105 protein-coding genes, 2 tRNA genes and 1 riboswitch (2 of these 108 only partly in view) are annotated in these 111,962 nt (G+C 72.0%); of the genes, 63 read left to right on the forward strand and 44 right to left on the reverse strand.

Annotated features, from left to right (window positions below):
- Positions 1 to 58: the 5' portion of a hypothetical protein gene (locus ACIQAK_RS07260; protein ID WP_366387302.1), read on the reverse strand. It extends 860 nt beyond the left edge of the window; only the first 58 of its 918 coding nucleotides appear in the window; the start codon lies at positions 56 to 58; its stop codon lies beyond the left edge, outside the window.
- Positions 59 to 121: 63 nt separating this feature from the next.
- Here ACIQAK_RS07260 and dapE point away from each other — a divergent pair, with 63 nt between their 5' ends.
- Both dapE and ACIQAK_RS07270 read left to right on the forward strand, forming a co-directional pair.
- Complete coding sequence (dapE, locus tag ACIQAK_RS07265) at positions 122 to 1,201, forward strand: succinyl-diaminopimelate desuccinylase (RefSeq protein ID WP_366387303.1); 1,080 nt, start codon at positions 122 to 124, stop codon at positions 1,199 to 1,201.
- A 112-nt stretch (positions 1,202 to 1,313) separates the two neighbouring features.
- On the forward strand, positions 1,314 to 2,099 hold the full coding sequence (locus tag ACIQAK_RS07270) for a TIGR00730 family Rossman fold protein (protein WP_366387304.1): 786 nt from the start codon (positions 1,314 to 1,316) through the stop codon (positions 2,097 to 2,099).
- 228 nt (positions 2,100 to 2,327) lie between these two features.
- Here ACIQAK_RS07270 and folP read toward each other — a convergent pair whose 3' ends face one another.
- Positions 2,328 to 3,200 carry a dihydropteroate synthase gene (gene folP / locus ACIQAK_RS07275; RefSeq protein ID WP_366387305.1) on the reverse strand — a complete coding sequence of 291 codons (873 nt, stop codon included), beginning with the start codon at positions 3,198 to 3,200 and terminating at the stop codon, positions 2,328 to 2,330.
- Between the two features lie 117 nt (positions 3,201 to 3,317).
- Here folP and ACIQAK_RS07280 point away from each other — a divergent pair, with 117 nt between their 5' ends.
- On the forward strand, positions 3,318 to 3,749 hold the full coding sequence (locus ACIQAK_RS07280) for a cell division protein DivIVA (protein ID WP_366387808.1): 432 nt from the start codon (positions 3,318 to 3,320) through the stop codon (positions 3,747 to 3,749).
- Positions 3,746 to 4,339, forward strand: coding sequence for a DNA-3-methyladenine glycosylase I (locus ACIQAK_RS07285; protein ID WP_366387306.1), 594 nt, complete (start codon positions 3,746 to 3,748; stop codon positions 4,337 to 4,339). The genes ACIQAK_RS07280 and ACIQAK_RS07285 overlap by 4 nt, the downstream gene beginning before the upstream one ends.
- A 39-nt stretch (positions 4,340 to 4,378) precedes the next feature.
- On the opposite strand, the gene ACIQAK_RS07290 is transcribed toward ACIQAK_RS07285, so the two are convergent.
- Positions 4,379 to 5,191 carry an enoyl-CoA hydratase-related protein gene (locus ACIQAK_RS07290; RefSeq protein ID WP_366387809.1) on the reverse strand — a complete coding sequence of 271 codons (813 nt, stop codon included), beginning with the start codon at positions 5,189 to 5,191 and terminating at the stop codon, positions 4,379 to 4,381.
- 316 nt (positions 5,192 to 5,507) lie between these two features.
- Here ACIQAK_RS07290 and ACIQAK_RS07295 point away from each other — a divergent pair, with 316 nt between their 5' ends.
- Positions 5,508 to 5,675, forward strand: a complete 168-nt coding sequence (locus ACIQAK_RS07295) for a DUF3117 domain-containing protein (RefSeq protein ID WP_003966491.1) — start codon at positions 5,508 to 5,510, stop codon at positions 5,673 to 5,675.
- Between the two features lie 99 nt (positions 5,676 to 5,774).
- On the opposite strand, the gene ACIQAK_RS07300 is transcribed toward ACIQAK_RS07295, so the two are convergent.
- Positions 5,775 to 6,440 (reverse strand): O-methyltransferase, encoded by a 666-nt coding sequence (locus ACIQAK_RS07300; RefSeq protein WP_366387307.1) that lies wholly within the window; start codon positions 6,438 to 6,440, stop codon positions 5,775 to 5,777.
- A gap of 177 nt (positions 6,441 to 6,617) precedes the next feature.
- Between ACIQAK_RS07300 and sigE the strand changes: the two genes are divergently transcribed.
- The 5 genes from sigE (at position 6,618) to ACIQAK_RS07325 (ending at position 11,777) form a co-directional block, all read left to right on the forward strand.
- Positions 6,618 to 7,376: an RNA polymerase sigma factor SigE gene (gene sigE / locus ACIQAK_RS07305; RefSeq protein WP_366387308.1), complete on the forward strand. Its 759-nt coding sequence runs from the start codon at positions 6,618 to 6,620 to the stop codon at positions 7,374 to 7,376.
- Complete coding sequence (locus ACIQAK_RS07310; protein WP_366387309.1) at positions 7,373 to 8,446, forward strand: zf-HC2 domain-containing protein; 1,074 nt, start codon at positions 7,373 to 7,375, stop codon at positions 8,444 to 8,446. Before sigE ends, ACIQAK_RS07310 begins: the two co-directional genes overlap by 4 nt.
- 122 nt (positions 8,447 to 8,568) lie before the next feature.
- The gene (locus ACIQAK_RS07315; protein ID WP_366387310.1) at positions 8,569 to 10,362 is read left to right on the forward strand and encodes a trypsin-like peptidase domain-containing protein; all 1,794 of its coding nucleotides are present in this window, start codon (positions 8,569 to 8,571) and stop codon (positions 10,360 to 10,362) included.
- A 126-nt stretch (positions 10,363 to 10,488) separates the two neighbouring features.
- Positions 10,489 to 10,986: a sec-independent translocase gene (locus ACIQAK_RS07320; protein WP_366387311.1), complete on the forward strand. Its 498-nt coding sequence runs from the start codon at positions 10,489 to 10,491 to the stop codon at positions 10,984 to 10,986.
- Between the two features lie 125 nt (positions 10,987 to 11,111).
- Positions 11,112 to 11,777: a hypothetical protein gene (locus ACIQAK_RS07325; RefSeq protein ID WP_366387312.1), complete on the forward strand. Its 666-nt coding sequence runs from the start codon at positions 11,112 to 11,114 to the stop codon at positions 11,775 to 11,777.
- A gap of 91 nt (positions 11,778 to 11,868) precedes the next feature.
- On the opposite strand, the gene ACIQAK_RS07330 is transcribed toward ACIQAK_RS07325, so the two are convergent.
- The 3 genes from ACIQAK_RS07330 to ACIQAK_RS07340 are packed head-to-tail and all read right to left on the reverse strand — an operon-like array spanning position 11,869 to position 14,870.
- Positions 11,869 to 13,002, reverse strand: coding sequence for an Mrp/NBP35 family ATP-binding protein (locus ACIQAK_RS07330; protein WP_366387313.1), 1,134 nt, complete (start codon positions 13,000 to 13,002; stop codon positions 11,869 to 11,871).
- 43 nt (positions 13,003 to 13,045) lie between these two features.
- Positions 13,046 to 13,606: a DUF1003 domain-containing protein gene (locus ACIQAK_RS07335; protein ID WP_366387314.1), complete on the reverse strand. Its 561-nt coding sequence runs from the start codon at positions 13,604 to 13,606 to the stop codon at positions 13,046 to 13,048.
- Positions 13,596 to 14,870, reverse strand: a complete 1,275-nt coding sequence (locus tag ACIQAK_RS07340) for a magnesium transporter MgtE N-terminal domain-containing protein (protein ID WP_366387315.1) — start codon at positions 14,868 to 14,870, stop codon at positions 13,596 to 13,598. The genes ACIQAK_RS07335 and ACIQAK_RS07340 overlap by 11 nt, the downstream gene beginning before the upstream one ends.
- Before the next feature lie 221 nt (positions 14,871 to 15,091).
- On the opposite strand from ACIQAK_RS07340, the gene ACIQAK_RS07345 reads away from it, so the two are divergent.
- Complete coding sequence (locus ACIQAK_RS07345) at positions 15,092 to 15,853, forward strand: hypothetical protein (RefSeq protein ID WP_366387316.1); 762 nt, start codon at positions 15,092 to 15,094, stop codon at positions 15,851 to 15,853.
- 18 nt (positions 15,854 to 15,871) lie between these two features.
- On the opposite strand, the gene ACIQAK_RS07350 is transcribed toward ACIQAK_RS07345, so the two are convergent.
- Both ACIQAK_RS07350 and ACIQAK_RS07355 read right to left on the reverse strand, forming a co-directional pair.
- Positions 15,872 to 16,393 (reverse strand): hypothetical protein, encoded by a 522-nt coding sequence (locus ACIQAK_RS07350; RefSeq protein WP_366387317.1) that lies wholly within the window; start codon positions 16,391 to 16,393, stop codon positions 15,872 to 15,874.
- A gap of 36 nt (positions 16,394 to 16,429) precedes the next feature.
- Positions 16,430 to 17,557 carry a magnesium and cobalt transport protein CorA gene (locus ACIQAK_RS07355; protein WP_366387318.1) on the reverse strand — a complete coding sequence of 376 codons (1,128 nt, stop codon included), beginning with the start codon at positions 17,555 to 17,557 and terminating at the stop codon, positions 16,430 to 16,432.
- 439 nt (positions 17,558 to 17,996) lie between these two features.
- Here ACIQAK_RS07355 and ACIQAK_RS07360 point away from each other — a divergent pair, with 439 nt between their 5' ends.
- Complete coding sequence (locus ACIQAK_RS07360; protein ID WP_366387319.1) at positions 17,997 to 18,581, forward strand: suppressor of fused domain protein; 585 nt, start codon at positions 17,997 to 17,999, stop codon at positions 18,579 to 18,581.
- Positions 18,582 to 18,650: 69 nt separating this feature from the next.
- Here ACIQAK_RS07360 and ACIQAK_RS07365 read toward each other — a convergent pair whose 3' ends face one another.
- Positions 18,651 to 19,892, reverse strand: coding sequence for an MFS transporter (locus ACIQAK_RS07365; RefSeq protein WP_366387320.1), 1,242 nt, complete (start codon positions 19,890 to 19,892; stop codon positions 18,651 to 18,653).
- A 159-nt stretch (positions 19,893 to 20,051) separates the two neighbouring features.
- Here ACIQAK_RS07365 and ACIQAK_RS07370 point away from each other — a divergent pair, with 159 nt between their 5' ends.
- From ACIQAK_RS07370 to ACIQAK_RS07380, 3 genes are all read left to right on the forward strand, one after another.
- Entirely contained in the window at positions 20,052 to 20,729 is a 678-nt protein-coding gene (locus ACIQAK_RS07370; RefSeq protein ID WP_366387321.1) for a DUF6758 family protein, read from the forward strand.
- Positions 20,730 to 20,851: 122 nt separating this feature from the next.
- Complete coding sequence (locus ACIQAK_RS07375; RefSeq protein WP_366387322.1) at positions 20,852 to 21,718, forward strand: PHP domain-containing protein; 867 nt, start codon at positions 20,852 to 20,854, stop codon at positions 21,716 to 21,718.
- Positions 21,719 to 21,844: 126 nt separating this feature from the next.
- Positions 21,845 to 22,450, forward strand: a complete 606-nt coding sequence (locus ACIQAK_RS07380) for a MarC family protein (protein WP_366387323.1) — start codon at positions 21,845 to 21,847, stop codon at positions 22,448 to 22,450.
- Between the two features lie 114 nt (positions 22,451 to 22,564).
- On the opposite strand, the gene ACIQAK_RS07385 is transcribed toward ACIQAK_RS07380, so the two are convergent.
- Complete coding sequence (locus ACIQAK_RS07385; protein ID WP_198676864.1) at positions 22,565 to 22,717, reverse strand: hypothetical protein; 153 nt, start codon at positions 22,715 to 22,717, stop codon at positions 22,565 to 22,567.
- Positions 22,718 to 22,924: 207 nt separating this feature from the next.
- Here ACIQAK_RS07385 and ACIQAK_RS07390 point away from each other — a divergent pair, with 207 nt between their 5' ends.
- Positions 22,925 to 23,836, forward strand: a complete 912-nt coding sequence (locus tag ACIQAK_RS07390) for an NYN domain-containing protein (RefSeq protein ID WP_366387324.1) — start codon at positions 22,925 to 22,927, stop codon at positions 23,834 to 23,836.
- A gap of 55 nt (positions 23,837 to 23,891) precedes the next feature.
- Here ACIQAK_RS07390 and ACIQAK_RS07395 read toward each other — a convergent pair whose 3' ends face one another.
- Entirely contained in the window at positions 23,892 to 24,749 is an 858-nt protein-coding gene (locus ACIQAK_RS07395) for an alpha/beta hydrolase (RefSeq protein WP_366387325.1), read from the reverse strand.
- A 125-nt stretch (positions 24,750 to 24,874) separates the two neighbouring features.
- Entirely contained in the window at positions 24,875 to 27,100 is a 2,226-nt protein-coding gene (locus tag ACIQAK_RS07400; protein ID WP_366387326.1) for a DEAD/DEAH box helicase, read from the reverse strand.
- A gap of 450 nt (positions 27,101 to 27,550) precedes the next feature.
- Here ACIQAK_RS07400 and ACIQAK_RS07405 point away from each other — a divergent pair, with 450 nt between their 5' ends.
- A complete protein-coding gene (locus ACIQAK_RS07405; protein ID WP_366387327.1) occupies positions 27,551 to 28,297 on the forward strand; it encodes a ferritin-like fold-containing protein in 747 nt (248 codons plus the stop codon).
- A 17-nt stretch (positions 28,298 to 28,314) separates the two neighbouring features.
- Here ACIQAK_RS07405 and ACIQAK_RS07410 read toward each other — a convergent pair whose 3' ends face one another.
- From ACIQAK_RS07410 to ACIQAK_RS07425, 4 genes are all read right to left on the reverse strand, one after another.
- Entirely contained in the window at positions 28,315 to 28,587 is a 273-nt protein-coding gene (locus ACIQAK_RS07410) for a hypothetical protein (RefSeq protein ID WP_366387328.1), read from the reverse strand.
- A gap of 274 nt (positions 28,588 to 28,861) precedes the next feature.
- Positions 28,862 to 29,089: a DUF3107 domain-containing protein gene (locus ACIQAK_RS07415; protein WP_093693231.1), complete on the reverse strand. Its 228-nt coding sequence runs from the start codon at positions 29,087 to 29,089 to the stop codon at positions 28,862 to 28,864.
- Between the two features lie 140 nt (positions 29,090 to 29,229).
- A complete protein-coding gene (locus ACIQAK_RS07420) occupies positions 29,230 to 29,871 on the reverse strand; it encodes a TetR/AcrR family transcriptional regulator (protein WP_366387329.1) in 642 nt (213 codons plus the stop codon).
- A gap of 167 nt (positions 29,872 to 30,038) precedes the next feature.
- Positions 30,039 to 30,254, reverse strand: a complete 216-nt coding sequence (locus ACIQAK_RS07425; RefSeq protein WP_366387330.1) for a hypothetical protein — start codon at positions 30,252 to 30,254, stop codon at positions 30,039 to 30,041.
- Positions 30,255 to 30,431: 177 nt separating this feature from the next.
- Here ACIQAK_RS07425 and ACIQAK_RS07430 point away from each other — a divergent pair, with 177 nt between their 5' ends.
- From ACIQAK_RS07430 to moeZ, 12 genes are all read left to right on the forward strand, one after another.
- The gene (locus tag ACIQAK_RS07430; protein WP_366387331.1) at positions 30,432 to 31,397 is read left to right on the forward strand and encodes an alpha/beta hydrolase; all 966 of its coding nucleotides are present in this window, start codon (positions 30,432 to 30,434) and stop codon (positions 31,395 to 31,397) included.
- Positions 31,398 to 31,405: 8 nt separating this feature from the next.
- On the forward strand, positions 31,406 to 32,893 hold the full coding sequence (locus tag ACIQAK_RS07435) for a DUF3152 domain-containing protein (protein WP_366387332.1): 1,488 nt from the start codon (positions 31,406 to 31,408) through the stop codon (positions 32,891 to 32,893).
- 77 nt (positions 32,894 to 32,970) lie between these two features.
- Positions 32,971 to 33,066: an Ms4533A family Cys-rich leader peptide gene (locus ACIQAK_RS07440; RefSeq protein WP_309544399.1), complete on the forward strand. Its 96-nt coding sequence runs from the start codon at positions 32,971 to 32,973 to the stop codon at positions 33,064 to 33,066.
- 234 nt (positions 33,067 to 33,300) lie between these two features.
- A complete protein-coding gene (locus ACIQAK_RS07445) occupies positions 33,301 to 35,025 on the forward strand; it encodes an ABC transporter substrate-binding protein (RefSeq protein ID WP_366387333.1) in 1,725 nt (574 codons plus the stop codon).
- Positions 35,026 to 35,027: 2 nt separating this feature from the next.
- Positions 35,028 to 36,017, forward strand: coding sequence for an ABC transporter permease (locus ACIQAK_RS07450; protein WP_366387334.1), 990 nt, complete (start codon positions 35,028 to 35,030; stop codon positions 36,015 to 36,017).
- Positions 36,014 to 37,003, forward strand: a complete 990-nt coding sequence (locus ACIQAK_RS07455) for an ABC transporter permease (protein ID WP_366387335.1) — start codon at positions 36,014 to 36,016, stop codon at positions 37,001 to 37,003. The genes ACIQAK_RS07450 and ACIQAK_RS07455 overlap by 4 nt, the downstream gene beginning before the upstream one ends.
- Positions 37,000 to 38,652, forward strand: coding sequence for an ABC transporter ATP-binding protein (locus tag ACIQAK_RS07460; protein WP_366387336.1), 1,653 nt, complete (start codon positions 37,000 to 37,002; stop codon positions 38,650 to 38,652). The genes ACIQAK_RS07455 and ACIQAK_RS07460 overlap by 4 nt, the downstream gene beginning before the upstream one ends.
- A 190-nt stretch (positions 38,653 to 38,842) precedes the next feature.
- Positions 38,843 to 40,645 carry a DUF3492 domain-containing protein gene (locus tag ACIQAK_RS07465; RefSeq protein ID WP_366387337.1) on the forward strand — a complete coding sequence of 601 codons (1,803 nt, stop codon included), beginning with the start codon at positions 38,843 to 38,845 and terminating at the stop codon, positions 40,643 to 40,645.
- A gap of 37 nt (positions 40,646 to 40,682) precedes the next feature.
- Positions 40,683 to 41,837 carry a hypothetical protein gene (locus ACIQAK_RS07470; RefSeq protein WP_366387338.1) on the forward strand — a complete coding sequence of 385 codons (1,155 nt, stop codon included), beginning with the start codon at positions 40,683 to 40,685 and terminating at the stop codon, positions 41,835 to 41,837.
- A 330-nt stretch (positions 41,838 to 42,167) separates the two neighbouring features.
- The gene (locus tag ACIQAK_RS07475) at positions 42,168 to 43,133 is read left to right on the forward strand and encodes an NAD(P)-dependent oxidoreductase (RefSeq protein WP_031123076.1); all 966 of its coding nucleotides are present in this window, start codon (positions 42,168 to 42,170) and stop codon (positions 43,131 to 43,133) included.
- Positions 43,121 to 43,960: a spherulation-specific family 4 protein gene (locus ACIQAK_RS07480; protein ID WP_366387339.1), complete on the forward strand. Its 840-nt coding sequence runs from the start codon at positions 43,121 to 43,123 to the stop codon at positions 43,958 to 43,960. The genes ACIQAK_RS07475 and ACIQAK_RS07480 overlap by 13 nt, the downstream gene beginning before the upstream one ends.
- Positions 43,961 to 44,059: 99 nt before the next feature.
- The gene (gene moeZ, locus ACIQAK_RS07485; RefSeq protein WP_366387340.1) at positions 44,060 to 45,238 is read left to right on the forward strand and encodes an adenylyltransferase/sulfurtransferase MoeZ; all 1,179 of its coding nucleotides are present in this window, start codon (positions 44,060 to 44,062) and stop codon (positions 45,236 to 45,238) included.
- Positions 45,239 to 45,313: 75 nt separating this feature from the next.
- On the opposite strand, the gene ACIQAK_RS07490 is transcribed toward moeZ, so the two are convergent.
- On the reverse strand, positions 45,314 to 46,915 hold the full coding sequence (locus ACIQAK_RS07490; RefSeq protein ID WP_366387341.1) for an alpha/beta hydrolase: 1,602 nt from the start codon (positions 46,913 to 46,915) through the stop codon (positions 45,314 to 45,316).
- Positions 46,916 to 47,074: 159 nt separating this feature from the next.
- Positions 47,075 to 50,083, reverse strand: a complete 3,009-nt coding sequence (locus ACIQAK_RS07495; protein WP_401847784.1) for a lysylphosphatidylglycerol synthase domain-containing protein — start codon at positions 50,081 to 50,083, stop codon at positions 47,075 to 47,077.
- A gap of 221 nt (positions 50,084 to 50,304) precedes the next feature.
- Between ACIQAK_RS07495 and ACIQAK_RS07500 the strand changes: the two genes are divergently transcribed.
- The 5 genes from ACIQAK_RS07500 to nudC all read left to right on the forward strand — a co-directional run bounded on the left by ACIQAK_RS07500 (position 50,305) and on the right by nudC (position 60,369).
- Positions 50,305 to 50,796 carry an MGMT family protein gene (locus ACIQAK_RS07500; protein ID WP_366387343.1) on the forward strand — a complete coding sequence of 164 codons (492 nt, stop codon included), beginning with the start codon at positions 50,305 to 50,307 and terminating at the stop codon, positions 50,794 to 50,796.
- Positions 50,797 to 51,012: 216 nt separating this feature from the next.
- Positions 51,013 to 54,399: an ATP-dependent DNA helicase gene (locus ACIQAK_RS07505; RefSeq protein ID WP_366387344.1), complete on the forward strand. Its 3,387-nt coding sequence runs from the start codon at positions 51,013 to 51,015 to the stop codon at positions 54,397 to 54,399.
- A 54-nt stretch (positions 54,400 to 54,453) separates the two neighbouring features.
- A complete protein-coding gene (locus tag ACIQAK_RS07510; RefSeq protein WP_366387345.1) occupies positions 54,454 to 57,957 on the forward strand; it encodes a UvrD-helicase domain-containing protein in 3,504 nt (1,167 codons plus the stop codon).
- Positions 57,958 to 57,967: 10 nt separating this feature from the next.
- The gene (locus tag ACIQAK_RS07515; protein ID WP_366387346.1) at positions 57,968 to 59,365 is read left to right on the forward strand and encodes a dipeptidase; all 1,398 of its coding nucleotides are present in this window, start codon (positions 57,968 to 57,970) and stop codon (positions 59,363 to 59,365) included.
- Between the two features lie 50 nt (positions 59,366 to 59,415).
- Positions 59,416 to 60,369, forward strand: a complete 954-nt coding sequence (nudC, locus tag ACIQAK_RS07520; protein WP_366387347.1) for an NAD(+) diphosphatase — start codon at positions 59,416 to 59,418, stop codon at positions 60,367 to 60,369.
- Between the two features lie 94 nt (positions 60,370 to 60,463).
- Here nudC and ACIQAK_RS07525 read toward each other — a convergent pair whose 3' ends face one another.
- Entirely contained in the window at positions 60,464 to 60,718 is a 255-nt protein-coding gene (locus tag ACIQAK_RS07525) for a glutaredoxin domain-containing protein (protein WP_366387348.1), read from the reverse strand.
- 250 nt (positions 60,719 to 60,968) lie between these two features.
- Between ACIQAK_RS07525 and ACIQAK_RS07530 the strand changes: the two genes are divergently transcribed.
- From ACIQAK_RS07530 to ACIQAK_RS07550, 5 genes are all read left to right on the forward strand, one after another.
- Entirely contained in the window at positions 60,969 to 63,188 is a 2,220-nt protein-coding gene (locus tag ACIQAK_RS07530) for an ATP-dependent DNA helicase UvrD2 (RefSeq protein WP_366387349.1), read from the forward strand.
- A gap of 167 nt (positions 63,189 to 63,355) precedes the next feature.
- On the forward strand, positions 63,356 to 63,691 hold the full coding sequence (locus ACIQAK_RS07535; RefSeq protein ID WP_366387350.1) for a hypothetical protein: 336 nt from the start codon (positions 63,356 to 63,358) through the stop codon (positions 63,689 to 63,691).
- Between the two features lie 164 nt (positions 63,692 to 63,855).
- Positions 63,856 to 64,224: a WhiB family transcriptional regulator gene (locus tag ACIQAK_RS07540; RefSeq protein WP_366387351.1), complete on the forward strand. Its 369-nt coding sequence runs from the start codon at positions 63,856 to 63,858 to the stop codon at positions 64,222 to 64,224.
- Positions 64,221 to 64,580 carry a hypothetical protein gene (locus ACIQAK_RS07545; RefSeq protein WP_366387352.1) on the forward strand — a complete coding sequence of 120 codons (360 nt, stop codon included), beginning with the start codon at positions 64,221 to 64,223 and terminating at the stop codon, positions 64,578 to 64,580. The genes ACIQAK_RS07540 and ACIQAK_RS07545 overlap by 4 nt, the downstream gene beginning before the upstream one ends.
- 207 nt (positions 64,581 to 64,787) lie before the next feature.
- The gene (locus ACIQAK_RS07550; RefSeq protein WP_366387353.1) at positions 64,788 to 64,991 is read left to right on the forward strand and encodes a hypothetical protein; all 204 of its coding nucleotides are present in this window, start codon (positions 64,788 to 64,790) and stop codon (positions 64,989 to 64,991) included.
- Between the two features lie 5 nt (positions 64,992 to 64,996).
- Here the strand turns inward: ACIQAK_RS07550 and ACIQAK_RS07555 are convergent, their stop codons facing one another.
- Positions 64,997 to 66,538 carry an AarF/UbiB family protein gene (locus ACIQAK_RS07555; RefSeq protein ID WP_366387354.1) on the reverse strand — a complete coding sequence of 514 codons (1,542 nt, stop codon included), beginning with the start codon at positions 66,536 to 66,538 and terminating at the stop codon, positions 64,997 to 64,999.
- A gap of 64 nt (positions 66,539 to 66,602) precedes the next feature.
- Positions 66,603 to 67,748 carry a ThiF family adenylyltransferase gene (locus ACIQAK_RS07560; protein WP_366387810.1) on the reverse strand — a complete coding sequence of 382 codons (1,146 nt, stop codon included), beginning with the start codon at positions 67,746 to 67,748 and terminating at the stop codon, positions 66,603 to 66,605.
- Between the two features lie 268 nt (positions 67,749 to 68,016).
- On the opposite strand from ACIQAK_RS07560, the gene ACIQAK_RS07565 reads away from it, so the two are divergent.
- The 4 genes from ACIQAK_RS07565 to ACIQAK_RS07580 all read left to right on the forward strand — a co-directional run bounded on the left by ACIQAK_RS07565 (position 68,017) and on the right by ACIQAK_RS07580 (position 71,853).
- The gene (locus ACIQAK_RS07565; protein ID WP_366387355.1) at positions 68,017 to 68,658 is read left to right on the forward strand and encodes a M48 family metallopeptidase; all 642 of its coding nucleotides are present in this window, start codon (positions 68,017 to 68,019) and stop codon (positions 68,656 to 68,658) included.
- Between the two features lie 120 nt (positions 68,659 to 68,778).
- Entirely contained in the window at positions 68,779 to 70,389 is a 1,611-nt protein-coding gene (locus ACIQAK_RS07570; protein ID WP_366387356.1) for a TerD family protein, read from the forward strand.
- 11 nt (positions 70,390 to 70,400) lie between these two features.
- A complete protein-coding gene (locus ACIQAK_RS07575; protein WP_366387357.1) occupies positions 70,401 to 71,081 on the forward strand; it encodes an AIM24 family protein in 681 nt (226 codons plus the stop codon).
- A gap of 16 nt (positions 71,082 to 71,097) precedes the next feature.
- The gene (locus ACIQAK_RS07580) at positions 71,098 to 71,853 is read left to right on the forward strand and encodes an AIM24 family protein (protein ID WP_366387358.1); all 756 of its coding nucleotides are present in this window, start codon (positions 71,098 to 71,100) and stop codon (positions 71,851 to 71,853) included.
- A 118-nt stretch (positions 71,854 to 71,971) separates the two neighbouring features.
- Here the strand turns inward: ACIQAK_RS07580 and ACIQAK_RS07585 are convergent, their stop codons facing one another.
- Positions 71,972 to 72,511 carry an NUDIX hydrolase gene (locus tag ACIQAK_RS07585; RefSeq protein WP_366387359.1) on the reverse strand — a complete coding sequence of 180 codons (540 nt, stop codon included), beginning with the start codon at positions 72,509 to 72,511 and terminating at the stop codon, positions 71,972 to 71,974.
- The gene (locus ACIQAK_RS07590; protein ID WP_366387360.1) at positions 72,508 to 73,947 is read right to left on the reverse strand and encodes a zinc-dependent metalloprotease; all 1,440 of its coding nucleotides are present in this window, start codon (positions 73,945 to 73,947) and stop codon (positions 72,508 to 72,510) included. The genes ACIQAK_RS07585 and ACIQAK_RS07590 overlap by 4 nt, the downstream gene beginning before the upstream one ends.
- A gap of 190 nt (positions 73,948 to 74,137) precedes the next feature.
- Between ACIQAK_RS07590 and ACIQAK_RS07595 the strand changes: the two genes are divergently transcribed.
- From ACIQAK_RS07595 to ACIQAK_RS07610, 4 genes are all read left to right on the forward strand, one after another.
- Entirely contained in the window at positions 74,138 to 75,295 is a 1,158-nt protein-coding gene (locus ACIQAK_RS07595; RefSeq protein WP_366387361.1) for an SDR family oxidoreductase, read from the forward strand.
- A gap of 135 nt (positions 75,296 to 75,430) precedes the next feature.
- Complete coding sequence (locus ACIQAK_RS07600) at positions 75,431 to 75,892, forward strand: molybdenum cofactor biosynthesis protein MoaE (protein ID WP_366387362.1); 462 nt, start codon at positions 75,431 to 75,433, stop codon at positions 75,890 to 75,892.
- A gap of 126 nt (positions 75,893 to 76,018) precedes the next feature.
- Positions 76,019 to 76,189, forward strand: a complete 171-nt coding sequence (locus ACIQAK_RS07605) for a hypothetical protein (RefSeq protein ID WP_366387363.1) — start codon at positions 76,019 to 76,021, stop codon at positions 76,187 to 76,189.
- 104 nt (positions 76,190 to 76,293) lie between these two features.
- A complete protein-coding gene (locus ACIQAK_RS07610) occupies positions 76,294 to 77,397 on the forward strand; it encodes a PDZ domain-containing protein (protein ID WP_366387364.1) in 1,104 nt (367 codons plus the stop codon).
- A gap of 102 nt (positions 77,398 to 77,499) precedes the next feature.
- Here the strand turns inward: ACIQAK_RS07610 and ACIQAK_RS07615 are convergent, their stop codons facing one another.
- Entirely contained in the window at positions 77,500 to 78,060 is a 561-nt protein-coding gene (locus ACIQAK_RS07615; RefSeq protein WP_366387365.1) for a PPA1309 family protein, read from the reverse strand.
- Between the two features lie 136 nt (positions 78,061 to 78,196).
- Between ACIQAK_RS07615 and ACIQAK_RS07620 the strand changes: the two genes are divergently transcribed.
- From ACIQAK_RS07620 to ACIQAK_RS07635, 4 genes are all read left to right on the forward strand, one after another.
- Positions 78,197 to 81,169 carry a UPF0182 family protein gene (locus tag ACIQAK_RS07620; RefSeq protein ID WP_366387811.1) on the forward strand — a complete coding sequence of 991 codons (2,973 nt, stop codon included), beginning with the start codon at positions 78,197 to 78,199 and terminating at the stop codon, positions 81,167 to 81,169.
- Between the two features lie 42 nt (positions 81,170 to 81,211).
- A tRNA-Met gene (locus ACIQAK_RS07625) sits at positions 81,212 to 81,285 on the forward strand.
- Positions 81,286 to 81,495: 210 nt separating this feature from the next.
- Entirely contained in the window at positions 81,496 to 83,739 is a 2,244-nt protein-coding gene (locus ACIQAK_RS07630) for a tetratricopeptide repeat protein (protein ID WP_366387366.1), read from the forward strand.
- A 197-nt stretch (positions 83,740 to 83,936) separates the two neighbouring features.
- Positions 83,937 to 84,010: transfer RNA gene (locus ACIQAK_RS07635), tRNA-Met, on the forward strand.
- A 100-nt stretch (positions 84,011 to 84,110) separates the two neighbouring features.
- On the opposite strand, the gene ACIQAK_RS07640 is transcribed toward ACIQAK_RS07635, so the two are convergent.
- Positions 84,111 to 84,530 (reverse strand): Fur family transcriptional regulator, encoded by a 420-nt coding sequence (locus ACIQAK_RS07640; protein ID WP_366387367.1) that lies wholly within the window; start codon positions 84,528 to 84,530, stop codon positions 84,111 to 84,113.
- 165 nt (positions 84,531 to 84,695) lie between these two features.
- Between ACIQAK_RS07640 and ACIQAK_RS07645 the strand changes: the two genes are divergently transcribed.
- On the forward strand, positions 84,696 to 86,147 hold the full coding sequence (locus ACIQAK_RS07645) for a catalase (RefSeq protein WP_366387368.1): 1,452 nt from the start codon (positions 84,696 to 84,698) through the stop codon (positions 86,145 to 86,147).
- 63 nt (positions 86,148 to 86,210) lie between these two features.
- Here the strand turns inward: ACIQAK_RS07645 and ACIQAK_RS07650 are convergent, their stop codons facing one another.
- A complete protein-coding gene (locus ACIQAK_RS07650) occupies positions 86,211 to 86,618 on the reverse strand; it encodes a CBS domain-containing protein (RefSeq protein ID WP_366387369.1) in 408 nt (135 codons plus the stop codon).
- Positions 86,619 to 86,793: 175 nt separating this feature from the next.
- Positions 86,794 to 87,594 carry a histidinol-phosphatase gene (gene hisN, locus ACIQAK_RS07655; RefSeq protein ID WP_366387370.1) on the reverse strand — a complete coding sequence of 267 codons (801 nt, stop codon included), beginning with the start codon at positions 87,592 to 87,594 and terminating at the stop codon, positions 86,794 to 86,796.
- A 124-nt stretch (positions 87,595 to 87,718) separates the two neighbouring features.
- Between hisN and ACIQAK_RS07660 the strand changes: the two genes are divergently transcribed.
- Complete coding sequence (locus ACIQAK_RS07660; protein ID WP_366387371.1) at positions 87,719 to 88,330, forward strand: TetR/AcrR family transcriptional regulator; 612 nt, start codon at positions 87,719 to 87,721, stop codon at positions 88,328 to 88,330.
- Here the strand turns inward: ACIQAK_RS07660 and ACIQAK_RS07665 are convergent.
- The 4 genes from ACIQAK_RS07665 to ACIQAK_RS07680 form a co-directional block, all read right to left on the reverse strand.
- Entirely contained in the window at positions 88,222 to 88,545 is a 324-nt protein-coding gene (locus ACIQAK_RS07665; RefSeq protein WP_366387372.1) for a multidrug efflux SMR transporter, read from the reverse strand. The genes ACIQAK_RS07660 and ACIQAK_RS07665 overlap by 109 nt on opposite strands.
- Positions 88,546 to 88,711: 166 nt before the next feature.
- Positions 88,712 to 89,728, reverse strand: a complete 1,017-nt coding sequence (rsgA, locus tag ACIQAK_RS07670) for a ribosome small subunit-dependent GTPase A (protein ID WP_326703607.1) — start codon at positions 89,726 to 89,728, stop codon at positions 88,712 to 88,714.
- A 3-nt stretch (positions 89,729 to 89,731) separates the two neighbouring features.
- On the reverse strand, positions 89,732 to 91,084 hold the full coding sequence (aroA, locus tag ACIQAK_RS07675; protein WP_366387373.1) for a 3-phosphoshikimate 1-carboxyvinyltransferase: 1,353 nt from the start codon (positions 91,082 to 91,084) through the stop codon (positions 89,732 to 89,734).
- A gap of 165 nt (positions 91,085 to 91,249) precedes the next feature.
- The gene (locus tag ACIQAK_RS07680; RefSeq protein WP_366387374.1) at positions 91,250 to 91,963 is read right to left on the reverse strand and encodes a M50 family metallopeptidase; all 714 of its coding nucleotides are present in this window, start codon (positions 91,961 to 91,963) and stop codon (positions 91,250 to 91,252) included.
- Positions 91,964 to 92,016: 53 nt separating this feature from the next.
- Between ACIQAK_RS07680 and ACIQAK_RS07685 the strand changes: the two genes are divergently transcribed.
- The 8 genes from ACIQAK_RS07685 to def all read left to right on the forward strand — a co-directional run bounded on the left by ACIQAK_RS07685 (position 92,017) and on the right by def (position 99,520).
- Positions 92,017 to 92,832 carry an SOS response-associated peptidase gene (locus tag ACIQAK_RS07685; protein WP_366387375.1) on the forward strand — a complete coding sequence of 272 codons (816 nt, stop codon included), beginning with the start codon at positions 92,017 to 92,019 and terminating at the stop codon, positions 92,830 to 92,832.
- A gap of 25 nt (positions 92,833 to 92,857) precedes the next feature.
- A complete protein-coding gene (locus tag ACIQAK_RS07690; RefSeq protein WP_366387376.1) occupies positions 92,858 to 93,508 on the forward strand; it encodes an alpha/beta family hydrolase in 651 nt (216 codons plus the stop codon).
- Between the two features lie 297 nt (positions 93,509 to 93,805).
- On the forward strand, positions 93,806 to 94,462 hold the full coding sequence (locus tag ACIQAK_RS07695; RefSeq protein ID WP_366387812.1) for a sigma-70 family RNA polymerase sigma factor: 657 nt from the start codon (positions 93,806 to 93,808) through the stop codon (positions 94,460 to 94,462).
- Positions 94,459 to 94,821, forward strand: a complete 363-nt coding sequence (rsrA, locus tag ACIQAK_RS07700) for a mycothiol system anti-sigma-R factor (RefSeq protein WP_366387377.1) — start codon at positions 94,459 to 94,461, stop codon at positions 94,819 to 94,821. The genes ACIQAK_RS07695 and rsrA overlap by 4 nt, the downstream gene beginning before the upstream one ends.
- Before the next feature lie 96 nt (positions 94,822 to 94,917).
- Entirely contained in the window at positions 94,918 to 96,315 is a 1,398-nt protein-coding gene (locus tag ACIQAK_RS07705; RefSeq protein ID WP_366387378.1) for an HD-GYP domain-containing protein, read from the forward strand.
- A 119-nt stretch (positions 96,316 to 96,434) separates the two neighbouring features.
- Complete coding sequence (locus ACIQAK_RS07710) at positions 96,435 to 97,673, forward strand: metal-dependent phosphohydrolase (RefSeq protein WP_366387813.1); 1,239 nt, start codon at positions 96,435 to 96,437, stop codon at positions 97,671 to 97,673.
- A 92-nt stretch (positions 97,674 to 97,765) separates the two neighbouring features.
- Positions 97,766 to 98,761: a hypothetical protein gene (locus ACIQAK_RS07715; protein ID WP_030561019.1), complete on the forward strand. Its 996-nt coding sequence runs from the start codon at positions 97,766 to 97,768 to the stop codon at positions 98,759 to 98,761.
- Between the two features lie 120 nt (positions 98,762 to 98,881).
- Entirely contained in the window at positions 98,882 to 99,520 is a 639-nt protein-coding gene (gene def / locus ACIQAK_RS07720) for a peptide deformylase (RefSeq protein ID WP_366387379.1), read from the forward strand.
- 24 nt (positions 99,521 to 99,544) lie between these two features.
- Here def and ACIQAK_RS07725 read toward each other — a convergent pair whose 3' ends face one another.
- Entirely contained in the window at positions 99,545 to 100,522 is a 978-nt protein-coding gene (locus tag ACIQAK_RS07725) for a helix-turn-helix domain-containing protein (RefSeq protein WP_366387380.1), read from the reverse strand.
- Between the two features lie 92 nt (positions 100,523 to 100,614).
- Here ACIQAK_RS07725 and ACIQAK_RS07730 point away from each other — a divergent pair, with 92 nt between their 5' ends.
- The gene (locus ACIQAK_RS07730) at positions 100,615 to 100,824 is read left to right on the forward strand and encodes a hypothetical protein (RefSeq protein WP_366387381.1); all 210 of its coding nucleotides are present in this window, start codon (positions 100,615 to 100,617) and stop codon (positions 100,822 to 100,824) included.
- Between the two features lie 42 nt (positions 100,825 to 100,866).
- On the opposite strand, the gene ACIQAK_RS07735 is transcribed toward ACIQAK_RS07730, so the two are convergent.
- From ACIQAK_RS07735 to ACIQAK_RS07760, 6 genes are read right to left on the reverse strand one after another with little or no spacing between them, the layout of a single operon-like run.
- Positions 100,867 to 101,520 carry a hypothetical protein gene (locus tag ACIQAK_RS07735; RefSeq protein WP_366387382.1) on the reverse strand — a complete coding sequence of 218 codons (654 nt, stop codon included), beginning with the start codon at positions 101,518 to 101,520 and terminating at the stop codon, positions 100,867 to 100,869.
- 55 nt (positions 101,521 to 101,575) lie between these two features.
- Positions 101,576 to 101,971 (reverse strand): hypothetical protein, encoded by a 396-nt coding sequence (locus ACIQAK_RS07740; RefSeq protein ID WP_366387383.1) that lies wholly within the window; start codon positions 101,969 to 101,971, stop codon positions 101,576 to 101,578.
- Positions 101,968 to 102,384: a hypothetical protein gene (locus ACIQAK_RS07745; protein ID WP_366387384.1), complete on the reverse strand. Its 417-nt coding sequence runs from the start codon at positions 102,382 to 102,384 to the stop codon at positions 101,968 to 101,970. Before ACIQAK_RS07745 ends, ACIQAK_RS07740 begins: the two co-directional genes overlap by 4 nt.
- A gap of 41 nt (positions 102,385 to 102,425) precedes the next feature.
- The gene (locus ACIQAK_RS07750) at positions 102,426 to 102,788 is read right to left on the reverse strand and encodes a hypothetical protein (RefSeq protein ID WP_366387385.1); all 363 of its coding nucleotides are present in this window, start codon (positions 102,786 to 102,788) and stop codon (positions 102,426 to 102,428) included.
- Entirely contained in the window at positions 102,785 to 103,096 is a 312-nt protein-coding gene (locus ACIQAK_RS07755; RefSeq protein ID WP_366387386.1) for a hypothetical protein, read from the reverse strand. Before ACIQAK_RS07755 ends, ACIQAK_RS07750 begins: the two co-directional genes overlap by 4 nt.
- On the reverse strand, positions 103,093 to 103,353 hold the full coding sequence (locus tag ACIQAK_RS07760; protein ID WP_366387387.1) for a hypothetical protein: 261 nt from the start codon (positions 103,351 to 103,353) through the stop codon (positions 103,093 to 103,095). Before ACIQAK_RS07760 ends, ACIQAK_RS07755 begins: the two co-directional genes overlap by 4 nt.
- Positions 103,354 to 103,638: 285 nt before the next feature.
- On the opposite strand from ACIQAK_RS07760, the gene ACIQAK_RS07765 reads away from it, so the two are divergent.
- The gene (locus ACIQAK_RS07765) at positions 103,639 to 104,400 is read left to right on the forward strand and encodes a GntR family transcriptional regulator (RefSeq protein ID WP_366387388.1); all 762 of its coding nucleotides are present in this window, start codon (positions 103,639 to 103,641) and stop codon (positions 104,398 to 104,400) included.
- 578 nt (positions 104,401 to 104,978) lie between these two features.
- On the opposite strand, the gene ACIQAK_RS07770 is transcribed toward ACIQAK_RS07765, so the two are convergent.
- The 5 genes from ACIQAK_RS07770 to ACIQAK_RS07790 form a co-directional block, all read right to left on the reverse strand.
- On the reverse strand, positions 104,979 to 105,992 hold the full coding sequence (locus ACIQAK_RS07770; protein WP_366387389.1) for a ribonucleotide-diphosphate reductase subunit beta: 1,014 nt from the start codon (positions 105,990 to 105,992) through the stop codon (positions 104,979 to 104,981).
- Positions 105,992 to 108,406 (reverse strand): ribonucleoside-diphosphate reductase subunit alpha, encoded by a 2,415-nt coding sequence (locus ACIQAK_RS07775; RefSeq protein ID WP_366387390.1) that lies wholly within the window; start codon positions 108,404 to 108,406, stop codon positions 105,992 to 105,994. Before ACIQAK_RS07775 ends, ACIQAK_RS07770 begins: the two co-directional genes overlap by 1 nt.
- A gap of 134 nt (positions 108,407 to 108,540) precedes the next feature.
- Positions 108,541 to 108,676: riboswitch (cobalamin riboswitch) on the reverse strand.
- 178 nt (positions 108,677 to 108,854) lie between these two features.
- Positions 108,855 to 109,058 (reverse strand): YbdD/YjiX family protein, encoded by a 204-nt coding sequence (locus ACIQAK_RS07780; RefSeq protein WP_366387391.1) that lies wholly within the window; start codon positions 109,056 to 109,058, stop codon positions 108,855 to 108,857.
- Complete coding sequence (locus ACIQAK_RS07785) at positions 109,055 to 111,280, reverse strand: carbon starvation CstA family protein (RefSeq protein ID WP_366387392.1); 2,226 nt, start codon at positions 111,278 to 111,280, stop codon at positions 109,055 to 109,057. Before ACIQAK_RS07785 ends, ACIQAK_RS07780 begins: the two co-directional genes overlap by 4 nt.
- Before the next feature lie 247 nt (positions 111,281 to 111,527).
- Positions 111,528 to 111,962, reverse strand: partial view of a GntR family transcriptional regulator gene (locus ACIQAK_RS07790; RefSeq protein ID WP_093691401.1) — the 3' portion only. Its footprint extends 330 nt past the window's final position; the window shows 435 of its 765 coding nt (coding positions 331–765); its start codon lies off the right edge, out of view; it ends in the stop codon at positions 111,528 to 111,530.

Here is a 111,962-nt window from a genome sequence, read left to right on the forward strand (position 1 = left end):
CGGCGGCGTAGCGGAGGAGGCGGCTGCGGCGGCGGGCGGGGCTGGCTGTCCGGGGCACGGGCCCCACCGTACTGGAGGGTACGACCGAGGGCCGCTATCCCGGTCCCTTAGGGTCGAGGCCATGGCCGATAGCACGCTTGACCTGACCCTGGACGGCCCGGCGCTCACCGCCCGGCTCGTCGACCTCCCCTCGGTCAGCGGGGAGGAGAAGGCGCTCGCCGACGCGATCGAGACCGCGCTGCGCGGTCTGACCCATCTGACCGTCGACCGCCACGGCAACAACGTCGTCGCCCGCACGAACCTCGGCCGCGCCGAGCGTGTCGTCCTAGCCGGGCACATCGACACGGTGCCGATCGCCGACAACGTCCCCTCCCGTCTCGACGCGGACGGCATCCTCTGGGGCTGCGGGACCACCGACATGAAGGCCGGTGTCGCCGTCCAGCTCAGGATCGCCGCGACGGTCCCCGAGCCCAACCGCGACTTGACCTTCATCTTCTACGACAACGAAGAGGTCGCCGCCCACCTCAACGGGCTCGGCCACATCGCCGACGCCCACCCCGACTGGCTCGCCGGGGACTTCGCCGTCCTCCTGGAGCCCTCCGACGGCGAGGTCGAGGGCGGCTGCCAGGGCACGCTCCGGGTCCACCTGCGGACGGCGGGTGAGCGGGCGCACTCCGCGCGCAGCTGGATGGGGTCCAACGCCGTCCACGCCGCCGCCCCGATCCTGGCGAAGCTCGCCGCGTACGAGCCCCGCCGCCCGGTCATCGACGGCCTCGAGTACCACGAGGGGCTCAACGCGGTCGGCATCGAGGGCGGGGTCGCCACCAACGTCATCCCGGACGCCTGCACCGTCGTCGTCAACTACCGCTACGCCCCCGACCGCACCGAGGAGGAGGCCATCGCCCACGTCCGCGAGGTCTTCGCCGACTGCGGTGTGGCCGAGATCGTCATCGACGACCACTCCGGCGCCGCCATGCCCGGCCTCTCCCACCCCGCCGCCAAGGCCTTCATGGAGGCGGTCGGCGGCACCGCCCGGCCCAAGTTCGGCTGGACGGACGTCTCCCGCTTCGGCGGCCTCGGCGTCCCGGCGGTGAACTACGGCCCCGGCGACCCGATCTACGCCCACAAGCGCGACGAGCACGTGGTGGTCGAGAAGATCACCCACTGCGAGGACCGCCTCCGTTCCTGGCTGACCGGCTGACCGGCGGACGCACGGCATTCCCCCGTACGTAACCTCCGTCGATCTACGCTGGCCGGACGCAGCACGACACGGCCCGGCCCAGGACGACGGGGGCCGGTGGAGGGAGCGGAACATGGGCAACGCCGAGGACGCACGAATCCCCGAAGGCGCCGAGGTCCCCGAGGGCGCGGTGGCCCCCGAGGAACAGTGGCTGGGTCCGGTCGTGCGCCGCAGGGAGCAGGTCCAGTCCGGCACGACCGATCAGCGGCTGCTGGACTCCGAGGGCGACTCCGAGTGGGTGCACACCGACCCCTGGCGGGTGATGCGCATCCAGTCGGAGTTCGTCGAGGGCTTCGGCGCGCTCGCCGAACTGCCGAGCGCGATCAGCGTCTTCGGCTCGGCCCGCACCCCGGCCGGATCGGCGGAGTACGAGGCCGGGGTCCGGATCGGCGGGGCACTGGTCGACGCGGGCTTCGCGGTGATCACCGGCGGCGGTCCCGGCGCGATGGAGGCCGCCAACAAGGGCGCCCGGGAGGCGAAGGGCGTCTCGGTCGGCCTCGGCATCGAGCTGCCCTTCGAGTCCGGGCTGAACCCGCACGTCGACATCGGCGTCAACTTCCGCTACTTCTTCGTCCGCAAGACGATGTTCGTGAAGTACGCGCAGGGCTTCGTGGTCCTGCCCGGCGGCCTCGGCACCCTGGACGAACTCTTCGAGGCGCTCACCCTCGTCCAGACCGGCAAGGTCACCCGCTTCCCCATCGTCCTCTTCGGCACCGCCTACTGGGGCGGCCTGGTCGACTGGCTCCGCGAGACGGTGGTGGCCGGCGGCAAGGCCTCGGAGAAGGACCTGCTGCTGTTCCACGTGACGGACGACGTGGACGAAGCGGTGACACTGGTGACGAAGGAGGTCGGGCGGTGATTCCCGGCCCGTCCGGCGGTTGAGGACGTCACGTCGACCGGTCCGCCGAAACCGGTCCCGTCCGGCGGTCGAGGGCGTCCTTTCAGCCTCTCCGCCGCTTGAGGAGCGGGGTCCGGCGGCAACGCCCCGGACCCCGCCCCGCCGGGCAGGCGGCGCCCCTACGCCAGCCCCCGGCGCGCCGCCGCCGGCGCCCCTACGCCAACCCCCGCCGCGCCGCCGCCGGCGCCCCTACGCCAGCCCCCGGCGCGCCACCGCCGGAGGCCTGTGCCCGGCGATGGACGCCACCATGTCCAGGACCTGACGCGTCTCCGCCACCTCGTGCACCCGGTAGACCCGGGCCCCCAACCACGCCGAGACCGCCGTCGTGGCCAGCGTCCCGACCACCCGCTCCTTCACCGGTCGGTCCAGCGTCTCGCCCACGAAGTCCTTGTTGGAGAGGGACACCAGCACCGGCCACCCCGTCTCCGCCATCTCCTCCAGGCGACGCGTCGCCTCAAGGGAGTGCCGGGTGTTCTTACCGAAGTCGTGACCCGGGTCGATCATGATCCCGTCCGCCCGCACCCCGAGCCGGACCGCCCGCTCCGCCAGACCCACCGTCACCCGCAGGATGTCCGCCATGACGTCGTCGTACGCGATCCGGTGCGGCCGGGTCCGCGGCTCCGCGCCCCCCGCGTGCGTGCACACAAGCCCCGCCCCGTACCGCGCGGCGACCTCCGCCAGCTTCGGGTCGACCCCGCCCCACGCGTCGTTCAGCACGTCCGCCCCGGCCTCGCAGACCGCCTCGCCCACATCGTGCCGCCAGGTGTCCACGCTGATCACCACGTCCGGATGGCGACGGCGGACCTCGGCGACGAACCCCACCGTGCGGCGCGCCTCCTCCTCGGCGCTCACCTCCTCGCCGGGACCGGCCTTCACCCCGCCGATGTCGATGATCCCGGCGCCCTCGGCCACCGCCTGCTCGACCCGGGCGAGCGCCGGCTCGTCCCGGAAGGTGGCGCCCTGGTCGTAGAAGGAGTCCGGGGTCCGGTTCACGATCGCCATGATCACCGGCTCGTGCGGACCGAATCCCCGCCGCCCCAGCCTGAGTGCACCGCTTCGCATCCCCTGTTTCCTCCCTCAGTAGCTCGCCTGCGACCCTAAGGCCTTTCGTGGTCGGCCCCGACTTGTCAGTGCCGCATGGCACGATCGGAGCCGGACGAGGTTTCCGCCCCCGGGGAGATGCGCGTGTTCTGGTTCTTGCTGCTCACGATGGTCGTGGTCGTCACGGCGGTCACCCTCGCGGTGGTCGGCGGTGGCGGGAGCGCCGTGCTCCAGGACGTGGAGCCCGAGCGGTTCACCGACCCGCTGCCCGCGACCCGTCCGGTCGGCCGGGCGGACGTGGAGGCGCTGCGCCTGCCCATGGCCGCCCGGGGATACCGGATGGCCGACGTCGACGAGGCGCTGTCCCGGCTCGGCGCGGAGCTGGCCGAGCGGGACGCCCGGATCGCGGAGCTGGAGTCCGCCCTGGCCGGGGCGCAGGCGTCCGCGGTGAGCACGGGGACCGACCTGTTCGAGCACCCGGGGGACCGGCCCGCCGAGCCGGGCGACCGGCTCCCCGGCGACGCCCCGCGGACCGGCACCCCGGACCGCACCGAGGGGGAGCAGCGATGAGCGGCGGAGCCGTCGCCGCCCCCGACGGGGGGCTGCGCTGCCCCTGGGGCCTGTCCACCGAGGACTACCTCGCCTACCACGACACCGAGTGGGGCCGACCCGTCCGCGGGGACGACGCCCTGTTCGAGCGGCTCTGCCTGGAGGCGTTCCAGTCCGGTCTCTCCTGGCTGACGATCCTGCGCCGCCGCGAGACCTTCCGTACGGCGTTCGCCGGATTCCGGATCACCGAGGTCGCCGAGTTCACCGAGGCCGACCGGGAGCGGCTCCTCGCCGACCCGGGCATCATTCGCAACAAGGCCAAGGTCGACGCCACCCTCGCCAACGCGAAGGTGCTCGCCGACTGGCCGGCCGGGGAGCTGGACGAGCTGATCTGGTCGTACGCCCCCGACCCGGCCGGCCGGCCCGCCCCGCGCGGGCTGGGCGATGTCCCCGCCGTCACCCCGGAGTCCACCGCGCTCGCCGGAGAGCTGAAGAAGCGCTCGATCCGCTTCGTCGGCCCGACCACCGCCTACGCGCTGATGCAGGCGTGCGGCCTGGTCGACGACCACCTCGCGGACTGCGTGGCCCGGGGCGGCGCAGCGGTCCGCTGAGCGGCCCCGAGGCGGGGCGCACCGCACCCCGGCGATCGGCTACTTGCCGAGATAGACCGGCTTCTCCTTGGCCAGGAACGCCTCCACCGCGATGGTGTGGTCCTGCGACGCGCCCGCCCGGGTCTGGAGTTCGTCCTCCTTCTCCAGCGTCTCGGCGAGCGTGTGCCCGGCGCCGTACGCCATCGACTCCTTCAGCGCCGCGTACGCCACCGTCGGCCCGTCCGCCAGGGTCCGGGCCACCGCCGCCGCCTGCCCGGCCAGCTCGGCCGCCGGGACCACGCGGTTGACGAGGCCCAGCTCCAGGGCGTCCTGCGCGGAGATCGAGCGCGGGAAGAACAGCAGATCGGCGGCGCGGCTCGGGCCGATCAGCCGCGGCAGCGTCCAGGACACGCCCGAGTCGGCGGTCAGTGCGACGCCCGCGAACGAGGTGTTGAAGGAGGCCGTGTCGGCGACCACCCGGTAGTCGGCCGCCAGGGCGAAACCGAACCCGGCCCCGGCCGCGACGCCGTTCACCCCGGCGACGACCGGCTTGGCCATCTCGGTGATCGCCCGCACGATCGGGTTGTAGTGCTCCCGTACGGTGCTCAGCGCGTTGCCGCCACCCGCCTCGCGGGTCGTCGTGAGCGTGGCGACGTGTTCCCTGAGGTCCTGGCCGACGCAGAAGGCGCGCCCGGTGGCCGTGAGCAGAACCGCCCGTACGGCGGGGTCCGCGGCCGCCGCCCGCAGGGAGTCCCGGAGCGCGACCTTCGCCGCGGTGTTCATGGCGTTCATCGCGTCGGGTCGGTTGATCGTGATCGTCGCCAGACCCTCGCTCACGTCGTAGAGCACGGTGTTCGCCAGCTCGTCGGCCATTGCGGTCATCCCCTCACTGCTCGGGCATCGTTGCCCCTGGAGGCAAGCATGGCCGACGCGGAGCGGGGCGTGGATGTGACCTGCGTCTAACAATTGGCTCTCACCTGGGGGTCCAGGGCGGCGCAGTATCGCAGCCGGATCGCCGAATTGAGTGGTTTTGAGAGAGCGCGTTGCGCAAGCGATGCAGAGCGATGTTGGTCATCGGGGTCATTGATGCGGGATAATGGTGAAGAAGCAATGTGTTCGATGCCGGTGAGGCAGCGCCTGTCATGGGGCCGCCGGTTGCGATGAGCTGGTTTCAGGAAGGGGAACGAGCATGGCGGCCATGAAGCCGCGGACGGGCGACGGCCCGCTCGAGGTGACAAAGGAGGGGCGGGGCATCGTCATGCGCGTTCCGCTCGAAGGCGGCGGTCGGCTTGTTGTCGAGCTGACTCCGGACGAGGCCGATGCCCTCGGCGACGCGCTGAAGAAGGTCGTCGGCTGACGCGGAACGCCCATCACCTTCACCACTGCCCGGTACGGATCCCGTACCGGGCAGTGGTGCGTCCGCGGGCTTCTTCCCCGGCCTCTGCTCGTACGGGGCTCAGGCGCGCCGGACCGCGCAGAGCAGCCCGTCGCCGACCGGCAGCAGCGTCGGCATCAGCTCCTGGCTCTCGCGCACCGCGCGCAGCAGCTCCCGCAGCCGCAGCACCTCGGCCGGCTGGGCGGCGGAGTCGACCGTGCGGCCGTCCGCGAACACGCCCTCGAAGCAGACCAGCCCGCCGGGACGCAGCAGGCGCAACGATTCAGCGAGGCAGTCGAGGCTCTCCAGCCGGTCACCGTCGCAGAAGACGAGGTCGTAGCCGCCGTCCGCGAGCCGGGGCAGCACGTCCAGCGCGCGGCCGGGGATGAAGCGCGCCCGGTTGGAGGCGAAGCCCGCCTCACGGAACGCCTCCCGGGCGAACTGCTGGCGTTCGGGCTCCGGGTCCACCGTCGTCAGCACGCCGTCGGGCCGCATCCCGTGCAGCAGATAGATGCCGGACACGCCCGTGCCCGTGCCGATCTCCGCCACCGCCTTGGCGTCCGCGGCCCCGGCCAGCAGGCGCAGCGCGGCACCGGTGCCCGGTGACACCGAGCGGATTCCCAGCTCACGGGAGTGCTCCCTGGCCCGGTGCAGAGCCTCGTCCTCGGCGACAAAGGCGTCGGCGAGGCCCCAGCTCGTCTGCCGGTTGGCGGTAATGACCCTCTCCTGTCCCCGTAGTTGGCGCAACGGTGACTGTATCCGCTGGACCCGGGAACCCGCAGATGGGACCGGGCGTTGTGCAAGGAGTGGGGAAAGCGCAGCGCCCCGGCCCGCGGATCGGACCGGTGAGCTGCGAGGAAGTTCCGGGTGAGGCCCGGCCCCAGCAGGGAAAAGGCTTATCCGGAGCTAACGGGCGAGGTGGCTATGGTAGGGGCTCCACTGGACACCACCAGAGCCGATAGGGGAGGTGCGGCTGCGCCTGTGGATCGGGGAGGGGTGCTGCGGCGCCTTCTCAGGTCGGCCGGTGAGCCGAAATCCGTGACCGACATTGCTGACCGTTCTTCCGAAGCCTCCGCACCGACCGCGACCTTCGCCTCCGATGCGGACCAGGCGTGGACCCCACCCTCATGGGAAGAGATCGTCAGCACGCACAGCGGTCGCGTGTACCGCCTCGCCTACCGGCTGACGGGAAACCAGCACGACGCCGAGGACCTCACCCAGGAGGTCTTCGTGAGAGTGTTCCGCTCGCTGTCGACGTACACGCCCGGCACGTTCGAGGGCTGGCTGCACCGCATCACGACCAATCTCTTCCTGGACATGGTCCGCCGCAAGCAGCGGATCCGCTTCGACTCGCTCGGTGACGACGCGGCCGAGCGCCTCCCCAGCAGGGAGCCGTCCCCGCAGCAGGTCTTCAACGACACCCACTTCGACGCCGACGTGCAGCAGGCGCTGGACACCCTCGCGCCCGAGTTCCGCGCGGCAGTCGTCCTCTGCGACATCGAGGGGCTCAGCTACGAGGAGATCGCCGCGACCCTCGGCGTGAAGCTCGGCACCGTGCGCAGCCGCATCCACCGCGGCCGCTCCCACCTGCGCAAGGCGCTCAAGCACCGTTCCCCCGAAGCCCGCGCCGAGCAGCGCTCCCTGGCGGACGCGGTCCTGGCAGGGGAGGGCGGGACGGCGTGAACGGCACAGGTCCGACCGGTCCCACCCCCGCCGAAGCGCATCTGGGGGACCGGCTCGCCGCGCTGGTCGACGGCGAGCTCAACCACGATGCCCGCGAGCGGGTCCTCGCCCATCTGGCGACCTGCGCCCGGTGCAAGGTCGAGGCCGACGCCCAGCGCCGCCTCAAGAGCGCCTTCGCCATGTCCGCCGCACCCTCGCCCTCCGAGGGGTTCCTGGCCCGCCTTCAGGGCCTTCCCGGGGGACCTGGCGACGACGACACCGGTGCCGGACGGCCCTTCGGCTCCGGCGGGCCGTTCGCCGACGAGTTCTACCCACCGCTGCGATCGTCCGGCTCCACCCGCCGCGACTCCGCCGCGCCCCCCTCCCGGCTGGACGGCTTCGGCTATCTTCCCGCCGCCCACGGTTCCACCGCCGTCCTGTCCGGCGGCTCCGGTTCCGCCTTCCGCATCCACGAGGCGGCCCGGGACGCCGAGCGCTCGTCGTGGCGCGGCAGGCGCTTCGCCTTCGCCGCGGCCGGTGCGGTGTCCCTGGCGGCCATCGCCCTCGGCGGCACCCTGCCGCTGGACTCCGGCCCGGACCCGCTCCTGCGTGCCGAGGGCAGCGGGAACAGCGTCACCCCGCTCGCCGCGGAGACCCGCGCCGGGGGTTCCACCCAGGCGGCTCTCCGCCGTGGCGGCGCCCAGTCGGTGGGCGGTGAACGCCTGGCGGTCGACCGGTCGGCCGCCGGTGTGTCGTCGACCGGCTCGCACCGGCCGCCGCCCTCGCTCACCGCTCCGTCCGCACCCGTCGCTCCGGCGGTCCAGCCACCCCTGTCGCCGCGGGCGCAGACGACGGCCCCGCCGCTCCTCCCGGCCTCGGTGCTCGGCGGACACCCCTTCGCGTTTCCCGCGCTGAACGTGTCCGTGCCGCCGTTGATACGTCCGGCCGGTGGTCCCACCCCGCTCCTTGCGGCGGTGCTGGGCAGCGGCTCGACGGCGAAGACGAAGGCGCTCGCACCGCCGGTGCCCTCGGGCGCGGGACAGCCCGCGCCGACCAACGACCTGGCGAGCCCGCTCTCCCCCCGGCGCTGACCGGGGCCGGGCCGGGCGCCGGCGGAAGCCGGGCAGGACCCTGCGCGGGGATTCGCAAACCTGGTTGAATTCCGGGGAGGGACGCCGCTGTGGGGCGTGCAGAGGCCAGTTGCGGGGAGAGCATGGACGACGGGAAGCCCACCGGGCCGCAGGCGAAGTGGTGGAGCCGCCCCACGGCGGGGCGGCCCGGCCGCGCCGAGCCGGAGAACCAGGTCCCCGGCGAGGGTGCTGCCCCCACCGGCCCCACGCCCACCGACAGCACCGCCCCGGCCGGCCTCACGCCCACCGACAGCACCGCCCCGCCCGCTCCCACGCCCACCGACAGCGCTGCCCCGCCCGCCTCCTCCGACAGCGCTGCCCCGGCCGCTCCCACCAACGGCGAGGACGCGCGGCCGCCCCTTCCGTCCGGGCCGCCGCTGCACGAACCCGACGAGTACAGCACTCCGCCCTACGGCGGCCCCGGACCGTGGGCGCCCGCGCCGCCGGTCCAGCGGGCGACCCCGGCCCACGGCACCCCCGTACCGCCGCAGCCCGCACCCCTGCCGCCGCAGCCCTCCCCGGTGTCGCCGCAGGCCACCCCCGTACCGCCGCAGTCGTCCCCGGCGTCCCCGCGCTCCGCCCCCGTACCGCCGCAGCCCGCTCCGGAGCAGGCGCCGTACGTGGGGACGAACGGGGCCGGTGTCCCCCTGGCGGGGGCGGGGGAGCAGCAGCCCTCGCAGTGGCTCCAGTACGACCCATGGGGCGCGCCGGGGCAGCCGCTGACCCAGGCGGGGCCGCCGGCCGGGACCGAACCGGGCCGTCGGAAGAACCGCCGGAGTGGGGCCTTCGCCGGAGTGCTGCTGCTGACCCTGGTGGCCGGCGGTGTCGGCGGCGGAGTCGGCGCGTACATCGAGCGCAACGGCGGCCTGACCACCGTCGAGCTGCCGCAGGCGAGCCACGACAGCGCAGGACGAGTCCCCGAGAGCGTCGCGGGCATCGCCGCCAGTGCCCTGCCCAGCGTGGTCACCCTGCACGTCAGCGGCACCGCCGAGTCGGGCACCGGTACCGGCTTCGTCCTCGACGCCCGGGGCCACATCCTCACCAACAACCACGTCGTCGCCCCGGCCGGCTCCAGCGGGGACATCACCGTGACGTTCAGCAGCGGCGAGAGCGCCGCGGCCGAACTCATCGGCAAGGACAGCGGCTACGACCTCGCCGTCGTCAGGGTCAAAGGGGTCTCGGGCCTCAAACCGCTGCCGCTGGGCAACTCCGACAACGTCCAGGTGGGCGACCCGGTGGTGGCCATCGGCGCCCCCTTCGACCTGTCCAACACGGTGACCTCGGGCATCATCAGCGCCAAGCAGCGCCCGATCACCGCGGGCGGTGAGAAGGGCGACGGCAGCGACATCAGCTATGTCGACGCCCTCCAGACCGACGCCCCGATCAACCCCGGCAACTCCGGCGGCCCGCTCGTCGACATCCAGGCCCACGTCATCGGCATCAACAGCGCCATCCGCGCCGCCGACAGCGGCAAGGGGACCGAGCGCGGCGGCCAGTCCGGCTCCATCGGCCTCGGCTTCGCGATACCGATCAACCAGGGCAAGCGCGTCGCCGAGGAGCTGATCAACACCGGCCGGGCGACCCACCCGGTGATCGGCGTCACGCTGGACATGAAGTTCACCGGCGACGGCGCCAAGGTCGGTACGAAGGGCGCCGACGACGGACCCGCGGTCACCAGGGGCGGCCCGGCCGCCAAGGCGGGCATCCGGTCCGGCGACGTGATCACCGCGGTCCAGGGCCAACGGGTGCACAGCGGGGAGGAGCTGATCGTGAAGATCCGCGCCCACCGCCCCGGCGACCGGCTGGAGCTGCGGCTGACCCGGGGCGGCAAGGAGCTGTCCGTCACGTTGACGCTCGGTTCGGCGAGCGGCACGTGATCGACACGGCAAGGTACCGCCCGGACACGTCGGCCAGGTACCGTTGAACGGTCCGGGCACTCGTCCCACCTGGCCGGGACCAGACGGAGCAGTCGGGATCAGGCGGAGAACACGAGGAGCAGCTAGGTGTTCAATGACATAGGCGCACTGGAGCTGCTGACGCTCGGGGTGCTGGCCGTGCTGGTCTTCGGCCCGGACAAACTGCCCAAGCTCATCCAGGACGTCACGCGCACCATCCGCAAGATCCGTGAGTTCTCGGACAGTGCCAAGGACGACATCCGCTCCGAGCTGGGCCCGCAGTTCAAGGACTTCGAGTTCGAGGACCTCAACCCCAAGACGTTCGTCCGCAAGCAGCTGATGGACGGCAACGACGACCTGGGGCTGACGGAGATCCGCGAGAGCTTCGACCTGCGCAAGGAGATCGCCGACGTCACGGACGCGGTCAACGGCCGCGCACCGGCTCCGGACTCCGCCAACAGTGCGGCGAACGGCTCGGCGGGCGCGTCGGTCACCGGCACCTCGCCCAGCCTCACCAAGACCGACGACACCACCTCTGACCTGCTGAAGAAGGCCCCCCAGCAGGCCCAGCCCGAACGGCCCCCGTTCGACGCCGACGCCACCTGACCCCAGTCAATCCCGACTCGTCCGGGCGATATGGCTATTCTCCATCTGTCCGGTTGCGAGGACGCCCACGCCCGCGGGGGGCGGGCCGCTCCGGATCACAACTGATCGAGGAGGCGGCCGCTCAGATGGAGACGACGAGTCGGGTGGATACGGACGGTGCCCCTGGCACGGTCACGGCGGAGGAGGTGCCGGCGGCCCGGCGGCGTACCGTCGAGGGCTACCTGGAGGCCTCTTTCCCCTGGTACGGGCTGGACGAGGCCTTCACCGGGCCGCGCTGGCTGATGCAGGTCGGCACGGCGGCGGACGGCACGGTGCAGCACGGCTCCACCGGCCACGGCGACGAGCCGTCGGTGAAGACCGACGGGGCCGCCGCCGAGAAGGAACGGTTCGCGGTCGTCATCACCGTCGCCGCCAGCCCGGTCAGACGCAGCGGTGACGGTACGGGTGTCCTGGACGCCACCACGGTCTCCTCGGCGGCCTGGCTGGCCGGCTCGGGCCTGCTGGCGTACACCTGGCCGCCGCAGATGGACCACACCCTGCGCGACGACTGGCTGGACCAGCAGACCGAGACGGCGTTCACCCTAGCCGACGACCTCGGCTCCGCGCCCTGGTCCACGCTCTCCCTGCCGGTGGACGGCGTCCCGGTGGAGTTCCACTACCGGGAGTCCGAGTTCGGCTGGGTGCTGGCCGGGTCGGCGCACGAGGGCGTGCACATCGGGGCGTACGGGCGGGGGATGAGCGCGTACGGGCTGGGGTTCGCGGTGATCAAGGACATCGCGACGTACGAGTAGGCCGGAGGCGGCCGGTGGGCCGCCTTGTCCGCAAGCGCCGGACGGCTGAGTTCGCGTCCGGCGCTTGAGAACGAACTTGAGAACGAAGAGGTCAGAACTTGTTGCGCGGGGTGATCCCCAGCGACATGCCCGACAGACCCCGCTGACGGCCGCCCAGCTTCTGCGCGATCGACCGCAGCGCGCTGCCGGCCGGGGAGTCCGGGTCCGACAGGACCACCGGCTTGCCCTCGTCGCCGCCCTCGCGCAGCCGCACGTCGATCGGGATCGAGCCCAGCACCGGCACCTCGGCGCCGACCGTCCGGGTCAGGCCCTCCGCGACCCGGGCGCCGCCGCCCGAGCCGAACACGTCGACCATCTCGTCGCAGTGCGGGCACGGCATGCCCGACATGTTCTCGACGACGCCGACGATCTTCTGGTGGGTCTGTACGGCGATGGAACCGGCCCGCTCCGCCACCTCGGCCGCCGCCTGCTGCGGGGTCGTGACGACCAGGATCTCCGCGTTCGGCACGAGCTGCGCCACGGAGATGGCGATGTCACCGGTGCCCGGCGGCAGGTCAAGCAGCAGGACGTCCAGGTCGCCCCAGTACACATCGGCCAGGAACTGCTGGAGCGCCCGGTGCAGCATCGGACCGCGCCACACCACGGGCGCGTTGCCCGGGGTGAACATGCCGATGGAGATGACCTTCACGCCGTGTGCGGACGGCGGCATGATCATGTTCTCGACCTGGGTGGGCTTGCCGTCCGCGCCGAGCATCCGGGGCACGCTGTGCCCGTAGATGTCCGCGTCCACGACGCCGACCTTCAGCCCGTCGGCCGCCATCGCCGCCGCCAGGTTCACCGTCACCGAGGACTTGCCGACGCCACCCTTGCCGGAGGCGACCGCGTACACCCGGGTCAGCGAGCCGGGCTTGGCGAAGGGCACCTCGCGCTCGGCCGTACCGCCGCGCAGCGAGCTCGCCAGCTCCTTGCGCTGCTCGTCGCTCATGACGTCGAGGGTGACCTCCACCCGGGAGACGCCCTCGACGCGGGAGACCGCCTCCGTCACGTTCCTGGTGATCGTGTCGCGCATGGGGCAGCCGGAGACCGTGAGATACACCGTGACAGCGACTACACCGTCAGGATCGATCTCGACCGATTTCACCATGCCCAGCTCGGTGATCGGGCGGTGGATCTCCGGGTCGTTCACTGTCGCCAGTGCTTCACGCACCGCGTCTTCCGTAGCCATACCGACGATGTTACGGCGCCGGGCCCTACGGGCGGGTAGCCCCTCAGCGGTCGCCTTCGTCACTCTCGGACGTGAAGACGACTCTCCGGTCCTCCATGTCCTTCACCAGGTCCTGGAGTTCCGAGCGGATCCAGTCCCGGGTGGCGACCTCGCCGAGGCCCATCCGCAGCGCCGCGATCTCCCGGCTGAGGTATTCGGTGTCGGCGATGGAGCGCTCGTTCTGCTTGCGGTCCTGCTCGTGGGTGACCCGGTCCCGGTCGTCCTGCCTGTTCTGGGCCAGCAGGATCAGCGGGGCGGCGTAGGAGGCCTGGAGCGAGAGCATCAGGGTCAGGAAGATGAACGGGTACTCGTCCCAGCGCAGATCCTTGGGCGCGTAGATGTTCCAGAGCACCCAGACGATGATGATCAGCGTCATCCAGACGATGAACCGCCCGGTCCCCAGGAACCGCGCGATCCGCTCGGAGAACCGGCCGAACGCCTCCGGGTCGTACTCCGGCAGCAGCCTGCGCCGCGGCGACTTCGGCTGGTCGAGACGGGTGCGCGGCGGGCGCACCAGACCGGAGGCGCCCGAGGAGGAGGCCTTGGACCGTTCCTCACCGGCCATGGCGGATGCCCCCCTCGCCGTGGAAGTCGGTCTCGCGCCAGTCGTCCGGGAGCAGGTGGTCCAGGACGTCGTCCACGGTCACCGCTCCCAGCAGGGAGCCGCTCTCGTCCACGACGGGCGCCGAGACCAGGTTGTACGCGGCGAGGTAGCTGGTCACGGTCGGCAGCGGGGTGTCCGGGGACAGCGTCACCAGATCGCTGTCGACGATGGAGCTGACCAGGGTGAACGGCGGATCGCGCAGCAGCCGCTGGAAGTGCACGGTGCCCAGGTACTTGCCGGTCGGCGTCTCGTCGGGGGAGCGGCACACGTACACCTGTGCGGCGAGCGCGGGGGACAGGTCCGACTGACGGACCCGGGCGAGCGCGTCGGCCACCGTGGCGTCCGGGCGCAGCACGATCGGCTCGGTCGTCATCAGACCGCCCGCCGTCCGCTCCTCGTACGCCATCAGACGGCGCACATCGGCCGCGTCGTCCGGCCGCATCAGGGTCAGCAGCCGCTCCTTGTCCTCCTCGGGCAGCTCCGAGAGCAGGTCGGCGGCGTCGTCGGGGTCCATCGCCTCCAGCACGTCGGCGGCCCGCTCCTCCTTGAGCTTGCCGAGGATCTCCACCTGGTCGTCCTCCGGCAGCTCCTCCAGGACGTCGGCGAGCCGGTCGTCGTCGAGCGCGGCGGCCACCTCGACCCGGCGCTTGGGGGAGAGGTGGTGCAGGGCGTTGGCGACGTCGGCGGGGCGCAGCCGTTCGAAGGTGGCGACCAGGCTCTCGGCGCCCTGCCCGTGCTCCTCCAGCGAGAAGCCGCTGACCGCCGACCACTCCACCGTCAACGTCTCGCCCTTGCGGCGCAGCGCCCCGCCGCGCCCCTTGCGGACGAAGTACTTGTCGATCTCCCAGTCCCGGCGGGCGGGCAGCTGCTGGATCGCCACGTCCAGGACGGTGACCTCCGTGTCGCTCTCCACCAGCCGCACCCGCCGGTCGAGGAACTCGCCGAGGACGAGCCGTTCGGTGGGCCGCTGCTCGAAGCGCCGCATGTTGACCACGCCGGTGGTGATGACCTGGCCCGACTCGACGCCCGTCACCCGGGTCATCGGCAGGAAGATCCGCCGTCGGCTGACCACCTCGACGACCAGCCCCAGGATGCGCGGCGGCCGTCCGCCGACCCGCAACATCGCCACCAGGTCGCGGACCCGGCCGACCTGGTCCCCGTTCGGGTCGAACACCGGCACCCCGGAAAGGTGCGAGACGAAGACCCGGGGGGCTCCTGCCGCCATGCTCCGCCTCCTCGTCTCTCTCGTCCTGCGGGTCCGGCCGGCGCCTCGGTGCCGGCCGGCGCGTTTCGCCGTACGCGGACGGGCGTACGCCGTGATCAGGCTAGCCGCTGCCGTCGGGGAGCGCCCCGGCGGACCCGTCCGTACGGCTGGCTGCCGGACGGCGCCCGGAGCCCGGGTACGCTGCGCTCTGCCCCTGATCGCAGTCGAGAGGCAGTACACCCGTGACCTCTTTTGCCCCGGCCGTCCGGAATCATCGCCGGACCGCGCTCGCAGTCGTGCTCTGCGGGGGGCTCGTCGCGGCCCTCACCGCCTGCGCGGGCGAAGACCCGGACAAGGGGACCAACGGGGTCGGCAAACTCTCGGCGCAGCAGATCGACACGAAGGCCAGAGCGGCGGCCGACAGCGCGGACGGCGTACGGCTGGCGGGCACCCTGGTGAGCAAGGGCGGCACCTACATGCTGAACATGAAGCTCAGCGACCAGGGCGGCATGGGGTCGGTCTCCTCCAGGAAGCGGAGCTTCGTGCTGCTGCGGATCGAGGACGAGCTCTTCATCAAGGCCGACGCCGACTTCTGGATCCACGAGGAGGGCGGCGAGGCCGGCCCCTCCGACCAGGAGGCCGCCGAGAAGCTGGGCGGCAAGTACGTGAAGGTCCCCGAGGGCGACCCCAGCTACCGCCAGCTGCGCGGCTTCACCGACAAGAAGGTCCTGCTGGACGGCCTGCTGACGCTGCACGGCACACTCAACAAGGGCGCCCGGGACACCGTCACCGGGCATCGCACCATCCAGTTGCTGGGCGGCAAGGGTGAGGGCGGGGCGCTCGACGTCTCCCTGGAGGGCAAGCCGTACCCGGTACGGGTGGCGCGCGGCGGCGGCGGTGGCACCGTCACTCTGGCCGACTGGGGGCGCGCCGTCCCGCTGGAGGCCCCGAAGGGCGACGACACCGTCGACTACGGCGGCAACCTCCCCAAGTCCTCCGGCTGACCGCCCCCGGCCGGCGGATCAGCCCTTGCGGCGCCGCTTCAGCAGCAGCCGGGGCAGCGCGGCCGGTACGGGCTGCCGGGTGGTCGCCCCGGTCGGCAGCGGGACGGCGGCCAGCGAGGTGTCCGGCAGCTTTGTCCTGACCGCCTCGGGTGTCAGGCGCACCACCGCGCACTCCCGCGCCCAGCGCTCCGTCATCACCTCGGCGTCCGGCGCGTTCAGCCGCTTGCCCTTCAGCTCGGCCACGGCCGCCTCCCACTCCTCGGAGTGCGGCGCCAGGACCCGTACCCCCGCGGTCCAGGCGACGAGCCGGCCGCCCTTGTCCTTGCTGCGTACGGTCACCTCGGCGGGCCCACCGTCGGTGAGCCCGGCGGGCAGCGGCTGCTCGCCCGGGCCGTCCCCGACGAGGTGGGCCGCACCCTCGTGCCAGACGTGCCACACGGCACGGGCGGGTCCCCCGGCCCTGACCCAGATGAGGCCGGACTTCTTCGTGGCCTCCTCGACGAGGGCCATCTCCAGCAGCGCGTCGGCAGCGTCAGTCATGGGCGGGAGCTTACTCAGCGCCCGCCCCCGCACCGCTCACAGCCAGCCGTTGCGCTTCAGGATGCGGTGGATGGAGAAACAGACCGCCCCGATGAGGCCGAGCACCAGCGGATAGCCGTACTTCCACCCCAGCTCCGGCATGTAGTCGAAGTTCATGCCGTAGACCCCGCAGATCATCGTGGGTACGGCGATGATCGCCGCCCACGAGGTGATCTTGCGCATGTCCTCGTTCTGGGTGACGCTCGCCTGCGCCAGATTGGCCTGGAGGATCGAGTTGAGCAGCTCGTCGAAGCCGAGGACCTCCTCCTGGACCCGGGCGAGGTGGTCGGCGACGTCCCGGAAGTACTTCTGGATGTCGGGGTCGATCAGCCGCATCGGCCGCTCGCTCAGCAGCTGCATCGGGCGCAGCAGCGGCGAGACGGCCCGCTTGAACTCCAGTACCTCGCGCTTGAGCTGGTAGATCCGGCCCGCGTCCGAACCGCGCCGGCCGCCCTTCGCCGGGGTGGAGAAGACGTCGATCTCCACCTCGTCGATGTCGTCCTGCACCGCCTCCGCCACCGCGATGTACCCGTCGACGACATGGTCGGCGATGGCGTGCAGGACGGCGGACGGGCCCTTGGCGAGGAGTTCGGGATCGTCCTGGAGGCGGTGGCGCAGGGCGCGCAGGGAGCCCTGTCCGCCGTGCCGGACGGTGATGACGAAGTCCCGGCCGGTGAAGCACATCACCTCGCCGGTCTCCACGACCTCGCTGGTCGCGGTCAGCTCGGCGTGCTCGACGTAGTGGATCGTCTTGAAGACGGTGAACAGGGTGTCGTCGTACCGCTCCAGCTTGGGCCGCTGGTGGGCGTGGACGGCGTCCTCCACGGCGAGCGGGTGGAGCCCGAACTCCCGGGCGATGCCCGCGAACTCCTCCTCCGTCGGCTCGTGCAGGCCGATCCAGGCGAAGCCGCCCTGCTCGCGCACCTGAAGCATCGCCTCGTGCGGGGTCGGGGCAGTGGTCCCCTCGACGCGGCTTCCGTGCCGGTAGACCGCGCAGTCGACGACGGCGCTGGAGACGGACGGGTCGCGGGTGGTGTCGTACCCGCTGTGAGGGGCGCTGTTCTTACGGAGGGAGGGACGCAGGGACGGGCGCACGGCGGCGCGCAGGTCACGGATCATCGACATGGCTGGCTCCTTCACGGAGGGCCGTCGGCGAAGGCGTGGAACAGCCCGGAATGGGGACGTGTGCTCACGTCCGCAAAGCGGGCGGCACCGCGCGGGCGATGACGGCGTTCGCTACAGACAGGCAGGGAGGAAAGGCTTTTTCCGCAGACTCTTTCGGACTCTTCCGCGGTGCGAAGGACCGTCCACGGGCCATCAGCGATGGCCGACGAGGCGTCAGTTCAACGAGGGAGATACGCGGAAGGGTGATCGGTACTGCACGGTCGACTTGGATCCATGGCAGTCCCCACCTCCTCCGGCCGGTCCCCCGTGGGGGACGACGTGTCGTCGGGACGAAGAGAGCGACGCTTCCGCGCACTGTCCCGACCGGCGGCCAGGCTACCAGCCGCCCCTGACCGAATCCCCTACTTTGCCCACTCCATGCGCACTCTATGCTCGCCGGATGGCAGAAATTCTCGCTCTGGTCGAAGCCCGGCTCCGCTCGGCCCTCGGGGAACCGGACGCCCGCGCCGATGTGACGTTCCTCGGTACGGACCGTATCGAGGTGCTCCGCTTCCTCGACGGCGATGTGGTGCGCTACGCCACGCTCGGCATGTCGGGACAGCCGATGGCCGACCCCACCTCAACCCTCGCCGACCCGGTGAAGGGCCCGCGCGCCGAGCTGGTCCTGTCGGTACGGGTGGGGCTCGCCGACACCGACCAGGTGCTGCGCCCGCTCGCCGTGCTGGCCGCCTCCCCCCAGGTCGAGGGGCTCGTCGTGGCCCCGGGCGCGTCCCTGGACCTGGGGGAGCCGCTGTGGCCCGGCGCGCCGTTCACCTCGGTGCTGGTGGCGGAGTCCGGGGGGCTGGTGGAGGACCTGGAACTGGACGAGCCGATGGACCCCGTCCGCTTCCTGCCGCTGTTGCCGATGACCCACAACGAGGCCGCCTGGAAGCGGGTGCGCGGGGCCAAGGAGCTCCAGGAGCGGTGGCTCACACACGGTACGGACGTGCGCGACCCGCTGCGCACGTCCGTACCGCTGGACTGAGCCCGTTCGAGGGCCCCGTAGGGCGTTTCACCGGTCGGCGAAGACCGTCACGCTGTCCTCCAGGGCGTTTCACCGGTCGGCGAAGACCGTCACGCTGTCCTCCAGGGCGTGGACCGGCTCCAGCTCCTCGGCCTCGTGGTTCAGCGCCGTGCGCCGTACGCCCACGACGGCCGCTCCGACGAGGGCGGCGAGCGCGGCCACCACGAACGGGATGTGGATGTCGGTCCACTCCTCGATCTTCGGAGCGAGGAAGGGGGCGGCCGCCGCGGCGAACCAGCGGACGAAGTTGTACCCGGCGCTCGCCACCGGGCGCGGGGCGTCCGAGACGCCGAGGGCCAGCTCGGTGTAGACGGTGTTGTTCATGCCGATGAAGGCACCGGAGACGATCGTGGCGACGACGGCCGTGGTGTGGTTCCCGTAGCCGAGGACCAGCAGGTCGACGGCGAGCAGGACCAGCGAGGCCCCGAGCACCTTGAGCGAGCCGAAGCGGCGCTGGAGGCGCGGGGCGACCAGCACGGAGAAGACGGCGAGCAGCAGGCCCCAGGCGAAGAAGACCGCGCCGGACTTGTACGGGGTCATGTCCAGCACGAACGGCGTGAACGCCAGGATCGTGAAGAACGCGTAGTTGTAGAAGAACGCCGAGGCCGCCACCGAGGCCAGTCCGCCGTGGCCCAGCGCCTTCACCGGGTCGAGCAGTGAGGTCTTGCGGGCGGGCGTGGGCTGCTCCTTGAGGAACGCGGCGATGCAGAGGAAGCCGATCGCCATCAGCGCCGCCGTACCGAAGAACGGATAGCGCCAGCTGGCGTTCCCGAGCAGGGCGCCCACCAGCGGCCCGCACGCCATGCCGAGGCCGAGCGCCGACTCGTACAGCAGGATCGCCGCGGAGCTGCCGCCCGCCGCCGCCCCGACGATCACCGCGAGCGCGGTGGAGACGAAGAGGGCGTTGCCCAGGCCCCAGCCCGCCCGGAAGCCGACCAGTTCGGCGACGGAGGACGAGGTGCCGGAGAGCGCGGCGAAGACGATGACGAGCGCCAGGCCGGCGAGGAGGGTCTTACGGCCGCCGACGCGGCTGGAGACGAAGCCGGTGACGAGCATCGCCACGGCGGTGATCAGGAAGTACGAGGTGAACAGCAGCGACACCTGGCTGGGTGTGGCGTCGAGCCCCTGGGCGATGGACGGCAGGATCGGGTCCACCAGGCCGATCCCCATGAAGGCGACCACCGAGGCGCCCGCCGTGGCCCACACGGCCTTCGGCTGGCGCAGGATGCTGGTCGCCGTCGCCCCTTCCTCGAACGGGTCCTCTCCTTGCATGGACTGACTCCTTCTCTCCTCCAGGTCGATGCGTTATGCACATAATAAGTTAGACGATCTAATAAATGCAAGATACATCCATCCTTCGACGTGGTAGCCACGCTGCGGACGGGTGATCGTCCTTGACGCGACGACCGGCGGGGAGGACCGTTGGGCTCTATGAGGGGCGAACCCAGTTGCCCGAAATGCGGTGGCCGGGTCAGGGCGCCCGGCCTCTTCGCCGACGCCTGGCAGTGCTCCGCGCACGGCCAGGTGCACCCGATGCAGCCGGTCGTCCCGCCGAGCGTCGAGGCGCTCGGTGTCGTGGTGCACCGTTCGCGGGTGCCCGTATGGATGCCCTGGCCGCTCCCGGTGGGCTGGCTGTTCACCGGCGTGGCCGGCGCGGGTGACGACCGCAGCGGCGGACGCGCGACCGTCGTCGCCTGCTCGGGTCCCGGACCGCTGGGGGGCATGGGCGAGCTGCTGCTCGTCGCCGAGGAACTGGGCGTCGGGCTCGGCGCCCGGTACGCCGGCATCGACGGCCCCGACCCCGGTCACCACCTGAAGGTCGACACCGCCCCCGACGCCAAGGTCCACGCCGCCGGCCGCCCCACCCCGCTCTGGCACGTCAGGAACGCCCCGGAGGACCGGGCGGTCTTCGCGGGTGAGGCGCGCGGCCTGTGGCTGTGGGCGATCCTGTGGCCCGAGCAGTCGGGGCTGCTGCTGTACGACGAGCTGGTGCTGACGGATCTGCGCGACGCCGGGGGAGAGGTGGACCTCGTCCCGTGCGGGGCGCTGACCCCGCGCCTGCTCGCCGCCCCGGAGGCACCGCCGCGGCAGGGGACGGGCGGGCGGTAGCCCGCGTGGGGCCCGGGACGGTATGCGCACGCCGGCCCGGGACGATCACGGCCGGCGGCCTGGCGCGCGGCGGTTATCCTTGAGCGGTCCCCCGTCCGCCCGCGAGCCCTGGAGTCAGCGTCGTGCGTATCGACCTGCACACCCACTCCACCGCGTCGGACGGTACGGACACCCCCGCCGAGCTGGTCGCCAACGCCGCCGCCGCGGGCCTGGACGTCGTCGCGCTGACCGACCACGACACCGTCGGCGGCCACAAGCAGGCCATCGACGCGCTGCCCGCGGGGCTCACCCTCGTCACCGGCGCCGAGCTCTCCTGCCGCGTCGACGGCGTGAGCATGCACATGCTGGCGTACCTCTTCGACCCCGCCGAGCCCGAGCTGGACCGTGCGCGCGAGCTCGTCCGCGACGACCGGGTGCCGCGCGCCCAGGAGATGGTCCGCAAGCTCCGCGCCCTCGACGTCCCGATCACCTGGGAGCAGGTCGCCCGCATCGCCGGGGACGGCTCGGTCGGCCGCCCGCACGTCGCCGCCGCCCTCGTCGAACTGGGCGTGGTCCCCACCGTCTCCGACGCCTTCACGCCCGACTGGCTGGGCAACGGCGGCCGGGCGTACGCCGCGAAGCACGAGTTCGACCCCTTCGAGGCGGTCCGGCTCGTCAAGGCGGCGGGCGGCGTCACCGTCTTCGCCCACCCGGCCGCCTCGAAGCGCGGTGACGTGGTCCCCGAGACCACGATCGCCGCACTCGCCGCCGCCGGCCTGGACGGCATCGAGGTCGACCACATGGACCACGACGAGCCCACCCGGGCCCGGTTGCGCGGCCTCGCCCGGGAGCTGGGGCTCCTGCCCACCGGCTCCAGCGATTACCACGGCAGCCGGAAGACCGTCCGGCTCGGCGAGTACACCACCGACCCCGAGATCTACGGCGAGATCACCCGGCGCGCCACGGGAGCCTTCCCGGTGCCGGGCGCCGGCGGAGCCGGCCGGCCCTAGGCTCCACCCTCCCCACCGCACCGCGTCCCCCTCCTCGCGCGCCCTCTCCCCGCCGTCGTGTGCCGACAGCCCTCGGCCGGGCCCGCGCGCCCCCGTACCGCCCGTTCCTCTCTCGCAAGGCTCACTGTGTTCGACGTCGCTGTCTTCGGATCCCTTTTTCTCACCCTTTTTGTGATTATGGATCCGCCGGGGATCACCCCGATCTTCCTGGCCCTCACCGCCGGCCGCCCTGCCAAGGTGCAGCGCAGAATGGCGCTCCAGGCCGTCGCGGTCGCCTTCGGCGTGATCGCCGTCTTCGGTCTGCTCGGCCAGCAGATCCTCGACTACCTGCATGTCTCCGTGCCCGCCCTGATGATCGCGGGCGGGCTCCTGCTGCTGCTCATCGCCCTGGACCTGCTGACCGGCAAGACGGACGAGCCGACGCAGACCAAGGACGTCAACGTGGCGCTCGTACCGTTGGGCATGCCGCTGCTCGCCGGTCCCGGCGCGATCGTCTCGGTCATCCTGGCCGTGCAGCACGCCGACGGCTTCGGCGGCCAGCTCTCCGTCTGGTCCGCGATCGCCGCCATGCACGTGGTGCTCTGGCTGGCCATGCGCTACTCGCTGGTGATCATCCGGATCATCAGGGACGGCGGGGTCGTCCTGGTGACCCGGCTCGCCGGAATGATGCTCTCGGCCATCGCCGTACAGCAGATCATCAACGGCGTCACCCAGGTCATCCAGAACTCCTGAGGCCCCCGCGCGCCCGCGCCGGACACCACAGCGCCCCCGCACGGACCATCCGGGCGGGGGCGCTTCGTCTTTAGCGGCGCAATGCGTAATCAGGCGTCAGAAGCCCATGAAGCGTTACGAAGCCGAGCTTTCGGCCGGCCGGATGTAGATGCGCTGGCCTATGGCTGCGGCCTGCTGCACGATCCGGTTGACGGAGGCGGCGTCCACGACGGTGCTGTCCACGGCGGTACCGTCGACGTCGTCGAGTCGCATGATCTCGAAGCGCATAGGGCTTCCCTTCGTCTGATCCTCCTGCTGGAGAACTACTGGCACGGGCGATGTGACCTGCCCGCAAGGATAGGAACGCGAGGCTTCCCTCGCGTTCCACGTGTGTTACAACAGCCTGCCCGCCACAACCATTCCCTACGCTAAGGAAATTTTTTGGATGTCTAAGTACCCGCCCGTAGTCATGTGCGCACAGGCCTTGAGGTCCGCATGAGCGCGGCCGACCCGCAGCTTCCCGGCCGGGCCGATATCGCCGCGCGGCTGGACCGCACCAACGAGCTGCTCCAGCGCATGCTCGTCGAGGTGTCCAAGACCCCCTCGACGCACGCCATCTTCGTGGACGCGGGCTATGTGTACGCCGCGGCCGGGCTGCTCGTCACCGGTACCGAGGACCGGCGCTCCTTCGACCTCGACGCCGAGGGGCTGATCGAGGCCTTCATCGACAAGGCCCGCACGATCTTCGCGGACAGCCGGCTGCTGCGCGTGTACTGGTACGACGGGGCCAGGCGCCGCATCCACACCACCGAACAGCAGGCCATCGCCGAACTCCCGGACGTCAAGGTGCGGCTGGGCAACCTCAACGCCAACAACCAGCAGAAGGGCGTCGACTCCCTCATCCGCACCGACCTCGAATCGCTCGCCCGGCACCGCGCCATCAGCGACGCGGCCCTCATCGGCGGCGACGAGGACCTGGTCTCGGCGGTCGAGGCGGCCCAGGGCTACGGGGCGCGCGTCCACCTCTGGGGCATCGAGGCCGGCGAAGGGCGCAACCAGGCCGAACCGCTGCTCTGGGAGGTCGACAGCCAGCGCACCTTCGACCTCGACTTCTGCCGTCCCTACGTCACCCGGCGTCCGGTCACCACGTACGAGGACGACACCCCGGCGCCCTCACGGGAGGACGTCCGCTTCGTGGGCGCCCAGATCGCCGCCGCCTGGCTGGCCGCCCGTGGCCGCGAATCCCTCGCCGACCTGCTGCCCGGCCACCCCTACCTGCCGGGCTCCGTCGACCAGGACCTGCTGGTGGAGGCCGAACGCCTACTCCAGCACTCGCTGCGCGGCCACGCGCAGCTGCGCCGGGCGCTGCGCGACGGGTTCTGGCAGCACCTTCAGTCGCAGTACTGAGCCGCTGCCCGCTCCGTCGTACGAGGCGGGCTCGTCGTACGAGGCGGGCGGCGGCTCACACGTCCGGAACGCCGTCCCAGAACGCGGCGAGCGCCTGGGCGGTCTCGTGCGGCCGGGCGGTGTTGGGGGAGTGCTCGGCACCGGAGATCGTGGTGCGGCGGGCGCCCAGGCGCCGGGCCATCACGTCGAACCGCTCCACCGGCCATACGTCGTCGCGCTCGCCGGACAGGACGTGGACGGGCAGCCCGAGGGCGGCCAGCTCGTCCACCCGGTCCGGCTCGGCGCACAGCTGCGCGCCGGTGGCGATCAGCTGCGCCGGGTGGTGGCGCAGCCAGCGCCGGCGCATGTCCTCGCCGTCGCCGGTGTCCGCGTCCTGCGGCGGGTCCAGGGCCCGCATCGCCCCCCACACCTCGTCCATGGTCAGCACGGAGAGCGCGTCGCTCAGCATCTTCAGCTTGTCCCGCTGGGCGGCGACGACCTCGGCGGGGCCGGAGGACATCAGCGTCAGCGAGCGGAACGGGGTGGCGTCCAGCAGCACGGCGGCACGGGAGATCTGGCCGCCGAGCGAGTGCCCGAGCAGGTGCAGTGTCCCGCCGTCCTTGCCCAGCGCCGCCGCCTGGGCGAGCACATCCCGGGCCAACTCCCCCTGTGCGTAACCCTCCTGATGGTCCGTACCCTCGGACTCGTACTGTCCCCGGCCGTCCACGGCGATCACGCGGTACCCGGCCGCGCACAGCGGTTCGAGCAGCGCGATGAAGTCCTCCTTGCTGCCGGTGTACCCGGGCAGCAGCAGGGCGGTGGCGTGGGCGGGAGCGGTCGGTACGGCGTCCAGCACGGCGAAGTCCCCGCGCTCGGTACGCAGGACCCGAGCGGTGGCGCAGGGGGGCGGGGTGAAGGTGGGCGGGCGGCTCATGGGGCGAGGCTATCCCCGCCGCGGGGCCGGGGCACCACCGGGCGGGCCGGGGTATGACCGGCCGACGAGAAGGCCCCGGCCCCCGCGGACGCGGGGGCCGGGGCCTGATGGGTCTCGCGGGACCGTCAGCTCTCGGTCGTCGCCGTGGCCTTGCCCGCGGCGCGGGTGGCCCGGCGGCGGCGGGGCTTCGCCTCGGCGGCGGCCTCGCTCACCACGGCCTCGGCTTCGGAGACCACATCGGCCTCCTGGGACGCGGTCGAGGTGACGCTGCGGGTGGCGCGGCGGCGGCGCGGCTTGGCGTCGGCCTCGGCGGCCGGGGCCTCCGGCGCGACGGTCTCGGCGGGGGCCGGGGCCTCCGGCGCGACGGTTTCGGCGGGGGCCGGGGCCTTCGCCCTCGACGCCCTCTTCGGCTTCGGTTCGGTCTGAGGCGTCGGCTCCGCCTTCGTAACGGCCTCGGCCTTCGGCTTCGACTCCGTCTTCGGGCGGCTCGTGGCGCGGGCCGGGCGGCGGCGGGTCTTCGACTCGGGCTCCGGCTCGGAGGCCGGGGCGATCTGGAAGTCCACCTCGTCGGCCGGCTTCACGATCCGGGTGCGGCGGCGCGGCTTGGTCACGACGGGCTCGGCGACCGGCTCCGCGATGCCCGCGGCGACCGCCACGGTCTGGAACCCGGCCTCGACCGGGGCAGCGGCGGCGGGAACCCGCGCCTCGGCCTCGGCCACCGGCTTCGCGGCGGCACGGCTACGGCGGCGGCGCGGCTTGGCCTCCGCGCCGGTCTCGACGACCGGCGCGGCCGCCACGACGGCCTCGGCCACGACCGGGGCCACAATCTCGGCGGCGGGAGCCACCGGAGCCGGAGCCACCGGAGCCTCGGCGACCGCCACGGCGGCCTCGGTCACGGTGTCGGCAGCGCTGACCCGCGTACGGCGACGGCGGCGCGGTGTGCGGGGACCCTCGGGGGCCTCGTCACCGGCCGGGGTGACCGGCGTGGCCTCCTTGGCGGGTGCGGGCACCGTCGCGGCGACCTCCTCCGCGGCGGACCCGCCACGGGTGCGACGGCGCTGACGCGGCGTACGCGTACGGGGCTCGCGCTCCTCACGGGCCGGAGCGACGGCGGCGGACTTGCGGCCGCGGCCACCGGTCTCGCCGAGGTCCTCGACCTCCTCCGCGCGCAGACCGGCGCGGGTCCGCTCGCCCCGCGGCAGCACGCCCTTGGTGCCCGCCGGGATGCCGAGCTCCTCGAAGAGGTGCGGCGAGGTGGAGTACGTCTCCGGGGGGTCCGGGAACTTCAGGTCCAGCGCCTTGTTGATCAGCTGCCAGCGCGGGATGTCGTCCCAGTCGACCAGCGTGATGGCGATGCCCTTGGCGCCCGCGCGGCCGGTGCGGCCGATGCGGTGGAGGTAGGTCTTCTCGTCCTCCGGCGACTGGTAGTTGATGACGTGGGTCACCCCCTCGACGTCGATGCCGCGCGCGGCGACATCGGTGCAGACGAGGACGTCGACCTTGCCGTTGCGGAAGGCGCGCAGCGCCTGCTCACGGGCGCCCTGGCCGAGGTCGCCGTGGACCGCGCCGGAGGCGAAGCCGCGCTTCTCCAGCTGCTCGGCGATGTCGGCGGCCGTCCGCTTCGTCCGGCAGAAGATCATCGCCAGCCCGCGGCCCTCGGCCTGGAGGATGCGCGAGAGCATCTCCGGCTTGTCCATGTTGTGCGCGCGGTAGACGTGCTGGACCGTGTTTTTCACGGTCGTGCCCTCGTCGTCGGGCGAGGTGGCGTTGATGTGGGTCGGCTGCGACATGTAGCGGCGGGCGAGGCTGATGACGGCACCGGGCATGGTGGCCGAGAACAGCATCGTCTGGCGCTTGGGCGGCAGCATCGTGATGATGCGCTCGACGTCGGGCAGGAAGCCCAGGTCCAGCATCTCGTCGGCCTCGTCGAGGACGAGCCCGCGGATGTGGGAGAGGTCGAGCTTGCGCTGGCCCGCCAGGTCCAGCAGACGGCCCGGGGTGCCGACGATCACATCGACGCCCTTCTTGAGGGCCTCGACCTGGGGCTCGTAGGCCCGGCCACCGTAGATCGCCAGAACGCGGACGTTGCGGACCTTGCCGGCGGTCAGCAGGTCGTTGGTGACCTGCTGGCACAGCTCACGGGTGGGGACGACGACGAGCGCCTGCGGCGCGTCGGTCAGCTGCTCGGGCGTGGCGCGCCCCGCCTCGACGTCGGCGGGGACGGTCACGCGCTCCAGGAGGGGGAGTCCGAAGCCGAGCGTCTTTCCGGTGCCGGTCTTGGCCTGGCCGATGACGTCGGAGCCGGAGAGCGCTACGGGAAGCGTCAGCTCCTGGATGGGGAAGGGGGACATGATGCCGACTGCCTCAAGGGCTTCGGCCGTCTCGGGAAGAATGCCGAGGTCGCGGAACGTAGTCAGGGTGCTGCCTCTTCTGTGAGACGCGGTCCGAGGCGAACGCTGGGGGTCGTACCGTGCCGGGGTTGGTCATCCGGCCGTGGATGGGCCGGGTGGCGCGGGACCACTGCCGTCGCTCGAGCGCTCGTGCCGCTGAGGGGGCCCCTCATCTGCAGTCGTACGTGTCGTACGCACCGCGTGGAGGGCTGTCGGGTCGGAGCCGATCGGGCCACCGACCGGGCATCCTCATTCAAGGGACGCGCCCCTGGCACAGGAAATGCTCAGTAGGCGCAATACCACTGTACCCCGGATTCGCGCATGTGTGTTGGACGAATTCATCGGAACGGTGTGATGTCCGCTCCTCGCCGAGCCGTTCCACCCCTCGTCGAGCGGGCTATTGTGCGGTTCATGGAGACGCCTGACAACGCCACTGAACACCCCGAAGAAGTGCCCGGAGCGACCGGAATCGCCGCCCAGGACTGGGCCACCGCCGCCGCGGAGCCGCAGTACCGCGCCGCGGTCGTGGACCTGCTGGGCGCTCTCGCCTACGGCGAGCTGGCGGCCTTCGAGCGCCTCGCCGAGGACGCGAAACTCGCGCCGACACTCGGGGACAAGGCGGAGCTGGCGAAGATGGCCGCCGCCGAGTTCCACCACTTCGAGCAGCTGACCGACCGGCTCGCCGCCGTCGACGAGGACCCGACCGCCGCGATGGAGCCCTTCGCCAAGGCGCTCGACGACTTCCACCGCCAGACGGCTCCGTCCGACTGGCTGGAGGGCCTGGTCAAGGCGTACGTCGGTGACTCGATCGCCAGCGACTTCTACCGGGAGGTCGCGGCCCGGCTCGACACCGACACCCGCTCCCTGGTCCTCGCCGTGCTCGACGACACGGGCCACGGCAACTTCGCCGTGGAGAAGGTGCGCGCCGCCATCGAGGCCGACCCCCGGCTCGGCGGGCGGCTCGCGCTCTGGGCCCGCCGCCTCATGGGCGAGGCACTGTCGCAGGCCCAGCGGGTGGTCGCCGACCGCGACGCGCTCTCGACGATGCTGGTGGGCGGCGTCGCGGACGGCTTCGACCTGGCGGAGGTGGGCCGGATGTTCTCCCGGATCACCGAGGCCCACACCAAGCGCATGGCCGCGCTGGGGCTGGCCGCGTAGGACCGCGTGACACCGGGCTACTGGGCCGCCGCCGACCTCGTGAGGCGGCGGCCGTGCGGGCGGATCAGGAGCGACAGCGTCACCGCCCCGACGGAGACGGCGCCGATCAGCGTGGCGAGGAGATGGCCGGGGCCTAGTGCGGAATGCGCGAGGAACGCTCCGAACAGCGCCCCCAGTGCACCGGTGAGATAAACAGCACGGGCGGAGGGGAGCCGGTCGGCCAGTGAGCGGACAGCCGCCCAGGACAGGGCGAGCCCGAGTACGGCGGCGCCGAAGGATTCCCAGATCACTAAGGATCACCTCGCGGGGGTGTGCGGGGCGGGCAAATCGGTCGTAGGCGGTACTACCCCCGGCTCATGCCCCACAACCCTCCCCCGAGCTGGGGAAACCCGTACGAGTGCGGCTCGCGCGCCCACGGCGTACGGGATGGCCCCCGGGCCTCGGCTCCAGGGACCCACGGCCGCGCGGACCTTCCGGACAGACGCGCGGACCTACCGGACAGACGGGAGCGGCCCGGCGGGAAGATCCCGCCGGGCCGCTCCCGTGCTCACCGCGTCCCGAGGACTACAGCGCGCCGAACCCCACACGCCGGGCGGTCGGCTCGCCGATCTCCACGTACGCGATCCGGTCGGCCGGCACCAGGACCTTGCGGCCCTTGTCGTCCGTGAGGCTCAGCAGCTCCGCCTTGCCGCCCAGGGCAGCGGCGACCGCGCTCTCGACGTCCTCGGCGGAAAGCCCGCTCTCCAGAACGATCTCGCGGGGCGTGTGCTGCACCCCGATCTTGACCTCCACGGCTATGTCCCTCCGACGGTCAGTCCTTGCGCGGCGAACCGCGCCGTACGCAGCCACATTAGCCCGGTGGGAGCACGCCTCAGCGCCCGATCGGCAACGCCCGCAGCGAACACGGCGCGCAGCACGGCCCCGGCGGGGTGTCAGTGCTGCTCGACGCCGTGCAGCGGGAAGCCCGCGATGCCCCGCCAGGCCAGCGAGGTGAGCAACTGGACCGCGGTGTCGCGCGGGATGCTGGAGCCGCTGGAGAGCCAGTAGCGGGCCACCACCTGCGACACGCCGCCGAGGCCCACCGCGAGGAGCATGGACTCGTCCTTGGACAGCCCCGTGTCCCCGGCGATCACGTCGGAGATCGCCTCGGCGCACTGGAGGGAGACCCGGTCGACGCGCTCGCGTACGGCAGGCTCGTTGGTCAGGTCGGACTCGAAGACCAGCCGGAAGGCGCCGCCCTCGTCCTCCACGTACGCGAAGTAGGCGTCCATCGTCGCCTCGACGCGCAGCTTGTTGTCCGTCGTCGACGCCAGCGCCGTCACCACGGCCTGCAGCAGCGCCTCGCAGTGCTGGTCGAGCAGGGCCAGGTAGAGCTCCAGCTTCCCGGGGAAGTGCTGATAGAGCACCGGCTTGCTCACTCCGGCCCGCTCGGCGATGTCGTCCATCGCGGCGGAGTGGTAGCCCTGTGCGACAAAGACCTCCTGCGCGGCGCCCAGCAGCTGATTGCGTCGGGCGCGGCGGGGCAGGCGCGTGCCCCGCGGGCGCGCTGCCTCTGTCTGCTCGATGGCGCTCACGCCGCCTCCCAAATGTGTGTTCCAGCACAGCCGATCCGTACACGCTGCGCCGTACAGCCATCGTACTTTTGGGTAACCCCGGTGCGCGCGGCGCGGACGCAGAATTTCACGGACCGGACGACTGCGGAAGCCACAGTTCTCCGAGGTCGTGAGCAAAGCGGGGCGTATCAGCGGTAATCGTCCTCATCCAGCGGGATCACCCTGCGCTGTTCCGCCACATCGGCCTCGTTGGCGCCGGCCGGGTCGACGCTCTCCACCGGTTCGTCCTCCTCCGGCCGGATGTCCGTCCGCTGCTCGGCGGCATCCGCCTCCGGAGCCTCCGGGCCCGGGGTGTCGGGCTCGGCGTTCTCGAAGGTGTCCGGGTCGCGCGGGTCGACCGTCATGGTGACTCCCCTTTCTTCCTCTGAGGTCCCTCCTCTGAGGTCCTCCTTTGAGGTTCTTCCCCTGAGGCAGCTTCCAGCAGCTTCCTTCGAAGCGTAGGAGCAACACTCCTGCCCCGCGATGCGGCCTGTGACCGCGAACACATGAACTGGCGCGTGATCGTCTCGTAACATTGCCGCATGTCTTCGACCGAGCTGCCGGGTACCCAGGCCATCGCCGCCGCGATGGCTCCCACGGTCAGTGCCGTCCGGGTCGCCGAGGGCGAGCGGCTGCGCTCCGTGGCGCTCCCCGGGCTCACGCTGACCGTCCGTTCCCGGCCCGCCGAGCGGACGGGGCTGCCCCCGGCGCTCTTCGTGCACGGGCTCGGCGGGTCTTCGCAGAACTGGTCGGCGCTGATGCCGCTGCTGGCCGACGTGGTGGACGGCGACGCCGTCGACCTGCCCGGATTCGGTGACTCGCCGCCGCCGGACGACGGCAACTACTCGATCACCGGGCATGCCCGTGCGGTGATCCGGCTGCTGGACGCGGGGTCCCGTGGACCCGTGCACCTGTTCGGTAACTCGCTGGGTGGTGCGGTGGTCACCCGGGTCGCCGCCGTCCGCCCCGACCTCGTGCGCACCCTCACCCTGATCTCACCCGCGCTGCCCGAGTGGCGGGTGCAGCGGCCCGCCGTGCCGACCGGGCTGCTGGCGGTGCCGGGGGTCGCACCGCTGTTCTCCCGGCTCACGAAGGGCTGGACGGCGGAGCAGCGGACGCGCGGAGTCATGGCACTCTGTTATGGCGATCCGGCACAGGTCTCCGACGAAGCCTTCCGTCACGCGGTGGCCGAGATGGAGCGTCGGCTGGAGCTGCCGTACTTCTGGGACGCGATGACGCGTTCGGCCCGGGGCATCGTCGACGCGTACACCCTGGGCGGCCAGCACGGACTGTGGCGCCAGGCCGAGCGGGTGCTCGCACCGACCCAGCTGGTGTACGGCGGACGGGACCAGCTCGTCTCGTACCGGATGGCGCGCAGGGCGTCCGCGGCCTTCCGCGACGCCCGGCTGCTGACCCTGCCCGACGCGGGGCACGTGGCGATGATGGAGTACCCGGAGGCGGTCGCCCAGGCGTTCCGGGAACTGCTGGACGATTGCGGCGGGAGCTGATCCGGGGCGTGGGACGACACAGCCGAAAGGGCGCGGAGGCCATCCGCCCGGACGCCGCAGCGGCGGATCCGGGCGGACCGCGCGCCGTATCCCGGCCCGCTTCCGGCAGTGGCCGGCGCAGGCGCCAGGCGCCCGTGCCCCCTGCCGACGGGCACGCGCCGCACCGGGAGACCTCGTTCCTCGAGACCCCCTTTCCGGCCGCACCCTTCCAGGACGCCCCCCAGGTGCGCGGCGGCCACCCCGAGCAGCGCGAGCCGGGCGGCGGGTGGGGTTCTGGGCCGCACTCCCGCCCCGAGGCTCCGGGCGGGGGCGCCGGGCAGCCGCGTCACGGGTCCGGTCCCGGGCCCTCGCCCCACGCCGCCCCCGTCGGCCCGCCGTACGCGCAGCCGCACGGCGCACCGGGCCGCCGGGACCAGGACGCCGCCGCCCGCGAGCAGGCCGTGGCACGCCAGGTGTCCGCCCAGCGGACTGCGCAGCGCGCGGCCGACAGGCGGGCGGCGCGGCAGCCGGCCGTCGCTCCCGCCGGGATGCCGGGCCCGCGCCGGGAGTTCGTCGACGCCTTCGACGCCGACGCCGACCCGTCTGAGACCCCTTCGGGCGCCGGAGCCGCCGGTCCGCCGGCGGAGCCGGACGAGGCCGGGGACGGCCGGCTCGCCGACCGCCGCGAGGCCAAGGGCGGCAAGGGGCGCACCTGCACCGGGATCGCCGCGGCCGCGGTGACGACCGTGCTCGCGGTCGTGGTGGCCGGACAGGTCGCCGAGGACTCCGCCGCCCGGGGAGCCGCGGCGGCGCGGGCCGCGGGTGTGGAGCGGGACGGCAGCGGGGGCGCCTCGCGCTCGGACGCCCGCCCGACCCCCCAGCACCCCGCGACGAAGGCCCCCGAGGTCAAGCCCCTCTCGTACGCCCACCGGATGGCGCAGCCCTATCCGCTCGCCGCGGATCTGAAGGCGACCGGGAAGTTCGAGGCCGTTCCCGGACTGGCGAAGGCGCCCGGCAAGGGGCAGAAGTACCGCTACCGGATCGATGTCGAGAAGGGCCTCTCCCTCGACGCCGGCCTTTTCGCGGAAGCCGTCCAGAAGACGCTGAACGACGACCGGAGTTGGGCGCACAACGGCGCGATGGCCTTCGAGCGGATCTCCACCGGGAGCGCCGACTTCGTGATCACGCTCGCCAGCCCCGGGACGACCGGTGAATGGTGTGCGAAATCCGGTCTGGACACGACGATCGACAATGTCTCCTGCGATTCCGCGGCGACCGACCGCGTGATGATCAATGCTTATCGCTGGGCCCAGGGATCGGCCACCTTCGGTCCGGAGAAACTGCTGTCCTACCGTCAGATGCTCATCAATCATGAGGTCGGCCACCGGCTGGGACACAACCATGTGAGCTGCCGCACGCCCGGTGCCCTGGCCCCGGTGATGCAGCAGCAGACCAAATCCCTGGACATCGAAGGGATCAAGTGCAAACCCAACCCGTGGGTGCACCCCGGTAGTTGACGGCGCCTGTCCGCATGCCGAGACGACCGTCCTGGCCCGCTTTGACAGCGGTCAGGGCGGTCGTTCATATTTTCGGCATGTCACGCAGCCCCGCACCATCCGAGATCGCCGCCCTTGAGCTGGCGCTTCTCGGCGTGACCGGGCACTGCGTAGCCGACATTCTCTGTCGCTGACGCCTGTCCGAGCGCGCTGTCGGCCCGTTGCCCTTCCCTGAGCCCCTGACCGGTTCCGGTGGCCTGGTCACTGCCGCGCCTGGACGTATCTCCGTCCGCAGGCGCGGCATTTCCTTGTCCGGTCTTTCATCCGGCCCTATTCGAAGCCGGGGCCCTCTCCCGCTGCCGCCTGCGCGGATTTCCTTTCCCCTTTCCCGCGTCATGCGCCCCAGCATTCCGAGAGGTCATCTTCCGATGCGTCAACCGTCCGTCAGATCGCGCCGCGTGGCAGCGGCCACCGTCACCCTCGTCCTTGCCGCGGGTGCCGCGGCCTGCGGTCCCGAGGACAGCAAGGGCGGCGCCGGCGACTCCGGAGCCGAGGGCAGGCCGCAGAAGGGCGGCACCCTCACCGTCCTGAACCGCAACCCCCAGCAGGACTTCGACCCCGCCCGGCTCTACACCTCCGGCGGCGGCAACGTCCCCTCCCTCGTCTTCCGCACCCTGACCACCCGCAACCGTGAGGACGGCGCCGAGGGCGCGCAGGTCGTCCCCGACCTCGCCACCGACCTGGGCAAGCCCAACAAGGACGCCACGGTCTGGACGTACACCCTCAAGGAGGGCCTCAAGTACGAGGACGGCACCGCGATCACCTCGGCCGACATCAAGTACGGCATCGAGCGCTCCTTCGCCCCCGAACTCTCCGGCGGCGCCCCCTACCTGCGGGACTGGCTCATCGGCGGAGCCGACTACCAGGGCCCGTACAAGGACAAGAAGGGTCTCGACTCCATCGAGGTGCCCGACGACAGGACCATCGTCTTCCGGCTGAACAAGCCCGAGGGCGAGTTCCCCTATCTGGCGACGCAGACCCAGACCAGCCCGGTGCCCCAGGCCAAGGACACCGGCACCAAGTACGAGGAGCACCCGCTCTCCTCGGGCCCGTACAAGGTCGTCACCAACGAGAACGACGGCGAGCGCCTCGTCCTGGAGCGCAACCCGCACTGGTCGGCCACGACCGACGAGGAGCGCAAGGCCCACCCGGACCGGATCGACGTCCGCTCCGGCCTCGACGCAGCCGTCATCAACCAGCGGCTCTCCGCCTCACAGGGCGCCGACGCCGCCGCCGTCACCACCGACACCAACCTCGGCCCGGCCGAACTCGCCAAGGTCACCGGCGACAAGAAGCTCGCCGCCCGCGTCGGAACCGGCCACTTCGGCTACACCAACTACATCGCCTTCAACCCGAAGGTGAAGCCCTTCGACGACCCGAAGGTGCGCCAGGCGATCTCGTACGCCATCGACCGCTCCTCGATCGTCAACGCGGCGGGCGGCTCCTCGCTCGCCGAGCCCGCCACCACCTTCCTCCCCGAGCAGGACTCCTTCGGCCACACCGCCTACGACCACTTCCCGGCCGGGAAGACCGGTGACGCGGCGAAGGCGAAGGAGCTGCTGAAGGAGGCCGGGCACGCCAAGGGCCTGACCGTCACCCTCACCCACTCCAACGACAAGGACTTCGAGACCAGCCCGGAGATCGCCACCGCCATCCAGGCCGCGCTCAAGAAGGCCGGCATCACCGTCGAGCTCCAGGGCCTGGAGAGCAACGACTACTCCGACACCATCCACGACGCCAAGAAGGAGCCCGGCTTCTTCCTCGCCCACTGGGGTGCCGACTGGCCCTCCGGCGGTCCGTTCCTCGCCCCGATCTTCGACGGCCGGCAGATCGTCGAGAACGGTGCCAACTACAACACCAGCTTCCTGAACGACCCCGAGGTCAACAAGGAGATCGACGAGATCAACAAGCTGACCGACCTGAAGGCCGCCGCCACCCGCTGGGGCGCGCTCGACAGGAAGATCGGTGAGAAGGCGCTGACCGTGCCGCTGTTCCACCCCGTCTACAAGCGGCTGTACGGCCAGGACGTCAAGAACGTCGTCATCAGCGACTGGACCGGTGTCCTCGACGTCTCCCAGGCCGCGGTCAAGTAGCCATGTCGGAAGCCCTTCTGGTCCAGGAGGCGGGAGCGGTGCCGGCCGTCGCCCCCGCCTCCGGGGCCCGGCTGTTCTGGCGGAGGCTGCGCGCCCAGCGCGCGGCCTTTGCCGCGGCCCTCGTCGTCCTCCTGCTCGTCCTGGTCGCACTCGCCGCGCCGCTGCTCACCGCACTGGCGGGCCAGGACCCGAACACCTACCACCCCGACCTCGTCGACTCGGCGGCCGGCGGCGTCCCCATCGGCCCCTTCGGCGGCATCAGCGCCGACCACTGGCTCGGCGTCGAACCGCAGACCGGCCGCGACCTGTTCGCCCGGATCGTCCACGGCGCCCGGGTCTCCCTCGGCGTCGCCCTCTTCGCCACCGTCCTCCAGATCACCCTCGGCCTGGTCATCGGCCTCTCCGCCGCGCTCGGCAGCCGCTGGGTCGACCAGCTCCTCAGCCGGATCACCGACATCAACGTGGCCCTGCCGATCATGGTCATCGCCCTGGCGCTCCTGGCGATCGTCCCCGAGACCTTCCCCCGGCCCGTCCTGATCGCCCTGGTCATCGGGGGCATCAACTGGGCCGGTACGTCGAAGATCGTGCGGGCCCAGGCGCTCACCCTGAAGTCCCTCGACTTCGTCTCGGCGGCCCGGCTCAGCGGACGCGGAAAGTGGTCCATCGCCCGCCGCGAGCTGCTGCCCTCGCTCGCCGCCCCCGTGATCACGTACGCCGCCCTGTCCTTCCCCACCAACATCATCGTCGAGGCGGCCCTCTCCTTCCTCGGCGTCGGCATCAAACCGCCCACCCCGTCCTGGGGCCAGATGCTCACCGAGGCCGACACCTGGTACCAGGCGGCCCCCACGTATCTGCTGCTCCCCGCCGGGCTGCTGTTCGTCACCGTCCTCGCGCTCACCGTCCTCGGCGAGGGCGTCCGCACCGCACTCGACCCGCGCGCCGCCTCCCGGCTGCGGGTGGGCACCAAGAACAGCGACGGGAGCGCGGCATGACCGGGTTCCTGATCCGGCGGCTCGGCGGGGCGGCCCTCGTCCTGCTCGCCCTGACCGTCATCCTCTACGGGATCTTCTACGTGGCCCCGGGCGACGTCGCCCAGATCGCCTGCGGCCCGCGCTGCTCGCCCGCCCAGGTCGCCCAGGTCACCGAGCAACTGCGGCTGAACGATCCGCTGTACGTGCAGTACGGGCACTTCCTCCAGGGCATCGTCGCCGGGCGGGACTTCTCCACCGGCACCGGCACCGAACACTGCGCGATGCCCTGCCTCGGCGTCTCCTACCAGTCCGACCAGCAGGTCACCCAGCTCATCCTGGCCAAGCTGCCGGTCACCGGCTCGCTGGTCATCGGCGCCTTCGCGGGCTGGCTGCTGCTGGGCGTGGGCACCGGCGTGCTCTCCGCCTGGCGCCGCGGCCGGCTCACCGAACGCGTACTGACCTGGCTGACCCTCGCGGGCTCCGCGACCCCGGTCTTCGTCATCGGGCTGCTGCTCATCATCGTGTTCTGCTCCACCCTCCAGTGGCTCCCCGCCCCCGCCTACGTCCCCTTCGCCGAGGACCCCGAGCAGTGGGCCTGGGGGCTGCTGCTGCCCTGGGTGTCGCTGGCGCTCATCGAGTCCGCCAAGTACGCGCGGCTCACCCGCAGCGCCATGCTGGAGACGCTCGCCGAGGACCATGTGCGCACCTTCCGGGCGTACGGGGTCGGGGAGCGGGCCATCATCGGCCGGCACGCGCTCCGGGGCGCGGTGGCACCCGTCATCGCGCTCAGCGCCCTGGACTTCGGCTCGATGTTCGGCGGTGCGGTGCTCACCGAATCCCTCTTCGGCATCCCGGGCATCGGGCGCGAGCTGGTCCACGCGGTCAAGGTCGTCGACCTGCCCGTCGTGGTCGGCATGGTGCTGGTGACCGGGTTCTTCGTCGTCCTCGCCAATGCCGTCGCGGACCTGCTGTACGCGCTGGCCGACCGACGGGTGGTTCTTTCATGACGACGCGTGACCTATTGGTCGACGTTTGCGGCCTCACGGTCGACTTCGGTTCCGTCCGGGCCGTCGACGGGCTCTCCTTCACCCTGGAGGCGGGCGGCGCCCTCGGTGTGGTGGGGGAGTCCGGCTCCGGCAAGAGCGCCTCCGCCTACGCCCTGCTCGGCCTGCACCGGGGGACGGGTGCCCGGGTCGGCGGCACGGTGAAGGTCGCCGGTACGGACGTGAACGCGGCCGACGACGCCGGGCTGCGGGCGCTGCGGGGCGCGAAGGCCGCCATGGTCTTCCAGGACCCGCTCTCCTCGCTCGACCCGTACCACCCGGTGGGCGACCAGATCGCCGAGGTGTATCGGGTCCATCACCGCGCCTCCCGCAAGGCCGCCCGCGCGCGGGCCGTCCAGGTGCTGGACCGGGTGGGCATCCCGGACGCGGCCCGCCGCTCCCGGTTGCGACCGCACGAGTTCTCCGGCGGGATGCGGCAGCGGGCGCTCATCGCCATGGCCCTGGCCTGCGAACCGCAGCTGATCGTGGCGGACGAGCCGACGACCGCGCTCGACGTCACCGTGCAGGCCCAGATCCTGGACCTGCTGCACACCCTGCGCCAGGAGACGGGCATGGGACTGCTGCTGGTCACCCACGACGTGGGCGTGGCCGCCGAGAGCGTGGACGAGGTGCTCGTCATGCGGGGCGGCCGGGAGGTGGAGCGCGGGCCGGTGGCCCGGGTGCTCGGCTCACCGCGCGCGGCCTACACGAAGGAGCTGCTGGCGGCGGTGCCGAGGGTGGAGAGCCGGAGGGTGGTGCCGGTGCCCGTTCCCGGGCAGCGCGCCGCCGAGGTCTCCGTACCCCTGCTCGAAGCCGTCGGCCTGCGGCGTGAGTTCGGCCGGGGGAGCGGGAAGGTCACCGCTGTGGGCGGGGTCTCGCTCACCGTGCACGCGGGGCGGACGCTCGGCATCGTCGGCGAGAGCGGCAGCGGCAAGACCACGCTCGGGCGGATGCTGGTGCGCCTGCTGGACCCGACGGCAGGCCGCCTCCGCTACGAAGGTACGGAGATCGGCTCGCTGTCGGAGAAGGAGCTGCGGCCCTTCCGGCGCGAACTCCAGATGGTGTTCCAGGACCCCGTCGCCTCGCTCAACCCGCGCCGCTCGGTGGGGGAGTCCGTGGCCGACCCGCTGCGGGCCGCCGGGGAGCGCGACGAGGGGCGCGTACGGGACCGGGTGGGCGCACTCCTGGAGCGCGTCGGGCTCGACCCGGCGCACTTCGAGCGCTACCCGCACGAGTTCAGCGGCGGACAGCGCCAGCGCATCGGGATCGCCCGCGCCCTGGCCGCCGAGCCGAAGGTCATCGTCTGCGACGAACCGGTCTCCGCGCTCGACGTCACCACCCAGGCCCAGGTCGTCGCGCTGCTCGCCGAACTCCAGCGCGAGCTGGGTATCGGCCTGGTCTTCATCGCCCACGACCTCGCCGTGGTCCGGCAGGTCAGCGACCGGGTCGCGGTGATGCGCGGCGGCCTGATCGTCGAACAGGGCAGCGCCGACGAGGTGTACGGAGCCCCCCGCGACCCGTACACGAAGCAGCTGCTGGCGGCCGTTCCCGCGCTCGACCCCGGGCTCGCGGCGGCCCGCCGGGTGGCCCGCAAGGAGCTGGCCGCAGCCTGACCCTCCGTGACAACCGACCGTCCGGCCGCGACAGAACGCGACCAGGCCGGGAAAGTTACGACGGTTCACCCCTTTCGGTGGCGCGACGGACAACCGTCCATCGCGCCACCGGCGTATCCGCTTACGGTCGTCCCGCTGCGAGTCGCCGTTCCAACGGCGGCCGCCCACAAGGGAGATCGGGGGTGTACTCGTGCGGATCGGACTGCTCACCGACGGTGGTCATCCGTATGCGACCGGTGAGTCCAGGCTCTGGTGCGGCCGACTGGCGCGCGGCCTGCCGCAGCACGCGTTCGACCTCTTCGTGCTGAGCCGCTCCGCCCACCAGGAGGGCCGGGGCTGGGTCAGGCTGCCCGACCGCGTCGGCCGGGTGCGCACCGCGCCGCAGTGGACCCCCGAGGACGGCACCCCGCGCGGCAGCGGTGAACGCGGCCTGCCGGCCCGGCTGGTGACCGGCGGGGGCGTCTCCTACGGGCGCCGCGACCGCAAGCGCTTCGCCGCCCACCCCACCGCCCTCACCACCGCGCTCTGCGCGACCGAGGACGCCGGCCCGGACCCGGCCACCGACGGGGGGCTGTTCACCGAAGGCCGCTACGGTCTCGCCGAACTGGCCCGGGAGCGCGGCGGACCCCACCTCGCCCCGCGCTCCGAGACCACCGTACGGATCCTGGAGGCCGCCTGCCGGGCGCGGGGCACCGGCCGGACCGTGCGGAGCGCCCCCGTCGTGGACCACCTCGCCTTCGCCCCCGAGCTGGAGCGCGTCCTGCGGCCGCTCCCGCTCGGCTGGTACGACCCGGAGAGCCTCGGCGCGGTCGACCTCTGCCACGCCGCATCCGGCGGGGCGGTCGCACTCCCGGGGCTACTGGCCAAACGCTTCTTCGGGGTGCCGCTGCTGGTCACCGAGCACGGTGTGCAGCTGCGCACGCACTACCTCCGCGCGCCCGACGCGCCCTTCGGAGCTCCGGTGCGCGCCCTCCTCGGCGGCTTCCACGCCCACCGGGCCGCCGAGGTCCACCGGCAGGCCGCGATCGTCACCTCCGGCAACATCCACCTCCGCCGCCGGCAGCGGCGGTGCGGCGCCGACCCGGCCAAACAGCGCACGGCCTACCCGGGCATGGCCGCCGAGCGCTTCGCCCCGGTCGGCGAGCACGACGACGCGGGCGGCCCGGACACGCTGGTCCGGGTCGGCCGGATCGAGCCCGTCCAGGACCTGATCGGCCTGCTCCACTCCTCCGCCGAGGTCCGCCGCGTCGAACCGGACGCCCGGCTGCGGAACTTCGGCGCCCCGGCCGATGACGACGGTGCCACCCCGTACCTCGCGCACTGCCGCCGGGTCGAAGTCATCGGCGGCACCGGCTTGGTGGTGCCCCCGCGCAACCCCCGGGCGCTCGCGGACGCCCGCATCGCGCTGCTGCGCGACTCCGAGCGCCGGGCGCGCCTGGGAGTGGCGGTGCGGGCCCGTGCGCTCGAACTGTTCACCGTCGAACAGAACCTCGCGGCGTTTCACGGCATCTACCTGGAGCTGATCTCGCACGCCCCGATGCGGCGGGAGGCCGACGCGGTGGACGCCGACGGCGAGCCCCTGCTCTATGCCACCCCGGCTGAGGCCCGGCTGCTCGGCCACCGGACCCCGGCACAGGCGCCGCCGACCGGAGCGGAGGTGCCCAGCCGGAGCGCCGGGGCCGGGGCGGGGGAGCCCGGAGGTCCGGGGCCGGTGGCGGCCGGGCAGACCGGGCCGGTCCTGGGACCCGGGTCGGAGCGGTCCGGGGGGTCGGGGCAGGTGGCGGCCGGGCAGACCGGGCCGGTCCTGGGACCCGGGTCGGAGCGGTCCGGGGGGCCGGGGCAGGTGGCGGCCGGGCAGACCGGGCCGATCCTGGGATTCGGGCCGGAACGGTCCGGCGGGCCGGGGCAGGTGGCGGCCAGGCACTCGGGCCGGTCCCCGCAGCCCCTGTGCGGCTGCGCGGCCGCCCGCGGGGCGGGGGACGGCGATGCGTGACCACCCATTCCGTCCCGACCACGGAGAAGACCACCCGATGCCCCGTCCGGAAGACGCCGCCACCCCCGTACCGGACCGCCCCGCCGAGATCCCCTCGCGCGCCGCGCGGCGCGGGCCCGGCGCCTCCGCGCGCCGGGGACCGGCCGACCCCGTGACGTTCCTGATGCACCACCACCGCGACCTGCGCGAAAGGGCCGTGAGCCCGCTGGAGATCGCCGCGGGGTCGGCGGCCCACGGCCTGACCGACCGCACCGCCGCCCGCTACCGCCACCGGGACGTGTTCGCCCTCGCCGAGGAGCTGTACGCCCGTACCCCTCACCGGTCCACCGGGCCCGCCGTGACCACGCCCCCCGGGCCGGACACCGAGGCCCGCGCCGGGTGGGCGCTGTTCGCACTGCTCCCCGGCGCGGCCTGTCTGGCCACCGCCGGGCTGCTCCGGATCACCGAAGGGGTGCTCGGCGGGGGCGCGCGGGCCGCCGTGACCGTCACCGGCGCACTCCTGACGTGCCTGGCGCTCCGGCTCTGCCTCAGCCGCGGCCCCCTGCGCGCCCCGGAAGGGGCGGGCCGCGCCGGGATGTACGCCTGCTGGCTGCTGAGCTTCGCGGTGTACGGCGAGGAGTTGATCGCCCAGGTCGTCAGCGGCGGCCCCGACGGCCCGTGGCAGGCTGCCCCCGCCCCGCTGCTCGGGCTCGCCGCGGCACTCGCCCCGGCGGCCTGGTGCGCGCACCTCTTCACCGTCCGGGCCCACCGGAAACTCGCCGGAAGCCGCGCACTGGAGGAATTCGGCGCGGGAGTGTGCCCCCTGCTCCTGGCGGCCCTCGTTCTCTTTCTCTGTGCCCTGCTGCCCCTGCTGCTCCTGGCCGATCTAGGCCTCGGCTCCACCGGGACGCCGGTCGCGGCCACCGCCCTCGGGGTGCTGTTCTTCCTGGCCCGGCTGCTCGCCGCGCACGGACTGCCCGAGCCGGGCACCCTCGCGCTCGCCGCCGCCTGTGCCGTGGAGGCCGCCGCCCCGGCCCTCGTCCTGGCCGGACGGCTCCCCGGCCTCGAACCGCTGGCCCTGCCCGTGCACGCCCTCGTCGCGGCGGGCGGCCCCGGGGCCGTACCCGCCCTCGCCTGCGGTGCGGCGGCGCTCGGACTGCTCGTCCATTCCGCCGCCGCCCTCTCCCGGGCCTCCGCCCATACCAGGGCCTGACCGCCGCCGACGTACCAGCGCACGACCCCACGAACCGCGCCACCGCACCAGCGCACGCCCCCCCCGAACCGCACCACCCCCCACGAACCGCACCACCCCCCACGAACCGCACCACCACCCACGAACCGCCCCACCGCACCACCCCACGAACCCCCACTGCACCACCCCGCACCACCCCGCACCATCCCGCCCCACCGCACCACCCCGCGGAGCCGACGCCGCGGGTCCTGTCCGACACCGCACGAACCGAACCACCGATCAAGGAGTAACCGCCATGACCCCCCAGTCCCCCGCACCGGCAGCCCGCCGTCGGCACCGAGGCGGTGCGCGATGAGGGTGCTGCTGCTCGGAGCCAACGGATTCCTCGGCCGCTTCGTCGCCGACCGTCTGCTCGCCGACCCCGCTGTCCACCTCACGGCCCTCGGCCGCGGCGACGACGCCGACGTCCGGTTCGACCTCGCCGGCGGCAGCCCGGGAGCGCTCACCCGCTTCCTGGACGCCGTCCACCCCGGAGTCGTCGTCAACTGCGCGGGTGCCACCCGCGGTGGCGCCCGCGACCTCACCCGCCACAACACCGTCGCCGTCGCCACCGTCTGCGAGGCCCTGCGCCGCAGCGGCTGCGGGGCGCGGCTCGTCCAGGTCGGCTGCGCCTCCGAGTACGGACCCTCGCAGCCCGGCTCCTCCACCGCCGAGGACGCCATCCCGCGCCCCGGCGGCCCCTACGGCGTCAGCAAGCTCGCCGCCACCGAACTGGTCCTCGGCTCCGGACTCGACGCCGTCGTGCTCCGGGTCTTCTCGCCCGTCGGCCCCGGCACCCCCGCGGGCTCCCCGCTGGGCCGACTCGCCGAGGCGATGCGCCGGGCCATGCAGTCCGGGGACGGCGAGCTCAAGCTCAGCGGTCTCGGCGTGCAGCGGGACTTCGTCGACGTACGGGATGTGGCGCGGGCCGTCCACGCCGCCTCGCTCTCCGCCGCGCAGGGCGTCGTCAACATCGGCACCGGGCGCGCGGTCCGGCTCCGGGACGCGGCCGCCGTCCTCGCCAGGGTCGCCGGATACGCGGGCGCACTCCACGAGCTGGACACGCCCCCCGCGCGCCTGCCCATCGGGGCCCCGCGCACCTCCGCCGAGTCGGTGATGGAACACCTCTCGGCGACCCCGTCCCCGTATCCGGACGGCTGCGGGGCCTGGCAGCAGGCCGACGTCCGCACCGCCCGGGACCGGCTCGGCTGGCGCCCCCGGATCAACCTGGAGGAGTCCCTCGCGGACATCTGGATGGAGGCGGCATGCCGCATCTGAGCGCCCCCGCCGACGCCCGCAGGACCGCGGGCGGCGAACAGCTCGGCTTCGGCGTCCCCGGCTACGCCCACCCGCTGCTCGCCCCCGCCGAATGGGCCGAACTGGTCCGCCCGGGCACCCCCCTGCACTGGGCCGTCCTCAACATCGCGGACGGCCCCGGTACCCGGCCCGACCCGCACTGCCTGGAAGCCGCGGGGAGACTGCGCAACGCCCGGGAGCGCGCGCTGCACGGCGAGGCCCCGGACGACTCCGTACGCGCCTACGGCGGCCGGCTCCTCGGCCACCTCGATCTGGCCTACGGGGAGCGGCCGTTCGACGAGCTGATCGCGGATGCCCGCGCCTTCGTCGACTGGTACCGGGTCGGTGGCTTCTACCTGGCCCGCTGCCCCGCCGAGCAGGCCCAGCTGCCCGCCGTCCGCCGTCTCACCGGCACGCTGCACGCCCTGCTCGCGGAGAGCGACAGCGCGGACGACGGCGGCCGACTCGTCCTGGGCCACGGCGTCCACCCGTACCCCGGTTACGCGGAGGCGGCTGACCAACTGGTCACCTTCCAGGGCTCGTGGACCGACTACCGCTGGTCACAGGTGGCCGAGTGGACGGCGGACCACCCGCCGGAACGGTTCGCGCACTTCGTCCACGGGGTGCCGCGCACCCATCTCGACGAGGCGATGCGCATCGCCCGCTGGCAGGGCGCCGGGACGATCTTCTTCACGGACCGGGACGGGCGGAGTGGCGACGGACGGAGCGGACAAACCGATCCATTCGCGGCGCTGCCCAGGTACTGGGACGAAATCGTCTCGCGGATCGGACCCGGTATCTCGGAATGAGAGGGGGCGTGGCAGTGTTACCGGAAGAACAACCGTACGTAGTCGACGTACGCGCCGTCGATGTACGTAAATCCGACCACCTGCATTGTTGAGGTTCCTGTGTCGCTGCCACCCCTGGTCGAGCCGGCCGCCGAGCTCACCGTCGACGAGGTCCGCAGGTACTCCCGCCACCTGATCATCCCGGATGTCGGGATGGACGGACAGAAGCGTCTGAAGAACGCCAAGGTGCTCTGTGTGGGCGCCGGCGGTCTCGGCTCGCCGGCCCTGATGTATCTGGCCGCGGCCGGCGTCGGCACGCTGGGCATCGTGGAGTTCGACGAGGTCGACGAGTCGAACCTGCAGCGCCAGATCATCCACAGCCAGGCCGACATCGGCCGGTCCAAGGCGCAGTCCGCCAAGGACTCGGTGCTGGGCATCAACCCGTACGTGGACGTGGTCCTTCACGAGGAGCGGCTCGAAGCCGAGAACGTGAAGGAGATCTTCGCGCAGTACGACCTGATCGTGGACGGCACGGACAACTTCGCCACCCGCTATCTGGTCAACGACGCGGCGGTGCTGCTGAACAAGCCGTACGTGTGGGGCTCGATCTACCGCTTCGACGGCCAGGCCTCCGTTTTCTGGTCCGAGCACGGTCCCTGCTACCGCTGCCTCTACCCGGAGCCCCCGCCGCCGGGCATGGTCCCCTCGTGCGCCGAGGGCGGCGTGCTGGGTGTCCTGTGCGCGTCGGTCGGCTCGATCCAGGTGACCGAGGCGATCAAGCTGCTCGCCGGCATCGGTGACCCGCTGGTGGGCCGTCTGATGATCTACGACGCCCTGGAGATGCAGTACCGCCAGGTCAAGGTCCGCAAGGACCCCGACTGCGCGGTCTGCGGCGAGAACCCGACCGTCACCGAGCTCATCGACTACGAGGCCTTCTGCGGCGTCGTGTCCGAGGAGGCCCAGGAGGCGGCGGCCGGCTCCACGATCACTCCCAAGCAGCTCAAGGAGTGGATCGACGGGGACGAGAAGATCGAGATCATCGACGTCCGCGAGCCGAACGAGTACGAGATCGTCTCCATCCCCGGCGCGAAGCTGATCCCGAAGAACGAGTTCCTCATGGGCAACGCCCTCCAGGACCTCCCGCAGGACCGCCGTATCGTCCTGCACTGCAAGACCGGTGTCCGCAGCGCCGAGGTCCTCGCGGTCCTCAAGTCGGCGGGCTTCGCGGACTCGGTGCACGTCGGCGGCGGCGTGATCGGCTGGGTCAACCAGATCGAGCCCGAGAAGCCGGTCTACTAGAGCACCCGTGAGCGGCAAGGGCCGGTCCACCTGGTGTGGACCGGCTCTTGCGCGCGTCCACGGCCCTCCTGGGGGTCACGCACAGACCGTGCCCGACTTCGGCACCGTACCGTTCAGGAGGTATCCGTCGACGGCCTTCTGCACGCACGTGTTCTTGCTGTTGTACGCGCCGTGGCCCTCGCCCTTGTACGTCAGCTCGACGCCTACTCCCTTGCCGAGTTTCTCCACCATCGCCTTCGCACCCGCGTACGGGGTCGCCGGGTCGCCGGTGTTGCCGACCACCAGGATCGGGGCGGCGCCGGCGGCGCTGACGTCGGGGGTGTTCCAGGCGCCCGTGACCGGCCAGCCGGTGCAGCCCATCAGGCCCCAGCCCAGGTACTCCCCGAACATCGGTGACGCCTTGCGGAAGGCGGGCAGGGCCGCCTTCGTCTGTTGCAGGCTGAAGCGCTGCTTGTTGTCGGCGCAGTTGATGGCGATGTTGGCGGCGTTGGAGTTGTCGTACCGCCCGTCCTCGGCGCGGCCGTTCAGCGAGTCGGCCAACGCGAGCAGCAGGGCGCCGTCACCGCCGTCGGCCTCGTCCAGGCCCTGCTCCAGCAGCGGCCAGGTCTCCTTGGAGTAGAGCGCGGAGGCGATGCCGGTGGTGGCCAGCGTCTGCGTCAGCGTCCGGTCGCCGAGCCCGTCGATCGGCTCCTTCTCCAGCTTCGCCAGCAGGTCGGCGATCCACTTCTCGACCTCCGCCCCGGTGGAACCGGGCAGGGCGCAGGTGTCGCCACGGTCCGCGCAGTCCTCGGTGAAGTTGTCGAAGGCGAGCTGGAACCCCTGGGCCTGGCCGAGGGAGGACTGCTCGGCGTCCTTCGTGGGGTCGACCACCGCGTCGAAGACCGCCCGGCCGACCTTGTCCGGGAAGAGGTGGGCGTAGACACCGCCGAGCTCGGTGCCGTAGGAGATGCCGAAGTAGTGCAGCTCGTCGTCGCCGAGCACCGTGCGCATCAGGTCCATGTCGCGGGCGGCGTTCGTCGTGCCCACGAAGGGGAGTTCGGGGCCGGAGTTCTCCTCGCAGGTGGCGATGAAGTCCTTCTGGCCCTCGACGAACTCCTTCTCCTCCGCCGCGTCGTCCGGCGTGGAGTCCTCCTGGTAGAGGGCGTCCAGCTGGGCGTCGTCCGCGCACTCCACACCCTCGCTGCGCCCCACCCCGCGCGGGTCGAAGCTCACCAGGTCGTACCGGGTGCGGAGCCTGTCGTAGTCCGCGCCGAAGGCCGGCAGGGTGGCCACACCGGAAGCGCCGGGCCCGCCGAAGTTGAACAGCAGCGACCCGATCCGCCGCTTCTGGTCCTTCGCCTTCCCCCGGATCAGCGCCAGCTCGATCGTCCGGCCCTCGGGCTCCGCGTAATCCAGCGGTACGTCCATGAAGGAGCACTCCCAGACCGCGCCGCCGGGCAACGGGGAGGGCGACTCGCCGCCGCCCTGGGAGACGTTGGGCGCCGGGCAGGGTGACCAGTCCAGCTGTTGCGTCGCCAGCTCCTCGGAGGTGGCGGTGGGGGAGGCGGTCGCGGCCCCGGTGGGCGTGGAGCGGCCCTCTCCGCCCGAGTCGTCGCCGTCCGAGCAGCCGGCCAGGGGAAGCAGCACGGTGGCGGTGGCGGCGAGGGCGGCGGCACGCAGAGCGGGGGAAGTCCTCATGGGCTCCATCGTGCGGCGGGGCGCCGGGGAGCGCGCGGGGCGCGGTCCATGCGGGTGGTGGTCCACGGGTCTCGCGGCACCGGCTCCCTCGGGCTCCGCCCGGTGACGCGGCGCCCCGGGAGCTCGGGCTCCGCCCGGTGACGCGGCGCCCCGGGAGGGCTAGAGCTCGCCCTTCCGGGTCAGCTGGTTGAAGCAGATCCACCCCGGCAGCACCGGCAGCCACAGCGTCATCACGCGGTACAGCAGCACCGCGGGCGCCGCGACCTCCATCGGCAGCCCGACCGCGATCAGGCCCAGCGTCAGGGCACCCTCGACCGCGCCCATCCCGCCCGGGGTGGGTGCCGCGGAACCGAGCGCGTTGCCCGCGAGGAAGACCACCGCGATGCTCGCGTAGCTCAGCTGGGTCACGCCCGGACCGCTGAACGCCCGGATCGACGCGTCCAGGCAGAGCACGAACAGGCCGGTCAGCAGCAGCATCCCGCCGATCCCGGTGACCAGCTTCTGCGGCCGCTGCACCACGTCCAGCATGCGCGGCACCACCCCGGCGAAGAGCGAGCGCACCCGCGTCACCACGAACTTCCGCAGGAAGGGGATGGCCGTCACCACCAGCACCAGCACCGCGACCGTCAGCAGACCGGCGATCACCGTACGGGAGGGGGTGAGCGAGTCCGGGGTCCTCTCCGTGCCGGTGAGATAGCCGAAGAGGGCCAGCAGCAGGATGTGGCAGCCGAGCCCGAAGAGCTGGGAGGCCCCGACGCTCGCCACGGCCAGACCGGGGCGCACACCGGCGCGTTGCAGGAAGCGGGTGTTCAGCGCCACGCCCCCCACGGCCGCCGGGGCGACGATCTTCACGAACGAACCGGCCACCTGCGCCTGCACGGTCTTGCGGAACGGCACCCGCTCGGGCACGAACCCCAGCAGGCTCATCGCCGCCGCCACGTAGCTGAGCCCCGAGAAGCCGAGCGCCGCGGCCACCCAGCCCCACTCCGCCTGCTCCACGAGCACCCCGAAGTCGGCCTGGGTGACCTGGGAGATCAGGAAGTACGCGGCGATGGCCCCGGCGATGAAGCTGAACAGCGTACGGGGCTTGATCCGCTCCAGGCGGACCGGCTCCACCGGTGCCTGCGGCCGGATCAGCAGCACCTGGCGGCGGATCTGGGCGAGCAGATCGCCCTCCCGGGCCTCCTCCAGCGCATCGTCCACGGCCCGCTTCTCGGCCTGCTTCTCGGTCCGCAGCGACTTGCGTTCGGCCTTGTGACCGGCTTTCTGCCCGCTCTTCTGCCCGCTCTTCTGATCAGGCTTCCGCAGGGTGATCCCCTCGGCCTCGTGCTCCGGCGTGCGCTCCGCAGCGGCCTCCGCCGCGTCCCGGGCCCGCGCCTCCTTGGCCGCCCGCGAGGCCTCCAGCACCGCGTCCCGCTCCTGCTGCGAGCGCTCCCGCGCGAGCCGGCGCAGGGTCGCCCGGGTGGAGCGGCTCAGCGCGATCGGCTGGAGCAGCGGCAGACAGTCCGCGACGGCGTCCGGGCCGAGCACGGCCAGGGCGCCGGAGACGGAACGCTCGGCCCCCACCCGCAGCCCCAGGGTGGTCAGCAGCTGCGCCACGTCCATCCGCAGCACCAGGTCGCCCGCGGCGATCTCACCGCCGCGCAGATCCGTCACGAACGCCTTGCCGGAACGATCCACCAACAGCGCGTCACCGGTCAGCCTGCGGTGCGCGATCCGGCGCGACTGGAGGGCCTTCACCTGGCGCCAGGCGCTGCGCACCAGGTCGTCGGTGATCTCCTCGTCCTCCAGCTGGTCCAGCGACCGGCCGCCGATGTGCTCGTAGACGAGCATCACCGCGTCCGGGCCCAGCTCGGAGGTGGCGATCAGCTTCGGCGCGTTCGCCCCGGCGGCGATCGCCGCGTACGCGAGCAGCGCCTCCTGCTCCAGCGCCTGCCGCAGCGACTGGATCGAGCGCCGCTGGGTGATCGCGCGCAGCGTCAGCCGGCGCCAGGCCCGGTAGAAGAACCCCTGGGCCTGCTGCTCCCGGTCGACGACCGTCACGTCCAGCGGCGGTCCGTCCTCCAGGGTGACCAGATACCGCCGTCCCCGGTCGTTCTGGTCGGTGTTGTCCTTGTCCGGGGCGTCCTCGGTGCGCATCGCGGCGACCGGGCGGAAGCCGACGTGCCGCAGCCCCGCCATCAGGTGCTGGCCGGTGGGGCGGACGTTCGGCGAGCCGACCGCGTACAGCGTTCCGTACGCCACGGTCCAGCCGATCAGGACCGTCAGGATGATCGAGAACGGGGTGGTGTACCCGCCGACGAGCATGGCGAACGCGTCGAGCAGCAGCACCGCCCAGAGCACGACCCGCCAGCGCGGCCGTCTCGCCATCCCGACCGCGGTCATGTACGCGATCACCGGGGCGAGGTAGCCGTGCACCGGGTCGGTCAGCCCGGCGCCCGGCTGCGGCTGGGTCAGCGCCTCCTGGATGGTGCCGGGCGCGGACCGCGACACCCAGAGGTCGGTGGCGAGGGTGACCCCGTGGGCGAGCACGGCGGCCAGTACGCCGTCGGCGATGCGCAGCCCGTCCCGTTTGATCAGCCGTTCGATGGCGAAAGCGACCGGTACGAGCAGCACCGCGATGCTGGAGACCAGACCGGCGACCTTGATCAGCAGGTCGGGTGCCTGCTCGGTGCCCTTGGAGATGTCGTCCTCGAGCCCGGTGGTGGTGCCCTGGGCGAACGCGGCGATGGCGAACAGCACGGCGATGGCGGCGACGCCGATGAGCAGCCGCATCAGGTCGGAGGGGCGGTGCACCCGGGCGGGGAGCAGCGGCTCGTCACCGGAGACCCGGTCGGTCAGGGCGGCCTCGGCGGAGGCGAGCGTCGAACCGGTCAGGTGGCCGCTGGTGGACGCGGTGGCCGCGCTGGGACCGTCCGGCCTGACCGCGCCGGCGAGCACCGCCGCGGCGGAAGGCTCCGGCGCACGCTCAGCGAGATCCGGCGTGCTCAGCGCACCCTCGGCGCCTCCCGGCACGCTGGGCGCGCGCTCTCCGGCAGGCTCCGGCGTGCTCGGGGGGTGCTCTCCGGCAGGCTCCGGCGTGCTCGGGGGGCGCACTTCGGCAGGCTCCGGCGTGCTCGGGGGGTGCTCTCCGGCATCGGAGGCGTCCGCCGCCTTCGGTGGCTGCACGCCCTGCTCCTTCGTCGCCTCTGGTTCGTCTTCGTGGTCTCGTATCACCGGTCACCGCCCGGATGATGGTGGCACGGCCCGGAGACGGAGGGGGGCATCAGGGTGCGTCGCACGGGCGCGGGAAGCGCAACATACGCCCCTTTGCCCCCGCGCGCACGCTCGGTGTCCGGACCGATACGGTTCCGGCCGCGCTGTCGGTGGCGTACGGCAGGATGGGGCGGATGAGCCAGGACGAGACGGGCGGGGGCGGGCCCGGAGCCGCCCCGGACGGCCCCGGGCACCCGGCGGAGCTGTCGGCCGAGCAGCAGTCGGTGGAGCAACAGTCGGCCGAGCAGCAGTCGGCGGCGCTGCCTGAGTACGCGGAGCGGGTCCTCGACGTCGCGGACCTGATCCCGCCGGGCCGGGTCATGACGTACGGCGACGTCGCGGAGTGGCTGGGCGACGGCGGCCCCCGGCAGGTCGGCCGGGTCATGGCGTTGTACGGATCCGCCGTGCCGTGGTGGCGTGTCGTGCGGGCGGACGGGGCGCTGCTCCCGGGCCACGAGCTGCGGGCGCTGGACCACTACCGCACGGAGGGGACCCCGCTGCGCGAGGCGTCGCGCCGGGCGGACGGACACCTTCCGCGGCTCGACCTGCGCCACGCGCGCTGGGACGGCAGCGGGGATGGTGACGGGGGTCCGGACGTCGGCCGGGGCGAGGAAACTCACACCTGACAGTCTCCACCGGCGCTCGGGCGGACGCGGGCGCCCGCCTCCGGCGGCGCGCGGCCGGATACGTGACGAGGGACGCAGCGCAACCGCCGCATCGCGCGCCCCCGCTGGCGTAGCGTCGTCACCGCGCTCCACCCGCGCCCCCTCTCCTCGTCCCCATGACCTGTTCGGTCTGTCTGACCCGTACGACCCGTAAACCCACCAGGACCGGCGATCCACGTGAGCTCCTTCTCCTCCACCCGGCACAGTCCGCACCGTGAGTCACGGCCGCGGACCACGGGCGCGTACCGCTTGGTGCGCACTCCGCCGGGTTCCGTGGAGACCCCTCTGCTGGACGCGGGCCAGCGCGCTGTGGTTGACCACGCCGAAGGACCGCTGCTCGTCCTCGCCGGTCCCGGCACCGGCAAGACCACCACCCTTGTGGAGTCCGTCGCGGCCCGGGTGAACCGGGGCGCCGACCCCGCTCGCATCCTCGTCCTCACCTTCAGCCGCAAGGCCGCCGTCGAGCTGCGCGACCGGATGGCGGCCCGGCTCGGCGCGGCGCGCGGCCCGCAGGCCACGACCTTCCATTCGTACTGCTACGCCCTGGTCCGCGCCCACCAGGACGCCGACCTCTTCGCCGATCCGCTGCGGCTGCTCTCCGGGCCCGAGCAGGACGTCACCGTCCGCGACCTGCTCGCGGGCCAGCTCGACCTGGAGAGGGAGGGCCTGCCCCACGTCCGCTGGCCCGACGAACTGCGTGCCTGCCTGACCACCCGCGGCTTCGCCGACGAGGTGCGTGCCGTGCTGGCCCGCAGCCGCGAACTGGGCCTCGGGCCGGACGCGCTCGCCGCCTTCGCCCGCCGCACCGGCCGCCCGGACTGGACGGCGGCGGCCCAGTTCCTCGCCGAGTACCTCGACGTGCTTGACGCCCAGGGCGTCCTGGACTACGCGGAGCTGGTCCACCGCGCCGTCCTGCTCGCCGAGCGGCCCGAGGTCTCCGCGCAGCTGGCCGGGGCGTACGACGCGGTGTACGTCGACGAGTACCAGGACACCGACCCGGCGCAGGTGCGCCTGCTGCACGCGCTGGCGGGGAACCAGGGGCGCGGGGCGCACGCCGGGGGCGGGAGTCGGATGCTCGGGGCGGGCGGCGGCCGGACGCTGGTGGCCTTCGGCGACCCGGACCAGTCGATCTACACGTTCCGGGGCGCGGACGTGAACGGCATCCTCGAATTCCCCGACACCTTCCGGCGGGCCGACGGCACCCCCGCCCCCGTGGGCGTCCTCACCACCTCCCGCCGCTCCGGCTCCGAGCTGCTCGCCGCGACCCGGCTGCTCACCCGTCGGATGCCGCTGACCCGGCTGCCCGCCGACACCGTCCGCGCCCACCGCGACCTGCACGCCGTCCGGGAGGGCGGCCGGGTGGAGACGTACACCTACCCGACCGCTTCCACGGAGCTGGAGAACATCGCGGACCTGCTGCGCCGTGCCCACCTGGAGGACGGGGTGCCCTGGCGGGAGATGGCCGTGCTGGTACGGGCCGGAGGCCGCTCGCTGCCCGCCGTCCGCCGCGCCCTCACCTCCGCGGGCGTCCCCCTGGAGGTCGACGGCGACGACCTCCCGCTCCGCCACGAACCGGCCGTCGCCCCGCTGCTGACGGCGCTGCGGACGGTGGCGACGGCGGCGCTGCACCACCGCCCCGTCGAGCCGGAGGAGTGGGAGGACGGCCCGGAGCCGGCCCCGGTCACCGCCCCCCGGCTCGGCACCGAGACCGCCCTCACCCTCCTCACCTCCCCCCTCGGCTCCATGGACGCCGCCGACCTGCGCCGCCTCGGCCGGGCCCTGCGCGACGAGGAGCGCGCCGCCGGAATCCGGGTCCCCGCCCCCTCCGACGAACTCCTCGCCCGCGCTCTGGCCGAGCCCGAACGGCTGGTCACCCACGATCCGGCGTACGCCCACGGCGCGCAGCGCCTCGGCGCGCTCCTGCGCAAGGCCCGCGAGCTTCTGGAAGGCGGCGGGACCGCCGAGGAGGCCCTGTGGACCCTGTGGAACGGCACCCCCTGGCCGGGCAGGCTGGAGCGGGCCGCGCTGCGCGGCGGGGCGGGTGGCCGCAATGCCGACCGGGACCTCGACGCGGTGTGCGCCCTGTTCGACACGGCCGCGCGCGCCGAGGAGCGCACCGGCGGGCGCGGGGCGCTCAACTTCCTGGAAGAGGTCGACGCCCAGGACATCGCCGCCGACACCCTCTCCCGGCGGACCGTCCGCCCCGACGCCGTACGCCTGATGACCGCCCACCGCTCCAAGGGTCTGGAGTGGCGGCTCGTCGTCGTCGCCGGGGTCCAGGAGGGGCTCTGGCCCGACCTGCGCCGGCGGGGTTCCCTCCTGGAGGCGGACCGGATCGGCCGCGACGGGCTCGCCGAACCCCTCACGCCCGGCGCCCTCCTCGCCGAGGAGCGCCGCCTCTTCTACGTCGCCGCCACCCGCGCCCGCGAGCGCCTCGTCGTCACCGCTGTGAAGGCCCCCGCAGACGACGGCGACCAGCCCTCCCGCTTCCTGACCGAGCTGGGCGTCGAACCCCGCGACATCACCGGCCGCCCGCGCCGCCCTCTCGCCGTCGCCGCGCTCGTCGCCGAGCTGCGCGCCACCACGGTCGACCCGGCCGCATCCGACGCCCTGCGCGACGCCGCCGCCCACCGCCTCGCCCGGCTCGCCGCGCTCACCGACGACGAGGGCCAGGCACTCGTGCCCGCCGCCCACCCGTCCCGCTGGTGGGGCCTGGACGAACCGACCCGCTCCGCCGTCCCGCTGCGCGACCGCGACCAGCCCGTCACCCTCTCCGGCTCCGCGCTCGACCAGCTCGCCAACACCTGCGCCCTCCAGTGGTTCCTGGGCCGCGAGGTGAAGGCCGACGCCCCGGCCACCGCCGCCCAGGGGTTCGGCAACGTCGTCCACGTACTCGCCGACGAGGTCGCCTCCAGCCGTACGCCCGCCGACCTCGACGTCCTCATGGAGCGCCTGGACTCCGTCTGGAACGGCCTCGCCTTCGACGCCCCCTGGAAGTCCGAGCAGGAGAAGGACCAGGCCCGCGCCGCCCTCGAACGCTTCCTGAAGTGGCACGTCCTGGACCGCGGTGGCCGCACCCCCACCGCGAGCGAGCACGACTTCGACGTGACCCTGGAGGCGGGCGAGTACGCCGTCCGTATCCGGGGCTCGATGGACCGGGTGGAGGAGGACGCCGAGGGTAGGGCGTACGTCGTCGACTTCAAGACCGGCAAGAGCGCGCCCACCAAGGACGAGGTCGCCTCCCACCCCCAGCTCGCCGTCTACCAGCTGGCCGTCCGCGAGGGCGCGGTCGACGACATCTTCGACGGCAAGCGCCCCGAGCCGGGCGGTGCCGAACTGGTCCAGCTCCGCCAGCCCGCGCCCAAGAAGGAGGGCGGCGACGCCTTCCCCAAGGTCCAGGCACAGGAGCCGCTCGCCGGGGAGTGGGTCTCCGACCTGCTGGCCACCGCCGCCGGAAAGGTCCTGGACGAGCGGTTCACGCCCACCACCGGCGCCCACTGCGCCCACTGCGCCTTCCGCGCCTCGTGCAGCGCGCAGCCGGAGGGGCGGCAGGTGGTGGAGTAGGGCCTTCGCGGGCATCGGGCCGGGTTGTCAGTGGCTCCGGTTACCGTTTCTCACGTGTCCTCACGCATCACCGATCCCGAGCAGCTCAAGGAGCTCCTCGGGATCCCCTTCACCCCGGAGCAGACGGCCTGCATCACCGCGCCGCCCGCCCCGCAGGTGATCGTGGCCGGAGCCGGGTCGGGCAAGACCACGGTGATGGCCGCACGCGTGGTCTGGCTGGTCGGCACCGGCCAGGTCGCCCCCGAGCAGGTCCTCGGCCTCACCTTCACCAACAAGGCGGCGGGGGAGCTGGCCGAGCGCGTCCGCACGGCGCTGGTCGCCGCCGGGGTCACCGACCCCGAGGTCATCGACCCGGACAACCCGCCGGGCGAGCCCACCATCTCGACGTACCACGCCTTCGCCGGCCGCCTCCTCACCGAGCACGGCCTGCGCATCGGCCTGGAGCCCTCCGCCCGCCTCCTCGCCGACGCCACGCGCTACCAGCTGGCGGCCAAGGTGCTGCGCGAGGCCCCCGGCCCGTATCCGGCGCTCACCCGGTCCTTCCCCACCCTCGTCAGCGACCTGCTGGCGCTCGACGCGGAGCTGTCCGAACACCTCGTACGACCCGGAGCGCTGGAGACGTACGACACCGAGCTGCTGCGGGAGCTGGCCACCGCCAAGCTCAGCAACGCCGACCTGCGCAAGATCCCCGAGACCGCCGAGGCCCGCCGCTCCCTCCTCTTCCTCACCGAGCGCTACCGGTCCGCCAAGCGGAGCCGGGACCTCCTGGACTTCGGCGACCAGATCGCCCTCTCCGCCGAGCTGGCCCTGACCCGGCCTGAAGTGGGGGCGATCCTGCGGGACGAGTTCCGGGTGGTGCTGCTGGACGAGTACCAGGACACGTCGGTGGCCCAGCGGCTGCTGCTCTCGGCGCTGTTCGGCAGCGGTACGGAACCGGAACCGGGGGCGGGCGGCCAGGCGCCCACCGGCCACGCGGTGACCGCCGTGGGCGACCCCTGCCAGGCGATCTACGGCTGGCGCGGCGCCTCCGTCGCCAACCTGGACGACTTCCCCGAGCACTTCCCGCACGCCGACGGCGCCCCCGCCACCCGCTACAGCCTCAGCGAGAACCGGCGCAGCGGCGGCCGCCTCCTCCACCTCGCCAACGGCCTGGCCGAACCGCTGCGCGCGATGCACGAGGGCGTGCAGGCGCTGCGCGCCGCGCCGGGTGCCGAGCGCGACGGAATGGTCCGGTGCGCCCTGCTGAGCACCCACACCGAGGAGATCGACTGGCTCGCCGACTCCCTCGCCCACCTCGTGCGCACCGGCACCCCGCCCGGTGAGATCGCCGTCCTGTGCCGCACCGCCGGGGACTTCGGCCAGATCCAGGCGGCCCTGGTCGCCCGGGACATCCCCGTCGAGGTGGTCGGCCTCGCCGGGCTGCTGCACCTGCCCGAGGTGGCCGACCTGGTCGCCGTCTGCGAGGTCCTCCAGGACCCGGGTGCCAACGCATCCCTGGTCCGCCTCCTCACCGGCCCGCGCTGGCGCATCGGCCCCCGCGACCTCGCCCTCCTCGGCCGCCGCGCCCGCCTCCTGGTCCACCGGGCCGCCCAGGGGGACGACGCCGACCCGGACCGGCGGCTCGCGGAAGCCGTCGAGGGCACCGACCCGGCCGAGGTGATATCGCTCGCGGACGCCCTGGACACCTTCCTCATCGCGGCGGACGCGGCCGACGACGGCCTGCCGTTCTCGGCGGAGGCGCGGGTGCGCTTCGCCCGGCTCGCCCGGGAGTTGCGCGACCTGCGCCGCTCGCTCGCGGACCCCCTGATGGACGTCCTGCACCGCGTCCTGGCCACCACCGGCCTGGAGGTCGAGCTGTCCGCCTCCCCGCAGGCGCTGGCCGCCCGCCGCCGGGAGACCCTCGCCAACTTCCTGGACACAGCGGCGTCCTTCGCCTCCCTGGACGGCGAGGCGTCGCTGCTCGCCTTCCTCGGTTTCCTGCGGACCGCCGCGCAGTACGAGAAGGGCCTCGACAACGCGCTGCCCGGCGGCGAGAACACCGTCAAGGTCCTCACCGCGCACAAGTCCAAGGGCCTGGAGTGGGACGTCGTCGCCGTGCCCGGACTGGTCACCGGCCAGTTTCCCAGCGACCGCTCCCGGGAGGCCTGGACCGCCCAGGCCAAGGTGCTCCCGCACGCCCTGCGCGGCGACGCGGCGACCCTCCCGGCCCTGGACGCCTTCGACGCCAAGGGGCTCAAGGGGTTCAAGGAGGAGATGAAGGAGCACCAGCACACGGAGGAGCTGCGCCTGGGCTACGTCACCTTCACCCGCCCCCGCTCCCTCCTCCTCGGCTCCGGACACTGGTGGGGCCCGTCCCAGAAGCGGACGCGCGGCCCGTCGGTCTTCCTGGAAGCGCTGTACGAGCACTGCGTGGCTGGCCACGGCGAGATCGAGGCCTGGGCGGACGAGCCCGCCGAGGACGAGGAGAACCCGTTGCTCGCGGCGCCCGACACCGACCTGGCCTGGCCGCTCCCGCTCGACGCCACGGCCCTCACCCGCCGCCGGGCCGCCCGGGACACGGTGCTGGCCCACCTGGAGCACCTGGCCCTCCACGGGGACGAGCAGCCACCGGCGTACGCCCCCGAGCCCGATGACGTACCGACGCATGAGCCCTGGGCCGACGAGCCACCGGCCGGCGAGTCACCGTTCGACGAGCCACCGGCCGACGAGTCACCGTTCGACGAGGACTGGGACTGGGACGCGCTCCCCACCGAACGACCTGCGGAAACCGTCCCGGCCACGGCATCGGGGCCCGTACGGGAGTCGGCACCGCACATCCCCGCCGCCCGCCACTCGCAGGAAGAACCGGCGGACCACCTCACCCCCGAGGAGACCCGCACCCTCGCCTCCTGGGACCGGGATCTCGACGCCCTCGCCGGGGAGCTCCGCCGCGCCCGCGCCACCGTGCACGACGTCCTCGTCCCCGCCGCGCTCTCCGCCACCCAGCTGCTGCGCCTGGCCGAGGACCCCGACGCCTTCGCCAAGGAGCTGGCCCGGCCCATGCCCAGGCCGCCCCAGCCCGCCGCCCGCCGGGGCACCCGGTTCCACGCCTGGGTGGAGTCCCGGTACGAGGAGCTGCCGCTGCCCATGCTGGGCCCGGACGAGCTGCCCGGGGGTGACGGGAGCGACGCGGAGATCGCCGACGAGCGGGACCTCGCCGAGCTGAAGGAGGCGTTCGAGCGCACCGCGTACGCCCGGCGCACGCCGTACCGGGTGGAGACCCCGTTCCAGATCACCCTCGCGGGCCGGGTGATCCGGGGCCGCATCGACGCGGTGTACCGCACCGGCGACCGCTACGAGATCGTCGACTGGAAGACCACCCGCCACCGCACCGCCGACCCGCTCCAGTTCGCCGTCTACCGGCTGGCCTGGGCCGAGCTGCACGACCTGCCCCTCGAAGCGGTCACCGCCACCTTCCTCTACGTACGCAGCGGGGAGACCGTCCACCCGCAGGGGTTGCCCGGCCGGGCGGAGCTGGAGCGGATCCTGCTGGACGAGCCCGCCCCCGAGGACGGATAGGCTCACGAGCATGAGCGAGACCCCGGACAGCGCCGTCCGTACGTACACCGAACAGCACCGCGCGGCCTTCCTCGACGACCTCGCCGAGTGGCTGCGCATCCCCTCCGTATCCGCGCAGCCGGAGCACGACGGGGACGTACGGCGCAGTGCCGAGTGGCTGAGCGCCAAGCTGAAGGAGACCGGCTTCCCGGTCACCGAGATCTGGCAGACGCCCGGCGCCCCGGCGGTCTTCGCCGAGTGGCACAGCGAGGACCCGGACGCCCCGACGGTCCTGGTCTACGGCCACCACGACGTGCAGCCCGCCGCCCGCGAGGACGGCTGGGCCACCGACCCGTTCGAACCGGTGATCCGCGACGGCCGGATGTACGGACGCGGCGCCGCCGACGACAAGGGCCAGGTGTTCTTCCACACCCTCGGCGTCCGGGCCCACCTCGCCGCGACCGGCCGCACCACCCCGGCCGTGCACCTCAAGCTGCTGATCGAGGGCGAGGAGGAGTCGGGCTCCCCGAACTTCCGCGCCCTGGTCGAGCAGCACGCGGCCCGCCTCGCCGCCGACGCCGTGATCGTCTCGGACACCGGCATGTGGGACGAGGACACCCCGACCGTCTGCACCGGCATGCGCGGCCTCGCGGAGTGCGAGATCGAGCTGTACGGCCCCGCCCAGGACATCCACTCCGGATCGTTCGGGGGAGCCGTCCCCAACCCGGCCACCGAGATCGCCCGCCTGGTCGCCGCCCTCCACGACGAGGACGGCAAGGTCGCCGTCCCCGGTTTCTACGACGGGGTCACCGACCTCACCGACACCGAGCGCGCCCTCTTCGCCCAGCTGCCCTTCGACGAAGCGACCTGGCTGCGGACGGCGAAGTCTCAGGCCGCGTCCGGCGAGGCCGGGTACTCCACGCTGGAGCGCGTCTGGGCCCGCCCCACCGCCGAGGTCAACGGCATCGGCGGCGGCTACCAGGGCGCCGGCAGCAAGACGATCATCCCCTCATCCGCCCTGGTGAAGATCAGCTTCCGGCTGGTCGACGGCCAGGACCCCGACCGCGTACAGCAGGCGGTCCGCGCCTGGGCCGAGTCCCGCATCCCGGCGGGCCTCCGCCATCGGATCGTCTTCCAGCCCGCCACCCGCCCCTGCCTCACCCCGCTGGACCACCCCGCGCTCCAGGCGGTGGCCCGCGCGATGGGCCGCGCCTTCGGCAAGAAGATCCTCTTCACCCGCGAAGGAGGCTCGGGCCCGGCCGCCGACCTCAGGGACGTGCTCGGCGCCCCGGTCCTCTTCCTCGGCATCTCCGTCCCCTCCGACGGCTGGCACGCGCCCAACGAGAAGGTCGAGCTCGACCTGCTGCTGAAGGGCGTGGAGACGACCGCGTACCTGTGGGGCGAGATGGCCATGGCGCTCGGCCGCTGAACCCGCCGCACCCGCACACCCGATCCGCCCAGGGGGAGTAGGAAGCACCTGTGAGCACCTTCGACAACGCCACCGCAGACCGCCCGATCGGCCTCACCGCGCCCAGCGGCATCGACCGCGCGGCGCACCACCGCCTCGACGAGGCGTGGCTGGCCGCGGCGTGGAGCCACCCGACGACCCGGGTCTTCGTCGTCTCCGGCGGGCAGGTGCTGATCGACGACACCCCCGACGGGGGCACCGCGATCGTGATGACCCCGGCCTTCGAGGCCCCGGTCACCGAGACCCACCGGTATTTCCTCGGCACCGACGAGGAGGGCGTCAGCTACTTCGCGCTCCAGAAGGACTCGCTGCCCGGCCGCATGGACCAGTCGGCCCGGCCGGCCGGACTGCGCGAGGCCGGACTGCTGCTCGGCCCCCGCGACGCGGGCCTGATGGTGCACGCGGTGGCCCTGGAGAACTGGCAGCGCCTGCACCGCTTCTGCTCCCGCTGCGGCGAGCGCACCGTCATCGCCGCGGCCGGTCACATCCGCCGCTGCCAGGCCTGCGGCGCCGAGCACTACCCGCGCACCGACCCGGCGGTCATCATGCTGGTCACCGACGACCAGGACCGGGCCCTGCTGGGCCGGCAGGTGCACTGGCCCGAGGGGCGCTTCTCCACGCTCGCCGGGTTCGTCGAGCCGGGGGAGTCGATCGAGCAGTCCGTGGTCCGCGAGGTGTACGAGGAGGCGGGCGTCACCGTCGGCGAGGTCGAGTACGTCGCCAGCCAGCCGTGGCCCTTCCCCTCCAGCCTGATGCTGGGCTTCATGGCCCGCGCGACCTCCTCGGAGATCACCGTCGACGGCGAGGAGATCGAGGAGGCCCGTTGGTTCTCCCGCGAGGACCTCACGGCCGCCTTCGAATCCGGCGAGGTCCTGCCCCCGTTCGGCATCTCGATCGCCGCCCGCCTCATCGAGCTCTGGTACGGGAAGCCGCTGCCCAGGCCGGGCCTGAGCCGCACGAACTGAACGGGGGCGGCGGCCTCCCCCGGAAACGCGCGAGGGCCCCCGGCGGATGCCGAGGGCCCTCGTCGTCCCGAGCCGTACGCGTCGAACGCCGGTGTCAGGCGGCCAAAGCCTGCTTCACCTGGGCCAGCGACGGGTTCGTCATGACCGACTCGGTGCCGGACGGGGAAACGATCAGAAGCGTCGGTACCGTCTGGTTTCCGCCATTCGCCTTTTCGACGAACGCTGCCGAATCGGCGTCGTGCTCGATGTTGACCTCGTTGTACGCGATGCCCTCGCGGTCCATCTGGCTCTTGAGCCGACGGCAGTAACCGCACCAGGTGGTGCTGTACATCGTCACAGTGCCCGCCATGTCGCTGGCGCTCCCTTGTCTCGTCCGTCCCGCTGCGCGGCCGGCAGCGTCGCATGCGGTGCGACGGCCTGGGCCGCCTCCCCGCACCGGGTGGAACGTACGGCAGGCGGCCACCATTCCCGCGGTCGTACCGGGGCCCGGTGTCTTCGCACCGGTACGACGAATACCTCACCCCTCACCGGTACGACGAATACCTCACCCCTGTGGACAACCGCCGCATCCGCCCCGTGGGACCTGGCAGCATGGCGGGGTGACAGCAGCAACGCACTCCACCCTCTTCCCGCAGGTCCCCGAGACCCCGGACGCCGTGCTCGACGGGCTCGACCCCGAGCAGCGCGAGGTGGCTCTCGCCCTGCACGGACCGGTGTGCGTGCTGGCCGGAGCGGGTACGGGCAAGACCCGCGCGATCACCCACCGCATCGCGTACGGGGTGCGGGCGGGCATCATCCAGCCCGCCGCGGTCCTCGCCGTCACGTTCACCAACCGGGCCGCCGGAGAGATGCGCGGACGGCTCCGGCAGCTCGGCGCGACCGGCGTCCAGGCGCGGACCTTCCACTCCGCCGCACTCCGGCAGCTCCAGTACTTCTGGCCGAAAGCAGTCGGTGGCGAGCTGCCCCGGCTGCTGGAGCGGAAGGTGCAGCTGGTCGCCGAGGCCGCCGCCCGCTGCGAGCTCCGGCTCGACCGGAACGAGCTGCGGGACGTCACCAGCGAGATCGAGTGGGCCAAGGTCACCCAGACCGTCCCCGCCGACTACCCGGCCGCGGTCGCCAAGACCCAGCGGGACGCCCCCCGCGACCCGGCTGTGCTCTCCCAGATCTACTCCACGTACGAACAGCTCAAGCGCGACCGCTCGGTCATCGACTTCGAGGACGTGCTCCTGCTCACCGTCGGCATCCTCCAGGACCGCCATGACATCGCCGACCACGTGCGCGGCCAGTACCAGCACTTCGTCGTCGACGAGTACCAGGACGTGAGCCCGCTCCAGCAGCGGCTGCTCGACCTCTGGGTGGGCGACCGGGACAACCTCTGCGTCGTCGGCGACGCCAGCCAGACCATCTATTCCTTCACCGGCGCGACCCCCGACCACCTGCTGAACTTCCGCACCCGCCACCCCGGCGCGACGGTGGTCAAGCTGGTGCGGGACTACCGCTCCACACCTCAGGTCGTCCACCTCGCCAACGGCCTGCTGAGCCAGGCCGGAGGCAAGGCCGCCGACCACCGGCTGGAGCTGGTCTCGCAGCGCGACAAGGGCCCCGAGCCGGTCTACACGGAGTACTCCGACGAACCCAGCGAGGCCGAGTCCACCGCCCGGCGCATCCGCGACCTGATCGCGGCAGGTGTTCCGGCCGGGGAGATCGCCGTGCTCTACCGGGTCAACTCCCAGTCCGAGGTCTACGAGCAGGCCCTCGCGGACGCGGGCGTGCCCTACCAGCTGCGCGGCGCCGAGCGGTTCTTCGAGCGGGCGGAGGTCCGCGAGGCGGGCACCGCCCTGCGCGGCGCGGCCCGCGCCGGGCGCAACGACTCCCTGCTCGACGGGGCGGAGGGGTTGCCGTCCCAGGTGCGGGCGGTGCTCTCCACGAAGGGCTGGACCACCCGCCCGCCCGCCGGGTCGGGGGCGGTGCGCGACCGCTGGGAGTCGCTGGCCGCGCTGGTGCGGCTCGCGGAGGACTTCGAGGCGGCCAGGCCGGGGGCGACCCTGACCGACCTGGTCCGCGAGCTCGACGAACGGGCGGCCGCCCAGCACGCCCCGACGGTCCAGGGGGTGACGCTGGCCTCGCTGCACTCGGCGAAGGGCCTGGAGTGGGACGCGGTGTTCCTCGTCGGCCTGACCGAGGGCATGATGCCGATCGCCTACGCCAAGACCGACGAGCAGGTCGAGGAGGAGCGGCGCCTGCTGTACGTCGGAGTCACCCGCGCCCGGCTCCACCTCTCGCTCTCCTGGTCCCTGGCCCGCTCGCCCGGCGGCCGGGCGAGCCGCAGGCCCACCCGGTTCCTGAACGGGCTGCGCCCGGGCTCCACGGCGTTCGGCGCCCGGGGCGGGGTCGGAGGCGCCGGAGGGATCGACCGGGGCTCCGGCCGGACAGCGCCCGCCGAGCGGACCGAGGCCGTGGAGAGCCGGCCCCGGCAGACGGCGCGGTGCCGGGTCTGCCGCCGGCCCCTCACCGACGCCGGCGAGATGAAGCTGATGCGCTGCGAGGAGTGCCCGTCCGACATGGACGAGGCGCTGTACGGACGGCTGCTCGACTGGCGTGCCGGGCAGGCGGCCTTGCTGAGCCAGCCGGACTACTGCGTCTTCACCGAGAAGACCCTGATGGCCATCGCGGAGGCCGTGCCCTCCACCGAGGGGGAGCTGGTGGTCATCGCGGGCGTCGGGAACCGGAAGCTGACCCGTTTCGGAGCCGACGTACTCGCCATCTGCGCAGGTGAGACCGTCGGTGAAGGGTCCGGCGTGGGGGACGAGGAGAGCTGAGAAAAACTCGTCCAGAAAATAGTTTGCGCCCGCCCCAGTCGTCACCATAGGTTCTTAACCACGGGAACAGCGACTTCTCTGAAGCCCTGATCCCGTGCTGTACTTATCCGAATACGCAGGACCGGCTCCGACCGGTCCCTCTGAGACGCCGAGAGGAGGCGATTGAAGTGATCAGCATCATCGAAACCCAGAAAATGACCGGTCTTTCGGTCGTCTCCGCCTGCTCGCTCGGCCTCACCCGCTCCTCGGCTGCTTCGCTCCGCGCCACCGGTCTGTCCGGCATCTCCGCCGTCAGCCCGCTGTCCCTGGCGAGCCTCCCCGTGATGCGGGAGCGCAATGAGCGACCGATCGAGGCACCGGCGGCAGCAGTAGCGAAGGACGCACAGGCTCAGGCCTATGCCTTTGCGGCAGCCGGTGCCGGAGCCGGAGCCGAGAAGCAGACGCAGCAGCACCACACGATGTGGGCCTTCCGTGGGCCTGAACCCTGGAGCGATCCAGCCTGATCCTGCATCAGGCCGGCGCCTCAGGGCCGCGGAACCCCACTCGGGATCCGCGGCCCTTTTGTTTTGTCCGAACGGACGAGACGGACCGAAGGCGCCTCGGGCCAGCAGTACCAGCCGCCAACCGGCCGACAGGCCGGCACGACCAGACGAGGACACCACCCACCGTGCAACTCGAGACGCACGCCCCGTCAGTACCGCAGTCCGACTTGATCTCCCCGCCCGGCTCCACGGAGGACTCCACCTTGCTCCCCCTCACCGCGCTCACCGCGCTCGACGACGCCATCGAGAACCTCGGCGTACCCGTCCCCTGCCGCTCGTACGACCCGGAGGTCTTCTTCGCCGAGTCCCCGGCCGACGTCGAGTACGCCAAGTCCCTCTGCCGTACCTGCCCGCTCGTCGAGGCCTGCCTGGCCGGCGCCAAGGAGCGGCGTGAGCCGTGGGGTGTCTGGGGCGGCGAGCTCTTCGTCCAGGGTGTCGTCGTGGCCCGCAAGCGGCCGCGTGGCCGTCCGCGCAAGAACCCGGTCGCAGCGTGACCGCCGCCGTCGGCGTCCCCGCCCCCACACGGTGGCTGCGCCTCGGAACCATCGACCGTCCCCAGACCCATGACCCCCGGAATCAGGCACCGATGATCACCCCCACGAAGGAGCCCGTCGGCTCCGCAACCCCTGACGTCACCATCATCGGCGCGAACGACTCGCGCCAGAACAGGACCCGCGAGATGCAACTCATCCCAGAAGCCATGGCTCGTGCGCATATGCACGACCGCCTGCGGGAGGCCGAGAGGGACCGCCAAGCGGTGCGCCTCATCTCTGCCCGCAGGATGCAGCGCCGAGCGGAGCGCGCATCGCTGCGCGCCCGCCGGGCGCTGGCCATGGCCGTCATGCACTGAGCCGTCATGCACTGAGCCGTCATGCACCGAGCTGTCGTGCATGGAGGGGCCCCACCTCTCCGCTCCATGACGGAGCACCACGGCTCCGCACCGGGCAACCGCTCTACCCGGTGCGGAGCCACCTCCCGACCGCGGGGTCGTCCGAACCAGGGCGGCCCCGCGGTGCGTTGTGCTGCCGGGCTCCGACGGCGGGGATATCGTCACGAGGTGGACGAGGAGACGCATCCCCCCGAAGAACCGGCCGCCCAACCGGTGCTGTGTGCCCGCTGCGGCACCGCCGCCGAAGGTGAGAGCGCCCCGGTGACCTGGCTCTCCTCCGTGGAGGACGGCCGCCGCCTCCTCTTCTGCGAGACCTGCGCCCGCCTCCACATCAGAGCGATCGAGAGCCGCCTCGACTCACTGGGGTGGTGACCCGGCTACGCGTCGCCCTCCGAGACCAACTCCGGCTCCTCGCCCTCCGGCACCGGCTCCGTCCCAGCGGTCTCCGGGACGAACCCCGGCAGCCAGGCCTCTAGTTCGTCCCGCAGCCGGACCGCCGCACCGAGCTGGCACAGCACCCCGATCGTGCTCAGCGTCACCCGGTGTATCAGGAGGTAGGACGGCGGGAGATTCAGCTGCCTGCCGAGCTGGTGGGCCGGGGAGCGCGGATCGGCTATCCGGGCCGCCTGGTCCCGCAGCCAGCCCCGGGAGAACGTGAACTCCTCCACCTGCGCCGGTTCGATGATCGGGAGCAGGTAGTCGAGCACCTCGTCCGGGTCCAGGTCGATCGACTCCTTCACGAAGCCCTCTTCGCGCAGCAGCCCGTACACCGCGGCCGCATCGCCTTCCAGCGTCATCCGCAGGGACTCACCGATGGTCCCCGGCAGCCCGCCCGGAAGCCGGTCGACCGTGCCGAAGTCCAGCACCCCCAGCCGCCACGGACCGCCTCCGGCACCCTCCCCGCCCGAGACGTCCGAGACGTCCGAGGCACCCGAGGCACCCGAGACGCCCGAGACGCCCGAGGCACCTGAGCCGCCCGAGACGTCCGATGCATCCGATGCGCCCGAGGCGGGCGGGTCGTCCATGTCGTCCATGTCGTCCACGGCGGGCAGCAGCCGGAAGTTGCCCGGATGCGGGTCGGCGTGGAGCAGACCGGTGCGTGCCGGACCCGAGAAGAGGAAACGCGCCAGCAGCTGTCCGGCCCGGTCCCGCTGCTCCGCCGTACCGTCCGCGATGACGTCGGCCAGCGGAATCCCGTCCATCCACTCCGTCACCAGCACCTGGTCGGACTGGTGCACCACCCCCGGGATCACCACATCGGGATCGCCCACGAACTCCGCCGCGTGCTCCCGCTGGGCCTGCGCCTCCAGCTCGTAGTCCAGCTCTTCCGAGACCCGGTCGCGCATCTCCTTGATCAGCGGCTTGATGTCCATGCCGGGCACCAGGGGACCGAGCAGCCGGGCGAAGCGGCTGAGCTGGGTGAGGTCCGAGAGCAGTGCCTCGCCCGCACCTGGGTACTGCACCTTCACCGCGACCGCACGGCCGTCGTGCCACACCGCCCGGTGCACCTGTCCGATCGAGGCGGCCGCCGACGGCTTGTCCTCGAACTCCAGGAAGTACTCCCGCCAGTCCTCACCGATCCGCTCGGCCAGCACCCTGTGGACGGTCTGGGTGGGCAGCGGCGGCGCGGCCTCCTGCAGCTTGGTCAACGCGGCCCGGTAGGGGCCCGCGACCTCCTCGGGCAGGGCGGACTCGAAGACGGAGAGGGCCTGGCCCAGCTTCATGGCCCCGCCCTTCAGCTCGCCCAGGGTCTTGAACAACTGGTCCGCCGTGCGTTGCTGCACCTCGCGGGCGACCAGCTCGGCCGACCTGCCGCCGATCCGCTTGCCCAGACCCCATGTGGCACGTCCGGCGAAGCCGAGCGGGAGCGCGGCCAGTTTGGCGGTACGCGTAACCGCCTTCCGGGGAAGATCAGACATGTGCCCCTCCAGTTCCCAGACTGCCGTGCCGCTTGAGCCTCCGGTGTCGCTCCGTCGACGGCGGTCACCCGGCCATTGTGTCCTGCGCCGGAACGGGGCCGGAGGCCCCCGCCCCCTCGACGCGCGTCACCGCTCCGCAGGAGCAGTCCGCATGAGGGCCGATCCGCTCGTGGCGCCAGTCCAGCAGGGGCAGGGCGGCTTCGCAGCGCGCCCCGGTGCTGGCCGGCAGCTCCCCGTCCAGGAAGGACAGGGCATGGGCCGCGGCGAGCCCGGCGACCGCGGTGGCCAGCCCGAGATCGCAGGCGGCCACCGCCCTCCGCCGCCCCGAGCGCCACTGCGCCAGCATCCGGGGCCACTGCGAATCCCGGTCCGCGCGGTGCAGCTCCAGACACCCCGCGCAGCCGGTGCCCCCCGGAAGCACGAGCGGTCCGACCACCCCCGTGGCCTCGATCACCCCCGCGTAGAGATGAGGCGTGCCCGACGTGATCCAGGGAGCCGCGGTGTCCGGGACCGGCGCGTACACCGAGAGGCCGTCCCGAGGGGCGACGACGATCAGTGACAGGCCGGGCTGCCCGCCGACCGCGCCCCGGTCCGCCCCCGTCGACCGGGGCGCGGGCCCGGCGGCGGCCCGGTGCACCAGCCGGCGGGCCGCCGCGTCGCGCCGTTCCCCCACGGCCGCGGGCGGAAGCCCGGCCGGTGCCACGTCCCCCGGTTCGGCCCGGCCCCCGTCCAGCACCTCCACCTGACCCACCCCCGAGCCGGACAGCACGGCGGCGATCGACGCGCCGACCCGGCCCGCACCCCGCACCTGGACCCGCATCGCCCGCCGGGCCGCCATCCGCCGCAGCCCCTCACCGGGTGCGGGATGGACGACGGAGAGCGAGGCCACATCGGGACGTTGACGCTCCATCACCTCGGCCCGGTGGCGCAGGGCATCCGCCTGCGGACCACCGGCCCGTGGATCGTCGAGGAGGCCTGCCTCCGCCAGCCGACTCACCAGGACCTCCACATGACGGTCCGACAGGTCCAAGGACCGTGCTTCCTCGCGCAGCAACGGCAGGCCGCGCGTTCCGTCGAGCAGTTCCAGAAAGCTCCCCGTCGCAATGTCCACCGGGCCCAGCGTCACGGCGTGGGCGGGTGTCACCCCGAATTGCACGGTGTTCCGTCCGCGCCAGGCGCGGCGCAGCGCGGGCTTCAACATCGGATGCAGGACTTCTCCCCCAAGACGCACGGCTTTCCCCCGATCGGTGTCGTGACCGCGTGCTGGGGAGGGTCCCCGGCCGCGTCGAGCCATTGCCAGAATGCGCGCCCGCGGCGGAGCGTGCGCGAAGTTATCCACAGGTAGGGGTATTCATCGTTTTAGTGATGAGCGGACCGGCGGTGAGCGGACCGGAGCCGAGCGGACCGGTGACGAGCGGACCGGAGCCGAGCGGACCGGAGGCGGGACTTCCCCCACTGACAGCGGGTAACGTCGAGTCGTGCCCGCAGACCCGTCACCCGCTGTCGCCGGGAAGACCCCCGTGCGCGGCGCCGGAATCCATCAGTCCGGCGCGGCCGCCCGTGCGCCCCTTCCGTCGGCGACGAGCGCGGTCGAGGTCCGCAGGAGCACCCGGCGCAGGAAATCGGTCTCCGCGTACCGGGAGGGCGACCGCACGATCGTGCTCATCCCCGCCCGGATGTCGGAGGCGGAGGAGCGCCGCTGGGTGGGCGTCATGCTCGACAAGCTCGCGGCCCGGGAGAGCAAGCGGGTCCTCGGGGACGCCGAGCTCATGGAGCGGGCCGAGCGGCTGTCCGCCCAGTACTTCGACGGCAGGGCCCGGCCCGCATCGGTGCGCTGGGTGACCAACCAGAACACCCGCTGGGGCTCGTGCACCCCCGTCGAGGGCAGTATCCGGCTCTCGCACCGGCTCCAGGGCATGCCGGAGTACGTCGTCGACTACGTACTCGTCCATGAGCTGGCGCATCTGCTCGTCCCCGGACACGGCCCGGGGTTCTGGCGGCTGCTGGAGGCCTACCCGCGCACCGAGCGGGCCCGCGGTTACCTCGAAGGAGTGGTGGCGGCCGAGCAGCTGCCCCATCTGCCGACCATGCGCGCGGAAGAAGATCCACGCGTTTCATGATCCCGACGAACCGTGTTCGGCGATTCTGTACCGGGTGTGTACCGGCTTGGCCGGATCTCGCGGTTTGCGGTTAGCCTGACGCGACGCATTCACCTTCGGGATGGGGGACGGTCGTTACGTATGGCCAGGGAATTCCAACGAGGCCACAAGGCCAAGATCAGTGATCTCACACCAGGGACAGATCTGTACGTAGGTGTGCAGATCGCCGCCCCTGGACTGACCTTCGACATCAGCTGCTTCGGCCTGGACGCCGACGAACGGCTCTCGGACGACCGGTATTTCATCTTCTTCAACCAGCCGAAATCGCCCGAGGAGTCCATTCAGCTGCTCGGTGCGCAGTCCGGCGACGCCGAGTCCTTCCGCGTCACGCTCGACCGCATCCCGGCCGGCATCCACAGGCTCTCCTTCACCGCGACGCTCGACGGTGCCGGGCAGATGTCGCAGATCGGCCCCGGGTACATCCGGATCGTCGCGGGCGGGGAGGAAGTGGTCCGATACGCCTTCACCGGTTCGGAGTTCACCACCGAGCGCGCGGTGATGCTCGGTGACTTCTACCTGAAGGACGTCTGGCGCTTCGCCGCGGTCGGCCAGGGCTTCGACGGCGGCCTCGACGCGCTCCTGAAGAACTTCGGCGGCGAGGTCGCCGAGGAAGAGGCCCCCGCGGCCCCGCAGGCGGCCCCGGGGTTCGCGCCGCCGGCTCAGGCCACCGCCGCGCCCCCGGCCTTCGCGGCCCCGCCCGCATCCCAGGCCCCGCAGCCCGCCCCGTCCTTCGGCGCCCCGCCCGCGCCCGCCCCCGCATCGCAGCCGCCGGTGCACGCGGCGCCCACGATCGCGGCGCCGCTCTCCCTCCAGGCGCCTTCGGCCCCGTCCCCGTACGGCCAGCCCGGTCACCAGCCCCAGCAGCCGCAGTTCGGCCAGGTCCCCGGCCAGGGAGCCCCGCCGACGCCGCCCTACGGTCAGCCCGCGCCCGCCCCCTACGGACAGCCGGCCCCGGCACCGTACGGGCAGCCCGCCCCGCCGGCCTTCGGGCAGCAGACCCCCGGCGTGCCGCAGGGCGTCCCGGCGACCGGCGCCGGGCTTCAGGCGGCCCTCCAGCCGTACAAGGAGACCGCCACCGGACAGCGCTGGACCCCGCAGAACCAGCAGCTCATGCGGGTCGATCTGACCATGGGCGGCGCCGGGGTGCTGGCCCGCCAGGGCAGCATGGTGATGTACCAGGGCAAGGTCGACTTCGGCTACAAGAGCGCCGGGTTCGTCGGCCGCGCCGTCGGCAACGCCACCGGCCAGGAGATGCAGCTGATGCGCTGTACCGGCCGCGGCCAGGTCTTCCTCGCCGAGGAGGGCTCGCACCTGCACCCGATCGAACTCCAGGGCGACGCCATCTGTGTCTCCGCCGAGAGCGTCCTCGCCTTCGACGAGTCCCTCCAGTACGAGGTCCGCAGGATCGAGGGGCACGGCATCCCCGGCGGAGCCCTGTTCACCATGCAGTTCCAGGGCACCGGCACCGTGATCATCAAGACCCACGGGACTCCGGTCGTCCTGCCGGTCACCCCCACCACGTTCGCCGACTGCAACGCGGTGGTGGCCTGGTCGGCCGCCTCCCAGGTGATCGTCTCCAGCCAGGTCCGGTTGCGCCGCAACGCCTACCCGGGGCACAGCGGCGAGACCGTGAACCTCCAGTTCCGGGGAGCACCCGGCAACTTCATCGTCGTCCAGCCCTACGAGGTCTGAGGGAGCCCGTCATGAACCAGCAACTCGCGGGCTTCGCCCCTACCCCCGTCACCGCCCGGATGGAGAACCACGGCAGGACCATGCTCAAGGTCGCCATGGCCTCCGGGCAGGACCTCTACGCGCGCACCGGCTCGATGGTGGCGTACGAGGGGTTCATCCAGTACGAGCCCAACCCGCCCGCCGTCCGGCAGATCGCCTCCCAGTGGATCACCGGCGAGGGCGCACCCGTCATGAAGTGCTCCGGTGACGGACTGCTCTACCTCGCCGACTACGGCGCCGACGTGGTCGTCATCAACCTGAACAACGACTCCCTCTCCGTCAACGGCACCAACCTCCTCGCCTTCGACGCCCATCTCACCTGGGGCGTGGAGAAGGTCAAGGGGCTGGCCAAGTTCGCCGGACAGGGGCTGTGGAACGTCGTCGTCCAGGGCACCGGGTGGGTGGCCATCACCTCCCGGGGCACCCCGATCGTCGTCGACTGCGGACGCGGCGAGGACGAGACGTACGTCGACCCGGACGCCCTGGTCGCCTGGTCCCCGAACCTCAAGGTGAAGGGCAAGCGCAGCTTCAAGGCCGGGGCGCTGATCGGGCGGGGCAGTGGCGAGGCGTACCAGATGGCCTTCTCCGGACAGGGCATCGTCGTCGTCCAGCCGAGCGAGGACAGTACGGACCGCCTGCGGATCCGGAACTGAGGGGAGGGAACACACCATGCAGAGTCCGCTTTTCAGCCACACCGAGCAGCAGTCCCAGGACCGGTACGCGATGCAGAATCCGCAGCTCCTGCGGGTGACGCTGACCGGGCAGGACGACATCCTCGCCCGCAAGGGCGCCATGGTCGCGTACCAGGGGTTGATGGACTTCGACGGCGAATACCAGTCGCAGGGCCGGCGCCGCGCCCGCGCGCGCACCGGCGAGGGCCTCGACCTGATGCGCGTGTCCGGCCAGGGCACGGTCTACTTCGCCAACCTGGCCCAGTACGTCCATGTCGTGGACGTCGACCGGGAGGGGATGACCGTGGACAGCTCCTACGTCCTCGCGCTCGACTCCTCGCTGCACACCGAGGTCATCGCGGTGGACAGCCAGTACGGCATCTCCGGCAGCGGCAAGTACCAGCTCAACATCTCCGGCAGTGGCAAGGTCGCGCTCATGACCTCCGGCCTGCCTCTGATGATGCAGGTCACGCCCGAGAAGTACGTCAACGTGGACGCCGACGCCATCGTCGCCTGGTCCAGCGCCCTGCGGGTGCAGATGCAGGCCCAGACGCACTCCACCGGTGTCTTCAGGCGCCGCGGCAACACCGGCGAGGGCTGGGAGCTGAGCTTCCTCGGACAGGGCTTCGCCCTGGTCCAGCCGAGCGAGGTCATGCCTCCGCAGAACGCCCAGATCGGCCAGGGGGCCGGGGCCCAGTTCGGCGTGGGCCAGCAGGGTGCCCACGGCCAGAACCAGAACAACGCCTGGAACTGACCGGAACTCGCCGTGCACGGCGGTAAGGGGCGGCCTCCACAGAGGTCGCCCCTTACGCACGCGCCTTACGCACGCGCCTTACGCACGCGCCTTACGCGCACGCCCATCCAGCCTGCCGCTACAGCCGGGACCGGGTCGCCTCCAGCAGCCGTACGACGGAGGCGTCGGCCACCCCGGGCACATCCCCGTAGTCGAACCAGCGCAGCTCCAGGGACTCCTCGCTGATCCGCTCCGCCACGCCCGCCGGGGCCAGTGCCGCGTACTGCACATCGAGGTGCCAGGCGCAGGGGGAGGGAATGGGGTGCCGGTCCAGCCGGACCGGGCCGCCCGGCAGCAGGGTGAGTCCCGTGATGCCGGACTCCTCCGTCGCCTCACGGAGCGCCGCCGCCTCCAGGGTGGGGTCCCCCTCCTCGCAGTGGCCACCCATCTGGAGCCACATCCGCAGCTTCCGGTGCAGGGTGAGCAGGACCTTCCCCCGCTCCGGATCGATCACCAGGGCGCTGGCCGTCACATGCCCGGCCCCGCACGCCTTCCACAGGCCGTCGGGATGGAGCGCCAGATGGTCCAGGTAGGTCTGGCGCAGCTCCGCCTGGCCGCCGGCCGCGTTCTCGGGGGCGTAACCCTTCAGTACGAGGGTGGCGTCGTCGTGCAGGGTCACTGGTCGCGGCCGTCCCTGCCGTCGTCCTCGGCGTCGGTCGGCTTCGGCTCCTCCTCGGCTGCGGGCTTCCGCGAGCCCTCCGCCGCCTCGCCGAGCATCTTGTCCAGCTCGGAGAAGTCCGCCTGCTCGTGGTGGACGAAACCGTCCGGGTCGTCCAGGTCGTGAGCGGTCGGCAGCATGTCCGGGTGCTCCCACAGCGCGTCGCGGCCCTCCAGCCCCCGGGCGTCGGTGAGCGAGGCCCACAGCCGCGAGGCGTCGCGCAGTCGGCGCGGACGCAGTTGGAGACCGATGAGCGTGGCGAACGTCTGCTCGGCCGGACCCCCGGAGGCACGGCGCCTGCGCATCGTCTCGCGCAGGGCGTCCGACGAGGTCAGCCGGGACTTCGCGGCCTCGTGCACCACCGCGTCCACCCAGCCCTCGACGAGCGCCAGGGCCGTTTCCAGGCGGGCCAGGGAGGCCTTCTGCTCGGGCGTGTCCTCCGGCTGGAACATGCCCTGCTGGAGGGCGTCCTGCAACTGCTCGGGCTGCGAGGGGTCGAACTGGCCGACGACGTCCTCCAGCTTGCTGGTGTCGACCTTGATGCCCCGTGCGTACGACTCGACCGCGCCGAACAGGTGCGAGCGCAGCCATGGCACATGGGCGAAGAGCCGCTGGTGGGCGGCCTCGCGCAGGGCCAGATACAGCCGCACCTCGTCCTGCGGGACGCTGAGGTCCTTGCCGAACTGGGCGACGTTCAACGGGAGCAGCGCGGCCTTGCCCGCCGGGCCCAGCGGCAGCCCGATGTCCGTCGACCCGACCACCTCACCGGCCAGCGTGCCCACGGCCTGCCCGATCTGCTGGCCGAACATGGCGCCGCCCATCGACCGCATCATGCCGATCAGCGGGCCCGCCATGGCCTGCATCTCCTCGGGCAGCACATCGCCCATGGCCAGGCCCACCCGCTCGGCCACCGGGTCGACCAGCTGCTGCCAGGCCGGCAGCGACGCCTCGACCCACTCCGCGCGGCTCCACGCCACGGTGGAGACCGAACCGGAGGGCATCGACGTCACGCCGTCCAGCCACAGGTCGGCCAGCCGCAGCGCCTCGTCGACCGCCGTCCGCTCGGAGGGGCCGACGCTGGCGTCCTTGGTGCCGTCGGCCGTCCCCTGAGAGACGGTCTGGCGGGCGATCTGCTTGGCCATGTCCCAGTTCACGGGGCCGCCCTCGTAGCTCAGCATCTGGCCGAGCTGCTGGAAGGCCGCACCGAGATCGTTCGGATTCATCGAGCCGAACATCGCGGCGAACGGGTTGTCCCCGCCCGCCCCCGGCCCGAAACCGAACGGGTTTCCCGGCCCGCCCGCGCTCTGCCCACCTTCGGTGGGGTCCTTCTTCTTGCCCTCGTCGCCGTTCTCCGGCTCCTCCGGCGGAAGGCCGAATCCGAATGGGGTGTTACTCACGGGTTTCCTCGGCTCGTAGGGCCGTCGGCTCGAACCGACGGCGACTGCCCGACATCACCATCCAGCGTAGACACCACGCCCGCTTCGGGCCTCGGTGCTCCGCCGACTCCCGGCCTGCGGCAGGATGGACGCCACCTGGTACGTACGCGTCATTCGCGCACGTACTGAAGACAACCGCTGGAGACGCCCGGTGAGTTCCCCAGATCCGCAGGTTCGCGCAGCGCGAAACCTGACCGACCCCTCGCCCGAAAGCACGCCTGAGGACAAACGTCCCAAGGCCCCCAGAAACCGGGGCCCCGTCGTCGCGGTCACCGGTGCCGCGACCGGCGTCGGTGAGCTGCTGACCGCCCATCTCGCCGCGTCCGAGGCGATCAAGCAGGTCATCGCGATCGACGAACGCCGCGGGGAGGTCTCCGAGGCGACCTGGCACATCCTGGACGTACGCGATCCGGCCATCGCCGACAAGCTGCGCGGCGCGGACGTCGTCGTGCACCTGGCGCTCGACCTCGACCTGGAGACCGACCCCGCCGCCCGCACCGCCTACAACGTACGCGGCACCCAGACCGTGCTCACCGCCGCGGCCGCCGCCGGAGTCCACCGGGTCGTGCTGTGCACCTCGGCGATGGTCTACGGTGCGCTGCCCGACAACGATGTGCCCCTCTCCGAGGACGCCGAACTGCGCGCCACCGCGGAGGCCACCGGGGTCGGGGACCTCCTGGAGATCGAACGGCTCGGCCGCCGCGCGCCCCGCGCCCACCCCGGGCTCAACGTCACCGTCGTGCGCCCCACCGTCCTGGTCGGCGGCACGGACACCGCCTTGACCCGCTACTTCGAGTCACCGCGCCTCCTGGTCGTCGCCGGATCGCGCCCCACCTGGCAGTTCTGCCACGTCGACGATCTGGTGACGGCCCTGGAGTACGCCGCTCTGGAGAAGATCGACGGAGAGCTCGCGGTCGGCTGCGACGGCTGGCTCGAACAGGAGGAGGTCGAGGAGCTCAGCGGCGTACGCCGGATGGAGCTGCCCTCCGCCGTCGCCCTGGGGGCGGCCGCCCGACTGCACCGCATCGGACTCACCCCGTCCCCGGCCGGCGACCTGGCGTACACGATGCACCCCTGGGTGGTCAGCGTGAGCCGGCTGCACGACGCGGGATGGCGGCCGAAGTGGACCAACGAGGAGGTCCTCGGGGCGCTCCTCGAAGAGGTCGAGGGACGCCACACCCTCGCCGGACGCCGTCTCGGCCGCAAGGACGCCACCGCCGCCACGGCCACCGCCGCCGGCGCCACGGTCGCCCTGCTCGGCACGGCCGCCCTGGTCCGCCGCGCCCGCAAGGCCCGCCGCCGCATCTGAGCCGCACCAGCGGCGGCCCTCCAGCCACCTGTAGGAGGCTCCGACAGCCACCTGTAGGAGACTCCAACGCGGTCGCCCGTCGGCCGGTCGAACCGGCAATTCCGCGATGTCGGTGCCGTACGGCACGATGGGGGCATGGCACGCACCCAGGACCACCCCGGCGAGCAGGCGGCTTCGGACCCCATCCGGCTGCTGGCGATCCGGGAGAGCGAACTCTCCGTCGACGAGGTCTTCCGCGCCGTCGGGGACGACGCGGCGGGCGGCATCGCCCTCTTCGTCGGCACCGTGCGCAACCACGACGGCGGGCAGGACGTCGGCGCGCTCGGCTACTCCTGCCACCCCTCGGCCCAGGACGAGCTGCGCCGAGTGGCGGAGAAGGTGGTCGCCGACTTCCCGGTCCGCGGCCTCGCCGCCGTCCACCGGGTGGGTGAACTGGACGTGGGCGATCTGGCGGTGGTCGTCGCCGTCGCCTGTCCGCACCGCGCGGAGGCCTTCGCCGCCTGCCGCAAGCTCATCGACGACCTCAAGCACGACGTTCCGATCTGGAAGCACCAGCGTTTCTCCGACGGTACGGAGGAGTGGGTCGGCGCCTGCTGAGCGCAAACCGGACCGGGGCGCATCAGCCCCGATTTGCGTAACCGCACCCCTGCCGTGAGCGTTGGTCTTCCGGATTGTTAATCTGCAGATCGATCATTCGATCGCTCATGGGGTAGGGAGGTCGTGATGGCGGCACTCGCTTGGCTGTTGATTCCACTTTTCGCTGCTGTCGGTGGTGCGATATGGGCGGGCTGGGCTGCTCGCAACCGCACGATCGGCGATGTCACCGAACTCGCCGGATACGCCAGGTTCCGTGACGCGATGGAGAAATCGGACTCCGGTTCCGAGGCTCTCTGAGGCCGTCGAACGCCGCGTGACACTCTTTCCGCCGCGCCCGCGCCCCTTCCCGGACGGCCCGGCCCCGGCGGTGGACTCACGGGCCCTTCCCGTACTGTCGTTCCATGCCACGCCGCACCGCGACGATGCTCGCCTCCACCCTCATCCTCATCGCGCTGTTCTGCGCAGGCCTGCTGATCAAAGTGCCGTACGCGGAGATGTCTCCCGGGCCGACGGTGAACACCCTGGGCGAGGCGCGTGGCGAGCCGGTCCTGCGGATCACCGGTCGCAAGACGTACCCGACATCCGGGCACCTCAACATGACGACGGTCCGCGTCACCGGAGCGGACTACCGGATGAACCTGGGTGAGGCCGTCTGGGGCTGGCTGGCCCACGACAGTGTCGTCGTCCCGCACGACACGCTCTACCCGGACGGCAAGACCGAGGAGCAGTCCACCCAGGAGAACGCCGAGGAGTTCAGCCAGTCCCAGGAGAGCGCCAAGGTCGCCGCCCTGAAGGAGCTGGACATCCCGGTCGCCACCCAGGTCGTGGTCTCCACCGTGGTCAAGGGCAGCCCCTCCGAGGGCAAGCTGCACGCCGGTGACGTGATCAAGGCCGTGGACGGCACCGTGGTCAAGGAGCCCGGCGATGTCGCCGAGCTCGTCACCGAGCACCAGCCCGGCGAGAACGTCACCTTCACCATCGTCCCGGCCAAGGAGGCGGCCGCCGCCGAGAAGGCCGACCGGACCCCCGAGGGCGGTCGGAAGATCACCATCACCACCGAGAAGGCGCCCGCCTCGGAGGAGGGCGGTGAGGACCGGGCGATCGTCGGGATCAGGGCGGGTACGGACCACACGTTCCCGTTCGAGATCGACATCGAGCTCGCGGACGTCGGCGGCCCCAGCGCCGGGCTGATGTTCTCCCTGGGCATCATCGACAAGCTCACCCCGGGCAATCTGACCGGCGGCTCGTTCGTCGCCGGCACCGGAACCATCGACGACGCCGGCAAGGTCGGTCCGATCGGCGGGATCAACATGAAGCTGGTCGGCGCCCGGGAGGCGGGAGCCCGCTACTTCCTCACGCCCGACGACAACTGCGCCGCGGCCGCCTCGGACACCCCGGACGGGCTGACCCTGGTCCGGGTCAAGACCATCGACGACGCCAGGACGTCGCTGGAGCGGATCAGCGCGGGAAAGACCGACGCGCTGCCGAGCTGCTCGGCCGGCTGACACCGCACCCGGCCCCGCCCGGACCGAGCGGGAACCGGACAAGGGGCGGGGACCGGGCGAGGGGCGGGGACCGGACGAAGTGCCTGGACCGACGACGGGCCGTCAGGACTCGAACGTCGCCGCGAGGGCCTCGGCGAGCCCCGGGACCAGGCCGGCGCCGGTCAGCACCTCGGTGGGGGAGTCCTTCTCGCGCAGCCGCACGGCGGACTCGCGCGCCCCGTCCCGGAGCACGGCCACCGTCATCCGCACCTCCTGCCGGTCCGGGTGCTTGGCCACCCACTGGGTGAGCTTCTTGTCGCTGAGCCCTTCCGGTACGGAGGCCTCGGCGGACGGCGGCAGCATCAGCCGCTCCACGGTCATGGCGCAGCCGACCACGGCGTCGGGCCAGGCGATGGTGCCGAGGAAATCGTCCAGGGCGGTACCGGCGGGCGGCTCCTCCTGCTCGATCGGTGTGAGGGAAGCGGTCGTGGAGGCGGCGTCGTCCAGCCCGAGCTGAGCGGCGAGGCCCGGCTCCTGGACCCGCAGCCGGGCGGTGTCGACCAGGGCGAACAGCCGGGCTGGCTGGTCCCAGCCGAGGGTGGAGGCGTAGGCGTCGATTTCGAGGACGGCGACGGTGAGCGGGCTCGCTGCCATCGGGGGTCCTGCGGGGGAAACGTTGGGCATGGGCAATATCCTGCCTCCTTCGGCCCCGGTATCGGGAACTAGGTAAAGCTTCAGTAAGTTGCATAGGTGGGCTCTACGATCGCTGGGGCCGCTCCACACGACCGCGAACTTCGAGGTGCGCACGTTGGCTTTCCAGATGCCGGACCGCGGCGGAGGCCCCACCGGGCCACGGATCAGTGTCGGCCGCCCGTCCCGGCGGGTCCGCACCCTGCTGATGACGTTGGGGGTCCTGGCGGTTCTCGCCATGGCCTTCGTCATGTTCGCCGGGTTCTGGACGGACTGGCTCTGGTATCGGTCGGTGGCGTATTCCTCCGTCTTCACCACCACCCTGTGGACCAAGATCGGGCTGTTCCTCGTCTTCGGACTGCTGATGGCCCTGGCCATCGGCGTCAACATCTGGCTCGCGCACCGGCTCCGGCCGCCGCTGAGCGCGATGTCGCTGGAGCAGCAGAGCCTGGACCGCTATCGGATGAGCGTCGCCCCCTTCAAGAAGTGGGTGCTCCTCGCCGTCACCGCGCTCGTCGGTCTGATCGCCGGAGCGTCCGCCTCCGGTCAGTGGCGCACCTGGCTGATGTACGTCAACGGCGTGCCGTTCGGCACGAAGGACCCCCAGTTCAAGCTGGACGTCTCCTTCTACGCCTTCGATCTGCCGTGGTACCGCTTCCTGCTGGGCTTCGGCTTCGCGGCGACGGTTCTCTCGCTGATCGCCGCCGCCCTGACCCACTACCTGTACGGCGGGCTGCGCATCACCAGCCCCGGCGCCCGCGCCACCGCCGCGGCCACCGGTCATCTCTCGGTGCTGCTCGGCATCTTCGTCTCCCTGAAGGCCGTGGCCTACTGGCTCGACCGGTACGGGCTCGCGGTGAAGTCCAGTGACTTCAAGGCCGCGGACAACTGGACGGGCCTGCGGTACGTCGACGCGAACGCCTATCTCCCGGCGAAGACCATCCTGTTCTTCATCGCGGCGATCTGCGCGGTCCTCTTCTTCGCGACGCTGTGGCGCCGCACCTGGCAGCTGCCGGTCATCGGCTTCGGCCTGATGGTGCTCTCGGCGATCCTGATCGGCGGGCTCTACCCGGCGATCGTGCAGAAGTTCCAGGTCCAGCCGAACGAGCAGGCCAAGGAAGCGCCGTTCATCCAGAAGAACATCGACGCGACCCGCGATGCGTACGACATCGACGGCGCGGAGATGGAGGACTACTCCGGCCAGGCCACCACGGGCGACGACACCAAGCTGAGGGCCGCCGCCAACACGGCCGCCAGCTACCGCGTGATGGACCCCAACGTCGTCTCCCCGGCCTTCCAGCAGCTCCAGCAGCGCAGGAACTACTACCAGTTCCCCAAGACGCTGGACGTCGACCGCTACAAGGCCGAGGACGGCAAGGAGCAGGACACCGTCATCGGTCTGCGGGAGCTGAACATCCAGGGCCTGCCCAAGCGGAACTGGATCAACGACCACTTCACGTACACCCACGGCTACGGCGCCATCGCGGCCCGGGGCACCACCACCGGCACCAACCCGACGGGGTCCCCGGACTTCACCGAGTCGGGTCTGCCGTCCACCGGTGAGTTCGGGGACTACGAGCAGCGGATCTACTACGGCGAGAAGACCGAGCAGTACTCCATCGTCGGCGGGCCCCAGAAGGAGCTCGACTACGAGGAGGACGGCGAGAAGACCACCAGCTACAAGGGTGGCAGCGGGGTCAGCCTCGCCAACACCTTCAACCGTGCCGCGTACGCGGTCTCGCTCAGCGAGCCGCAGATCATGTATTCCGGAGCCATCGGTGACGGCTCGCGCATCCTGTACAACCGCACGCCCAAGGAGCGCGTCGAGGCGGTCGCCCCGTGGCTGACCATCGACGGCGACGCCTACCCGGCGGTCGTCAACAAGCGGATCCAGTGGATCGTCGACGCCTACACCACGACGAACGGCTACCCGTACGCCTCCCGTACGACTCTCGGTGACACCACGGCCGATTCGCTGACCACCAACCAGCGCGCGGTCGTCGCCCAGCAGAACCAGGTCAACTACATCCGCAACTCGGTGAAGGCCACCGTCGACGCGTACGACGGCAAGGTCAGGCTCTACGAGTGGGACACCAAGGACCCGGTCCTCAAGACCTGGCGCAAGGCGTTCCCGGGCACGGTGGAGTCCCGTTCGAAGATCCCCACGGATCTGATGGACCACCTGCGGTATCCGCAGGACCTCTTCAAGGTCCAGCGCGAGCTGCTCACCCGCTACCACGTCGAGAACCCCGCGCAGTTCTACAGCGGCTCCGACGCGTGGCAGGTGCCGGACGACCCGACCAACAAGGAGCCGGGCTCCGTCCCGCCGTACTACCTGAGCATGAAGATGCCGGGCCAGAACGAGCGGCAGTTCTCCCTGACCACCACGTTCACCCCCAGGGGGCGCCCGAACCTCGGCGCCTTCATGGCGGTGAACGCGGACGCGGCCAGCAAGGACTACGGCACGATGAGACTGCTCCGGGTCACCTCCACGGTGAAGGGCCCGGGCCAGGTACAGAGTGAGCTCAACGGCAACGACGACGTCGCCGAGTTCGTGAGGAACCTCAAGGGCACGGACTCCGACATCGAGTACGGCAACCTGCTCACGGTGCCGCTCGAAGGCGGCTTCCTCTACATCGAGCCCGTCTACACCCGCGGCGGCACGCAGAACTATCCGCTGCTGCGCAAGGTGGCCGCCTCGTACGGCTCGAAGATCGTCTTCGAGAACAGCCTGGGAGACGCGCTCAACGCGGTCTTCGGGGTCGACGGGGACTCGGAGACCACACCACCCGACCCCAGTGAGCCGCCGGGCGACACCACCAAGCCGCCGGCCACCGGCAGCGACGCGCTCAAGAAGGCCATCGCGGACGCCCAGAAGGCGTACGAGGACGGTGAGACGGCGCTGAAGGAGCAGGACTGGCCCGCCTACGGCAAGGCCCAGGACGCCCTCCAGGAGGCGCTCGAGCGTGCGGCCGCGGCGCAGCCCAAGGGCGGTGCCGAGGGCGACCGGGCCGCCGCTCCGGAGAAGGGCGGCGGAGCGGACCCGGCCAAGAAGCCAGATCAGGGCGACGAGGCCGGGCAGGGCGGCGACCAGGGCACCTGAGCAGGGCCCACCCCGCGTCGTGGTACGGTTTGAACACAACGACGCGGGGTGGAGCAGCTCGGTAGCTCGCTGGGCTCATAACCCAGAGGTCGCAGGTTCAAATCCTGTCCCCGCTACGAAAAGACGAAGGCCCGGATCCTATGGATCCGGGCCTTCGTCGTGTCGTCGTGTCGTTCCCGATTCATGGGCGTGAAGTGCGGTTCGCTGGGCACCAGTTGAGTTCCGGCGTGTTTGACTTGTCTCTCTGTGGGCATGTCGACAAAACGCTGAAGTGACCTCACTGGCCGCGATATACCAGGTGTACGCGGGTTACAGGTGGTGCGACGATGGTATTTATGGGGGACAGGGCAACTCTGTTGGAGACAGGGCGGTTTGTGCAGCGGCGCGGCCAGAAGGCGGACAAGGTGGCAGATGCGGCCTTCGCTGCCGTCATCGCCGGGGCAGCCGGAGTGAGCGCGAACCCACCCGGACCACGGGAGACCGCCGTCACCGGTGCAGCAGGGCCCGCCGTCGAGGCGACGGCCCAGGGCAGGGGGCCGACCACGAGCGAGACCGCCGCGACGCTGGGACACGTGGACACGGACGCCGCGCACGCCACCGGCACCACCGGCGCGATCACGGCCATCGGTGCGACCACCACCCTCGGCGCCACCGGCGCGACCACCTCGGACGCGAGCATCACGGACGCCGTCGACGCGGCGGACAGCGCCGAGGCGGAGGCGCGCCACCGCCGAGCTGCCGAAGCCGGGGACACCGCGTCCATGAGCGTGCTGGGCGCCCTGCTGCTGCGCCGCGGCGAGCTGGACGGCGCCGAGACCTACCTCCGCGCCGCCACCGCCGACGGGGACCGGGCCGCCGCCAACAATCTGGGTGTCCTGCTCCACCAGCGGGGCTACCCGGACGAGGCCGCCGGCTGGTGGCGGATCGCCGCCGTGGCCGGCTCCGCCGCCGCCGCGCACGCGCTGGGCCGCCACTTCCGCGAGCGCGGGGACGAGCCGGGCGCGGAGTACTGGCTGCGCCAGTCCGCCGAGCAGGGCCACGCCCTGGGCGCCTACGCGCTGGCCGACCTCCTGGAGCACCGCGGCGACATCGGCGCCGAGCGCTGGCTGCGCGCCGCCGCCGAACAGGGTCACCGCGAAGCCGCCTACCGGCTGGCCCGCGCCCTGGAGCGGAACGCGGTCGAGGACCCGCACGACGCCTTCGGGCTGGGCCACGGGACCGGCACCGGCCGGCGCGCCGCGAGCCTGTGCCTCCCCGGCGACCCGGCCACGCCCGACGCCCGGGGGACCGGCGCCAGCAGTGCGACGGGTGCGACGGGCGGGGCCGACGGCGACAGCCCCGTGGCCGGTCCCGCCACCGGCCGGATCGGCGAGGCCGAGCAGTGGTACCGCCGCGCCGCCGCCCGGGGGCACCGCCGTGCCGCCCTGCACCTCGGCGCGATCCTGGAGCAGCGCGGCGAGCTCAAGGAGGCCGGCCGCTGGTACCTCACCGCCGCCAAGGACGGCGAGGCGCGCGCCGCCTGCGCGCTGGGCTTCCTGCTGCGCGACGCGGGCGACGAGGAGAGCGCCGCCGTGTGGTGGCTGCGCGCCGCCCAGGACGGCGACGGCAACGCCGCCAACGCGCTGGGCGCCCTGCACGCGGCGCGCGGCGAGCAGCAGACCGCCGAGCGCTGGTACCGGGCCGCCATGGACGCCGGTGACGTGAACGGCGCGTACAACCTCGGGCTGCTCTGCGCCGCCCAGGACCGTACGCCGCAGGCCGAGCAGTGGTACCGCCGCGCCGCCTACGCCGGGCACCGCGAGGCCGCCAACGCGCTCGCCGTGCTGCTCCTCCAGGCCGGGGACCACACCGGCGCCGAGCCCTGGTTCTCCAAGGCGGCCGAGGCGGGCAGCGTGGACGCCGCCTTCAACCTCGGCATCCTGCACGCCGGGCGCGACGAGGACCGTACGGCGCTCGGCTGGTACGAGCGGGCCGCGGCGGCCGGGCACACCGACGCCGCGCTCCAGGTCGCGATGGCCCTGCTGCGCGACGGCGAGGACCAGGAGGCCGAGCGCCACCTGCGCTGCGCCGCGGGCGGCGGCAGCGCCGAGGCGGCGTTCCGGCTGGCCGGGGTGCTCGACGCGCGCCAGCGGCCACCGGGACCGCCCGCGCTGGGCGAGCCGATGCCGGAGAAGACCGAGTGCGAGGAGTGGTACGAGCGGGCCGCCCAGCAGGGCCACCGCCGCGCCCAGGTCCGGGTCGGCATGCTCGCCGCCGCGCGCGGGGACGTGGAGAGCGCCGCCCACTGGTACCGGGAGGCCGCCGAGGCGGGCAGCCGCAACGGCGCCTTCAACCTGGGGCTGCTGCTCGCCCGCGAGGGCAGCGAGCGCGAGGCCGCCCTGTGGTGGAGCCGCGCCGCCAACGCCGGCCACGGCAGGGCCGCGCTGCGCCTGGCCCTGCTCGCCGCCCGCCGCGGCGAGCTCACCGAGGGGCAGCGCTGGTGCGCGCGCGCCGTGGAGCTGGGCCCGGCCGAGGTGGCCGAGCGGGCGGCACGGCTGCGCGACGCGCTGCACCAGGAGCTCACCGCGTGACCGAGTAACAGCGGCACCGCGTCACACCGGGCCTGCGTCGCTCCGGGCCCGCGTCGCACCGGCACCGCGTCACACCGGGCCTGCGTCGCTCCGGGCCCGCGTCGCTCCGGGCCTGGGCAGCGAGGACCCGGCCATCCAGGCCCGGTGTGAATGAATTTGCGCCGTTCGACCTGCTGACGTAATGTTGCATTCACCGACGCGGGGTGGAGCAGCTCGGTAGCTCGCTGGGCTCATAACCCAGAGGTCGCAGGTTCAAATCCTGTCCCCGCTACTGGAGAACGAAGGCCCGGATCTCGACCAGAGATCCGGGCCTTCGTCATGTCCGGGAAGGGCAGAGCCCGGCCCGCCTCGCAGGAGGCGGGCGCAGGGGCTCAGGCTGACGCGGCGCAGTTCGGACAGAGTCCTCGGTACGTCACCTCGACGCCGGAGACCGTGAAGCCGTAGCGCTCCTCCGCGGGCAGGTCCGCCAGCGGGTTGCCCGCCGGGTGCACATCGCGGATGGCACCGCAGCGGCCGCAGATCAGGTGGTGGTGCGGGCGGTGCGCGTTCGGGTCGTACCGCTTCGCCCGGCGGTCGGTGGAGACCTCCAGCACCTCGCCGAGGGACACCATCTCGCCGAGGGTGTTGTAGACGGTGGCGCGCGAGATCTCGGGCAGCTTGTCGACGGCCCTCGCGTGGACCTCGTCAGCTGTCAGGTGCACGTGGTCCCCGTCGAGGACCTCGGCCACGACACGCCGCTGCGCCGTCATGCGCCAACCGCGTCCACGGAGTCGTTCCAGCAGGTCGCTCATGGAGCCCAGCCTAACAGTGGCGGGATCGAGTTCCGATCGGGTGTGACTTTGGACGGTCACTTGACTTAGACATTGTCCATTGTAGGATCAGGACCGGAATTCGTCAGGGGACAGGGCTGTACAGGGTCAGGGGCGCTGTGCAGGAACACGACGCAGGAGGCGCACGTGACGCAGGGACCGCTCACCACCGAGGCCGGCGCGCCGGTGGCGGACAACCAGAACAGCGAGACCGCCGGCATCGGCGGTCCGGTTCTCGTCCAGGACCAGGCGCTGCTGGAGAAGCTCGCCCACTTCAACCGGGAGCGCATCCCGGAGCGCGTCGTGCACGCCCGCGGCGCCGGCGCGTACGGCACCTTCACGCTCACCCGCGACGTGTCGCGGTGGACCCGGGCGAAGTTCCTCTCCGAGGTCGGCAAGCAGACCGAGACGTTCCTGCGCTTCTCCACCGTCGCCGGCAACCTCGGCTCCGCCGACGCCGTGCGCGACCCGCGCGGTTTCGCGCTGAAGTTCTACACCGAAGAGGGCAACTACGACCTCGTCGGCAACAACACCCCGGTCTTCTTCATCAAGGACGCCATCAAGTTCCCCGACTTCATCCACACCCAGAAGCGCGACCCGTACACCGGCTCGCAGGAGGCGGACAACGTCTGGGACTTCTGGGGTCTGTCGCCCGAGTCGACGCACCAGGTGACCTGGCTCTTCGGCGACCGGGGCATCCCGGCCACGCTGCGCCACATGAACGGGTACGGCTCGCACACCTTCCAGTGGAACAACGAGGCCGGCGAGGTCTTCTGGGTCAAGTACCACTTCAAGACCGATCAGGGCATCGAGAACCTGACCACCGACGAGGCCAACCGGCTCTCCGGCGTCGACCCCGACAGCCACCAGCGCGACCTGCGCGAGGCGATCGAGCGCGGCGACTTCCCGTCCTGGACGGTGCGGGTCCAGATCATGCCGGCGGCGGACGCGGCGACGTACCGCTTCAACCCGTTCGACCTCACCAAGGTGTGGCCGCACGCGGACTACCCGCCGATCGAGATCGGCAAGCTGGAGCTCAACCGCAACCCGGAGAACGTCTTCGCCGAGGTCGAGCAGTCGATCTTCAGCCCCGCGCACTTCGTGCCGGGCATCGGCCCGTCCCCGGACAAGATGCTCCAGGGCCGTCTCTTCGCGTACGGGGACGCCCACCGCTACCGCGTCGGCATCAACGCCGACCACCTGCCGGTGAACCGTCCGCACGCCACCGAGGCGCGCACCAACAGCCGGGACGGCTACCTCTACGACGGCCGCCACCGGGGAACCAAGAACTACGAGCCGAACAGCTTCGGCGGCCCCTCCCATGGTGACCGTCCGCTCTGGCAGCCCGTGCCCGTCAACGGTGACACCGGCAACCACGAGGCCCCGCGCCATGCCGAGGACGACGACTTCGTCCAGGCGGGCAACCTCTACCGGCTCTTCTCCGAGGACGAGAAGACCCGGCTGGTCGAGAACCTCGCCCAGTTCATCGCCAAGGTCTCGCGCGACGACATCGCCGAGCGTGCGATCGCCAACTTCCGCCAGGCGGACGCGGACTTCGGCAAGCGGCTGGAAGCCGCGGTCCAGGCCCTGCGCGGCTGACGGGACGTTCGCCGTCGACCGTGGGCCGGCTCCCCCCGCGGGGATCCGGCCCACCGGCCGTTGCTACGCCGACCCTGCGGCGGCCACCGTACGGCGACGGGTGGGTGCCCAGCACCGGATGATGTCGCGCACCGACACGATGCCCACCGGGCCGTTGCCGTCCAGCACGATCAGGTGGCGGAACCCGCCGTGCGTCATGGCTTCCGCGGCCTCCTCCAGGGTCCAGGCCGGCGCGGCGAACACCACATCGGTGGTGGTGTGGGCGGACGCGGTCTCCCGATCGGGGTTCAGACCCGATCCGATCGCGTTGAGGATGTCGCGCTCGGTGATGATCCCGAGCCCGCAGGTGTCCGGGTCGTGGACGACGGCCGCCCCGATGCGGCGGGCCGACATCAGCCGGGCGGCCTGGCGGAGCGTGTGGGTGGGGCCGATGGTGAGGACCACCGTACTCATGGCGTCACGGACGAGCATGAAACGAGCCACCTCCTCGATGCGCTGACTCTGTGAGTCGATTCACAAGTTCACAAGTGGGGGGACTCTCAGAGTTGCATCCCTGGATCGACTCGACAAGGGGTGGACCGGGCGCACACCGGGGGAGTGCGCGAGCACGCACCGCACCTCGGCGCCCGGCGGCAGCGGTGCTGGTTCAGTAACGCTGGTTGAGGTAGCCCAGCAGCTCGTCGTGGAGCACTCCGTTCGATGCGGCCCCGTTGGCACCGCCGGGTCCGTCGACCCCGTCGAGATCGGTGAACCGCCCGCCCGCTTCCTGGACGATGATCGCGTTCGCCGCCATGTCCCAGAGCGAGAGCTCCGGCTCCGCACAGATGTCCACCGCACCCTCGGCGACCATCATGTACGGCCAGAAGTCCCCGTACCCCCGCGTCCGCCAGCAGGCCCGGGTCAGATCCATGAAGCCGTCGAGGCGGCCCTGCTCCTCCCAGCCGCTCAGCGAGGAGAACGCGAACGAGGAGTCCGCGATGGTCTCCACCTTCGACACCTGCAGCCGGGTCGCGGAGGTGAGGCTGCGCCCGGAGTACGCGCCGGCGCCCTTCGCCGCCCACCAGCGCCGGTTCAGCGCCGGTGCGGAGACCACGCCGACCACGGGCTGAAAACCGTTCTCGCCCGCTTCCATCAGCGAGATCAGCGTCGCCCACACCGGCACACCGCGGACGTAGTTCTTGGTGCCGTCGATCGGGTCGATCACCCAGCGCCGCGGCCCGGTGCCCTCGACCCCGTACTCCTCGCCCAGGATCGCGTCGCGCGGGCGGGCCCGGTGCAGATGGCCCCGGATCAGCTCCTCGGCGGCCTTGTCGGCCTCGCTCACCGGCGTCATGTCCGGCTTGGTCTCCACCTTCAGGTCGAGAGCCTTGAACCGGTCCATCGTCGCCGCGTCGGCGGCGTCCGCCAGTACATGGGCGAGGCGCAGATCATCGTGGTAGTCGGGCATGCCGTCACAGTATCCAGCGGTACGGGGCACGACCCACCGGCCCCCGGCCCGTACACGGCCCCTTGACAGCCGCTGCCGGCGCCTCAACTCTGAACCTCAGGCCCCGGGGGCGTGGGAGGCGGCGATGCCGACAGCGCGAGAAGCCCTGCTGGACGCCGCCGTCAGGGCGCTCGCCGACCGGCCCTGGCGCACGGTGCGGATGGTCGACGTGGCCGCGCTGGCCGGTGTCTCCCGGCAGACCCTCTACAACGAGTTCGGCACCAAGGGCGGGCTGGCCACCGCCCTGCTGCGGCAGGCCGCCGACGGCTATCTGACCGGCGTGGACCGCGCCTTGGCGGCGCCCGTGCCGGAGCGTCCGGCCGCCGTGGCGCACTGGACGGTACGGGCCGCCCGCGAGGACCCGCTGGTCAAGGGGTTGCTCACGGGGGTGTGGGGCGAGGGGCTGCCCCGCCCGGGCAGCGAGGTGCCGGGCCCGGCCCAGCTGCTCGTACTGGCCAGGGACCGGATGGTGGCGGCGTCGTATCCGGCCGCCTCGCGCTCCGCGGCGGCGGTGCGCTGCGAGAGGGCCCTGCGGCTCGCCCTCTCCTGCGTGATCGTGCCCTGCCCGCCCCCGGCCGGGGGGTCCCGTCAGTGGGTGGAGCCGGACAGCTGGAGCCCGATCACTCCGAGGATCACCAGCGAGATCGACACCAGCTTCAGCGTCGAGACGACGTCGTCGAGGAAGACCATGCCGTAGATCGCCGTACCGGCGGCGCCGATGCCGGTCCACACCGCGTAGGCCGGTCCGACGTCCAGCTTCTTCAGAGCCATCGTCAGCAGCCCGAAACTGCCCAGGGCGAACGCGGCGAACGCGATGGTCGGCCAGATCCGGGTGAAGCCGTGCGAGAGCTTCAGACAGACGGCGAAACCGGTCTCCAGCAGTCCGGCGACCACGACCAGCAGCCATGCCATCGTCTGTTGCCTCCTGCGTAGGTGACGGGTGGGACGGATGGGACTGATCGGTCCCGCACGCTGCGATTATGCCCCTACCAGTCGTGGAAAATCGCGAACGTGCCCGGCACGAACGGACCGAATGCGGGCACCCCGCGGCCACCTCACGGCCGGCCCGGGGTCCGGGTCAGTCGCCCTCGCGCCGCTCGCGGGTCGAGAGCAGTCGGCGCAGGGAGTCGAGCCGCGCCGGATCGGCATGTCCCTCGGCCACCCAGGCGTCCAGCGCGCACTCCGGCTGGTTCTCGTCGTGGGTGCAGCCGCGCGGGCAGTTCTCGGTGCCCGGCTGCAGATCGGGGAAGGCGTTGATGACGCGCGACGGGTCGACGTGGTGCAACCCGAACGACCGTACGCCGGGGGTGTCCACGACCCAGCCGCGGCCGTCCGGCAGCGGCAGCGCCAGCGCGGAGGTGGTGGTGTGCCGGCCCCGGCCGGTGACCGCGTTGACGATGCCGGTGGTCCGCCGCCGGTCCTTCGGCACCAGGGCGTTGACCAGCGTCGTCTTGCCGACCCCGGAGTGCCCGACGAACGCGGTGATCTTGCCGTCCAGCTGCTCGCGCACCCGGTCCGCCGCGCCGCCGTTCTCCAGCTCCTCGCGGTTGGTCACGATGTACGGCACGCCCAGCGGGGTGTACGCCTCCAGCAGCTTGTCCGGTGACGCCAGGTCGGACTTGGTCAGCACCAGCAGCGGGGTGAGGCCCCCGTCGTACGCCGCCACCAGACAGCGGTCGATCATGCGCGGGCGCGGCTCCGGGTCGGCCAGCGCGGTGACGATCGCCAGCTGATCGGCGTTGGCGACGACCACCCGCTCGTAGGGATCGTCGTCGTCGGCCGTGCGGCGCAGCACCGTACGGCGTGAGGCGATCCGCACGATCCGGGCCAGGGTGTCCTTCTCGCCGGACAGGTCCCCGACGATGGAGACGGTGTCGCCCACCACGGCGGCCTTGCGCCCCAGCTCGCGGGCCTTCATCGCCACCACGGTCCGGCCGTCGACGAGGCAGGTGAGCCGGCCCCGGTCCACGGTGAGGACCATGCCGTCCTCGGCGTCCTCGTGCTTGGGCCGGATGTGGGTACGCGGCCGGTTGCCCTTGCGGTTGGGGCGGACGCGGATGTCGTCCTCGTCGGGGTTCTTCCCGTAGCGGCGCATGATCTAGATCCCGAGCATTCCGGTCCACATGTCCGGGAAGTCCGGCAGGGTCTTGGCGGTCGTGCCCACGTTCTCGATCTCCACGCCCTTCACCGCGAGGCCGATGATCGCCCCGGCGGTGGCCATGCGGTGGTCGTCGTACGTGTGGAAGACACCGCCGTGCAGCGGGCGCGGTCGGATGTGCAGCCCGTCGGCCGTCTCCGTGACGTCGCCGCCCAGCTCGTTGATCTCCTTGGTGAGCGCGGCCAGCCGGTCCGTCTCGTGCAGCCGCAGATGGGCGACGCCGCTCAGCGTGGAGGGCGAGTCGGCCAGCGCCGCGACCGCGGCGATGCCCGGGGTCAGCTCGCCGACCTCGCCGAGGTCGACGTCGATGCCGTGGACGCGGCCCGTACCGGTGAAGGTGAGACCGCGCTCGGTCAGCTCGCAGCTGCCACCCATCGCGGCGAAGATCTCCCGCAGCGCGTCACCCGGCTGGGTGGTCCGCTCGGGCCAGTCGGGGATGGTGACCTTGCCCCCGGTCACCAGCGCGGCGGCCAGGAACGGCTGCGCGTTGGAGAGGTCCGGCTCGATCGTCAGGTCCCGGCCGAGCAGCGCGGAGGGCGAGACCCGCCACACGTCCCGCTCGCCGCCCGTCTCCGGCTCGTCCACCTGCGCCCCGACGGCCCGCAGCATGTCGACGGTCATCCGGATGTGCGGCATCGAGGGGAGGGTGGAACCGGTGTGCCGGACCTCCACGCCCTGGTTGAAGCGCGGCCCCGACAGCAGCAGCGCCGAGACGAACTGCGAGGACGACGAGGCGTCGATCGCCACCGGGCCGCCGTCCAGCGCCCCGCCGCCGTGCACGGTCAGCGGCAGCGCCCCGCGCCCGTCGTCGTCGATCCGCGCGCCCAGCGCCCGCAGCGCCTCGATCACACCGGTCAGGGGCCGCTCGTAGGAGCGCGGGTCCCCGTCGAAGCGGACCGGGCCGTCGGCGAGGGTGGCGACGGGCGGCAGGAAGCGCATGACGGTGCCGGCGTTGCCGACGTCCACGGTGGCCGGGCCGTGCAACCCCGCCGGGATGATCCGCCAGGCCTCGCCGGAGCTGTCCGGGGAGGCCGCGGCGGACGGGCTGGTCGCGGACGAGGAGGAGACCGTCTCCTCGATGCCGACGCCCATGGCGCGCAACGCTTCGGCCATCAGCAGGGTGTCGCGGGAGCGCAGCGGGCGGCGCAGCCAGCCCGGCTCGGAGGCCAGCGAGGCCAGCACGAGCGCCCGGTTGGTGACCGATTTCGATCCGGGCACGGTGACGGTCGCGTCGACGGCTCCGCTCGCGTATGGGGCGGGCCAGAGGGCGGGCTGCACGGAACTCTCGGTCATGGCCCTTACTTTAATGGCTCCGCGCAAACCCGGATCGGCATCAAAAAGGCGGAAACCGGTCCGTAACGAAAGACTGGTACGGACCGGAGCGTCTGCCAGGGCTCACAAGCGTTCTTCCGCCGCTCCGGAGCCGCCCTTAGGACGCTGGGAACGCCCGTCCGCGCCTCACCGGCCCAGCAGCCAGCGCCCCCCGCCGATCAGCGAGCACAGCGACACCGCGTGGAAGAGGAACAGCCACAGCACCGCCGGGGCGTGGGTCAGCCGGGCCAGCTGGTCCGCGTCGGAGTCCGGCGCACCCCCGAACCGCCGCTTGGACTGGAGCTCGAAGGGCGGCCGCACTCCGCCCAGCAGCAGGAACCAGACCACCGTGTACGCGAACACCGACTGCACGTCGGGTGAGGTCAGCCAGGACACCAGCAGGAAGGCCGTGCCGGTGAGGATGACGGTGAGGGCCCCGTACACGTTGCGGATCATCACGAGCACCGCCGCGAGCAGCGCCGTGGCCACCCACAGCAGCAGCGTGATCCGGCCGTCGGCCAGCAGCCAGGCGCCACCCAGGCCCAGCAGCGAGGGGGCCGTGTAGCCGGCCGCCGCGGTGAGGATCATGCCGATCCCCGTCGGCTTGCCGCGGCTCACGGTCAGCCCGCTGGTGTCCGAGTGCAGCCGGATACCGGAGAGCTGTCGCCCGGTGACCAGGGCCACCAGCCCGTGGCCGCCCTCGTGCGCGATGGTGATGGTGTTGCGCGCGAGGCGCCATATCGGGTTCGGCACGACGGCGATCAGCGCCAGGGCGGCCGTCACCACCACCAGCCACTGCTCGGGAGCGGGCTGGACGCCGGTGAGGCGGTCCCACAGGGCGCCCAGTTCGGTGCTGTTCATCGGCCGGGCGACTCCTTGCGGTGGGGGCGGGCGGTCGTGGCAGTCTGGCACTTATGTGCGGACGGTATGCAGCGAGTCGGCGGCCCGAGGACCTCACCGGACTCTTCGGGGTCGAGAAGTGGGAACCCACCGAGACCCTGGAGCAGGACTGGAACGTGGCGCCGACCAAAGAGGTCTACGCGGTACTGGAGCGTCCTGTTAAGGACGCGGACGACCAGCGTCCGGTTCGCCAGCTGCGGACCCTGAAGTGGGGGCTCGTGCCCTCCTGGTCGAAGACCCCCGAGGGGGCCGCCCGGATGATCAACGCCCGCGCGGAGACCGTGCACGAGAAGCCCTCCTTCCGCCGCGCCTTCGCCCAGCGCCGCTGCATCCTGCCCGCCGACGGGTACTACGAGTGGGTCACCGGCGCGGAGGAACGGCAGCTGGAGGAGAAGAAGGGCAAGAAACGGGCGCGCAAGCAGCCCTACTTCGTCACCCCGGCCGACGGCTCGGTCTTCGCGATGGCCGGACTCTACGAGTTCTGGCGCGACCCGACCCTCCCCGGCGACCACGAGAACGCCTGGTGGGTGACGTGCTCGGTGATCACTACCGAGGCCGAGACCACACCCCTGGCCGTCGCCCCCGCAACCGGCCCCGGCGCGCTCGCCGACATCCACCCCCGGATGCCGCTGATGCTCACCCCGGACCGCTGGGACACCTGGCTGGACCCCTCGCACACCGACCCGGACGAGTTGCGCGCGCTGCTGGAGCCGCCGCCCGGCGGGTTGATGCGCGCCTACCCGGTCGCCACCGCCGTCAGCAACGTCCGCAACAACGGGCCCGAACTGCTGGAGGAGCTGGCGGCACCCGAGGAGTCGACGCTGTTCTGAGCGGGACGCGGGGGAGGATGGCCCGGTGAGCCGTAACCCGAGTGCGCAGAACGTACGACACGTCACCACCGGCGCCGGTGAGGCCCGGATCACCTGGTTCGCCGCGTCCGAGCCCCGCCTCGTGCTGGCCGCGAGCCACGGGGCGGGCGGCGGCATCGAGGCCCGTGACCTGATGGCCCTGGCCGCCGCCCTGCCGGTCCACGGCGTAACCGTCGCCCTGGTGGAGCAGCCCTGGCGGGTGGCCGGCAAGAAGGTGGCGCCCGCCCCGAAGACCCTGGACACCGGCTGGCGCGGGGTATGGCCCGCGCTGGCTGAGCCAGGGCTGCCGGTCGTCTCCGGAGGACGCAGCGCCGGGGCCCGTGTCGCCTGCCGGACCGCCACCGAGCTGGGCGCCCTGGCCGTCCTCGCGCTCAGCTTCCCGCTGCACCCCCCGGGCAAGCCGGAGAAGTCCCGGGCGGACGAGCTGCTCGGCACGGGCGTGCCCACCCTGGTGGTCCAGGGCGGCAACGATCCGTTCGGGCGACCGGAGGAGTTCCCGCCCGGACCGTACGAGTTGCGGGCCGTGCCCTACGGCGACCACGGCTTCGCCGTACCGAAGAAGTCCGGGCTGAGTGAGGATCAGGCGATGGACCTGCTCACCGGTGCGGTGACCGGGTGGCTCGCCCCGCTCGGGTGACCTGGGCCACGGGAATGCCGCGTGAGGGGGCGCTGTTGTTCGGGACGTCGGTACAACAACGTCGTACGTGGAGAGGGAGTCCGCCGCATGGGTTCGACCATCTGCCCGAGCCGCTCGAACGCCGCTGAACTGGAGTGGACCGTGCTGCACGCGGCGAGGACCACCTCTGGGCGGACCCTGGGCGAAACCGATCGGCAGCCTGCCCCGAAACAAGATCGACAGCCCGCCTCGAAGCAAGGTCGACTATTCTCCGAGGCGAGCGGGTCCGGTTTCGGCTCCGCCACATCGTTGGAGGAGGTGGGTCCGGTCACTGGGACCGACACAGGGACCGACGACGGCCGTGCAGCGGAGACGACCGCCGAGCGCAACGCGCGCTTCGAGCGGGACGCCCTCGGTTTTCTCGACCAGATGTACTCGGCCGCGCTGCGCATGACGCGCAATCCCGCCGATGCCGAGGACCTGGTCCAGGAGACCTACGCCAAGGCGTACGGCTCCTTCCACCAGTTCCGTGAAGGCACGAACCTCAAGGCGTGGATGTACCGCATCCTCACCAACACCTTCATCAACTCGTACCGCAAGAAGCAGCGCGAGCCCCAGCGCAGCGGCGCCGAGGAGATCGAGGACTGGCAGCTGGCGCGTGCCGAGTCACACATGTCGACCGGTCTGCGTTCGGCCGAGTCCCAGGCCCTCGACCACCTGCCGGACTCGGACGTGAAGTCGGCGCTGCAGGCGATCCCCGAGGAGTTCCGCATCGCCGTCTATCTCGCCGATGTCGAGGGCTTCGCCTACAAGGAGATCGCGGACATCATGGGGACTCCCATCGGTACGGTGATGTCCCGGCTGCACCGCGGCCGCCGTCAGCTGCGCGGCATGCTGGAGGACTACGCCCGCGAGCGCGGGCTCGTCGCGGCCGGTGCCGGTGACTCGGACGATCGGAAGGGCTCTACCTCATGAGCTGCGGAGAGCCGCACGAGACGGACTGCTCGGAGGTCCTCGACCATCTCTACGAGTTCCTCGACCGGGAGATGCCCGAGGGCGACTGCACCAAGTTCGAGACGCACTTCGAGGAGTGCTCCCCGTGCCTGGAGAAGTACGGCCTGGAACAGGCCGTGAAGAAGCTGGTCAAGCGCTGCTGCGGTCAGGACGAGGTCCCGACCGACCTGCGCTCCAAGGTGATGGGCCGGATCGACCTGATCCGGGCCGGCGAGGCCGTACCCGAGCAGGACGTCACCGTCGTCGGCCCGGACATCACCGTCAGCGGCCCGGACATCACCGTCAGCGGCCCGGACCGGACCGCGACAGCGCGGGAATAGTCACCCGAATGTGCTAATCGCACCCGTAGCGGCCCGGTGAACCCGCCGACTCGCTAGCGTGGCGCCTCCATGGAGCGGCGGGGGGCGAGCGCGGGCGTGAGAGGCACACCGGTGGCGGCGCGCGTCTGCATCCTGACAGTGGCGCTCTGCGGCATCTGCTGCGCCCTGCCGGTGTTACGCCCCGGCGCCGCCACTCCGTGGGGCACGCTGGGCCTGCTCGCCGCCCTCTGCCTCACCTGCGAGGCCGTGGGTCGCCGCTTCGACCCGGGCTCGGTCCGGGACGGGGCCGATTCCCTCCTCCCCCTGCTGCCCGCCGCCGCCTTCCTGCTCCCGCCCCCGGCCGCCGCGCTGGTCGCGGCGGTGGCGACCCTGGCCGGCCGGGTGGAACGGCCCCCCTTCGCGGCCCGCCGGACCTGGCGGACCGCCCAGCTCGCCCTCACCTGCTGCGCCGTCTCCTGGACCCACACGCTCCTCGGCGGGCCCGCCGCCCTGGGAGGCTCCGGCCCGCCGCACTTCCCCTACGCACTGCTGCCCGCGGGTGCCGCCGCCCTCACCTTCTCCCTGGTGCTGACGGCCCTGGACTGCGTCATCCTCGCGGCGGCCGAGGGACAGCCCCTACGCCGTTCCTGGCGCGCCCTGCTGCCCCGCGCCCTGGGCCCCCACCTGGTGCACGCGCTCGCCGGGCTGATGATGGCCGTGCTGTGGCGCAGCTCGTACGGGCCCGCCTCCGCGCTCTTCGTCCTGCTGCCGATGTACATCTCCTGCTGGGTCTTCGCCCAGTACCACCGCGAGGACGCCGCCCACCGCGCCACCATCCGCGCACTGGTCCAGGCCGTCGACATCAAGGACGCCTACACCCGCGGCCACAGCGAGCGGGTCGGCCGGGCCTCCGTGCTGATCGCCCGTGAACTCGGTGTGGACCAGGGCCGCCTGGAGGCGCTCCGCTTCGCCGGCATCCTGCACGACGTCGGCAAGCTGGGCGTACCGACCCGGGTGCTGCGCAAGGACGGCCCGCTCACCCCCGACGAGCGCCGGGTCATGGAGCTGCACCCGGAGTACGGACACGAGATCGTCCGCTCCATCGGCTTCCTGGACGAGGCCCGCGCCGCGATCCTGCACCACCACGAGCGGCTCGACGGCACCGGTTACCCCTACGGCCTCCGGGGCGGCCGCATCCCCGAGGCCGCCCGGATCGTCGCGGTCGCCGACGCCTTCGACGCCATGACCTCCACCCGCTCCTACCGGCCCGGCCGGCCCGTGCCCGCCGCCCTGGCCGAGCTGCGGCGGTGCGGGGGCAGCCAGTTCGACCCGCGGATGGTGCGGGCGCTGGTGCGCGCCCTAGACCGGCACGGCTGGAGCGGCGCCGCCCCCACCTCGTCCGCCGTCACGGCGGACGAGGTGGGGGCGGCGGTCGCGGTGCCCACGGCCCGCCGGGAAGCCGGACGGCCGCGGAATCGACCGGCGGAGCGCCCCGCCCGGGACCGGTCCCCGTGACAAGTCCCCTGCCGTCGAAGAGCCGCAGCCTGCGAAGAGGCCGCGCGGTCCGCAGAGGCCGCCCGCTCGGGAGGGGCCGCCCGCTCGGGAAGGGCCACCGCCCGCCCGCCCTCCTCGCCGTGCGCGCCGCCGCCCTCACCCTCACCCTCGCCGCGCTCGCCCACACCCTGCGGTACGGGCTCGTCGAACCGGGCCACGCCCTCGCCTTCGGTCTCCTCGTCGTCGCCGGGGAGCTGGCCCGCCGGGGCGGGGCGCCCGGGGAGCGGGAGCCCGCGCCGCTCGCCGCAGCCGGGGCGCTCGCGTACGCCCTGCTCGGGGACAGCGCGGGGGAGCCGACCGGGCACGGGCCCCTCCAGGTGGTCACCGTGGTCGTCGCCGCGCAGCTCGTGGCCGCCGTGGAGCAGTCGGCCCGGGGCGGCGGCCCGGACGTGGACCGGGCGACGCGGCGGGTGCTGACGGTGGGGTTCGCCGCGGTCTGCTTCCAGCCGCTCCACCACTCCGGGCAGACGGTGCGGTGGTTCGGCGACGGGCTGCGCTTCGCGCTGTTCCTGCTCGCGTTGCTGGTGCTGACCTCCCTCTGCGAGGCTCTGCTCGCCGCCCTGGTGGCGCGTGCCCGGGCCCTGCGGTACGGCACCGGGCCCCCACCTCCGTACGGGCCGTTCCTCGCCGACGAGGTGCGCGCGCTCGCCGGGATCGGGCCCGCGGTCGGGGCGAGCGGGGTGGTGCTGGCGCTGGGGGTCGCCGTCGCCGGGCTGTGGGCGCTGCCCGTGCTCTGTGTGCCGCTGCTGCTGACCCAGGTCTCCTTCCGCCGGTACGCGGCCGTCCGCACGACCCGCCGGCAGACCATCGCCTCGCTCGCCCGCGCCACCGAGATCGCCGGGTACACCCCGCCCGGCCACGCCCGCCGGGTCGCCGTGCTCGCCACCGCCGTGGGGCGGGAGCTGGGCTTCACCGGGGCGCAGCTGACCGTGCTGGAGTACGCGGCCCTGATGCACGACATCGGCCAGCTCTCCCTGCTCGACCCGGTCGCCGACGGGGCCACCACCCGGCTGCCCGCCGCCGAACAGCGCCGGATCGCCCTGCTCGGCGGGGCGGTGGTCCGCCGGACCGGGGTGGACCCGCAGGTCGCGGCGGTGGTGGAACAGCAGGCGGACCCCTACCGGGAACAGCTGCCCGCCGCCAGAATCGTCAGGACGGTCAACGCATACGACGACCTGTGCGGGGAAGGCGTCGGCGGGCCGCTGGGGGCGCTGGAGGAGCTCAGGCTCGCCACCGGCCACGACCACCAGCCGCAGGTGGTGGAGGCCCTTGCCAGAGTCCTCGGCCGGGGCGGTCTGACCCGGGCCGGGGCTGGGTAACCCATGGGTAATGAGCGGGCGTCCGGCCGGGCATGGTTGGATGCGAAAGCAGAGCGGAAAACGAGGGTGTCCAGTCGGGACAGGCGGGAATCGTGAGGATCTTCGGGAAGGTACGGCATCGGCCGTCCGCCTCTTGGCGGCAGGCCACGGACCGCGCGTTCACGCTGATCGGCGACGGCCGGTACGAGGACGCGGGGGCGCTGCTGACGCGCGCGGCGGATCTGGAGCCCTGGCTCTCGGAGTCCTGGTTCAATCTGGCGCTGCTGCACAAGTTCCGCCACGACTGGGAGCAGGCGCGCGCGGCGGGCCTGCGGGCGGTCGCGCTGCTGGACCGCGAGTCCGGCGCCCCGGACTGGTGGAACGTCGGGATCGCGGCCACCGCGCTCCAGGACTGGCCGCTGGCGCGCCGGGCCTGGCAGGCGTACGGCCTCAAGGTGCCCGGCTCCGGGTTGAACAGTGCGGCCACCACCGAGCCGACGGGCATGGAGCTGGGCAGCGCGGCGGTGCGGCTCTCGCCGGAGGGTGAGGCCGAGGTGGTCTGGGGGCGCCGGCTCGACCCGGCCCGGATGGAGGTGCTCTCCATCCCGCTGCCGTCCTCCGGGCGGCGCTGGGGCGAGGTCGTGCTGCACGACGGGGTGCCCAACGGGGAGCGGGTCACCGCCGCCGGTCCCTCGTATCCGGTCTTCGACGAGATCGAGCTGTGGGCGCCCTCCCCGGTGCCGACCTGGGTGGTGCTGCTGGAGGCGGCCACCGAGGAGGACCGGGACGCGCTGGAGAAGCTCGCCTCGGACGCCGGGTTCGCCGCCGAGGACTGGTCCTCCTCCGTACGGCTGCTGTGCCGGGCCTGTTCGGAGAGCCGGATGGAGAGCGACGAGGGCGACGGGGAGCACCTGGACCCGCACGACCACAGCGAGCCGGGCCACCCGGGACCGCTCGGCCACCGGACCGCGGGCGCCGGTGACCTGTGGGTCCCCGAGCGCGAGTGCGGTCTCGCGGCCCCGGCCGGACTGGTGCGCGGGCTGCTGGACGGCTGGGTCGCCGACAGCCCGGACAGCCGCGAGTGGCGGGATCTCGAAGAAGTCTGCTGACCACTGCCCGTAGGCTGTACGCGCACCGATCGCGGTGCTGTTCCTCCCGCGCATCCCGGCATCCGGCCGGGTCCGGCGGGGTCACCGAGTTCAGGTTTTGCAGGAAGGCGTACGGCGGACATGTCGCAGCAGGAGACGGACGGGCGGATCGGTGTGGACGACGAGGGGTTCATCGTCGACACCGAGGACTGTGAGGCGCGCGAGGCGGCCTACCGCGAGCGGGGCACCTCGCGTCCGATCACGGTCGTGGGCAACCCGGTGCTGCACAAGGAGTGCGAGGACGTCACCGAGTTCGACGACGAGCTGGCGCGGCTGATCGACGACATGTTCGCCAGCCAGCGGACGGCCGAGGGCGTGGGCCTGGCGGCCAACCAGATCGGCGTGGACCGCAAGGTCTTCGTCTACGACTGCCCGGACGACGACGGCAAGCGGCACGTGGGCGTCGTCTGCAACCCGGTCCTGGAGGAGCTGGCCCCCGAGGCGCGGGTGCTGGACGACTCCAACGAGGGCTGCCTCTCGGTCCCGACCGCCTACGCCGCCCTCGCCCGCCCCGACTACGCGGTGGTGCGCGGCCAGGACGCCCAGGGGAACCCGATCAAGGTGCGGGGCAGCGGCTACTTCGCGCGCTGCCTCCAGCACGAGACGGACCACCTGTACGGCTACCTGTACATCGACCGGCTCTCCAAGCGCGACCGCAAGGACGCGCTGCGGCAGATGGAAGAGGGCACTCCGCGCTACGAGACCGTCCCGAACGGCTGAGGCGCCGCGCGGGCCCGGGGCCGTTCAGGCGACGTCGGGCACCGCGCGCGCCGGGCCGCGGAAGGTCCGGCGGTAGGCGTTCGGTGTCGTGCCGAGCGTACGCACGAACTGGTGGCGCAGGGTCGCCGCCGTGCCGAACCCCGTCTGCCCCGCGATCGTGTCGATCGTCTGGTCGGAGGTCTCCAGCAGGTGCTGGGCCAGCAGCACCCGCTGCCGCAGCAGCCAGCGGTACGGGGTCGTCCCGGTCTCCTGCTGGAAGCGGCGGGCGAAGGTGCGCGGCGACATGTGCGCCAGGGCGGCCAGCTGCTCCACCGTCATCTCCTGGTCGAGGTGGTGCTCCATCCACGCCAGCGTGGAGCCGACCGTGTCACAAGCGTTCCGGGGCAGCGGGCGGTTGATGTACTGCGCCTGGCCGCCGTCCCGGTGCGGCGGCACCACCATCCGGCGGGCGATCGTGTTGGCCGCGTCCTGCCCGTACTCCTGGCGGACCAGGTGCAGGCAGGCGTCGATCCCGGAGGCGGTGCCGGCCGAGGTGATGACCGCGCCCTCGTCCACGTACAGCACGTCCGGCTCCACGATCGCCTTCGGGTAGCGGCGGGCCAGCTCCGCCGCGTGCCGCCAGTGCGTCGTGCAGCGGCGGCCGTCCAGCAGCCCCGCCGCCCCGAGGACGTACGCCCCGGAGCAGACGCTCAGCACCCGCGCCCCGCGCTCCACGGCCCGGCGCAGCGCCTGAAGGGCCGCCTCCGGGTATGCCAGATCAGGGGCGTGGCTGCTCGCCGGTACGGCGACGAGGTCGGCCTCCTCCAGCCGCTCCAGGCCGTGCGGCGTACTGATGGTGAAGCCGGCGTGGGTGCGGAGCACCGGGCCCTCGGCGGAGACCACCGCGAAGTCGTGGACCGGCAGCCCCTCTTCGCTCCGGTCCAGGCCGAATACCTCGCAGAGCACGCCGAGTTCGAAGGGGTGGACCTCGTCGAGCAGCAGGACGGCGACATTTTTCAGCATGGCGTCAGTGTGGCACGAGTGTGGCAGTAATTCGATGCTGCGTGGCAGTGCTGCCACTGACGGAATCCTCCGGGGCGGACGACAGTAGAGCCATGAACCTCTTCCTGAACTACCTCGTCGTGACCGCCCTCTTCGTCTTCGTCGCTCTCCCGGCCGCCGTCGGCCTCATCCGCGAGCGGCGCATCGACCGTCAGCTGCGCGACGCGGAACGGAGGGAGGCGGAGCCCACGGAGACGCGAAGCGCCGCGCGACCCCATAAGGTCACGCGGCACTCCTACCCGAAGGGTTGGGCGAAGGCCTAGGAGAGCGCCTTGCCGGTCCGCCGTCCCGAAGGTGACGCCGGCTCAGCCGACGGTGGAGAAAAAGACCGAGGTGTCCTCGGCCCACCAGAACGAGCCTTCACCGTCGGCCCATTCGGAATACCAGCCCTCCAGGGCCTCGATCAGCTCCGTCAGCTCGTACCTGAGGTCGGGATCCATCCGGTCCAGCACCTCGCGGTAGGCCTTGATGGCGGGCCCGGCCTGCTGCATCGGCCAGCACCCGATCTCCGGCGACCCCTCCACGGGCGGGGGGATGTGGAACGCGATCTCGGACGGCGGTCCGCTGAAAATGTACTGACTGGGCAGCAGGTCCACGGCGACGCCCGCCGCGCTCAGCTGGTCGTCCAGAGTGGTGAAGACGGTGATGGGGCTGCGGTAACTCGCCAGCGTGGACATGTCGCTGCCGTTGTGGTCGATGACGATCTGGAGAGCCGTGTAATAGGCGTTTCCGGCCCATTCGGCGGTGGAGTCGGTACGTCCGGAGACGAGCTGCTCCAGGGCGTCCTGCACCGACAGGCCCCAGTCCACGTCCTGGGCGTCCAGATCGTCCTGCCGGGCCTGGGCCGCCGCCCGCATCTTGTCCAGCAGCCGTATGTCGTCGGCGGTCAGGTCCTGTCCGGGAAGGAATCGCGCGATCTTGCCGCGGTTCGCCATGCTGTAGTTCACGATCTTGCTCATGGGGGGATTCTCCCAAGAGGTACCGCGGATCGGGCCACGGTTTCCGCCCTGTTCGTCAGCGCTGGTTCCCGCCCTCGTCCCGGTACTCGGGGAACAGATGGGGGTGTTGATGGGCCAGGACTCGCGTGATCGCTTCGTCGGTGGGGTCCGTGATGTCCCAGCGGTGTGAGGAGGGGTGTGCGGCGAAGAGTTCGCAGGCTCTTTCACGGGTGCCGCGTACGGGACACCAGGGGAGCGGCATGAGCTTGGCGAGCCCTGAGCCCTTCCACCGGACCCGGACCGCGCGTCCGGGCCGTCCGCCTTCGTCCCAGAGCATCGCGGCGTGCAGGTCGTCATGTTCCTCGCCGAGTTCGCACAGGACGTGCCCGGCTTCGGGACGGTGTCCGGCGGGCGACAGAGCGATGAGGTGGTCCGGAGGCGGGAGAAGAGCGACGGCGGTGCACTGGTTCATGGTTGGGTCCGTTCCCGTAGATCGTCGGAGGCGTCGTCGGTGCTGAGTGGTCCGGCTATGAGGTCCCCGAGCGGGTCGGTGACGTCCCAGGAGTGCCCAGTGGTGTGGTCGTTGAAGAACGAGCACCGTAAGAGGGCGTCGGTGTCGAAGTTACGGAGGGTGGCGGGGCACCAGGGCTCGGCCTGGACGCGGTGGGTGCGGTCGGTGCCGGTGCCGCTCCAGAAGAACCAAAGGGCGGGCCGGTCGGGTTCGTCGGCGGCGCTGAGGAGTGCGGCGTGATCGGTAAGGGTGGCGTGTTCGCCGAGTTCACACAGGACGTAGTGGTCGAGGGTGAAGTCGTCGGGAGGGGCGCCGGGTCCGCCGGCCATGGTGACGAGGGCGACGGTCACCTCACCGAGAGGAATCCGGGTCACGACGGTGCACTGAAGCACGTGAGGTCTCTTCTGTGGAGGGGCTACGGGCGGTCGGCCGGGGAGGTGTGCCACCCGGCGAGGCTGAGCCCGACGGCGGGGTCGAGGACGGTGAACTGAAGGGGGAAGCCCGCTTCCAGGGTCCGTATGGCGTCGTCCTGGCGGTGGTGGTCGGTGGCCCAGAACCGCAGCCCTTCGGGAGCGTCGGAGCCGTGGAAGAGGACGGACCGGACGTCGCCGGGTGACTCGTCCCGTACGCCGCTGCCGTGTCCGTCGGCGAGGCGGAGGGCCTGTCTGCGGAGCCACAGCAGGACGAGCCGTCGGTTGCGTACGCTGACCCGGCCGAGCGAGGCGAACCGCTGCCCGGCGGCCAGGGTGACCTCGGCGGCGTAACTGGCGCACATCATGCGGCACGCCCGTGGTCGCCGCACCCGATCAGGGCCTTCAGCTGTTCGGCCGCCACCTCGATCTCCGCCACGACGGCGGTCCGGGTGGCCAGTCGGTCTTCGAGGGCGGCGTCCAGCCCTGTGAAGAACAGGGCCCGGTAGGCGGGGTCGGCTTCGATGCGTACGAGTTCGGCGAAGGGTGCGGTGGGGGTGGCCGGGTGCCGGGTGAGCGCCCACATGAGGCGGGGGAGCCGGAGCCGTAGGCGGATCTCGGCGGCCCCCAGGGCGAGGGTGAGCCGTACCCGTAGCCGGGCGAACGCGCCGCTCACAGCACCTCACCTCGACTGCGGGCGTTGGCTCGTGCGGTACGGGCGCGGAGCTGCTCTATGGGCAGCGCGGGCCGTACGTGCCGGGGTTCGACCTCCCACTCGATCCCGCCGCCGACGGGGCGGAGGGACCAGTAGAGGCCGGCGACCCCTCGGAACTCGCCGACGCGGTTGCCTCGGCTGGTGTCTACCAGGAGGGTTCCGACAAAGGGGAGTTCAGGAGGTTGCTGGGTATTCGGGCGTAAGTTCTCGCCGTGCATCGAGTGCTCCTCATACCGTCGCGGCGTCCGCCTGGCGACAGAGGCCGTCAGCGCGGGACCGAATCTCGTGACATCTCTAGAGAACTCTAGTTCTCTAGAGATGTCAACCGGTCGGCTTGCATTTGTACAGCTCTGCTGTTCGCATCTGGGTGGGTGTGCGTGAGTCGACTCACGCACACCCATAAACGCCCAGGTGGGCCAGCTGATCTGTCTGCGGGGCCTTGCCCGGATGTCGCGTGAGTGACTGGCGGGCCTAAGCTGTCCGGAAAGGAGAGGAACCCGTTGATGGCCACCGACGCCAGCCGCCGTGAGCCCAAGTACCAGCGGATCGCGAACGCCTTGAAGGCGGAGATCCGGTCAGGAGCATTGGGGGCGGGGAGCCGTCTCCCGGGCGAGAACGACCTCATGGCGCAGTACGGCGTAGCGCGCATGACGGTTCGGCAGGCGCTGAGCGTGCTCCAGAGTGAAGGGCTGACGGAGGCGCGGAAGGGCGTGGGTGTTTTCGTCCGAGCCTTCCAGCCGCTGAGGCGGCGCGGGATTCAGCGGTTGGCGAGCGAGCAGTGGGGGTCCGGACGTTCTGTCTGGGAAGCGGACCTCGAGGACCGGGACCTGGTGGTGGACCAGGTGGAGGTACGCGAGGGAACCGCCTCGGAGAACGCGGTGAGGATGCTCGGTCTTGGGGCGGGGGAGAGTGTCTGGATCAGGAGCCGGCGGTTCGTCCTGGACGGCAAGCCGGTGCTGTTGTCGACCTCGTACCTTCCCGCGTCCCTGGTTGCGGGCTCGGCCATCACCCGGCCGGACACTGGTCCGGGAGGCGTCTATGCGCGGCTGGCCGAACTGGGCCACAAGCCGGTTCACTTCCGCGAGGAGATCCGGTCCCGGATGCCTTTGCCGGAGGAAGCGTCGAAGCTGAGCCTGCCGGCAGGTACGCCCGTCATGCTCGTTTGCCGCACCGCTTTCGCGGAGGAGGACCGCCGCCCTGTGGAGGTCAACGAGATGGTTCTGGACGCGGCGGCCTACGTCCTGGAGTACGACTTCGACGCGTGACGTGACTGCCTCCGCGTGACGGGGAGCGTCCAGGCTGGGAAGTTTGACGTCGCTTCGCGGGCTCGGTGCTGAGCATCGCCCCGCTCTGCCGTGCATGGTGGGAAGGTCCGGCTGCCTGGACGGGCTCCCTGGCTACCGCCGATGCCCGTGGGCGGTGTGCCATTGCTGCTTGCTGTGACAGGTCCACCAGGTCTTACGAAGCGGTGATCACCCTCACGTCAGTCCTCATGTGGATTTGATCCGAGTGCATACAACGCCTTGGCCTATGCGCTCTGGAGGGTCATTTGGAACAAAGATTGCCACCTGCCGGTCTCAAGGATCTTCTCCGAGTCTGAGTAGGCGGCAGTACCGCCCGTCATCCGCTGAGGCCGACGCCCCGGATGATGGGCACCCGTGAGCTTCCTTGGAAGCCGCCTTGCATGCAGAGGTTGGTGTTTTCCGCAGGTGCACACGACGCAAAGGTCGACGCCGTCCGACCAACGGCACAGGGCCGCCGAACTGTGCCCGGCGTGAAGGGTCCCAGCCGGAACAGGCAAGGCCCGGGCACCGACTGGTGCCCGGGACCGCCTCGCCAAGGCCTAGAAGTCGTCGTCGAACCCGACCGAGCCCTCCACCGCCACCTGGTAGGCGGACGGGCGGCGCTCGAAGAAGTTCGTCAGCTCCTGGACACCCTGGAGCTCCATGAACGAGAACGGGTTCTCGGAGCCGTACACCGTCGGGAAGCCGAGGCGGGCGAGCCGCTGGTCGGCGACGCACTCCAGGTACTGGCGCATCGAGTCGGTGTTCATGCCCGGCAGGCCCTCGCCGCACAGGTCGCGGCCGAACTGCAGCTCCGCCTCGACCGCTTCCCGCAGCATGTCGGTGACCTGCTGCTGGAGCGCGTCGTCGAAGAGCTCCGGCTCCTCCTTGCGGACGGTGTCCACGACCTCGAACGCGAAGTTCATGTGCATGGTCTCGTCACGGAACACCCAGTTGGTGCCCGTGGCGAGACCGTGCAGCAGACCGCGCGAGCGGAACCAGTACACGTACGCGAAGGCGCCGTAGAAGAACAGCCCCTCGATGCAGGCCGCGAAGCAGATCAGGTTCAGCAGGAAGCGGCGGCGGTCGGCCTTCGTCTCCAGCCGGTCGATCTTCTCGACCGAGTCCATCCACTTGAAGCAGAACTGGGCCTTCTCGCGGATCGAGGGGATCTCCTCGACCGCGTCGAACGCCGCCGCCCGGTCGTCCGGGTCGGGCAGGTAGGTGTCCAGCAGCGTCAGATAGAACTGGACGTGCACGGCCTCCTCGAAGAGCTGCCGCGACAGGTACAGCCGCGCCTCGGGGGAGTTGATGTGCTTGTACAGCGTCAGCACGAGGTTGTTGGAGACGATCGAGTCACCGGTGGCGAAGAACGCCACCAGCCGGCCGATCATGTGCTGCTCACCCGGCGACAGCTTGGCGAGGTCGGCGACGTCGGAGTGGAGGTCGACCTCCTCCACGGTCCAGGTGTTCTTGATCGCGTCCCGGTAGCGCTCGTAGAAGTCGGGGTAGCGCATGGGACGCAGGGTCAGCTCGAAACCCGGGTCGAGCAGGTTCTTGTCGGTGGAGCTCATTACTGGCAGGCCTCGCAGGACTCGGGGTTCTCAAGAGAGCAGGCGATGGCGTCCGCGTCGGGAGCCGACGCCTGCTGTACGGGAATGGGGACGGCGGTCGGCGCGGCAGCGGACGCGGCACGGGCGATCCGGGTCGCCGGGCGCGAACGCAGGTAGTACGTCGTCTTCAGCCCCTGCTTCCAGGCGTACGCGTACATCGAGGAGAGCTTGCCGATCGTCGGCGTCTCCAGGAACAGGTTGAGCGACTGGCTCTGGTCGAGGAACGGCGTACGGGCCGCCGCCATGTCGATCAGACCGCGCTGCGGGATCTCCCACGCGGTGCGGTACAGCGCCCGCACGTCCTCGGGGATCCAGGCGAAGCCCTGCACCGAGCCGCTCGCCTCGCGCAGCGCCTCACGGGTGCGGGCGTCCCACACGCCGAGCTTCTTCAGCTCGTCCACCAGATAGGCGTTGACCTGGAGGAACTCACCGCTGAGCGTCTCGCGCTTGAACAGGTTGGAGACCTGCGGCTCGATGCACTCGTACACACCGGCGATCGAGGCGATCGTGGCGGTCGGCGCGATGGCGAGCAGCAGCGAGTTGCGCATGCCGGTCTCGGCGACCCGGGCGCGCAGCGCGTCCCAGCGCTCCGGCCAGTTCAGCTCGGTGTCGTAGTGGTCCGGGTGCAGCACCCCGCGCGCGGCCCGGGTCTCGGACCAGGCGGGCAGCGGGCCCGAACGCTCCGCGAGGTCGCAGGAGGCCTCGTACGCGGCGAGCATGATGCGCTCGGAGACCTTGGTGGAGAGCGCGCGGGCCTGCGGCGAGTCGAAGGGCAGCCGCAGCTGGAAGAAGACGTCCTGGAGGCCCATGGCGCCCAGGCCCACCGGCCGCCAGCGGGAGTTGGAGCGCCCGGCCTGCTCGGTCGGGTAGAAGTTGATGTCGACGACCCGGTCCAGGAAGGTCACCGCGGTCCGCACGGTGGCGTCCAGCCGCTCCCAGTCGATCGAGCCGTTGGCGACGAAGGCGCCCAGGTTGACCGAACCCAGGTTGCAGACGGCCGTCTCGCCGTCGTTCGTGACTTCGAGGATCTCGGTGCACAGGTTCGAGGAGTGCACGACCCGGCCCGGCTCGGCGGTCTGGTTCGCGGTCCGGTTGGAGGCGTCCTTGAACGTCATCCAGCCCTGGCCGGTCTGCGCGAGGGTCCGCATCATCCGGCCGTACAGCTCACGCGCCGGCATCGTCTTGCGGGCCAGCCCCTTGGCCTCGGCCGCGCGGTAGGCCGCGTCGAAGTCGTCGCCCCACAGGTCGACCAGCTCGGGGACCTCGGCGGGGGAGAACAGCGACCACTCGGTGTCCGCGTCGACCCGGCGCATGAACTCGTCCGGGATCCAGTGCGCCAGGTTCAGGTTGTGCGTACGGCGCTGGTCCTCACCGGTGTTGTCGCGGAGCTCCAGGAACTCCTCGATGTCCGCGTGCCAGGTCTCCAGGTAGACCGCCGCCGCGCCCTTGCGGCGGCCGCCCTGGTTCACGGCCGCCACGGAGGCGTCCAGCGTCTTGAGGAACGGCACGATGCCGTTGGAGTGCCCGTTGGTGCCCCGGATCAGCGAACCCCGGGCGCGGATGCGGGAGTACGACAGACCGATGCCGCCCGCGTGCTTGGAGAGCCGCGCCACCTGGTGGTAGCGGTCGTAGATCGAGTCCAGCTCGTCCTTGGGGGAGTCCAGCAGATAGCAGGAGGACATCTGCGGGTGCCGGGTGCCGGAGTTGAAGAGTGTGGGGGAGGAGGGGAGGTAGTCCAGCCGGCTCATCAGCCCGTAGAGCGCGGCGACCTCGTCCAGCGCCCGCACCGACTCGTCCTCGGCGAGGCCGGCGGCCACCCGCAGCATGAAGTGCTGCGGGGTCTCGATGACCTGGCGGGTGATCGGGTGGCGCAGCAGGTAGCGGCTGTGCAGCGTACGGAGACCGAAGTAGCCGAAGCGGTCGTCGGCGCCGTCGGCCAGCGTCCGCTCGACGAGCTCGTCCAGCGCCCCCGCGTGCAGCTCCACGAAGGCCGCGGTGCGGTCGGCGATCAGGCCCTCGCGGTGGCCGACCGCGACCGAGGCGGAGAAGGAGGTCGCGCCCTGGGTCGCGGCCTCGTCGGCGATCGTACGGGTCAGCAGCCGGGCGGCGAGTCTGGAGTACGCCGGGTCCTCGGAGATCAGACCCGCGGCGGCCTCGGTGGCCAGCGAACGCAGCTCGGCCTCGTCGGAGCGGGCGTTGCGCCCGCGCAGCGCGGAGGCGGCGACCCGTCCGGGGTCGGTGTCGGGCAGGTCGACGGTGAGGTCGGTCAGGGTCCGCAGCAGGGCGGTCCCGGGTCCGTCGTTCGTGCCTTCGCCGGACGTGGTGGAGGCGGCGGATTCGGTGGCTGAAACCGGATCGGCGGGCGCGATGGTCACTGGGCTTTCCCTCGCTCGGCTGGGGGCCGGCGGCGAGCGGGGAAGCCGGGCAGCACGGTGCCCTTCGGGGCAGCACTGCTCACGGCGTCCACCGGCCCATCCGCGAGGCCCGGACGTCTGGCGTCCGGTTCGGTCGAGCCGGACGCACTGTCGACAGGTCTTCGGACTTCGGGTGTGCAAAAGCACACTGTTCACACCGTTGCGGGACAGTTCCGGATTCGCACCGGATTCCCCTGCGGCGACAGCGAGGTCGAGCATACATGTGGGGGGCGCTCGAAGAGGAAGCCCCCACATGTTGTGTCGGCGTGAACAGATGTTGGTATGGCGGTCTGGCTTCTTCGCCCGACTTCTTCCCGATCGACGGCGTACGCGGGCCCTCTCGCGGGGCGCGAAAAGGGGCCGCCGCGCCCCTGGAAGGGGTGCGGCGGCCCCGATCGGCCGGTGGTGGTCAGCAGCAGCGGAAGCCCTCGCGGGGGTCCGCCTCGCGGGCGTCCGTGCGGCTGTGTTCGAAGGCGCGGCGGGTCATCACCGGGGTGTCCGGATCGTGGGACCGGGCGTGTGCCACATAACGGTCGTACGCGGCTTCGCCGGTGAGCTCCCGGACGTACCAGCGGACGCGTCCCGCCACCCGCCGTACGTCCGCGACGGTCATGTCCGGCTCCCGGTTCCCGCCGCCTCCTTGCGGATGCCGCCCTCGGGGCCGACGCCCGCGGCGAGCAGTTCGGCCTTCTCCTCCTTGGTGGCGATGAGCGAGGCCGGGGCCACGAGCTCGGACTCGACGTACGGCGTCTCGTGGAGTCTGACGCTCTCGGGGTCGCGGATGGCCCGGAAGCAGACCCGGCCGGCGTCCACCAGCACCACGATGATGAGGAGCGCGAAGAGCGCGCAGAGCACCCCGTCGACGGTGGAGTTGGTGACGACGGTCTGCATCTCGTCCATGTTCTTGGCGGGCGGCAGCACCTCGCCCGCGTCGATGCCCGTCTGGTACTTGTCGCGCTGGGCGAAGAAGCCGACCTTCACGTCCGGCGAGAAGATCTTCTGCCAGCTCGCGGTGAGGGTGACCGCCACGTCCCAGGCGAGCGGGACCGCGGTGACCCACGCCCACTTCAGCCGGCCGGACTTGACCAGCAGGGTGGTGCAGACGGCCAGCGCCACGGCGGCCAGCAGCTGGTTGGCGATGCCGAAGAGCGGGAAGAGCTGGTTGATGCCGCCCAGCGGGTCGTGCACACCGACCCAGAGGAAGTAGCCCCAGCCGCCGACCACGACGGCGCTGGCGAACCAGACGCCCGGCTTCCAGCTGACCTCGCGGAACGGCTTGTAGGCGTTGCCCAGCATGTCCTGGAGCATGAAGCGCCCGACGCGGGTGCCGGCGTCCACGGTGGTGAGGATGAAGAGCGCCTCGAACATGATGGCGAAGTGGTACCAGAACGCCTTCATCGCGGTCCCGCCGACCACCGCGGAGAAGATCTCCGACATGCCGAGCGCGAACGTCGGCGCGCCGCCGGTGCGCGAGAGCAGACTCTGCTCCTCGACGTCCTTGGCGGCCCGGGCCAGGGCGTCCGGGGTGATGGTGAAGCCGAAGTTGGCCACGGCCTCGGAGGCCGACTGGACGCTGTCACCGATCACGCCGACCGGCGCGTTGATGGCGAAGTACAGCCCCGGGTCGATGATGCAGGCGGCGATCATGGCCATGATCGCCACGAACGACTCGGTCAGCATGGCCCCGTAGCCGATCATCCGGATCTGCGTCTCCTTCTGGACCATCTTCGGCGTGGTGCCGGAGGAGACCAGGGAGTGGAAGCCGGAGAGCGCGCCGCAGGCGATGGTGATGAAGACGAACGGGAACATCGAGCCGGCGAAGACCGGGCCCGAGCCGCTGGTGGCGAAGTCGGTGACCGCGGGCATCTTCAGGGTCGGCAGCGCGACGACCACGCCCAGGGCCAGCAGCCCGATGGTGCCGACCTTCATGAAGGTGGAGAGGTAGTCGCGCGGGGCCAGCAGCAGCCACACCGGGAGCACGGAGGCGAGGAACCCGTAGACGATCATCCAGATGACCAGCGTGCCCGGCTCCAGGGTGAAGAAGTCCGCCCACGACGACTCGGCGACCCAGCCGCCCGCGACGATCGCCAGGAGCAGCAGGGCGACGCCGATGAGGGAGACCTCGCTGACCTTCCCCGGCCGCAGGATGCGCAGGTAGACACCCATGAGGAGGGCGATCGGGATCGTCATGCCGATGGAGAAGACGCCCCACGGCGAGTGGGCGAGCGCGTTCACGATGACCAGCGCGAGGACCGCGAGCAGGATGATCATGATGATGAAGACCGCGACCAGGGCGGCGATCCCGCCGACCGGCCCTATCTCGTCGCGCGCCATCTGGCCGAGCGAACGGCCGTTGCGGCGGGTGGAGAAGAACAGCGTCACCATGTCCTGGACGGCACCGGCGAAGATGACGCCGACGACGAGCCAGATCGTCCCGGGCAGGTACCCCATCTGCGCGGCGAGCACCGGGCCGACCAGCGGGCCCGCCCCAGCGATGGCGGCGAAGTGGTGGCCGAACAGGACCCGGCGGTCGGTCGGGTGGAAGTCGACACCGTTGTTGAGCAGTTCGGCGGGGGTCGCGCGGTTCTTGTCCGCCTTCAGGACCCGGTTCGCGAGGAACCGGGAGTAGAAGCGGTAGGCGATGGCGTACGAGCCGAGGGCGGCGGCCAGCATCCAGGCGGCGGAGACCTCCTCACCGCGCGAGAGCGCGAGGGTGGCCCAGCCGATCGCGCCGACCAGGGCGACCAGGCTCCAGACGACGATGGTTCTGGGGGACAGCGCCCGCCGTCCCGGTGGTGTTGGAACCGGTGGTGCTGGTGTGGGCGATTCCGGCATGACGCTCCGTCCCCTCGCGTGATCACTGTCGTAACGTGCGCGAAATCTAGGTGCTGCGGCCGACCGGAGGAACCCCTGTCCGCATACCGGTCGTGCATCGCCGAGGTCTCCACCGATGTTCCGCGGTAAGGACACGGACCGGACGGGGGATCGGTTCACGCGATCCGATCTCACCGGATGACCGGAAACAGGCGGTGGCCTGGGGAAGGAGATCCCCGGGCCACCGCCTGTCCGCCTGCTGCGCCCCTCAGTCCGTCGGCCGCTTCAGGCGCGCCACGAACTTGTACCGGTCGCCCCGGTAGACGGAGCGCACCCACTCCACCGGCTCGCCCTGGCCGTCGATCGAGTGGCGGGAGAGCATCAGCATCGGCAGCCCCACGTCCGTCCCCAGCAGACCCGCCTCGCGCGGGGTGGCCAGCGAGGTCTCGATGGTCTCCTCGGCCTCGGCCAGGCGCACGTCGTACACCTCGGCCAGGGCGGTGTAGAGCGAGGTGTACTTCACCAGCGAACGGCGCAGCGCCGGGAAGCGCTTGGCCGAAAGGTGGGTGGTCTCGATCGCCATCGGCTCCCCGCTGGCGAGCCGGAGCCGCTCGATGCGCAGCACCCGGCCGCCCGTCGAGATGTCCAGCAGGCCGGCGAGCGTGTCGTCCGCCGTCACATAGCCGATGTCGAGCAGCTGGGA

Source organism: Streptomyces sp. NPDC088706 (assembly GCF_044752765.1).
GTDB lineage: Bacteria > Actinomycetota > Actinomycetes > Streptomycetales > Streptomycetaceae > Streptomyces.

What these genes read in the sequence shown, in the direction of transcription:
- dapE (WP_366387303.1), top strand. Translation starts at nt 122, where the DNA reads ATGGCCGATAGCACGCTTGACCTGACCCTGGACGGCCCGGCGCTCACC.
- ACIQAK_RS07270 (WP_366387304.1), top strand. Translation starts at nt 1,314, where the DNA reads ATGGGCAACGCCGAGGACGCACGAATCCCCGAAGGCGCCGAGGTCCCC.
- folP (WP_366387305.1), bottom strand. Translation starts at nt 3,200, where the DNA reads ATGCGAAGCGGTGCACTCAGGCTGGGGCGGCGGGGATTCGGTCCGCAC.
- ACIQAK_RS07280 (WP_366387808.1), top strand. Translation starts at nt 3,318, where the DNA reads ATGCGCGTGTTCTGGTTCTTGCTGCTCACGATGGTCGTGGTCGTCACG.
- ACIQAK_RS07285 (WP_366387306.1), top strand. Translation starts at nt 3,746, where the DNA reads ATGAGCGGCGGAGCCGTCGCCGCCCCCGACGGGGGGCTGCGCTGCCCC.
- ACIQAK_RS07290 (WP_366387809.1), bottom strand. Translation starts at nt 5,191, where the DNA reads ATGGCCGACGAGCTGGCGAACACCGTGCTCTACGACGTGAGCGAGGGT.
- ACIQAK_RS07295 (WP_003966491.1), top strand. Translation starts at nt 5,508, where the DNA reads ATGGCGGCCATGAAGCCGCGGACGGGCGACGGCCCGCTCGAGGTGACA.
- sigE (WP_366387308.1), top strand. Translation starts at nt 6,618, where the DNA reads ATGGTAGGGGCTCCACTGGACACCACCAGAGCCGATAGGGGAGGTGCG.
- ACIQAK_RS07315 (WP_366387310.1), top strand. Translation starts at nt 8,569, where the DNA reads ATGGACGACGGGAAGCCCACCGGGCCGCAGGCGAAGTGGTGGAGCCGC.
- ACIQAK_RS07325 (WP_366387312.1), top strand. Translation starts at nt 11,112, where the DNA reads ATGGAGACGACGAGTCGGGTGGATACGGACGGTGCCCCTGGCACGGTC.
- ACIQAK_RS07330 (WP_366387313.1), bottom strand. Translation starts at nt 13,002, where the DNA reads ATGGCTACGGAAGACGCGGTGCGTGAAGCACTGGCGACAGTGAACGAC.
- ACIQAK_RS07335 (WP_366387314.1), bottom strand. Translation starts at nt 13,606, where the DNA reads ATGGCCGGTGAGGAACGGTCCAAGGCCTCCTCCTCGGGCGCCTCCGGT.
- ACIQAK_RS07340 (WP_366387315.1), bottom strand. Translation starts at nt 14,870, where the DNA reads ATGGCGGCAGGAGCCCCCCGGGTCTTCGTCTCGCACCTTTCCGGGGTG.
- ACIQAK_RS07350 (WP_366387317.1), bottom strand. Translation starts at nt 16,393, where the DNA reads ATGACTGACGCTGCCGACGCGCTGCTGGAGATGGCCCTCGTCGAGGAG.
- ACIQAK_RS07355 (WP_366387318.1), bottom strand. Translation starts at nt 17,557, where the DNA reads ATGTCGATGATCCGTGACCTGCGCGCCGCCGTGCGCCCGTCCCTGCGT.
- ACIQAK_RS07360 (WP_366387319.1), top strand. Translation starts at nt 17,997, where the DNA reads ATGGCAGAAATTCTCGCTCTGGTCGAAGCCCGGCTCCGCTCGGCCCTC.
- ACIQAK_RS07365 (WP_366387320.1), bottom strand. Translation starts at nt 19,892, where the DNA reads ATGCAAGGAGAGGACCCGTTCGAGGAAGGGGCGACGGCGACCAGCATC.
- ACIQAK_RS07370 (WP_366387321.1), top strand. Translation starts at nt 20,052, where the DNA reads ATGAGGGGCGAACCCAGTTGCCCGAAATGCGGTGGCCGGGTCAGGGCG.
- ACIQAK_RS07385 (WP_198676864.1), bottom strand. Translation starts at nt 22,717, where the DNA reads ATGCGCTTCGAGATCATGCGACTCGACGACGTCGACGGTACCGCCGTG.
- ACIQAK_RS07390 (WP_366387324.1), top strand. Translation starts at nt 22,925, where the DNA reads ATGAGCGCGGCCGACCCGCAGCTTCCCGGCCGGGCCGATATCGCCGCG.
- ACIQAK_RS07395 (WP_366387325.1), bottom strand. Translation starts at nt 24,749, where the DNA reads ATGAGCCGCCCGCCCACCTTCACCCCGCCCCCCTGCGCCACCGCTCGG.
- ACIQAK_RS07400 (WP_366387326.1), bottom strand. Translation starts at nt 27,100, where the DNA reads ATGTCCCCCTTCCCCATCCAGGAGCTGACGCTTCCCGTAGCGCTCTCC.
- ACIQAK_RS07405 (WP_366387327.1), top strand. Translation starts at nt 27,551, where the DNA reads ATGGAGACGCCTGACAACGCCACTGAACACCCCGAAGAAGTGCCCGGA.
- ACIQAK_RS07425 (WP_366387330.1), bottom strand. Translation starts at nt 30,254, where the DNA reads ATGACGGTCGACCCGCGCGACCCGGACACCTTCGAGAACGCCGAGCCC.
- ACIQAK_RS07430 (WP_366387331.1), top strand. Translation starts at nt 30,432, where the DNA reads ATGTCTTCGACCGAGCTGCCGGGTACCCAGGCCATCGCCGCCGCGATG.
- ACIQAK_RS07440 (WP_309544399.1), top strand. Translation starts at nt 32,971, where the DNA reads ATGTCACGCAGCCCCGCACCATCCGAGATCGCCGCCCTTGAGCTGGCG.
- ACIQAK_RS07445 (WP_366387333.1), top strand. Translation starts at nt 33,301, where the DNA reads ATGCGTCAACCGTCCGTCAGATCGCGCCGCGTGGCAGCGGCCACCGTC.
- ACIQAK_RS07450 (WP_366387334.1), top strand. Translation starts at nt 35,028, where the DNA reads ATGTCGGAAGCCCTTCTGGTCCAGGAGGCGGGAGCGGTGCCGGCCGTC.
- ACIQAK_RS07455 (WP_366387335.1), top strand. Translation starts at nt 36,014, where the DNA reads ATGACCGGGTTCCTGATCCGGCGGCTCGGCGGGGCGGCCCTCGTCCTG.
- ACIQAK_RS07460 (WP_366387336.1), top strand. Translation starts at nt 37,000, where the DNA reads ATGACGACGCGTGACCTATTGGTCGACGTTTGCGGCCTCACGGTCGAC.
- ACIQAK_RS07470 (WP_366387338.1), top strand. Translation starts at nt 40,683, where the DNA reads ATGCCCCGTCCGGAAGACGCCGCCACCCCCGTACCGGACCGCCCCGCC.
- ACIQAK_RS07475 (WP_031123076.1), top strand. Translation starts at nt 42,168, where the DNA reads ATGAGGGTGCTGCTGCTCGGAGCCAACGGATTCCTCGGCCGCTTCGTC.
- ACIQAK_RS07480 (WP_366387339.1), top strand. Translation starts at nt 43,121, where the DNA reads ATGCCGCATCTGAGCGCCCCCGCCGACGCCCGCAGGACCGCGGGCGGC.
- ACIQAK_RS07490 (WP_366387341.1), bottom strand. Translation starts at nt 46,915, where the DNA reads ATGAGGACTTCCCCCGCTCTGCGTGCCGCCGCCCTCGCCGCCACCGCC.
- ACIQAK_RS07500 (WP_366387343.1), top strand. Translation starts at nt 50,305, where the DNA reads ATGAGCCAGGACGAGACGGGCGGGGGCGGGCCCGGAGCCGCCCCGGAC.
- ACIQAK_RS07515 (WP_366387346.1), top strand. Translation starts at nt 57,968, where the DNA reads ATGAGCGAGACCCCGGACAGCGCCGTCCGTACGTACACCGAACAGCAC.
- ACIQAK_RS07525 (WP_366387348.1), bottom strand. Translation starts at nt 60,718, where the DNA reads ATGGCGGGCACTGTGACGATGTACAGCACCACCTGGTGCGGTTACTGC.
- ACIQAK_RS07555 (WP_366387354.1), bottom strand. Translation starts at nt 66,538, where the DNA reads ATGTCTGATCTTCCCCGGAAGGCGGTTACGCGTACCGCCAAACTGGCC.
- ACIQAK_RS07570 (WP_366387356.1), top strand. Translation starts at nt 68,779, where the DNA reads ATGGCCAGGGAATTCCAACGAGGCCACAAGGCCAAGATCAGTGATCTC.
- ACIQAK_RS07575 (WP_366387357.1), top strand. Translation starts at nt 70,401, where the DNA reads ATGAACCAGCAACTCGCGGGCTTCGCCCCTACCCCCGTCACCGCCCGG.
- ACIQAK_RS07580 (WP_366387358.1), top strand. Translation starts at nt 71,098, where the DNA reads ATGCAGAGTCCGCTTTTCAGCCACACCGAGCAGCAGTCCCAGGACCGG.
- ACIQAK_RS07600 (WP_366387362.1), top strand. Translation starts at nt 75,431, where the DNA reads ATGGCACGCACCCAGGACCACCCCGGCGAGCAGGCGGCTTCGGACCCC.
- ACIQAK_RS07605 (WP_366387363.1), top strand. Translation starts at nt 76,019, where the DNA reads ATGGCGGCACTCGCTTGGCTGTTGATTCCACTTTTCGCTGCTGTCGGT.
- ACIQAK_RS07610 (WP_366387364.1), top strand. Translation starts at nt 76,294, where the DNA reads ATGCCACGCCGCACCGCGACGATGCTCGCCTCCACCCTCATCCTCATC.
- ACIQAK_RS07615 (WP_366387365.1), bottom strand. Translation starts at nt 78,060, where the DNA reads ATGCCCAACGTTTCCCCCGCAGGACCCCCGATGGCAGCGAGCCCGCTC.
- ACIQAK_RS07620 (WP_366387811.1), top strand. Translation starts at nt 78,197, where the DNA reads ATGCCGGACCGCGGCGGAGGCCCCACCGGGCCACGGATCAGTGTCGGC.
- ACIQAK_RS07630 (WP_366387366.1), top strand. Translation starts at nt 81,496, where the DNA reads ATGGTATTTATGGGGGACAGGGCAACTCTGTTGGAGACAGGGCGGTTT.
- ACIQAK_RS07640 (WP_366387367.1), bottom strand. Translation starts at nt 84,530, where the DNA reads ATGAGCGACCTGCTGGAACGACTCCGTGGACGCGGTTGGCGCATGACG.
- ACIQAK_RS07650 (WP_366387369.1), bottom strand. Translation starts at nt 86,618, where the DNA reads ATGCTCGTCCGTGACGCCATGAGTACGGTGGTCCTCACCATCGGCCCC.
- hisN (WP_366387370.1), bottom strand. Translation starts at nt 87,594, where the DNA reads ATGCCCGACTACCACGATGATCTGCGCCTCGCCCATGTACTGGCGGAC.
- ACIQAK_RS07660 (WP_366387371.1), top strand. Translation starts at nt 87,719, where the DNA reads ATGCCGACAGCGCGAGAAGCCCTGCTGGACGCCGCCGTCAGGGCGCTC.
- ACIQAK_RS07665 (WP_366387372.1), bottom strand. Translation starts at nt 88,545, where the DNA reads ATGGCATGGCTGCTGGTCGTGGTCGCCGGACTGCTGGAGACCGGTTTC.
- rsgA (WP_326703607.1), bottom strand. Translation starts at nt 89,728, where the DNA reads ATGCGCCGCTACGGGAAGAACCCCGACGAGGACGACATCCGCGTCCGC.
- aroA (WP_366387373.1), bottom strand. Translation starts at nt 91,084, where the DNA reads ATGACCGAGAGTTCCGTGCAGCCCGCCCTCTGGCCCGCCCCATACGCG.
- ACIQAK_RS07680 (WP_366387374.1), bottom strand. Translation starts at nt 91,963, where the DNA reads ATGAACAGCACCGAACTGGGCGCCCTGTGGGACCGCCTCACCGGCGTC.
- ACIQAK_RS07685 (WP_366387375.1), top strand. Translation starts at nt 92,017, where the DNA reads ATGTGCGGACGGTATGCAGCGAGTCGGCGGCCCGAGGACCTCACCGGA.
- rsrA (WP_366387377.1), top strand. Translation starts at nt 94,459, where the DNA reads ATGAGCTGCGGAGAGCCGCACGAGACGGACTGCTCGGAGGTCCTCGAC.
- def (WP_366387379.1), top strand. Translation starts at nt 98,882, where the DNA reads ATGTCGCAGCAGGAGACGGACGGGCGGATCGGTGTGGACGACGAGGGG.
- ACIQAK_RS07725 (WP_366387380.1), bottom strand. Translation starts at nt 100,522, where the DNA reads ATGCTGAAAAATGTCGCCGTCCTGCTGCTCGACGAGGTCCACCCCTTC.
- ACIQAK_RS07730 (WP_366387381.1), top strand. Translation starts at nt 100,615, where the DNA reads ATGAACCTCTTCCTGAACTACCTCGTCGTGACCGCCCTCTTCGTCTTC.
- ACIQAK_RS07735 (WP_366387382.1), bottom strand. Translation starts at nt 101,520, where the DNA reads ATGAGCAAGATCGTGAACTACAGCATGGCGAACCGCGGCAAGATCGCG.
- ACIQAK_RS07740 (WP_366387383.1), bottom strand. Translation starts at nt 101,971, where the DNA reads ATGAACCAGTGCACCGCCGTCGCTCTTCTCCCGCCTCCGGACCACCTC.
- ACIQAK_RS07750 (WP_366387385.1), bottom strand. Translation starts at nt 102,788, where the DNA reads ATGATGTGCGCCAGTTACGCCGCCGAGGTCACCCTGGCCGCCGGGCAG.
- ACIQAK_RS07760 (WP_366387387.1), bottom strand. Translation starts at nt 103,353, where the DNA reads ATGCACGGCGAGAACTTACGCCCGAATACCCAGCAACCTCCTGAACTC.
- ACIQAK_RS07765 (WP_366387388.1), top strand. Translation starts at nt 103,639, where the DNA reads ATGGCCACCGACGCCAGCCGCCGTGAGCCCAAGTACCAGCGGATCGCG.
- ACIQAK_RS07770 (WP_366387389.1), bottom strand. Translation starts at nt 105,992, where the DNA reads ATGAGCTCCACCGACAAGAACCTGCTCGACCCGGGTTTCGAGCTGACC.
- ACIQAK_RS07780 (WP_366387391.1), bottom strand. Translation starts at nt 109,058, where the DNA reads ATGACCGTCGCGGACGTACGGCGGGTGGCGGGACGCGTCCGCTGGTAC.
- ACIQAK_RS07785 (WP_366387392.1), bottom strand. Translation starts at nt 111,280, where the DNA reads ATGCCGGAATCGCCCACACCAGCACCACCGGTTCCAACACCACCGGGA.